This is a genomic window from Stenotrophomonas sp. TD3 (assembly GCF_001939825.1).
GTDB lineage: Bacteria > Pseudomonadota > Gammaproteobacteria > Xanthomonadales > Xanthomonadaceae > Stenotrophomonas.
The window spans coordinates 2,117,614-2,229,894 of the sequence record NZ_MOYM01000001.1; the positions used below are offsets into that span (position 1 = coordinate 2,117,614).

General features: G+C 67.3%; 101 protein-coding genes and 2 riboswitches (1 of these 103 only partly in view). Of the genes, 50 read left to right on the forward strand and 51 right to left on the reverse strand.

Annotation, left to right across the window (positions count from 1 at the left end; all coding sequences use genetic code 11):
• The 4 genes from BKE09_RS09950 to pncA form a co-directional block, all read left to right on the forward strand.
• Window positions 1-253, forward strand: the end of a protein-coding gene (locus tag BKE09_RS09950; RefSeq protein WP_086016255.1) for a bifunctional nicotinamide-nucleotide adenylyltransferase/Nudix hydroxylase. 803 nt of this gene lie to the left of the window's left edge; the window shows 253 of its 1,056 coding nt (coding positions 804-1,056); the start codon falls outside the window, past its left edge; the stop codon is at window positions 251-253.
• 63 nt (window positions 254-316) lie between these two features.
• Window positions 317-1,726 (forward strand): nicotinate phosphoribosyltransferase, encoded by a 1,410-nt coding sequence (locus tag BKE09_RS09955; protein WP_075675630.1) that lies wholly within the window; start codon window positions 317-319, stop codon window positions 1,724-1,726.
• Between the two features lie 92 nt (window positions 1,727-1,818).
• Window positions 1,819-2,033: riboswitch (cobalamin riboswitch) on the forward strand.
• Window positions 2,034-2,208: 175 nt separating this feature from the next.
• Window positions 2,209-2,880: an epoxyqueuosine reductase QueH gene (locus tag BKE09_RS09960; RefSeq protein WP_008264648.1), complete on the forward strand. Its 672-nt coding sequence runs from the start codon at window positions 2,209-2,211 to the stop codon at window positions 2,878-2,880.
• Window positions 2,881-2,935: 55 nt separating this feature from the next.
• Entirely contained in the window at window positions 2,936-3,562 is a 627-nt protein-coding gene (gene pncA, locus BKE09_RS09965) for a bifunctional nicotinamidase/pyrazinamidase (protein WP_075675631.1), read from the forward strand.
• 287 nt (window positions 3,563-3,849) lie between these two features.
• On the opposite strand, the gene purU is transcribed toward pncA, so the two are convergent.
• A complete protein-coding gene (purU, locus tag BKE09_RS09970; protein WP_032128205.1) occupies window positions 3,850-4,701 on the reverse strand; it encodes a formyltetrahydrofolate deformylase in 852 nt (283 codons plus the stop codon).
• 114 nt (window positions 4,702-4,815) lie between these two features.
• On the opposite strand from purU, the gene BKE09_RS09975 reads away from it, so the two are divergent.
• Window positions 4,816-5,727: a LysR family transcriptional regulator gene (locus BKE09_RS09975; RefSeq protein WP_075675632.1), complete on the forward strand. Its 912-nt coding sequence runs from the start codon at window positions 4,816-4,818 to the stop codon at window positions 5,725-5,727.
• 3 nt (window positions 5,728-5,730) lie between these two features.
• Here the strand turns inward: BKE09_RS09975 and BKE09_RS09980 are convergent, their stop codons facing one another.
• The 3 genes from BKE09_RS09980 to BKE09_RS09990 form a co-directional block, all read right to left on the reverse strand.
• Complete coding sequence (locus BKE09_RS09980) at window positions 5,731-6,831, reverse strand: NADH:flavin oxidoreductase/NADH oxidase (protein WP_075675633.1); 1,101 nt, start codon at window positions 6,829-6,831, stop codon at window positions 5,731-5,733.
• Window positions 6,832-6,940: 109 nt separating this feature from the next.
• A complete protein-coding gene (locus BKE09_RS09985; protein WP_075675634.1) occupies window positions 6,941-7,747 on the reverse strand; it encodes an NAD-dependent protein deacetylase in 807 nt (268 codons plus the stop codon).
• 56 nt (window positions 7,748-7,803) lie between these two features.
• Window positions 7,804-8,205: an acyl-CoA thioesterase gene (locus BKE09_RS09990; protein ID WP_004153688.1), complete on the reverse strand. Its 402-nt coding sequence runs from the start codon at window positions 8,203-8,205 to the stop codon at window positions 7,804-7,806.
• Window positions 8,206-8,295: 90 nt separating this feature from the next.
• Between BKE09_RS09990 and BKE09_RS09995 the strand changes: the two genes are divergently transcribed.
• On the forward strand, window positions 8,296-8,931 hold the full coding sequence (locus BKE09_RS09995; protein WP_075675635.1) for a LysE family translocator: 636 nt from the start codon (window positions 8,296-8,298) through the stop codon (window positions 8,929-8,931).
• 159 nt (window positions 8,932-9,090) lie between these two features.
• On the opposite strand, the gene BKE09_RS10000 is transcribed toward BKE09_RS09995, so the two are convergent.
• Both BKE09_RS10000 and BKE09_RS10005 read right to left on the reverse strand, forming a co-directional pair.
• Window positions 9,091-10,110, reverse strand: a complete 1,020-nt coding sequence (locus tag BKE09_RS10000; protein ID WP_008264781.1) for a ribonucleotide-diphosphate reductase subunit beta — start codon at window positions 10,108-10,110, stop codon at window positions 9,091-9,093.
• A gap of 141 nt (window positions 10,111-10,251) precedes the next feature.
• Window positions 10,252-12,654: a ribonucleoside-diphosphate reductase subunit alpha gene (locus tag BKE09_RS10005; protein WP_075675636.1), complete on the reverse strand. Its 2,403-nt coding sequence runs from the start codon at window positions 12,652-12,654 to the stop codon at window positions 10,252-10,254.
• Window positions 12,655-13,182: 528 nt separating this feature from the next.
• Between BKE09_RS10005 and BKE09_RS10010 the strand changes: the two genes are divergently transcribed.
• Window positions 13,183-14,019, forward strand: a complete 837-nt coding sequence (locus tag BKE09_RS10010) for a DUF2884 family protein (protein ID WP_075675637.1) — start codon at window positions 13,183-13,185, stop codon at window positions 14,017-14,019.
• A gap of 76 nt (window positions 14,020-14,095) precedes the next feature.
• On the opposite strand, the gene zapE is transcribed toward BKE09_RS10010, so the two are convergent.
• Both zapE and BKE09_RS10020 read right to left on the reverse strand, forming a co-directional pair.
• Complete coding sequence (zapE, locus tag BKE09_RS10015) at window positions 14,096-15,196, reverse strand: cell division protein ZapE (protein ID WP_059034176.1); 1,101 nt, start codon at window positions 15,194-15,196, stop codon at window positions 14,096-14,098.
• A complete protein-coding gene (locus BKE09_RS10020) occupies window positions 15,193-15,864 on the reverse strand; it encodes a CocE/NonD family hydrolase (RefSeq protein WP_075675638.1) in 672 nt (223 codons plus the stop codon). Before BKE09_RS10020 ends, zapE begins: the two co-directional genes overlap by 4 nt.
• A gap of 43 nt (window positions 15,865-15,907) precedes the next feature.
• On the opposite strand from BKE09_RS10020, the gene BKE09_RS10025 reads away from it, so the two are divergent.
• Window positions 15,908-16,765: an EamA family transporter gene (locus BKE09_RS10025; protein ID WP_075675639.1), complete on the forward strand. Its 858-nt coding sequence runs from the start codon at window positions 15,908-15,910 to the stop codon at window positions 16,763-16,765.
• Between the two features lie 315 nt (window positions 16,766-17,080).
• Here BKE09_RS10025 and BKE09_RS10030 read toward each other — a convergent pair whose 3' ends face one another.
• From BKE09_RS10030 to BKE09_RS10040, 3 genes are all read right to left on the reverse strand, one after another.
• Window positions 17,081-18,526 (reverse strand): ExeM/NucH family extracellular endonuclease, encoded by a 1,446-nt coding sequence (locus BKE09_RS10030; RefSeq protein ID WP_075675640.1) that lies wholly within the window; start codon window positions 18,524-18,526, stop codon window positions 17,081-17,083.
• Window positions 18,527-18,735: 209 nt separating this feature from the next.
• Window positions 18,736-19,254: a c-type cytochrome gene (locus BKE09_RS10035; RefSeq protein ID WP_014035592.1), complete on the reverse strand. Its 519-nt coding sequence runs from the start codon at window positions 19,252-19,254 to the stop codon at window positions 18,736-18,738.
• Window positions 19,255-19,474: 220 nt separating this feature from the next.
• On the reverse strand, window positions 19,475-20,089 hold the full coding sequence (locus BKE09_RS10040) for a TetR/AcrR family transcriptional regulator (protein ID WP_075675641.1): 615 nt from the start codon (window positions 20,087-20,089) through the stop codon (window positions 19,475-19,477).
• A 159-nt stretch (window positions 20,090-20,248) separates the two neighbouring features.
• Here BKE09_RS10040 and BKE09_RS10045 point away from each other — a divergent pair, with 159 nt between their 5' ends.
• The 3 genes from BKE09_RS10045 to BKE09_RS10055 are packed head-to-tail and all read left to right on the forward strand — an operon-like array spanning window position 20,249 to window position 25,042.
• On the forward strand, window positions 20,249-21,412 hold the full coding sequence (locus BKE09_RS10045; RefSeq protein WP_014645571.1) for an isovaleryl-CoA dehydrogenase: 1,164 nt from the start codon (window positions 20,249-20,251) through the stop codon (window positions 21,410-21,412).
• 10 nt (window positions 21,413-21,422) lie between these two features.
• The gene (locus BKE09_RS10050) at window positions 21,423-23,033 is read left to right on the forward strand and encodes a carboxyl transferase domain-containing protein (protein WP_075675642.1); all 1,611 of its coding nucleotides are present in this window, start codon (window positions 21,423-21,425) and stop codon (window positions 23,031-23,033) included.
• Window positions 23,034-23,059: 26 nt separating this feature from the next.
• Entirely contained in the window at window positions 23,060-25,042 is a 1,983-nt protein-coding gene (locus tag BKE09_RS10055) for an acetyl/propionyl/methylcrotonyl-CoA carboxylase subunit alpha (RefSeq protein WP_075675643.1), read from the forward strand.
• Window positions 25,043-25,061: 19 nt separating this feature from the next.
• On the opposite strand, the gene BKE09_RS10060 is transcribed toward BKE09_RS10055, so the two are convergent.
• A complete protein-coding gene (locus BKE09_RS10060) occupies window positions 25,062-26,228 on the reverse strand; it encodes a putative peptide maturation dehydrogenase (RefSeq protein ID WP_075675644.1) in 1,167 nt (388 codons plus the stop codon).
• A 138-nt stretch (window positions 26,229-26,366) separates the two neighbouring features.
• Between BKE09_RS10060 and BKE09_RS10065 the strand changes: the two genes are divergently transcribed.
• A complete protein-coding gene (locus BKE09_RS10065; protein WP_075675645.1) occupies window positions 26,367-26,663 on the forward strand; it encodes an NHLP-related RiPP peptide in 297 nt (98 codons plus the stop codon).
• A gap of 7 nt (window positions 26,664-26,670) precedes the next feature.
• On the opposite strand, the gene BKE09_RS10070 is transcribed toward BKE09_RS10065, so the two are convergent.
• The 4 genes from BKE09_RS10070 to aceB all read right to left on the reverse strand — a co-directional run bounded on the left by BKE09_RS10070 (window position 26,671) and on the right by aceB (window position 33,625).
• The gene (locus tag BKE09_RS10070; RefSeq protein ID WP_240502894.1) at window positions 26,671-29,163 is read right to left on the reverse strand and encodes a putative peptide modification system cyclase; all 2,493 of its coding nucleotides are present in this window, start codon (window positions 29,161-29,163) and stop codon (window positions 26,671-26,673) included.
• Between the two features lie 13 nt (window positions 29,164-29,176).
• Window positions 29,177-30,217, reverse strand: coding sequence for a GGDEF domain-containing protein (locus tag BKE09_RS10075; RefSeq protein WP_014035584.1), 1,041 nt, complete (start codon window positions 30,215-30,217; stop codon window positions 29,177-29,179).
• A gap of 419 nt (window positions 30,218-30,636) precedes the next feature.
• Window positions 30,637-31,938 (reverse strand): isocitrate lyase, encoded by a 1,302-nt coding sequence (gene aceA / locus BKE09_RS10080; RefSeq protein ID WP_004153647.1) that lies wholly within the window; start codon window positions 31,936-31,938, stop codon window positions 30,637-30,639.
• Window positions 31,939-32,002: 64 nt separating this feature from the next.
• Window positions 32,003-33,625 (reverse strand): malate synthase A, encoded by a 1,623-nt coding sequence (aceB, locus tag BKE09_RS10085; protein WP_075675647.1) that lies wholly within the window; start codon window positions 33,623-33,625, stop codon window positions 32,003-32,005.
• 110 nt (window positions 33,626-33,735) lie between these two features.
• Between aceB and BKE09_RS10090 the strand changes: the two genes are divergently transcribed.
• Both BKE09_RS10090 and BKE09_RS10095 read left to right on the forward strand, forming a co-directional pair.
• On the forward strand, window positions 33,736-34,704 hold the full coding sequence (locus BKE09_RS10090) for a LysR family transcriptional regulator (protein WP_075675648.1): 969 nt from the start codon (window positions 33,736-33,738) through the stop codon (window positions 34,702-34,704).
• Between the two features lie 420 nt (window positions 34,705-35,124).
• Window positions 35,125-36,033 carry a LysR family transcriptional regulator gene (locus BKE09_RS10095; protein WP_075675649.1) on the forward strand — a complete coding sequence of 303 codons (909 nt, stop codon included), beginning with the start codon at window positions 35,125-35,127 and terminating at the stop codon, window positions 36,031-36,033.
• A gap of 92 nt (window positions 36,034-36,125) precedes the next feature.
• Here the strand turns inward: BKE09_RS10095 and BKE09_RS10100 are convergent, their stop codons facing one another.
• Window positions 36,126-37,382: an MFS transporter gene (locus tag BKE09_RS10100; protein ID WP_075675650.1), complete on the reverse strand. Its 1,257-nt coding sequence runs from the start codon at window positions 37,380-37,382 to the stop codon at window positions 36,126-36,128.
• A gap of 124 nt (window positions 37,383-37,506) precedes the next feature.
• Window positions 37,507-38,133, reverse strand: a complete 627-nt coding sequence (lepB, locus tag BKE09_RS10105) for a signal peptidase I (RefSeq protein WP_075675651.1) — start codon at window positions 38,131-38,133, stop codon at window positions 37,507-37,509.
• A 213-nt stretch (window positions 38,134-38,346) separates the two neighbouring features.
• On the opposite strand from lepB, the gene BKE09_RS10110 reads away from it, so the two are divergent.
• Both BKE09_RS10110 and BKE09_RS10115 read left to right on the forward strand, forming a co-directional pair.
• On the forward strand, window positions 38,347-38,748 hold the full coding sequence (locus BKE09_RS10110) for a hypothetical protein (RefSeq protein WP_049461672.1): 402 nt from the start codon (window positions 38,347-38,349) through the stop codon (window positions 38,746-38,748).
• A 3-nt stretch (window positions 38,749-38,751) separates the two neighbouring features.
• A complete protein-coding gene (locus tag BKE09_RS10115) occupies window positions 38,752-39,198 on the forward strand; it encodes a 3-dehydroquinate dehydratase (RefSeq protein ID WP_004153636.1) in 447 nt (148 codons plus the stop codon).
• A gap of 184 nt (window positions 39,199-39,382) precedes the next feature.
• On the opposite strand, the gene dcp is transcribed toward BKE09_RS10115, so the two are convergent.
• From dcp to arfB, 3 genes are all read right to left on the reverse strand, one after another.
• On the reverse strand, window positions 39,383-41,539 hold the full coding sequence (gene dcp, locus BKE09_RS10120) for a peptidyl-dipeptidase Dcp (protein ID WP_014035576.1): 2,157 nt from the start codon (window positions 41,537-41,539) through the stop codon (window positions 39,383-39,385).
• 111 nt (window positions 41,540-41,650) lie between these two features.
• The gene (locus BKE09_RS10125) at window positions 41,651-42,253 is read right to left on the reverse strand and encodes a lysophospholipid acyltransferase family protein (protein ID WP_014035575.1); all 603 of its coding nucleotides are present in this window, start codon (window positions 42,251-42,253) and stop codon (window positions 41,651-41,653) included.
• 4 nt (window positions 42,254-42,257) lie between these two features.
• Entirely contained in the window at window positions 42,258-42,689 is a 432-nt protein-coding gene (gene arfB / locus BKE09_RS10130) for an alternative ribosome rescue aminoacyl-tRNA hydrolase ArfB (RefSeq protein WP_032962216.1), read from the reverse strand.
• A 113-nt stretch (window positions 42,690-42,802) separates the two neighbouring features.
• Between arfB and BKE09_RS10135 the strand changes: the two genes are divergently transcribed.
• A complete protein-coding gene (locus tag BKE09_RS10135; protein WP_170871738.1) occupies window positions 42,803-43,351 on the forward strand; it encodes a DUF2059 domain-containing protein in 549 nt (182 codons plus the stop codon).
• Between the two features lie 76 nt (window positions 43,352-43,427).
• Here the strand turns inward: BKE09_RS10135 and BKE09_RS10140 are convergent, their stop codons facing one another.
• Both BKE09_RS10140 and BKE09_RS10145 read right to left on the reverse strand, forming a co-directional pair.
• The gene (locus BKE09_RS10140; RefSeq protein WP_075675652.1) at window positions 43,428-44,171 is read right to left on the reverse strand and encodes a pseudouridine synthase; all 744 of its coding nucleotides are present in this window, start codon (window positions 44,169-44,171) and stop codon (window positions 43,428-43,430) included.
• A 131-nt stretch (window positions 44,172-44,302) separates the two neighbouring features.
• Entirely contained in the window at window positions 44,303-44,890 is a 588-nt protein-coding gene (locus BKE09_RS10145) for an O-methyltransferase (RefSeq protein ID WP_075675653.1), read from the reverse strand.
• Window positions 44,891-45,055: 165 nt separating this feature from the next.
• On the opposite strand from BKE09_RS10145, the gene BKE09_RS10150 reads away from it, so the two are divergent.
• From BKE09_RS10150 to BKE09_RS10165, 4 genes are read left to right on the forward strand one after another with little or no spacing between them, the layout of a single operon-like run.
• On the forward strand, window positions 45,056-45,667 hold the full coding sequence (locus BKE09_RS10150; protein ID WP_075675654.1) for a PIG-L deacetylase family protein: 612 nt from the start codon (window positions 45,056-45,058) through the stop codon (window positions 45,665-45,667).
• Window positions 45,667-46,806 carry a glycosyltransferase family 2 protein gene (locus BKE09_RS10155; protein WP_075675655.1) on the forward strand — a complete coding sequence of 380 codons (1,140 nt, stop codon included), beginning with the start codon at window positions 45,667-45,669 and terminating at the stop codon, window positions 46,804-46,806. Before BKE09_RS10150 ends, BKE09_RS10155 begins: the two co-directional genes overlap by 1 nt.
• Window positions 46,793-47,398 carry an acetyltransferase gene (locus tag BKE09_RS10160; RefSeq protein WP_075675656.1) on the forward strand — a complete coding sequence of 202 codons (606 nt, stop codon included), beginning with the start codon at window positions 46,793-46,795 and terminating at the stop codon, window positions 47,396-47,398. Before BKE09_RS10155 ends, BKE09_RS10160 begins: the two co-directional genes overlap by 14 nt.
• A 4-nt stretch (window positions 47,399-47,402) precedes the next feature.
• The gene (locus BKE09_RS10165) at window positions 47,403-48,188 is read left to right on the forward strand and encodes a YaiO family outer membrane beta-barrel protein (RefSeq protein WP_075675657.1); all 786 of its coding nucleotides are present in this window, start codon (window positions 47,403-47,405) and stop codon (window positions 48,186-48,188) included.
• 53 nt (window positions 48,189-48,241) lie between these two features.
• Here the strand turns inward: BKE09_RS10165 and ubiB are convergent, their stop codons facing one another.
• Together ubiB and BKE09_RS10175 are read right to left on the reverse strand one after the other, a co-directional pair.
• The gene (ubiB, locus tag BKE09_RS10170; RefSeq protein ID WP_075675658.1) at window positions 48,242-49,897 is read right to left on the reverse strand and encodes a ubiquinone biosynthesis regulatory protein kinase UbiB; all 1,656 of its coding nucleotides are present in this window, start codon (window positions 49,895-49,897) and stop codon (window positions 48,242-48,244) included.
• Window positions 49,894-50,529, reverse strand: a complete 636-nt coding sequence (locus BKE09_RS10175; protein WP_075675659.1) for an SCP2 sterol-binding domain-containing protein — start codon at window positions 50,527-50,529, stop codon at window positions 49,894-49,896. The genes ubiB and BKE09_RS10175 overlap by 4 nt, the downstream gene beginning before the upstream one ends.
• 417 nt (window positions 50,530-50,946) lie before the next feature.
• Between BKE09_RS10175 and ddlA the strand changes: the two genes are divergently transcribed.
• Window positions 50,947-52,041, forward strand: a complete 1,095-nt coding sequence (gene ddlA, locus BKE09_RS10180; protein WP_075675660.1) for a D-alanine--D-alanine ligase — start codon at window positions 50,947-50,949, stop codon at window positions 52,039-52,041.
• Between the two features lie 152 nt (window positions 52,042-52,193).
• On the opposite strand, the gene BKE09_RS10185 is transcribed toward ddlA, so the two are convergent.
• From BKE09_RS10185 to oleC, 3 genes are all read right to left on the reverse strand, one after another.
• Window positions 52,194-52,349, reverse strand: a complete 156-nt coding sequence (locus BKE09_RS10185; protein ID WP_049429804.1) for a DUF1328 domain-containing protein — start codon at window positions 52,347-52,349, stop codon at window positions 52,194-52,196.
• Window positions 52,350-52,431: 82 nt separating this feature from the next.
• Window positions 52,432-53,424 (reverse strand): 2-alkyl-3-oxoalkanoate reductase, encoded by a 993-nt coding sequence (gene oleD, locus BKE09_RS10190; protein ID WP_075675661.1) that lies wholly within the window; start codon window positions 53,422-53,424, stop codon window positions 52,432-52,434.
• Window positions 53,421-55,079, reverse strand: coding sequence for an olefin beta-lactone synthetase (gene oleC, locus BKE09_RS10195; protein WP_075675662.1), 1,659 nt, complete (start codon window positions 55,077-55,079; stop codon window positions 53,421-53,423). Before oleC ends, oleD begins: the two co-directional genes overlap by 4 nt.
• A 104-nt stretch (window positions 55,080-55,183) precedes the next feature.
• Here oleC and BKE09_RS10200 point away from each other — a divergent pair, with 104 nt between their 5' ends.
• Complete coding sequence (locus BKE09_RS10200; RefSeq protein WP_014035561.1) at window positions 55,184-55,609, forward strand: YkgJ family cysteine cluster protein; 426 nt, start codon at window positions 55,184-55,186, stop codon at window positions 55,607-55,609.
• Window positions 55,610-55,724: 115 nt separating this feature from the next.
• Here BKE09_RS10200 and BKE09_RS10205 read toward each other — a convergent pair whose 3' ends face one another.
• The 4 genes from BKE09_RS10205 to BKE09_RS10220 all read right to left on the reverse strand — a co-directional run bounded on the left by BKE09_RS10205 (window position 55,725) and on the right by BKE09_RS10220 (window position 61,207).
• Window positions 55,725-56,615 (reverse strand): alpha/beta fold hydrolase, encoded by an 891-nt coding sequence (locus tag BKE09_RS10205; RefSeq protein ID WP_075675663.1) that lies wholly within the window; start codon window positions 56,613-56,615, stop codon window positions 55,725-55,727.
• Window positions 56,616-56,743: 128 nt separating this feature from the next.
• Window positions 56,744-57,760, reverse strand: a complete 1,017-nt coding sequence (locus tag BKE09_RS10210) for a 3-oxoacyl-ACP synthase III (RefSeq protein ID WP_014035559.1) — start codon at window positions 57,758-57,760, stop codon at window positions 56,744-56,746.
• A gap of 103 nt (window positions 57,761-57,863) precedes the next feature.
• Window positions 57,864-58,181, reverse strand: coding sequence for a DUF4156 domain-containing protein (locus BKE09_RS10215; RefSeq protein ID WP_005407628.1), 318 nt, complete (start codon window positions 58,179-58,181; stop codon window positions 57,864-57,866).
• A gap of 176 nt (window positions 58,182-58,357) precedes the next feature.
• Complete coding sequence (locus BKE09_RS10220) at window positions 58,358-61,207, reverse strand: pitrilysin family protein (RefSeq protein ID WP_075675664.1); 2,850 nt, start codon at window positions 61,205-61,207, stop codon at window positions 58,358-58,360.
• 415 nt (window positions 61,208-61,622) lie between these two features.
• Here BKE09_RS10220 and BKE09_RS10225 point away from each other — a divergent pair, with 415 nt between their 5' ends.
• Window positions 61,623-62,099 (forward strand): hypothetical protein, encoded by a 477-nt coding sequence (locus BKE09_RS10225; RefSeq protein WP_075675665.1) that lies wholly within the window; start codon window positions 61,623-61,625, stop codon window positions 62,097-62,099.
• Between the two features lie 69 nt (window positions 62,100-62,168).
• The gene (locus BKE09_RS10230) at window positions 62,169-62,648 is read left to right on the forward strand and encodes a tRNA (cytidine(34)-2'-O)-methyltransferase (protein WP_005407625.1); all 480 of its coding nucleotides are present in this window, start codon (window positions 62,169-62,171) and stop codon (window positions 62,646-62,648) included.
• Between the two features lie 287 nt (window positions 62,649-62,935).
• Here the strand turns inward: BKE09_RS10230 and BKE09_RS10235 are convergent, their stop codons facing one another.
• A complete protein-coding gene (locus BKE09_RS10235) occupies window positions 62,936-64,099 on the reverse strand; it encodes an acyl-CoA dehydrogenase family protein (protein WP_075675666.1) in 1,164 nt (387 codons plus the stop codon).
• Between the two features lie 257 nt (window positions 64,100-64,356).
• On the opposite strand from BKE09_RS10235, the gene BKE09_RS10240 reads away from it, so the two are divergent.
• On the forward strand, window positions 64,357-66,033 hold the full coding sequence (locus BKE09_RS10240; protein WP_075675667.1) for an electron transfer flavoprotein-ubiquinone oxidoreductase: 1,677 nt from the start codon (window positions 64,357-64,359) through the stop codon (window positions 66,031-66,033).
• Between the two features lie 65 nt (window positions 66,034-66,098).
• Window positions 66,099-66,500 carry a c-type cytochrome gene (locus BKE09_RS10245; protein ID WP_075675668.1) on the forward strand — a complete coding sequence of 134 codons (402 nt, stop codon included), beginning with the start codon at window positions 66,099-66,101 and terminating at the stop codon, window positions 66,498-66,500.
• On the opposite strand, the gene BKE09_RS10250 is transcribed toward BKE09_RS10245, so the two are convergent.
• Window positions 66,494-70,099: a transporter substrate-binding domain-containing protein gene (locus BKE09_RS10250; RefSeq protein ID WP_075676679.1), complete on the reverse strand. Its 3,606-nt coding sequence runs from the start codon at window positions 70,097-70,099 to the stop codon at window positions 66,494-66,496. The genes BKE09_RS10245 and BKE09_RS10250 overlap by 7 nt on opposite strands.
• A 75-nt stretch (window positions 70,100-70,174) precedes the next feature.
• Between BKE09_RS10250 and BKE09_RS10255 the strand changes: the two genes are divergently transcribed.
• The 7 genes from BKE09_RS10255 (at window position 70,175) to pnuC (ending at window position 79,020) form a co-directional block, all read left to right on the forward strand.
• Complete coding sequence (locus BKE09_RS10255; RefSeq protein ID WP_075675669.1) at window positions 70,175-70,813, forward strand: response regulator transcription factor; 639 nt, start codon at window positions 70,175-70,177, stop codon at window positions 70,811-70,813.
• Window positions 70,814-71,188: 375 nt separating this feature from the next.
• A complete protein-coding gene (locus BKE09_RS10260) occupies window positions 71,189-71,959 on the forward strand; it encodes a hypothetical protein (protein ID WP_075675670.1) in 771 nt (256 codons plus the stop codon).
• A gap of 112 nt (window positions 71,960-72,071) precedes the next feature.
• Complete coding sequence (locus BKE09_RS10265) at window positions 72,072-74,066, forward strand: peptidoglycan-binding protein (protein ID WP_075676681.1); 1,995 nt, start codon at window positions 72,072-72,074, stop codon at window positions 74,064-74,066.
• Between the two features lie 247 nt (window positions 74,067-74,313).
• Window positions 74,314-74,721: a glycine zipper 2TM domain-containing protein gene (locus BKE09_RS10270; RefSeq protein WP_014035547.1), complete on the forward strand. Its 408-nt coding sequence runs from the start codon at window positions 74,314-74,316 to the stop codon at window positions 74,719-74,721.
• Window positions 74,722-74,849: 128 nt separating this feature from the next.
• Window positions 74,850-75,974 carry a phosphotransferase gene (locus BKE09_RS10275; protein ID WP_075675671.1) on the forward strand — a complete coding sequence of 375 codons (1,125 nt, stop codon included), beginning with the start codon at window positions 74,850-74,852 and terminating at the stop codon, window positions 75,972-75,974.
• Window positions 75,975-76,083: 109 nt separating this feature from the next.
• Window positions 76,084-76,179, forward strand: a riboswitch (TPP riboswitch).
• 70 nt (window positions 76,180-76,249) lie between these two features.
• Window positions 76,250-78,439: a TonB-dependent siderophore receptor gene (locus BKE09_RS10280; protein ID WP_075675672.1), complete on the forward strand. Its 2,190-nt coding sequence runs from the start codon at window positions 76,250-76,252 to the stop codon at window positions 78,437-78,439.
• An 8-nt stretch (window positions 78,440-78,447) separates the two neighbouring features.
• Window positions 78,448-79,020, forward strand: a complete 573-nt coding sequence (gene pnuC, locus BKE09_RS10285; RefSeq protein WP_075676683.1) for a nicotinamide riboside transporter PnuC — start codon at window positions 78,448-78,450, stop codon at window positions 79,018-79,020.
• 96 nt (window positions 79,021-79,116) lie between these two features.
• On the opposite strand, the gene BKE09_RS10290 is transcribed toward pnuC, so the two are convergent.
• From BKE09_RS10290 to BKE09_RS10305, 4 genes are all read right to left on the reverse strand, one after another.
• On the reverse strand, window positions 79,117-79,536 hold the full coding sequence (locus BKE09_RS10290; protein WP_075675673.1) for a hypothetical protein: 420 nt from the start codon (window positions 79,534-79,536) through the stop codon (window positions 79,117-79,119).
• Window positions 79,537-79,622: 86 nt separating this feature from the next.
• A complete protein-coding gene (locus BKE09_RS10295) occupies window positions 79,623-80,597 on the reverse strand; it encodes a Dyp-type peroxidase (protein ID WP_075675674.1) in 975 nt (324 codons plus the stop codon).
• 116 nt (window positions 80,598-80,713) lie between these two features.
• Window positions 80,714-81,037, reverse strand: coding sequence for a hypothetical protein (locus tag BKE09_RS10300; protein ID WP_075675675.1), 324 nt, complete (start codon window positions 81,035-81,037; stop codon window positions 80,714-80,716).
• 188 nt (window positions 81,038-81,225) lie between these two features.
• Window positions 81,226-81,801: an Ax21 family protein gene (locus tag BKE09_RS10305; protein WP_004134798.1), complete on the reverse strand. Its 576-nt coding sequence runs from the start codon at window positions 81,799-81,801 to the stop codon at window positions 81,226-81,228.
• A gap of 161 nt (window positions 81,802-81,962) precedes the next feature.
• On the opposite strand from BKE09_RS10305, the gene BKE09_RS10310 reads away from it, so the two are divergent.
• The 6 genes from BKE09_RS10310 to BKE09_RS10335 all read left to right on the forward strand — a co-directional run bounded on the left by BKE09_RS10310 (window position 81,963) and on the right by BKE09_RS10335 (window position 87,250).
• Window positions 81,963-82,967 carry a DUF2268 domain-containing putative Zn-dependent protease gene (locus BKE09_RS10310; RefSeq protein ID WP_075675676.1) on the forward strand — a complete coding sequence of 335 codons (1,005 nt, stop codon included), beginning with the start codon at window positions 81,963-81,965 and terminating at the stop codon, window positions 82,965-82,967.
• A gap of 211 nt (window positions 82,968-83,178) precedes the next feature.
• On the forward strand, window positions 83,179-83,451 hold the full coding sequence (locus BKE09_RS10315) for a hypothetical protein (RefSeq protein WP_010487149.1): 273 nt from the start codon (window positions 83,179-83,181) through the stop codon (window positions 83,449-83,451).
• A gap of 165 nt (window positions 83,452-83,616) precedes the next feature.
• Entirely contained in the window at window positions 83,617-84,303 is a 687-nt protein-coding gene (locus BKE09_RS10320) for a L,D-transpeptidase (RefSeq protein ID WP_075675677.1), read from the forward strand.
• A gap of 415 nt (window positions 84,304-84,718) precedes the next feature.
• Window positions 84,719-84,982 (forward strand): helix-turn-helix domain-containing protein, encoded by a 264-nt coding sequence (locus tag BKE09_RS10325; protein WP_075675678.1) that lies wholly within the window; start codon window positions 84,719-84,721, stop codon window positions 84,980-84,982.
• A complete protein-coding gene (locus BKE09_RS10330; protein ID WP_083663080.1) occupies window positions 84,979-86,361 on the forward strand; it encodes a HipA domain-containing protein in 1,383 nt (460 codons plus the stop codon). The genes BKE09_RS10325 and BKE09_RS10330 overlap by 4 nt, the downstream gene beginning before the upstream one ends.
• A 514-nt stretch (window positions 86,362-86,875) precedes the next feature.
• On the forward strand, window positions 86,876-87,250 hold the full coding sequence (locus BKE09_RS10335; protein ID WP_075675679.1) for a hypothetical protein: 375 nt from the start codon (window positions 86,876-86,878) through the stop codon (window positions 87,248-87,250).
• A 60-nt stretch (window positions 87,251-87,310) separates the two neighbouring features.
• On the opposite strand, the gene BKE09_RS10340 is transcribed toward BKE09_RS10335, so the two are convergent.
• Window positions 87,311-87,976 (reverse strand): hypothetical protein, encoded by a 666-nt coding sequence (locus tag BKE09_RS10340; RefSeq protein ID WP_075675680.1) that lies wholly within the window; start codon window positions 87,974-87,976, stop codon window positions 87,311-87,313.
• A gap of 133 nt (window positions 87,977-88,109) precedes the next feature.
• Window positions 88,110-93,707 carry a putative Ig domain-containing protein gene (locus tag BKE09_RS10345; protein WP_075675681.1) on the reverse strand — a complete coding sequence of 1,866 codons (5,598 nt, stop codon included), beginning with the start codon at window positions 93,705-93,707 and terminating at the stop codon, window positions 88,110-88,112.
• A 289-nt stretch (window positions 93,708-93,996) separates the two neighbouring features.
• Here BKE09_RS10345 and BKE09_RS10350 point away from each other — a divergent pair, with 289 nt between their 5' ends.
• From BKE09_RS10350 to BKE09_RS10365, 4 genes are all read left to right on the forward strand, one after another.
• Window positions 93,997-94,500, forward strand: a complete 504-nt coding sequence (locus BKE09_RS10350) for a tail fiber protein (protein WP_075675682.1) — start codon at window positions 93,997-93,999, stop codon at window positions 94,498-94,500.
• A gap of 14 nt (window positions 94,501-94,514) precedes the next feature.
• A complete protein-coding gene (locus tag BKE09_RS10355) occupies window positions 94,515-95,045 on the forward strand; it encodes a tail fiber protein (RefSeq protein WP_075675683.1) in 531 nt (176 codons plus the stop codon).
• Between the two features lie 31 nt (window positions 95,046-95,076).
• Window positions 95,077-95,610, forward strand: coding sequence for a tail fiber protein (locus BKE09_RS10360; protein WP_075675684.1), 534 nt, complete (start codon window positions 95,077-95,079; stop codon window positions 95,608-95,610).
• 83 nt (window positions 95,611-95,693) lie between these two features.
• Complete coding sequence (locus BKE09_RS10365; RefSeq protein WP_223224518.1) at window positions 95,694-96,164, forward strand: GNAT family N-acetyltransferase; 471 nt, start codon at window positions 95,694-95,696, stop codon at window positions 96,162-96,164.
• Here the strand turns inward: BKE09_RS10365 and BKE09_RS10370 are convergent.
• A complete protein-coding gene (locus BKE09_RS10370) occupies window positions 96,157-96,450 on the reverse strand; it encodes a hypothetical protein (RefSeq protein WP_049470820.1) in 294 nt (97 codons plus the stop codon). The genes BKE09_RS10365 and BKE09_RS10370 overlap by 8 nt on opposite strands.
• A 135-nt stretch (window positions 96,451-96,585) precedes the next feature.
• Between BKE09_RS10370 and BKE09_RS10375 the strand changes: the two genes are divergently transcribed.
• Window positions 96,586-97,047, forward strand: a complete 462-nt coding sequence (locus BKE09_RS10375; RefSeq protein ID WP_075675685.1) for a nuclear transport factor 2 family protein — start codon at window positions 96,586-96,588, stop codon at window positions 97,045-97,047.
• Window positions 97,048-97,191: 144 nt separating this feature from the next.
• Here BKE09_RS10375 and BKE09_RS10380 read toward each other — a convergent pair whose 3' ends face one another.
• The 5 genes from BKE09_RS10380 to BKE09_RS10400 form a co-directional block, all read right to left on the reverse strand.
• Window positions 97,192-98,217, reverse strand: a complete 1,026-nt coding sequence (locus BKE09_RS10380) for an NAD(P)H-dependent glycerol-3-phosphate dehydrogenase (protein ID WP_075675686.1) — start codon at window positions 98,215-98,217, stop codon at window positions 97,192-97,194.
• A gap of 20 nt (window positions 98,218-98,237) precedes the next feature.
• Window positions 98,238-98,756 (reverse strand): protein-export chaperone SecB, encoded by a 519-nt coding sequence (gene secB, locus BKE09_RS10385; RefSeq protein ID WP_005407596.1) that lies wholly within the window; start codon window positions 98,754-98,756, stop codon window positions 98,238-98,240.
• Between the two features lie 100 nt (window positions 98,757-98,856).
• Window positions 98,857-99,294, reverse strand: coding sequence for a rhodanese-like domain-containing protein (locus BKE09_RS10390; RefSeq protein WP_014035527.1), 438 nt, complete (start codon window positions 99,292-99,294; stop codon window positions 98,857-98,859).
• A gap of 57 nt (window positions 99,295-99,351) precedes the next feature.
• Window positions 99,352-99,777 carry a hypothetical protein gene (locus BKE09_RS10395; protein ID WP_014035526.1) on the reverse strand — a complete coding sequence of 142 codons (426 nt, stop codon included), beginning with the start codon at window positions 99,775-99,777 and terminating at the stop codon, window positions 99,352-99,354.
• A 32-nt stretch (window positions 99,778-99,809) separates the two neighbouring features.
• The gene (locus tag BKE09_RS10400; protein WP_005407593.1) at window positions 99,810-100,277 is read right to left on the reverse strand and encodes a YiiD C-terminal domain-containing protein; all 468 of its coding nucleotides are present in this window, start codon (window positions 100,275-100,277) and stop codon (window positions 99,810-99,812) included.
• A gap of 35 nt (window positions 100,278-100,312) precedes the next feature.
• Here BKE09_RS10400 and BKE09_RS10405 point away from each other — a divergent pair, with 35 nt between their 5' ends.
• From BKE09_RS10405 to BKE09_RS10415, 3 genes are all read left to right on the forward strand, one after another.
• Window positions 100,313-101,122 carry a uroporphyrinogen-III synthase gene (locus BKE09_RS10405; RefSeq protein ID WP_075675687.1) on the forward strand — a complete coding sequence of 270 codons (810 nt, stop codon included), beginning with the start codon at window positions 100,313-100,315 and terminating at the stop codon, window positions 101,120-101,122.
• A gap of 104 nt (window positions 101,123-101,226) precedes the next feature.
• Entirely contained in the window at window positions 101,227-102,204 is a 978-nt protein-coding gene (locus BKE09_RS10410; protein WP_075675688.1) for a uroporphyrinogen-III C-methyltransferase, read from the forward strand.
• Window positions 102,205-102,210: 6 nt separating this feature from the next.
• Window positions 102,211-103,506: a heme biosynthesis HemY N-terminal domain-containing protein gene (locus BKE09_RS10415; protein WP_075675689.1), complete on the forward strand. Its 1,296-nt coding sequence runs from the start codon at window positions 102,211-102,213 to the stop codon at window positions 103,504-103,506.
• 151 nt (window positions 103,507-103,657) lie between these two features.
• Here BKE09_RS10415 and BKE09_RS10420 read toward each other — a convergent pair whose 3' ends face one another.
• Window positions 103,658-104,953, reverse strand: coding sequence for an acetyl-CoA C-acetyltransferase (locus BKE09_RS10420; protein WP_029550824.1), 1,296 nt, complete (start codon window positions 104,951-104,953; stop codon window positions 103,658-103,660).
• A gap of 93 nt (window positions 104,954-105,046) precedes the next feature.
• Here BKE09_RS10420 and BKE09_RS10425 point away from each other — a divergent pair, with 93 nt between their 5' ends.
• Window positions 105,047-105,934 (forward strand): hypothetical protein, encoded by an 888-nt coding sequence (locus BKE09_RS10425; RefSeq protein ID WP_075675690.1) that lies wholly within the window; start codon window positions 105,047-105,049, stop codon window positions 105,932-105,934.
• 135 nt (window positions 105,935-106,069) lie between these two features.
• Here the strand turns inward: BKE09_RS10425 and BKE09_RS10430 are convergent, their stop codons facing one another.
• The 4 genes from BKE09_RS10430 to BKE09_RS10445 form a co-directional block, all read right to left on the reverse strand.
• Complete coding sequence (locus BKE09_RS10430; RefSeq protein ID WP_075675691.1) at window positions 106,070-106,696, reverse strand: superoxide dismutase family protein; 627 nt, start codon at window positions 106,694-106,696, stop codon at window positions 106,070-106,072.
• Between the two features lie 32 nt (window positions 106,697-106,728).
• On the reverse strand, window positions 106,729-107,298 hold the full coding sequence (locus BKE09_RS10435; protein ID WP_014035519.1) for a superoxide dismutase family protein: 570 nt from the start codon (window positions 107,296-107,298) through the stop codon (window positions 106,729-106,731).
• A gap of 93 nt (window positions 107,299-107,391) precedes the next feature.
• Window positions 107,392-108,840, reverse strand: a complete 1,449-nt coding sequence (ntrC, locus tag BKE09_RS10440) for a nitrogen regulation protein NR(I) (RefSeq protein ID WP_075675692.1) — start codon at window positions 108,838-108,840, stop codon at window positions 107,392-107,394.
• Complete coding sequence (locus BKE09_RS10445) at window positions 108,833-109,894, reverse strand: ATP-binding protein (RefSeq protein ID WP_075676689.1); 1,062 nt, start codon at window positions 109,892-109,894, stop codon at window positions 108,833-108,835. Before BKE09_RS10445 ends, ntrC begins: the two co-directional genes overlap by 8 nt.
• A 385-nt stretch (window positions 109,895-110,279) precedes the next feature.
• Between BKE09_RS10445 and BKE09_RS10450 the strand changes: the two genes are divergently transcribed.
• Complete coding sequence (locus BKE09_RS10450) at window positions 110,280-112,106, forward strand: ATP-binding protein (RefSeq protein ID WP_065195982.1); 1,827 nt, start codon at window positions 110,280-110,282, stop codon at window positions 112,104-112,106.
• The last annotated feature ends 175 nt before the right edge of the window (window positions 112,107-112,281 follow it).

Sequence of the window (112,281 nt, forward strand, 5' to 3'; positions counted from 1 at the left end):
GATTCCGCTGCCGGTGTTGAAGGGGTCGCTGAAGGGCCAGCAGGTGTTCGACCACCCCGACCGCAGCCAGCGTGGCCGCACCATCACCCACGGCTTCCACTTCGAATTCCCGGCCGGTGACCTGCCGCCGGTGCGCGGCGGCGACGATGCCGACAAGGCGCGCTGGATACCAGTGAGTGAAGCACTGGACATGGGCCCGCAGCTGTTCGAAGACCACCTGCACATCCTGGAGTATTTCCTCGGCCGCGGCTGACCGGCCCGGCTTCCCACTGGCGGATAGACCGCCGGTGCCACTCGACGCGAAGGAGCTTCCGTCATGCACTACCTCGATAATCTTCTCCTCAACACCGACAGCTACAAGGCCAGCCATTGGCTGCAGTACCCGCCGGGTACCGATGCCACGTTCTTCTACGTGGAATCGCGCGGCGGCCTGCACGATCGCACGGTGTTCTTCGGCCTGCAGGCGATCCTCAAGGACGCCCTGGCACGGCCGGTCACCCATGCCGACATCGACGACGCCGCTGCGGTATTCGCCGCGCATGGCGAACCGTTCAACGAAGCCGGCTGGCGCGATATCGTCGACCGGCTTGGCGGCCACCTGCCGGTGCGCATCCGCGCCGTGCCCGAGGGCAGCGTGGTGCCCACCCACCAGGCGCTGATGACCATTGAATCGACCGATCCGGCCGCGTTCTGGGTGCCCTCGTACCTGGAAACGCTGCTGCTGCGCGTGTGGTACCCGGTCACCGTGGCCACCATCAGCTGGCATGCACGGCAGACCATTGCCGCGTTCCTGCAGCAGACCAGCGACGACCCGCAGGGGCAGCTGCCGTTCAAGCTGCACGACTTCGGTGCGCGCGGTGTCTCGAGCCTGGAATCGGCCGCGCTGGGCGGTGCCGCGCACCTGGTCAACTTCCTCGGCACCGATACCGTCTCGGCGCTGTGCCTGGCGCGCGCGCACTATCACGCGCCGATGGCGGGCTATTCGATTCCCGCCGCCGAGCACAGCACCATCACCAGCTGGGGCCGCGAGCGCGAGGTGGACGCCTACCGCAACATGCTGCGCCGGTTCGGCAAGCCCGGTGCGATCGTGGCGGTGGTGTCGGACAGCTACGACATCTACCGCGCGATCAGCGAGCACTGGGGTACCACCCTGCGCGATGAAGTGATCGCCTCGGGCGCCACCCTGGTCATCCGTCCCGACTCGGGCGACCCGGTGGAGGTGGTGGCCGAAAGCCTGCGCCGGCTGGATGAAGCCTTCGGCCACACCCTCAACGGCAAGGGCTACCGCGTGCTCAACCATGTGCGGGTGATCCAGGGCGATGGCATCAACCCGGACACCATCCGCGCCATCCTGCAGCGCATCACCGACGACGGCTACGCCGCCGACAACGTGGCCTTCGGCATGGGCGGCGCGCTGCTGCAGCGGCTGGACCGCGATACGCAGAAGTTCGCGCTGAAGTGTTCGGCCGCACGGGTGGACGGCGAGTGGATCGATGTCTACAAGGAACCGGTCACCGACGCCGGCAAGACCAGCAAGCGCGGCCGCATGCGCCTGCTGCGGCGTCTGGATGACGGCAGCCTGCACACGGTGGCATTGCCTTCCAGCGGTGACGAAGCGCTGCCGACCGGCTTCGAGGACGCGATGGTGACCGTGTGGGAGAACGGCCGCCTGCTGCACGACCAGCGGCTGGATGACATCCGCGCGCGGGCTGCGGCGGGACGTTGAGGACGTTCCCGGGGTCAGAGCCCGTTGCTTCGCAACGGGATCCGACCCCTGGGCCTTGACCGGTGCCGGCAACGCGTCCACCGTGGGCACGCCGAAGGTATCCCTGCCGTGGCTGGATGGTGGCAGGGATTTAAACGGGAATCCGGTGAAGGCGCCTCGCGCGCTCATTCCGGAGCTGCCCCGCAGCGGTGAATGGAAACGAATCCTGCCAACAGCACTGGGCTCACGCCTGGGAAGCGGCGGGTAGTAGGTGGGCTGCGGCCCGTGTCCATCAGCCCGAATACCGGCCCCGGCCGGGGGACACGACCGTCCCCTGACTCGACCTGGAATCTCCGCGGGGAGGTTGCCGGGGCCGTCGTCGTCCTGCGCGTGCAGGCGGTGTGGCCGCGCGCGTCCTGTTCACGGTATCCAGCCAGACCCGTTCACCCACGCGCCGATGCATGGGCCACCGCCGTTGCCGGCGGTCCATGCGGTACCTGACGATGACCGAGCTCCAACGCCCCACCCTGACCCTGCCCGCCGACGGCAAGCGCCTGCTGCTGCATTCGTGCTGCGCGCCCTGTTCCGGCGAAGTGATGGAGGCGATCACCGCCTCCGGGATCGACTACGCGATCTTCTTCTACAACCCCAACATCCATCCGGTGAAGGAATACGAGCTGCGCAAGCAGGAGAACATCCGCTTCGCCGAACAGCACGACATCCCGTTCATCGACTGCGACTACGACACCGACAACTGGTTCAGCCGTGCGCGCGGCATGGAAAACGAGCCCGAACGCGGCATCCGCTGCACGATGTGTTTCGACATGCGCTTCGAGCGCACCGCGCTGTATGCGCACGAGCATGGCTACGACACCATCAGTTCGTCGCTGGGCATCTCGCGCTGGAAGAACATGGCGCAGATCAACGACTGCGGCATCCGCGCCGCCTCGCGCTATGAAGGCCTGCAGTACTGGGACTACAACTGGCGCAAGGGCGGCGGTGCCAGCCGCATGATCGAGATCAGCAAGCGCGAGCAGTTCTACCAGCAGGAATACTGCGGCTGCGTGTACTCGCTGCGCGATGCCAACCGCCACCGCCGCGAGAACGGGCGCGAACGGATCAAGATCGGCCTGCTGTACTACGGGCAGGACGCTGAGACGCCGCAGGGCGATTGACGTGCAGGCATGGGGCGGCCACGCTGGTCGCCCCTTCTGTTGTACCGGACCTGCCATGACCGCCCTGCCCGCCGACGTCGCCCTGCTGGTGATCGACCTGCAGCCGGACTTCATGCCCGGCGGTGCGCTGGCCTGCGACCAGGGCGATGCGCTGGTGGCACCGATTGCCGATCTGCTGGCACAGCGTCGCTACCGCACCGTGGTGGCGACCCAGGACTGGCACCCGTCCGACCATGCCTCGTTTGCCAGCCAGCACGCCGGCCAGCGCCCGTTCGAGACCATCCTGCTGCACGCGCAGCCGCAGACGCTGTGGCCGGACCATTGCGTGCAGGGCAGCGCCGGTGCCGCCCTGCACCCGGGCGTGGACTGGACGGTGGCCGACCTGATCCTGCGCAAGGGCACGCGCCAACAGGTGGATTCGTACAGCGCCTTCCGCGAGAACCACGGGCCCGACGGCGAGCGCCCGGCCACCGGCCTCGCCGGCTGGCTGCACGAACGCCGCATCCGCGAAGTGCACGTATGCGGCCTGGCCCGCGACTACTGTGTGCTGTGGAGCGCGCAGGACGCGGTGAAGTCCGGCTTCCGGGTGAAGTTCCTGTGGGAGCTGACCCGGCCGGTGACCGAAGCCAACGACGCGATGGTGCGCGAAGCACTGGGCAAGGCGGGGATCGCGATCGCCTGAGGCGTGACCGCCGGGCATGGCCCGGCGCTACCGCGCACGTCGCTTATGCCGCTTGCGCGCTCCTGCCCACGACAACACAATCGATTCATCCAGCCCCCTAACTACGCCCCCCTACAGATCGCGGGACGGCCGAACCGGGGGCTTTTCATTGGATGAAATCAGGATTCGGTAGTGCCGGCCGCTGGCCGGCAACCTCGGGATCTCTGCAGTTGCCGGCCAGCGGCCGGCACTACCGGATAGCACCCGTGGTAGCGCCGGGCCATGCCCGGCGGACGCGGGATGGGCGATTACCGGAACACCACCGTTCGGTGCCCGTTGAGCAGGATGCGGTGCTCCACATGGCGGCGAACGGCGCGCGCCAGCACCAGCGATTCGGTATCGCTGCCCAGCCGTACCAGTTCGCGCGGTGCCATCGCGTGGTCCACGCGGGCCACGTCCTGTTCGATGATCGGACCTTCGTCCAGATCCTCGGTGACGTAGTGCGCGGTGGCGCCGATGATCTTGACCCCGCGTGCGTGCGCCTGGTGGTACGGCTGCGCGCCCTTGAAGCTGGGCAGGAAGCTGTGGTGGATGTTGATCGCTCGGCCGGCCAGCGCGCGGCACAGCGTGGGTGACAGGATCTGCATGTAGCGCGCCAGCACAACCAGATCAATGCGCTCGCGCTCGACCAGGTCGATGATCTGTTGTTCCTGCACCGCACGCGTATCGGCGGTCACCGGCAGGTGGTGGAACGGCACCTGGTAGGACGCGGCCAATGGCGCGAAGTCGGCGTGATTGGACGCCACCGCCGCGATGTCGACCTTCAGCTGGCCGCTGTGGGCACGGAACAGCAGGTCGTTGAGGCAGTGCCCCTGCTTGCTGACCAGCACCAGCAGGCGCGCGCGGCGCCGGCCATCATGCAACTGCCAGTCCATGCCGAAGCCGGCGGCCAGCGTGGCCATGGCGGCATGCACGGTCTCCAGCGGCAGGCCGGCGTCACGGTCGAAATGCACGCGCAGGAAGAAGCGGCCACTCTCCTCGTCGCCGAACTGCTGGGCGTCGAGGATGTTGCAGCCGTGGTCGAACAGCAGGCCGGATACGCGGTAGACGATGCCGGTACGGTCGGGGCAGGACAGGGTGAGGATGGAATCGGGGCGCATCGCCCGAGTGTAGGGCAGCGACCTGCCCAATGGCTCGATGGTCACCGATGCAACCGACCTGCTTGGTTCAGTCCCAAGCGATACTTGGGCGTCCCCGTGGCAAGCTGGTCGGTCATGAACCTGTTGCAACTGATCCGCAGCTTCACCCGCACCGCAGAGACCGGCAGCATTGCCGCCGCGGCCCGCATCCTTGGCATCAGCGCTACCGCAGTCGGCCAGAACATCAACCGGCTGGAAGCACATCTGGGCGTACGGCTGCTGAACCGGAGTACGCGCCAACTGGCGCTCAGCGAGGCCGGCGCGCTGTACCTGGCGCAGGTCCGCCACATCGAAGCCGACCTGGCGCGTGCACAGGCGATGGTCACCTCCGGCAACATCGAACCGGCCGGGCCGCTGCGCATCGCCAGCAGCAGCGCGTTCGGCCGCCACGTGCTGGCACCGTTGCTGCCTTCACTGCAGCAGCGCTACCCGCAGCTGCAGCTGGAGCTGCGCCTGACCGACCGCGCCGTGCAGCATGGCCCGGAAGCGGTGGATGCCAGCATCCGCATCGGAGCACAGTTGGAGGATGGCGTGGTCGCGCGGCAGCTGGCGCGTGTTCCGTTCGTGTTCTGCGCCTCACCGGCCTACCTGAAGGCCCATGGCACGCCACAGGAACCCTCGGAACTGGGCAGCCATCGCGGGCTGCTGCACCGCTTCCCCACCGATGGCCGGCCGCTGCGCTGGGGCCTGCTGAAGGACGGCCAGCGCGTGGACGCCGCGCTGCCGCCGAGCATGGTCTGCGATGACATCGATGCGTTGGCGACGCTGGCGGCGGCCGGTGCCGGCATCACCCGGCTGGCCGCGTTCGTGGCCGAGCCGTACCTGCGCGATGGCCGCCTGCAGGCGGTGTTCGGCGCCGACACGGCGTGGCGCCCGGAGCCGATGGAGGTCTATTTCTGCGTCAGCGACCGCCGCGACTTCACCGCCAAGATCCGCGCGCTGTTCGAGCATCTGCAGGCCGGCATGGCGCCGGCCTGGCGGGTGTGAGCCTCAGCGCACCTTGAACACGCCGCGCGCATCGCGCGGTTCGCAGCGCAGGTACTGCGGCGCCGGTTCCACGCTGTCACGCAGTGCCGCGGCGGCATGCCACGGCCAGCGCGGGTCGTAGAGGATGCCGCGCGCCAGCGCCACAGCATCGGCGTGGCGGTGGCGCAGGATCGACTCGGCCTGTTCCGGTTCGGTGATCATGCCCACCGCGATGACCGGCATGCGCACCTTGGCCTTGATCGCCGCTGCGAACGGCACCTGGTAACCCGGGCCGACGGTGATCTTCTGGCGCTCGTCCAGGCCGCCGCTGGAGACATGCAGGAAATTGCAGCCGCGCGCGTCCAGCACCTGGGCCAGCGCCTCGCTCTGCACCAGGTCCCAGCCGCCGTCGACCCAGTCGCTGGCGGAAATGCGCACGCCCACGGCGACCTTGTCGGACACCGCCGCACGCACCGCATCGAACACCTCCACCAGCAGGCGCAGGCGGTTCGGCAGCGAGCCACCGTAGCCATCGGTACGGCGGTTGCTCAGCGGCGACAGGAACTGGTGCAGCAGGTAGCCGTGCGCGGCATGCAGCTCGATCAGCTCGAAGCCCAGGCGCTCGGCGCGCACCGCACTGGCGGCGAAGGCGGCGATGAGCTCGGCGATGCCGGCCTCATCCAGCGCCTGCGGTGCCGGATCGCCGGCATGGAACGGCAGCGGCGACGGTGCCACGGTGGCCCAGCCACGCGCATCGTCGGCCGGCAGCTGACCACCGCCATCCCATGGGCGGTTCACCGAGGCCTTGCGGCCGGCATGGCCCAGCTGGATGCCCAGCGGCATCGGCGACCAGCGGCGGACGCTGGCGAGCACCTGCGCCAGCGCCGCCTCAGTACCGTCATCCCACAGGCCCAGGTCGGCCCAGCTGATGCGGCCCCGCGGCTCGACCGCGGTGGCTTCCAGGATCAACAGGCCGGCGCCGGACTGCGCCAGGTTGCCCAGGTGCATGGCGTGCCAGTCGCTGGCGCGACCGTCTTCGGCGGAGTACTGGCACATCGGCGCGATGACGATGCGGTTGGACAGGGTCAGGGGGCCGAACGAGATCGGCGAAAACAGCTGGCTCAAGACGGTGATGAACGACGTAGGGGATGCGTATTGCACCGCTGCGCGGCTCCCGGATCAACCGTCTGGATGGATCGCTGTTTCGCGCGGCCTGCTGCAGCCGGGCATGGGCTCAGCGCGAAGCCCACGTGGCCAGCGCTTCAGCGCAGTCCCGCTCGTCCTTGAACTGCAGCAGGTCGTCGGCGCGGGTGCGGCCACGGTTCAGTGCCGCCACCGGCAACCCTGCCTTGGCCGCGGCCTGGACGAAGCGGAAGCCGGAATAGACCATCAGCGACGACCCCACCACCAGCACCGCATCGGCCTGCTGCAGGTGATCGTGCACCGCTGCCACCCGTTCACGCGGCACGTTTTCGCCGAAGAACACCACGTCCGGCTTCAACAAGCCGCCGCAGCAGGCGCAATCGGGCACCACGAAGCTCGAGAAATCGGTCTCCAGGTCGGCATCACCATCGGGGGCGATGCCGGCCTCCAGCGCATCCCAGCCGGGGTTGGCGTCCAGCAGGCGCTGCTGGAACTCCTCGCGGCCACTGCGGCGCTCGCAGCCCATGCAGCGCACCCGATCCAGGCGGCCATGCAGGTCGATCACATTGTGGCTGCCGGCACGCTGGTGCAGGCCGTCCACATTCTGGGTCAGCAGGACCTGCAGCGTGCCGCGGCGTTCCAGCGCGGCCAGCGCCTGGTGGGTGCCGTTGGGCCGGGCCAGGCCGAAGCGTGGCCAGCCGAGCAGGCTGCGCGCCCAGTAGCGCTGGCGGGTGGCCGCCTCGCCCATGAAGGCCTGGTAGGTCACCGGCGGCGTCCGTTTCCACTGGCCGTCGGTATCCCGGTAATCGGGAATGCCCGAGGCAGTGCTGCAACCGGCGCCGCTCAGCACGAACAGGCGCTGGGCGCGGTCGATGAAGTCGGTCAGCAGCGGGGTCATGGCTGCCACATGGGGGCGCGCAAGCGCCCCTGCAAGCGCCGGTTCAGCCGACGGGCTCAGGCCGCCGGCAGCGGTGGCACCGCGATCGGGTGGCCTTCCTCGTCCAGCGCGATCATCACGAAGTGGCCGCGGGTGCACAGCTTGCGCTCGCCGCTGTGCAGGTCTTCGGCGACCAGTTCGACCTCGACCTTCATCGAGCTGCGGCCGACTTCGACGATGCGGCCGATGGTTTCCACCATCTGGCCGATGCGGATCGGCAGCTTGAAGTCGACCTGGTCGCTGCGCGCGGTCACCACGGTGCGGCGCGAATAGCGGGCGGCGGCCAGGAAGGCGGCCTTGTCCATCCATGCCAATGCCTGGCCACCGAACAGGGTGCCCAGGTGGTTGGTGTGGTTGGGGAAGACGATTTCGGCCATGCGCACTTCGGTGGGCGGCACGGTCTCGGGGATCGGGGTCATGGGGGTGCTTCGGTGTGGGGTCCGGCAATTTTAAGCCAGGCCCCGTGCAGGCGGCGCTACACTGCGCCACGCCCACTGCCTGGACCGCCCATGCCCGCTCCTTCCGACCTCCTGGCCTTTGCGCTGGTTTCGCTGGCGATGGTGCTCACGCCCGGGCCGAACATGATCTACGTCATTTCGCGCTCGATCTGCCAGGGGCCGGTCGCAGGGCTGATCTCGCTGGGCGGGGTGGCGCTGGGCTTCGTGTTCTACATGCTGTGTGCGGCGTTGGGCATCACCGCCCTGCTGATGACCGTACCGTTCGCCTACGACGCGCTGCGCATCGGTGGCGCGCTGTACCTGCTGTACCTGGCCTGGCAGGCACTGAAGCCGGGCGGCCGTTCGCCGTTCGCGGTGCGTGACCTGCCGCAGGACAGCCCGCGCAAACTGTTCACGATGGGCTTCCTGACCAATCTGCTGAACCCGAAAGTGGCGGTGATGTATCTGTCACTGCTGCCGCAGTTCCTGCATCCGGACGGCGAAGGCAGCGTGCTGATGCAGTCGATCGTGCTGGGTTCCACCCAGATCGCGGTGAGTGTGACCGTGAACGGCATCATCGCGCTGACCGCTGGCAGCATCGCCGGCTTCCTGGCCGCGCGCCCGACCTGGCAGATGGTGCAGCGCTGGCTGATGGGCACGGTACTGGCCGGGCTGGCGGTGCGCATGGCGGTGGAAGGGCGGCGCTGACTGTAGGGTCGAGCCATGCTCGACTTGTCTTCGCGAACGGCAGTCGAGCATGGCTCGACTCTACAAAAACCGAGCCGGCGAGCACGGCTCGACGCTACAGATACGAAGAACCCCGGCGTTGGCCGGGGTTCTTCGTTGCGACAGAGCTGACCGGTTCGATCAGAAGTTCATGTCGAAGGCGACTTCGCCCTGCACGCCGACCTGGTAGGCCGAGACGCGGCGTTCGAAGAAGTTGGTCAGCTCCTGCACGTCCTGCAGTTCCATGAACGGCAGCGGGTTGCGCACGTTGTACTTCTTTTCCATGCCCAGCTTGGCGAAATGCTGGTCGGCGCAGTGCTGCAGGTACTGGCGCATGTCGCGGGTCGAGATGCCGGCCACGCCGCCGGACAGCACGTCCTCGGCGAACTGCACTTCGCATTCAATGGCTTCGGCCAGCATGTCGTAGACCTGCTGCTTCATCTCGTCGTCGAACAGGTCCGGCTCTTCCTCACGCACCACGCGCACCGACTCGAACGCGAACTCCATGTGCGCGCTCTCGTCGCGGAACACCCAGTTGGTGCCCGAGGCCAGGCCCGGCAGCAGGCCACGCGAACGGAAGTAGTACACGTAGGCGAAGGCGGCGAAGAAGAACAGGCCTTCGATGCACGCAGCGAAGCAGATCTGGTTGAGCAGGAACTGGCGGCGCTCGGCACGGGTCTCGATGCGCTTCAGGTCCTGGATCGAGTCGATCCACTTGAAGCAGAAATCGGCCTTCTTCTTGATCGAGTCGATGTTCTCCACCGCGGCGAAGGCTTTGACGCGCTCTTCCGGATCCGGCAGGTAGTTGTCGAGCAGGGTCAGGTAGAACTGCACGTGCAGCGCTTCTTCATACAGCTGGCGCGACAGGTACATGCGCGCTTCCGGCGCGTTCAAGTGCTGGTACAGGTTCAGCACCAGATTGTTGGACACGATCGAGTCGCCGGTGGCGAAAAACGCGACCAGGCGGTGGATCAGGTGACGCTCACCCGGCGACATCTTGCTATGCAGGTCGGTGATGTCGATCTGGAAGTTGATCTCTTCCACCGTCCAGGTGTTCTTGATCGCATTCCGGTACATGTCATAGAACTGCGGGTAGCGCATCGGGCGCAGGGTCAGTTCAAAACCGGGATCGAGCAGCATCTGCTTGGGCTTGTCGGCCATGGGTGTTTCCTTGAATTCCTGGGTGAGACGCCGGGCATGGCCCGGCGCTACCGTGGGTGTTTTTCCGCAGCCGAGCATGGCTCGGCTCTACAGGTGCGAGGTGTCGAGTGCCGACCAACGGTCGGCACCCACCGCGCGGTTTTACTGGCAGGCCTCGCAGGCTTCCGGGTTTTCCAGCGAGCAGGCGATGGCTTCGTCCGGACTGAACACCTTGGCCGGGGCCGCAGCGCTGACCGTGGTCTTGGCGATCTTGGTGGCCGGGCGCGAACGCAGGTAGTAGGTGGTCTTGATGCCCTGCTTCCAGGCGTACATGTACATGGAGGACATCGCGCCGATGTTCGGGCTTTCCATGAACAGGTTGAGCGAGGCCGACTGGTCGATGAAGGCGCCACGCTCGGCGGCCATGTCGATCAGCGAACGCATCGGCAGTTCCCACGCGGTGCGGTAGACCTCGCGCAGCGTTTCCGGAATCTGTGCCACGCCCGCGATGGAGCCTTCGGCCAGCTTGATGGCATCGCGCATTTCCGGCGTCCACAGGCCCAGCTTCTTCAGCTCGTTGACCAGGTAGCGGTTGACCTGCAGGAAGTCACCGGACAGGGTCTCGCGCTTGAACAGGTTGGACACCTGCGGCTCGACGCACTCGTAGCAGCCGGCGATCGAAGCGATGGTCGCGGTCGGGGCAATCGCGATCATCAGCGAGTTGCGCAGGCCGTGTTCCTTGATGCGGGCACGCAGGGCATCCCAGCGCTCGGCGTCTTCCGGCACCACGTTCCAGGCGTCGAACTGCAGTTCGCCACCGGCGGCGCGGGTGTCGTTGAACGACGGGTGCTTGCCACGTTCCTGGGCCAGCTCGCAGGAGGTTTCCAGCGCGTGGAAGTAGATCGCTTCGGCGATCTTCTTCGACAGGGCGCGGGCTTCGGCGCTGTCGAACGGCAGGCGCTTGCGGAAGAACACGTCCTGCAGGCCCATGCAGCCCAGGCCGACCGGACGCCAGCGCAGGTTGGCACGGCGGGCGGTTTCGATCGGGTAGAAGTTCAGGTCGATGACGCGGTCGAGCTGGCGCACGGCCAGGCGCACGGTCTCGGCCAGCTTCTCGAAGTCGAACTCGTTGTGCTCGTCGAAGTGGTTGCCCAGGTTGATCGAACCCAGGTTGCACACCGCGGTTTCATCGTTGGACGTGACTTCCAGGATTTCCGTGCACAGGTTCGACAGGTGGATCACGTTGCCGGCGCGCAGGGTCTGGTTGCTGGCGCGGTTGCACTTGTCCTTGAAGGTCATCCAGCCGTTGCCGGTCTCGGCCAGCGTACGCATCATGCGGGCATACAGCTTGCGCGCGGAGATGGTGCGGTTGGCCTTGCCCTGGGCTTCGGCCTGCAGGTAGGCCTGCTCGAAGGCTTCGCCGAACAGGTCGGTGAACTCCGGCACGACGCGCGGATCGAACAGCGACCATTCCTGGTCGGCTTCGACGCGCTTCATGAACAGGTCCGGCACCCAGTTGGCCAGGTTCAGGTTGTGCGCACGGCGGGCTTCGTCACCGGTGTTGTCGCGCAGTTCGAGGAAGTCCTCGATGTCGGCGTGCCAGGTTTCCAGGTACACACAGGCCGCGCCCTTGCGCTTGCCGCCCTGGTTCACCGCGGCCACCGACGAATCCATGGTCTTCAGCCACGGCACGATGCCGTTGGAGTGGCCGTTGGTCGACTTGATCAGCGAACCACGCGAACGCACGCGGGTGTAGCTGACGCCGATGCCGCCGGAGAACTTCGACAGCTGGGCGATGTCGCCGTACTTGGAATAGATCGACTCCAGCGAGTCCTGCGGCGAGTCCAGCAGGAAGCACGAGGACAGCTGCTCGTGGGTGGTGCCGGAGTTGAACAGGGTCGGGCTGGACGGCAGGTAGTCCAGGTTGCCCATGCGCTTGTAGAGCGCCAGGGTCTCGGACACGTCCTCGCTCAGCGCGCTGGCGATGCGCAGGAAGAACTGCTGCGGGGTCTCGATCACCTTGCGGGTGTGCGGGTGGCGCAGCAGGTAACGGTCGTACAGGGTGCGCAGGCCGAAGTAATCGAAGTTCAGGTCCAGCGCGCCGTCGATGGCGTCGTTGAGCTTGCGTGCATTGGTCTGCACGAAGTTCAGCAGGCGGTCGTTGATCAGGCCGACTTCATGGCCACGGCTGACCGACTGCGAGAAGGCGTAGATTTCCTGGCCCGAGACTTCCTTGGCGATGTAGTTGGCCAGCAGGCGCGCAGCCAGGCGGCCGTACTCGGGCTCTTCACCGATCAGCAGGGCGGCGGTGCGGATGGACAGTTCGTCCAGCTCGCGGGTGGTGGCGCCGTTGTACAGGCCGGAAATGGTGCGGGTGGCCACGCGCATCGGGTCGACGGCGTGCAGGCCTTCGGAAGAACGCTGCACCGCGCGCACGATCTTGTTCAGGTCCACCAGTTCGGTGGTCCCATTGCGCTTGGTCACACTCATCGCGTTGGCGGTCGGCGGCGACGTCAACAGGAATTCGCTTTCCTTCTCGATGGTGGCGCTGGATTCGGTGCTCACGGCGTGTGTCCTCTTGGCGTGATTGGGGGTGCTCAATGCATCGGGTGACGCAGCCCGGGACATGACAGCCCAGGATGGCAGGACGGCGTCGCAGGGGATGAGACCCTGCGCCTGCCACTGCCGTTGACGATCGCGGATGGGTACCCCGGGCACCCCCTGGAATTGGGGTTACTGCGACCGACGGCCACAAGATAGTGGGGGTAATGGGGTCCGTCAACGCCAAATGTAGTGAAATTCGGCAATCCCTTGCGCCGCAAGGATCGTGCCATCGGCGCCCGGATCAGACGCTTCAGACCTGCCGGAACGGGCTGCGCAGTCAAGCCCGAAAGCGTCATTGCGGTGGTACAACGCACCGCGGAAACGGAACAATGACAGCTTCACATGACAGTGATGAAACTGGCTAGGGACAACCCTGTGGATAGGTGGTGGGCAGCCGGTGGGAATCCGGTGGACGGGTGACTTCCGGCCGGTGACGCCCGCGCGCTGGCGGCGGATGCTGGCCGCTCGCTCCCGGAAAAGGATGCTCCGATGCACCTGCGGTTGCCCGCGCTGGCCCTGCTGCCTGCCCTGTTCATTGCCCCGGCGCTGGCCGCCGAGGGGCCGGACCTGCGTTCGGACCAGTGCGGCATCCATACCGACTACGACGTGCTGGTGGACAGCGGCGGCATCTGGCTGCGGCATGGCCCGCAGGCGCCGCATGAAGTGGTGTTCCACGACGGCGAGCTGAGCCTGGACGGCGCGATGGTGACGGTCAGCGCCGCCGACGCCGCCCGCCTGCGGCAGATGGAGGCCGGTGCGCGCCAGCTGATGCCGGCGGCCACCGCGCTGGCCCACGAAGTCTCCGGGGTCACCTTCGATGCGCTGGACGCTGCCTTCGAAGCCATCACCGGCAAGGCCCGCAACCGCCAGATGCGTGCGATGCGCGGCGAGATGCAGGACTGGATCGACGCCAGCCTGGGCCGCGGCTATTGGGAACAGGAGACCTTCGGCGATGGCTTCGACGCGCATATCGACCAGATGGCCGAGACCATGGCCGGGTCGATGACCCGCAGCGTGCTGTGGCAGGTGTTCACCGGCCGCGCCGGCGCCATGGAGCGCCGCGCCGACCGCCTCGATGCCGAAGTCGACCGCCGCATGGAAGCGCGCAGCCAACAGCTGGAAGCCAAGGCGCTGGCGCTGTGCCCGCTGGTGCAGTCATTGGCAGCGGCCCACGACGCGCTGGAAGTGCGCTACCAGGGACAGCCGCTGCGGCTGCTGGAGCGCGGCGAGAGCGTACGGGTGGAGCACGGCGATGGCTCGGGCCTGCATGTGTCGGCCGGGCCGGATGAGCGGCCGCGTGGGAATGCGGTGGCGCCGACCCGGTAACCGCGCGGCGGATGCCGGGACCGTGGCGTGGTAGTGCCGGCCGCTGGCCGGCAACGCATTTACCTGGGCGGCACCCTCACGCCCGGTGCGGGGTACCCAGGTACTCGGCGCTCTGCATCTCGATCAGGCGCGAGGCGGTGCGCTCGAACGCGCCCTGCAGGCGCTGGCCGGTGTACAGCTCGATCGGCGAGGTGCTGGCGGTGCAGACCAGGTTGACGTGGCGGTCGTACAGTTCGTCGATCAGGTTGACGAAGCGGCGCGCGGCATCTTCGTTCAAACGGTCGAAGGCGGGGATGCCGCCCAGCAGCACGGTGTTGAACTCGTGTGCGATCTCGATGTAATCCGACGGGCCACGCGGGCCTTCGCACAACGCGGCGAAATCGAACCAGGCGATGCTCTTGCCACGGCCGCGCACCGGGATCTTGCGGCCTTCGATCTCGATGTTGCCGGGCTTGGCCGGCTGGCCGCCGCTCAGTTCGTTCCAGCGCGTGGCCAGCCACTCATCGCTGTCGGCCGCCAGCGGTGCGCGGTACACCGGCGAGCGGGTCAGCGCGCGCATCCGGTAGTCCTCGGTGCCCTCGGCGTACAGCTCGACGCAGAAGCGCTGCAGCAGGCCGATGGCCGGCAGGAAGCTCTCGCGCTGCAGACCGTTGAGGTACAGGTTCTCCACCGCGGTGTTGGAGGTGGTGACCAGGGTCACGCCTTCGGCAAACAAGCGCTCCAGCAGCCGTGCCAGCAGCATCGCGTCGCCGATGTCGGTGACGAAGAACTCGTCCAGCACCAGCACGCGCAGGTTGCTGCGCCATTCCTGGGCGATCTTCGCCAGCGGATCGCTCTGCCCCTGGTGCTCGCGCAGGCGCTCGTGGACGCTGCGCATGAAGCGGTGGAAATGGGTGCGGTACTTCTGCTTGATCGGCAGGCCGTCGTAGAACAGGTCGACCAGGAAGGTCTTGCCACGGCCGACGCCGCCCCAGAAGTACAGGCCCTTCACCGGCTCGGGCTTCTTCCAGAACGAGGACAGGCGGTCCAGCCAGCCGTCCTCGGCACTGTCCAGCAGGCCCAGGTGGATGCGGTCCAGTTCGGCCAGCGCCGCGTGCTGGGCCGGGTCGTTCTGCCAGTCGCCACGGGCAACCCCTTCCGCGTACCGCTGCGACGGGGTCAACTCGGTTGCACTCATGCCGCCGCGCCCAGCCAGTGCTTGACGCCGTGGGTCAGCGCGCCGCGCAGGTCGATCAGCTTGCGGTGGAAGAAGTGGCTGGTCTCGGGCATGCGCACCAGCTCATGCGGGACGTCCAGCGTGTCCAGCCACTGGTAGACGGCCTGCGGATCGACGATCTCGTCCTGCTCGCCCTGGATCACCAGCCAGCGGGCCGGCGGCGCGATGCCATCGAAATCCCAGCGACCGGCCGGCGGCGCGATCGAGATCAGCGCTTCCGGCTGCAGCGCGGCAGCCGCCTTCAGCGACACGAACGCGCCGAAGCTGAAACCGGCCAGCCACAGGCGGTCGTCCGGGCGCTGGCTCTGCACCCAGGCGGCGACCGCCTTCAGGTCGTCCTGCTCGCCCACGCCGCCATCGAAGGTGCCGGCCGAACCACCCACGCTGCGGAAATTGAAGCGCACCGTGGCGATGCCCAGCTCGCGCAGGGTGGTGGCGGTCATGGTGACCACCTTGTTGTGCAGGGTGCCGCCCTCGGTGGACAGCGGATGACAGACGATGGCCACGATCGGCTGCACCGGCACATCGGCCTTGGGCAGGTCGACGACCACGTCCAGCGGGCCGGCCGGGCCGTCCAGTTCGAGGCAGGCGGTTTCGCCGGGGGCGACGGGGAACGAGGGCTTGTGCATGGCACCATGATACCGTCCCCCGCCCCTGCCCTGTGCCCGCCCCATGCTCTACCTGTCCCTGGCCGTGATCTGCAGCGTGCTGGTTTCGGTGTTGTTGAAGGTGGCCGGACGCCGCCAGCTGGATGTTGCGCAGATGGTCACCTGGAACTATCTGGTGGCGGCAACACTCACCGCCGTGGTGCTGCAGCCGCCGCTGGATGCGCTGCGCGCGCCGCACGCGCCGTGGCTGTCGCTGCTGGCACTGGCGGTGGTGCTGCCATCGATCTTCCTGGTGCTGGGCCGCGCGGTGGCGGTGGCCGGCATCGTCCGCAGCGACGTGGCACAGCGCTTGTCGCTGCTGTTGTCATTGGCCGCCGCGTTCCTGTTCTTCGGCCAGACCGCCACGCCATGGAAGCTGGCCGGGCTCGGCCTGGGCCTGCTGGCGATGGTGGCCATCAGCCTGCGCCCACGCGGCCCGGTCGTGGCGTCCTCACCCGGTGGCTGGGGCTGGCTGCTGGGCGTATGGGCCGGGTTCGCGGTGGTCGACGTGCTGCTCAAGCAGGTGGCGCTGTCCGGCACGCCCTCGATGGCGGCGGTGCTGGCCAGTTTCAGCGTCGCCTTCGTGCTGATGCTGGCATTGCAGCTGTGGCGGCATTTCAGTGGCCGCAGCCGGTTGGCCTGGCGCAACCTTGGCGCGGGCGCGCTGCTGGGCCTGCTCAACGGCTGCAACATCCTGTTCTATGTGCATGCGCACCAGGCGATGCCGGAGAGCCCGGCCACCGTGTTCGCCGGCATGAACATCGGCGTGGTGGTGCTGGGCGCGCTGGTGGGCGTGTTCGCCTTCGGCGAGGCCACCACCCGGTGGAACCGCGCCGGGCTGGCGCTGGCGGTGCTGGCGATCGGGTTGATCGCCTGGGGGTGAGCATTTGGTTGCGACGGACCATTTCCGGCAAGTCGTTTCCGCAACTCCGGAGAGGTGTCACTTTCTTTGCGCGCAAAGAAAGTAACCAAAGAAACGCTCCGCCAGCCGCGAGCCGGTGCTGTGCACCGGTACCCTGCGCTTCTCGGTGAACCAGGGGACGGCGCCGAACTCGCTACGCTCAGACATCGGCGCCTCTTCGCCCCTGATTCACCTGCGATGCTCGGCTCGCTTGAAGGCGGACTGAAAGGTCAAAAGCAACAGCAGGGTGCCGCCCCATGTACGCGCCCACACCCAAGCGGATGCCCAACTGCTGGGTTATTTATCGAAACCCAGCAGCAGCGGGTCGTGGTCGGAGCTGCGCCACGGGCCCTGCACGTTGCGGCCCTGGTAGCCGCTGGCGTCCTGCTCGTCGGCGTTGCTGTGCCATTCGGCGGCACCGCGCAGGCGCTTGGCCATGCCCGGGTTCAGCAGCGCGTGGTCGAGGCGGCCGGTGTAGCCGTTGTAGACGTAGCTGTAGGGGTGCTCGACCTTGGCGACCTTGAACGCGTCCTGCCAGCCCAGGTCATGCAGGGCGCGGATCGGGTCTTCCATCGCGTAGGCGTTGAAGTCACCCAGCAGAACCGCGTCCTTGGCGCCGGTACCGGTCGGATCGGTCTGCAGCCAGGCATGCAGCTGCTGCGCCGAAGTCACCCGGGTGGCGTTCCAGCAGCCCTGGTTGTCGTTGCGGTCGGCGTCGGCACCGGCCGCGTCACGGCAGCCCTTCGACTTGAAGTGGTTGGCAACCACCACGAACGGCGCGCCGTGCTTGCCCTGGAAGGCCTGCGCCAACGGTACGCGGCTGTGCTCGACGAACGGGCCGCCGGTCAACGTGGCCGGCCTGCCCACCGGCTGCAGGCGCGTGCTGCGGTAGATGATGCCGACCCGGATCGGGTTATCGCCGGGGCCGGTGCCCGCGTCGACGAAGCGCCAGTCAGCCTGCGCGCCGCGGTCACGGTTGAGCGCATCGACCAGTTCAGCGATGGCCGACTGCGGTCCGTAGCCATCGTTCTCCAGCTCCATCAGTGCTGCGACATCGGCGCCCAGCGCATTGACCGTGGTGACCAGCTTGACCACCTGCGCCTTGTGCTCGTCCGGGGTGCGCGCACCACGCAGGGTCGGGAAGCCACCGCCCTGGCCATCACCGTTGAAGAAGTTCTCCAGGTTGAAAGCGGCCACATGCAGGCTGCCCGGTACCGTCGGCACCGCCGGGCGCTTGAGTTCCGGCAGTTTCAGCGCCCCCTCGACCTGCAGGCGCGGGTGGCCCTGCGCGTCCACGCGCACGATGCCCTCCACGTTGCGCAGCTGCATGCCGGTGCGCAGCACCGGGTTGCCCGGCAGGTAGGCCACGCTGGCCGGGTCGCGGGCATCGCTGCCATCGTCCAGCACCAGGCGGCGACGCTGGTTGTCGGCCATCACCTGCTCGTAGCCGGCAGTACCCGGCGCGGCCACTTCGGTCGGCTGCCAGAGGCGGCCGTCGAAGGCCACGGTGAGCTGGCCGAAGCGTTCCAGGCCATCGGTACCGGCCAGGGTCAGCGGTGCGGCGATGCGCACGCGCTGGCCATCCAGCGCGCGCCAGTCGGCCGGCGCAGCGGTCAGCACCACGGTGGCGCTGCTGCGCGCGGCGGGGGTGGTCGCGACCGGTGCGGCCTGCGGCTGGGCCTGGGCGAAAGCGCCGGCCGGCAGCAGCAGGGACAGGGCAAGGGCGAGGGAGCGGCGGCGCATCGACGGACGATTCCTTGGAAGAGGGCGCACAGACTAACCCTGAAATGCGAAACCCCGCCTGCGCAGCGGGGGCATATGAGCAATCAGGCCTCGGTGGGCAAAGCCGGGGGATCGTAGAGCCGAGCCCATGCTCGGCTGCACCTGGCCACACCGCGCGGAGAGCAGCCGAGCGTGGGCTCGGCTCTACAGCAAGCGGCGCGTTGCGGCGGTTATTTCAGGTTGCCCAGCATCCAGTCCACGGTGGCGTGGATCTGTTCCTCGGTCAGGGCCGGGTTGCCACCCTTGGGCGGCATGATGCCGCCATCCGGGCCGGTATAGCCCTCGATGGCATGCTTGTAGAGGGTGTCCTTGCCCTGCGCGATGCGCTTGTCCCAGTGCGAATGGTCCAGCGTCGGCGCCATGCCCACGCCATTGGTGTGGCAGGCGGTGCACAGGTTGTCGAAGATCACCTTGCCATCCTTGGTGCCACCGTAGGCCACCTGCGACGCGGCCTTGGCCAGCGCGGCAGCCTTGGCAGCAGCCTGCGCGGCGGCGCCGGTGCTGCCGGCATAGACCGCGCCGGTGGGCGAGATGCGCTGTTCGGTGCGCTTGGCCGCGGTCGGCGACACCTCGGGCGGAATCCGGGTGTGGATGTAGGCGGCAAGGAGGATGAGGCCGAGGGTGATGGTCGCCAGCAGCGCGATCACCATGGAGAAGCGTTTCAGGAACTCCAGATCGTAATTCCGCACTCTTCGTTACCCCTGGCTGATAGTCGTTGGACCACGGCTGAGCGACTGCGTGATGGACCGAGTATAGAACGCGCCTTGCGTGCGACAACAGGCGTCACTGCTGGTGCGGCGCAGCATGCCGGGGGCCGGGGTCGGATCCCTTTTGCGACGCAAAAGGGATCCGACCCCGGCAACAGAAGCCGGCCAGCGGCCGGCAAAAGCAGTCGAGCATGGCTCGACTCTACAAAACCCGAGCGCCGATCGCGCGCAGGCAGAAGCTGCAGATCGCATCCACCAGCGCATCTTCGTCGCGGTGCGCTTCGCGGCTGGGCGCGGTCGGGCCAACCATCGCCTCGGTGAAGGCACCGACCAGGCAAGCGGCGGCCACATGCGCGTCCTGCACCGGCAGCTCGCCGGCCGCTACACCCTCCTCCACCAGCCGCAGGAACACGTCGCCGAACGCGCGACGACCGCGCATGCGCTCGGCTTCCACATCCGGATCGACCGGCTCGACGATGAAGGCGTGCGCCAGCCCCGGCCCGGCCAGGGCGCGGCGGACGAAGGCGGTGATCGCCAGCCGCAGGCGCTCGCTGGCCACCTCCGGGCCGCTGGCGATGCGCTCCATGATCGCGACCTCGTGGGCCACCGCGGCGTTGAGCACCTCCACGAACAACTCGGCCTTGGACGGGAAATGGCGATAGATCAGGCCGGTGGACACCCCCGCCTGGGTCGCCACGGCGGTCACCGGGGCGTTGCGCCAGCCGCCGGTGGCGACCAGCTCGCGGGTGGCCAGCAGGATCCGTTCACGGGCGCCCGCCAGGCGTTCTTCCATCAATGCAGAGCGTTTATAGGCCATGTTCTGATTCTAGTTTCAATTTTTGAATTCGTATTCACTTCTTACCCGAACCCCGCTACGCTGGGCCCATCGCCCGTGCGGGTGGCGGTCCTGTACACCGCCGCCCGCTCCCCCGCCGGGTGCGTCCATTTCCTGCCATCCCGCCGTGGAGCCACCACAATGCACGTGCCATCCCTGAACTTCGATCTTGGCGAAGACATCGACCTGCTGCGCCAGAGCGTGGCCCATTTTGCCGCCGCCGAGGTCGCACCGCTGGCCGCCGAGGCCGATGCCAGCAACCAGTTCCCGCTGGCCCTGTGGCCGAAGCTGGGCGAGCAGGGCCTGCTCGGCCTCACCGTGGAAGAAGAATACGGCGGCACCGGCATGGGCTACCTGGCCCACGTGGTGGCGATGGAAGAAATCTCGCGTGCCTCTGGCGGCATCGGCCTGTCCTACGGCGCGCACTCCAACCTGTGCGTGAACCAGCTGCGCAAGAACGGCAACGAAGAACAGAAGCAGCGCTTCCTGCCCGGCCTGTGCAATGGCAGCCTGGTCGGCGCGCTGGCGATGAGCGAACCGGGTGCCGGTTCGGACGTGGTGTCGATGAAGCTGCGCGCCGACAAGCGCGGCGACCGCTACGTGCTCAACGGCAACAAGATGTGGATCACCAACGGCCCGGACGCCGACGTGCTGGTGGTCTACGCCAAGACCGACATGGAAGCGGGTGCCAAGGGCATCACCGCGTTCCTGGTCGAGAAGGGCATGAAGGGCTTCTCCACCGCGCAGAAGCTGGACAAGCTGGGCATGCGCTCTTCGCCCACCTGCGAGCTGGTGTTCCAGGACTGCGAGATTCCCGAAGAGAACGTGCTGGGCCAGGTCGGCGGTGGCGTGCGCGTGCTGATGTCCGGCCTGGACTACGAGCGCGTGGTGCTGTCCGGTGGCCCGCTGGGCCTGATGGCCGCGGCCATGGACGTGGTCATGCCCTATGTGCACGAGCGCCACCAGTTCGGCGAGCCGATCGGCAGCTTCCAGCTGATCCAGGCCAAGATCGCCGACATGTACGTGGGCCTGGGCGCATGCCGCGCCTATGTCTATGCCGTGGCGCGCGCCTGCGACCAGGGCCGCACCACCCGCCAGGACGCCGCCGGTGCGATCCTGTACGCCGCCGAGAAGGCCACCTGGCTGACCGGCCAGGCGATCCAGATCCTCGGTGGCAACGGCTACATCAACGAGTACCCGACCGGCCGTTTGTGGCGCGACGCCAAGCTGTATGAAATCGGCGCCGGCACTTCGGAGATCCGCCGCATGCTGATCGGCCGCGAACTGTTCCAGCGCACCCTGTAAGGCCACCGCGATGACCGTCCTGAACAGCCAGCTGCAACCGGGCAGCGAAACGTTTGAAAGCAACCGCGCGGCCATGCAGGCCGTGGTCGATGACCTGCATGCCACCCTCGCCCGCACCGCGCTGGGCGGCAGCGAGACCGCACGTGCCAAGCACACCGCACGCGGCAAGCTGCTGGTGCGCGACCGCATCGACGCCCTGCTCGACCCCGGCAGCGCCTTCCTGGAAATCGCGCCGCTGGCCGCGCATGGCATGTACGAAGACGCCGTGCCCGCCGCCGGCGTGGTGGCCGGCATCGGCCGGGTGAGCGGGGTGGAATGCGTAATCGTGGCCAACGACGCCACGGTCAAGGGCGGCACCTACTACCCGATGACGGTGAAGAAGCACCTGCGCGCCCAGGAAATCGCCGAGCAGAACCACCTGCCATGCATCTACCTGGTCGATTCCGGTGGCGCGTTCCTGCCGCTGCAGGACGAAGTCTTCCCCGACCGCGACCATTTCGGCCGCATCTTCTACAACCAGGCCAACCTGTCGGCGCAGGGCATTCCGCAGATCGCCTGCGTGATGGGCAGCTGCACCGCCGGTGGCGCCTACGTGCCGGCGATGAGCGACGAGACCGTGATCGTGCGCGAGCAGGGCACCATCTTCCTCGGCGGCCCACCGCTGGTGAAGGCCGCCACCGGTGAAGTGGTCACGGCGGAGGAACTGGGCGGTGCCGATGTGCACACGCGCATTTCCGGCGTGGCCGACCACATGGCCGACAACGATCTGCAGGCACTGGCGCGGGTGCGCGCGATCATCGCCCAGTTGAACTGGCGCAAGCCGGAACCGGCGATGGCGGTGCAGGCCAGCGAGGAACCACTGCTGCCGGCGCACGACCTGTATGGCGTGATCCCGGCCGACACGCGCAAGCCCTACGACGTGCGCGAGGTCATCGCGCGCCTGGTCGATGGCTCGCGCTTCGATGAGTTCAAGCCGCGCTACGGCGCAACGCTGGTGACCGGCTTCGCGCATCTGAACGGCTACCCGATCGGCATCATCGCCAACAACGGCATCCTGTTCTCCGAGTCGGCACTGAAGGGGGCGCACTTCATCGAGCTGTGCACCCAGCGCAACATCCCGCTGGTGTTCCTGCAGAACATCACCGGCTTCATGGTCGGCCGCAAGTACGAGCAGGGCGGCATCGCCAAGGACGGGGCCAAGCTGGTGATGGCGGTGGCCTGCGCCAAGGTGCCGAAGTTCACCGTGGTGATCGGTGGCTCGTTCGGTGCCGGCAACTACGGCATGTGCGGCCGCGCGTACTCGCCGAACTTCCTGTGGATGTGGCCGAACGCACGCATCGGCGTGATGGGCGGCGAACAGGCCGCCAGCGTGCTGGCCACGGTCAAGCGCGATGGCATCGAAGCCAAGGGCGGCCAGTGGCCGGCGGCGGAAGAGGATGCGTTCAAGGCACCGATCCGCGAGCAGTTCGAACAGCAGGGCCATCCGTACTACGCCAGCGCGCGCCTGTGGGATGACGGCGTGATCGATCCGGCCGACACCCGCCGGGTGCTGGCCCTGGCGCTGTCGGCCAGCCTCAACGCCGCCCCGCAGCAGACGCGCTTCGGCGTGTTCCGCATGTAACCCGTGCCATGACCGAGCCTGTTGCCATGTTCACCAAAGTCCTGATCGCCAACCGCGGCGAGATCGCCTGCCGCGTCATCGCCACCTGCCGCCGCCTCGGCATCGCCACCGTGGCGGTGTATTCCGATGCCGACCGCAACGCACGCCACGTGCGCCTGGCCGACGAAGCCATCCACATCGGTCCGGCGGCCGCGCGTGAGAGCTACCTGCGCAGCGGTGCCCTGCTCGACGCCGCACGCCTGACCGGCGCGCAGGCGATCCACCCCGGCTACGGCTTCCTGTCCGAGAATGCCGACTTCGCCGATGCCTGCACCGCCGCCGGCATCACCTTCATCGGGCCGCCGGCCGGCGCCATCCGCGCGATGGGCGACAAGAGCGCGGCCAAGGCGCTGATGGCCAAGGCCGGTGTACCGCTGACGCCGGGCTACCACGGCGACCAGCAGGCGCCGGACTTCCTGCGCGCGCAGGCCGATGGCATCGGCTACCCGGTGCTGATCAAGGCCAGCGCCGGTGGCGGTGGCAAGGGCATGCGCAAGGTCGAACGCAGCGAGGACTTCGTCGATGCGCTGGCCAGCTGCCAGCGCGAGGCGGCCTCGGCGTTCGGCAACGACCACGTGCTGGTCGAGAAGTACGTCGAGCGCCCGCGCCATATCGAGATCCAGGTGTTCGGCGACAGCCACGGTGAGGCGGTCTACCTGTTCGAGCGCGACTGCTCGGTGCAGCGCCGCCACCAGAAGGTACTGGAAGAAGCACCCGCGCCGGGCATGAGTCCCGAACGTCGTGCTGCGATGGGCAAGGCCGCGGTCGATGCCGCGCGTGCGGTGAGCTACGTCGGTGCCGGCACGGTGGAGTTCATCGCTGGCCCGGACGGCGATTTCTACTTCATGGAAATGAACACCCGCCTGCAGGTCGAGCATCCGGTCACCGAGTACATCACCGGCACCGATCTGGTGGAGTGGCAGCTGCGCGTGGCCGCTGGCCAGCCGATGCCGCTACGCCAGGACCAGCTGGCCATCCACGGCCATGCCATCGAAGCGCGCCTGTACGCCGAGGATGCCGACCGTGGCTTCCTGCCCTCCACCGGCACCCTGCGCCGCCTGCGCCTGCCGGCGCCGTCGGCCCATGTGCGCGTGGATACCGGCGTCGAGGAAGGTGACAGCATCACGCCGTACTACGATCCCATGATCGCCAAGCTGATCGTCTGGGACGTGGACCGCGACGCCGCGCTGCGCCGCATGAGCCAGGCCCTGGCCGACTGCCAGGTGGTGGGCGTGACCACCAATGCCGGCTTCCTGCGCCGCCTGGTGAACACCGATTCGTTCGCGAATGCCAAGCTGGATACCGCGCTGATCGAACGCGAGCAGGCCGCATTGAGTGCGGTAGGCAACAGCGACGACGCGCTGTGGCTGCTGGCCGCGGTGGCCGCCGTTGCAAGCACCGCGCACGCCGGCAGCGATGCGCGCGACCCGCATTCGCCGTGGCGAGCACAGGATGGCTGGCGCCTCGGCGCGTCCGCGCCGCGCGTGTTGCCGCTGCAGCAGGGCGAACGCAGGCACACGCTGAAGGCGTGGGCGCAGGCCGATGGCTGGCGCGTGCAGTGCGATGACGCTGCACCGGTGCAGGTGATCGGCACGGCCGATGTGCACGGCCTGACGGTGCAGCTGGGCGAGCGCCGCTGGTCACTGCAGCTGCTGCGCGACGGTGACCAGCTGTACCTGTTCGGCGCCGACGGCCAGCACCGCTTCACCCTGCACGATCCGGTGGGTGAATCGGACCACGCCGTGGCCGACGCCGGCAGCCTGCTGGCGCCGATGCCGGGCAGGATCGTGGCCACGCTGGTCGCGGCTGGCACCGAGGTCAAGCGCGGTACGCCGCTGGTGGTGCTGGAAGCGATGAAGATGGAGCACACCCTGCAGGCACCGGCCGATGGCACGGTGAAGGGCTACCGCGCCAAGGCCGGCGACCAGGTCGGCGACGGTGCGGTGCTGGTGGACTTCGAAGCGGCGTGAACGCCGGGGCGACGGCCGCTCAGCGGTCGTCGCCCGCCGTCACCCGACCAGCGGGATCGAATTCGGCCGTGTCCAGCGTGGCACTGCGCCAACCCAGGCCGCAGATGGCCATCGCGCTCTGGCCGATGCCATCGAACCCGAAGGCACGATCGACATCGGCATCGTTGATGGCTGCGGTGACGAACGCCGCCAGCCCACGCTCGGTCGCGCACAGGTACAGCAGCTGCGAGATGTGGCCGACATCCAGCGTCACCGCACGGTGCGCCTTGGCGTGGTTGCGGTACTTCCAGAAGCAGCGGTCATAGCGCGGCGCCAGCACCAGCAGCGCCGGTGCATCGGCGAACCACTCCTGCCCGGACAGCATCCGCCGCGCCAGCGCAGCCAGTGCCTGCGGCGGTGGCGAGGGCAGCGGCAGCACGGCGTGCTGCACCGGGTGGTAGTGGTACAGGCCCGGTACCAGTCCTTCCACGTTCTGCACCAGCAGGAAGCCCTCGGTGGGATGCAGGCCGCCACCGGAAGGCACGTTCTTCTTCAGGAACTCGGTATCGCGCTCGACCTTCTGCACCGCGTGGGCCATCAGCGTGCGCTGCAGCACCTGGGCCAGCAGCGGCAGCGGCAGCGCGCGCTCCGGGTCGAAATTGCGGCAGGTGGTGCGACGCGCCAGCAGTGCATCGAACGCGGCCTCCTCGCTGCGCGGCAGCGGCTGGTAGTCGCCCTGCATGGGCTGTACCACCGGCGGTGGCGGCCCCAGCCGCTGGCGCAGGCCGGCAGCGGTGTCCAGCCCCTGCCGACGCATGTCCTCCACGCTGTCCACGGCCTGCCAGCGCGCATGGCGGTGGGCCAGCGCGGCCAGCGGCCACCACTGGCTGCGGCGTAGCGCCTCGTCGCGCATCTGGTGCCCCACCTCGCTGGGCGGGTCGGTCAGCAGCAGGCCCTGCTCGACCAGGCGGGCCAGCATGGCCGGGGAGGCATCGGCGGGCGGTTCGCTCCAGCGGTGCGCGCTGAGCTCGCCCAGCAGCTGGCGCTCCTCGGCGTCCACCGGCAGCGGCTGGTCCAGATGGGCGGCCAGCGCCACCCAGCTGATCTGACTGTCCATCTCGGCATGGCCGGCCAGCATCGCGCGCAGGTCCAGGGTGACCGCCTCGCGGGGTTCGAACATCAGGCTGGCGCAGCGGCGCAGGCGCATGGGTTTCCTTCCTTCTGCCGCACAACCGGCATAGCAGCAACGACCGCAGCGCGGCCAACTTTAGCGACGTGCAACGCGCGGCCCTCAATGGCAGGCTGTCGCGGCCGATACGAGAAACTCCACCTACGGACGATCCCCATGAGCACCCATCCCCGCCTTTCCGCCGCAGACGCCAGCACCCTGCTGGACCACCTGATCGGCAGCGACGACTTCCGCAGCCACTTCACCGCTTCGCCGGCCAAGGCCCTGGCCTCGATCGGCCTGGACGGTGCCGTTGGCGAAAACGACTGCATGAAGATCGGCACCCTGGCTTCGGTCGAGGAGCTGAGCCAGGTGCGTGACGGGCTGCAGGCCCACCTGTCCGGGTCGGTGGCGGCCATGACCGTGGTGTTCTGCTTCGAAGCCGGCAAGGTCGGCGAGCGCATCGACGGCTGACCCGCCATCAGGGCGCGCCGGCCGTGGCCGGCGTTGCCCACGTGGAGACGTCATACACGTTCAGCGGTTGCCACACCTGCAGGGCAGTGACCTCGGCAATGGCCTGGCCGCGATGTTGGGCCAGCCACGCCTGCTGGCGACGCACGGCGGCTTCATCGCCCTGTGCGCGCAGTGCGAGCAGCAGTACCACATGCGCCTGCACCGGCTCGTTGCCATCCAGCATCGGTTCGATCAGGGCGCGGGCGGCCTCGGGGCGCTGCATCTGCAGCTCATCCATGGCACTGACGATGCGTAGCCAGCGGTCCGCGACCGGGCTGCGCAGACTGCGCAGCAGGGGCCGCTGATCGTCCAGCCAGCGCCTGGCCAGCTCGAACTGGCCCTGGCGCTGCGCCAGATGGACCAGCGCCAGCCATTGCAGGCCACGGGCATGCAACATGGGATCATCGCGCTCCTGCAGCATCGGCTGCAGCAGCGCTGCGATGGCCTGCAGCTCGGCGCGGGCGGCGCCCGAACACAACGCCGCCACGCTGGCGTGCTGCAGGCGCTGCTGTACCTGAAGATCGACCAGCGTCGGCGCCGGTGCATCTTCGCGTATCGCCTGCTGCATCGCCGGGCAGTCGCGCTGCGCGGCCGCCAGCAGCAGCTGCGCACGCAGCTTCATCCGCTGCTGCAGGGCATCGCTGGCATGGATCTGCGGCAACAGCTTCGCTGCCTTGGCGTACTGCCCCTGCGCCACCAGCACATCCACGCCGGTCTCATCGGCGTCATCACGGCCGCGCAGGATCTGCGCCTGGGCCAGAGTTTCGGCGGCACGCTGCGGTTGGTTGGCAGCAATCTGTATCCGCACCAGATGGACCAGCGGATACAGTCGCAAGGGGTCCTGCGGCACCGCGGCCGCTCGCGCATAGGGCTCGGCCTCGCTGAACTGGTTGGCCTGCAGCAGGTACCAGGACGTGTTGGACAGCCCCGCGAACGAATCCGGGTAGACCTTGGCCAGCGTGCGCCATTGCTCCAGCGCCCAGCCGCCTGGCTCCAGCTCGGCCATCCAGGCCTTCAGGTACAGCCGCTCGCGTGGTGGCAGGCGATCCTGCAGGTCCAGCGCATGCTGCATGGCTTCGCGCGCACGTCGCCCTTCCTCGACGCGAGCATGCAGCTTGGCCACGCCCATGTAGGCCAGGGCAAAGCCAGGATCGATATCGATCGCAGCCTGGTAGAGGTTGCGTGCTTCCTCGAAGCGACGCTGGCCCAGCGCACTCTCGGCCAGGGCGAATGCACGCAGTGCGCGCAGGTCCTGGGTCGATGCCCGCGGCAACGGCAACGACTGTTCCAGGCTTGCCACCGACTCGCCCAGTCCACGCCGCAGGCGCCCCACCACATCGTCAACTGCGAACACCATCTGATCGGATCGATCCGCAGTGGCGGTGAACGTCTGGATCACCTGCCCGCTGCCCGGCGCAGCAACATCGATGGCCAGCTCATAGCCACCGATCTTCTGCCGCACGGTCGGCAACAGCACCGCGCGCGCGCCTTCCCGCACCGCCACGTCGACGGCGGTATCGCGGTTCAACCGGGTATCGCCCGAAAGCCGCGCCATTTCCAGGCTTTCGCGGATCTTGCCCTCCGACAGCACGTTCACGTAGCGCGACTGCTCCAGCGCAATCCGGATCGCGTGCCGCATCGAGTCATCGAAGATCGGATCGCCGGTGAGGTTGTCGACATCGCCGAGCACCACCCAGTCGCGCTCAGCGAACGCAATCGCCGGTTCCGGCCGCAGCAGCAGCCAGCCGCCGAGCACCGCCACCGCCAGCACCAGGCCTTCGGCGGCCAGCACCAGCGGCTGCCGCCACAGCGGCAGGTCGCGGCGCGCCTTGGCATTGGCGCGTGGCATGCGCAGCGGCGCCGAACCGATCTCGCCCACTTCGATCACTTCCTGCACTACCGGCACGCCCTTGAAGCGCCAGCGCCCGTGCGATTTCCACAGCAGGCGCGTACCACGCTCGCCCAGTGCATCGGTGGCACGGCGGGTCAGCGATTCGGCCACCGCCGACAGCAGGATCTGGCCGGGGCGGGCCAGCATCATCAGGCGCGCCGCCATCGGCTTGGCCAGGCCTTCCACCTCCATCGACTTGGCACCGGCACGGACCGCCTCGGCACTGTTCTCCCAGGTCAGCACGTCACCCACGTGCAGGCCGGCACGCGCGCGCAGTTCAATCGCGCGCTGCTGGCCCAGCGCGTGCAGCTCACGCTGGTAGTCCAGGGCGAAGCCCAGTGCATCGATGGCGCGCTCGAACAGCATGAACAGGCCGTCGGAGCGATCGATCAGCTGGCCATTCCAGCGGTGCTGCAGCACCAGCACCAGGCGGTCGTGTTCCTGGAACAGGCTCGCCGCCGCCACATCGCCGATCCGCTCGACCAGCTGCAGCGAATCACACAGATCGGTGAACAGCAGGGCGCGTAGCTGTGGGCTATGCGGGGCTGACGTTCCGTTGTCGCCATTCATCGCCTGCATCTCCCTATTGGTCGTCCGGATCATCCACCCAGCGCAGGCAGTTGCCGCCGTCACGCTTGGCCCGGTACAGCGCCCGGTCGGCGCTGGCATACCACTCGCTCCAGTCCGCGTCGGCGGCCAGCAGGCTGGCTCCGATGCTGACCAGGCTTACATGCGGCGTGCCATGGCTGCGCTCGAGCAGGCCATGCACCGCGCTGAGGATGAACTCGGCAGCGTGCTGCACGATCTCGTGGTTGCCACGGCGCAGGATCAGGCAGAACTCATCGCCGCCGAGCCGGCAGGCCAGGTCCTGTTCGCCGGCCATCGAGCGCAGGATGTTGCCCATGCTCTGCAGCACGCGGTCGCCGGCCTGGTGGCCGTGGCGGTCGTTGATCTGCTTGAAGCGGTCGCAGTCGATCAGCAGCAGCGCCTGCGGCGGCCCCTCGGCATGCTCGCGGCACTCCTGCAGGTACAGGGTGAGGCCGCGACGGTTGTGCAGCCCGGTCAGTTCATCGGTACGCACCAGCTCACGGGTGTGGGTCAACTGGTGGGTGGTGATGTACAGGTTGTCCAGCGCGGTTTCCAGATCGTGGTTGCGCCGGCGCAGCTGGCTGATCAGTGCCTGTTCGTTGGTCAGCACGCGCATGATCGTGCGGCGCAGGAAGTAGGCCACCAGGCCGGGATCGGATTCGACCAGCCGGTGGAAGTCGGCCGGGCCCAGCTCCAGCACATCGCAGTCGACCAGCGCGCGCGCGCTGGCGCTGCGCAGGTGGTCGCCGACCAGCAGGCCCAGTTCTCCGAAGAACTCGTGCTGCCCGAGCGTCTTGATCACCAGGTCCTCGCCGAAGTCCAGTTCGATCTGGCCTTCGAGGATCACATACATGCGCTCGCCGCGGTGGCCGCGCTGGAACAGCCACTGTCCGGCACGGAGCTTGCATGCGCGGGCGAATCTGGCGAACAATGCCACCTCGGCATCTGACAACAGAGCGTGCACGATCTCGGCCATCGCCACCCGGGCGATACCTGTCGTCACATCACTGTTCTCGGCCGCACCCCTGCCGGTCATTCCCTGCACCCGCCGCCAGCGTCCCCTGGTGAGCCGCGGAGCATAGCACCGCTTTAAAGTGTGCGCCCTATCTCATTTTGACCCTTCTGCCGATCTTGATTGATGTGAAGATCGGTGGTGGCCCGTTCTGGTCACGGGTGTCCGGGCAAAACTCCTGCTGGATCAATCCGATGCCGGGTTTCACAGGGTTTCGGCCAAGTTGCCGGACCCTGGGGTGCGCCTGATTGACGCTGCCCGCGCGCTGCACCCTTGCATCGATACAACAACGCCGGCAGGTCCCCCGACCGGCCGGCGTTGTCTGGCCCTTCCCTGGCCACCCTGATCGGATTTCGAGGCTCCGGTAGTGCCGGCCGCTGGCCGGCTTCCCTGCGGTGCCCGAAGGATCACGTGGTTGCCGGCCAGCGGCCGGCACTACCGCATCATGCGGCGCGTTCGCTGCGCCCGCCGTGGAACTGCTCTTCCTCGGTCGAGCCGGTCAGCGCGGTGGTCGACGACTGGCCCTGCTGGATCGCCTGGGTCACCGCATCGAAGTAGCCGGTACCGACCTCGCGCTGGTGCTTGACCGCAGTGAAGCCGCGCTCGGCCGCTTCGAACTCGGCTTCCTGCAGTTCCACGAACGCGCTCATCTGCCGGCGTGCGTAGCCGTGGGCCAGGTTGAACATGCCGTAGTTCAGCGCGTGGAAGCCGGCCAGGGTGATGAACTGGAACTTGTAGCCGTAGCTGCCCAGTTCGCGCTGGAACTTGGCAATGGTGGCGTCGTCCAGGTTCTTCTTCCAGTTGAAGCTGGGCGAGCAGTTGTAGGCCAGCAGCTTGCCCGGGAACTTCGCATGGATCGCCTCGGCGAATTTCCGTGCGAACTCCAGGTCCGGCTTGCCGGTCTCGCACCACACCAGGTCGGCGTAGGGCGCGTAGGCCAGGCCACGGCTGATCGCCTGGTCCAGGCCGTTGCGGGTCTTGTAGAAGCCTTCCACCGTGCGCTCGCCGGTGGCGAACGGCTTGTCGTTGCCGTCGATGTCGCTGGTCAGCAGATCGGCCGCTTCGGCGTCGGTACGCGCCACCAGCAGGGTCGGCACGCCCAGCACGTCGGCAGCCAGGCGCGCGGCGTTGAGCTTCTCGATCGCCTCGCGGGTCGGCACCAGCACCTTGCCACCCATATGGCCGCACTTCTTCACCGAGGCCAGCTGGTCCTCGAAGTGCACGCCGGCGGCACCGGCCTCGATCATCGCCTTCATCAGTTCGAAGGCGTTGAGCACGCCGCCGAATCCGGCCTCGGCATCGGCCACGATCGGCTGCAGGAAGTCGATGTCATCCTTGCCTTCGGCGTGGTGCAGCTGGTCGGCGCGCAGCAGCGTGTTGTTGATGCGCTTGACCACTGCCGGCACCGAGTCAGCCGGATACAGCGACTGGTCCGGATACATCTGGCCGGCCAGGTTGGCGTCGGCCGCCACCTGCCAACCGGACAGGTAGATCGCCTTCAGGCCGGCCTTGACCTGCTGCATGGCCTGGTTGCCGGTCAGTGCACCCAGCGCGTTGACGAACTCGCGCTCATGCAGCGACGCCCACAGCTTCTCCGCACCCAGGCGGGCCAGCGAATGCTCGATGTGGACGGTGCCGCGCAGGCGCACCACGTCGGCGGCGCTGTAGTTGCGCTGGATGCCTTCCCAACGCGGGTTGGTATCCCAGTCGTGCTGGATCTGTTCGGCAGTGGGCAGCTTGCTCATGTCTTTCTCCAGTTCGGTTCGTGCGTGCAGCGGGGAGGGAAACGGCGGGAAACGCGGGCGGCAGTCAGTCGATGCGCGCGTAGGCCGGCAGGGTCAGGAAATCGGTCAGTTCGTCGCTGCGGCTCAGTTCGCCGAGCAGGGCGATGGCTTCGCTGATGCGTGCGCCACCGGGCAGCGCGGCGGTATCGCCCAGCCGTGCCGGCAGCTGCGCCAGCGTGGCATCCAGCAGTGCCAGGTCGATGGCGGTGCCATCGTCCAGCTGCTGGCCCGGCGTATGCAGCCACTGCCACAGCTGGCTGCGGCTGATCTCGGCGGTGGCCGCGTCCTCCATCAGGTGGTGGATCGGCACGCAGCCGTTGCCATCCAGCCATGCCGCCAGGTAGCGCACGCAGACTTCCACGTTGCCTTCGAAGCCGGCGCGGGTGATGGTGCCGGGCGGCCGTGCGATCAGGTCGTCGCGGCCGACGCGCACATCCTGGCGCAGCACGCTGTGCTGGTTCGCACCGGGCATGTGTTCGTCGAAGATCGCCATCGCCACCGGAATCAGTGCCGGATGCGCGACCCAGGTGCCGTCGTGGCCGGCGGTCACTTCGCGCAGCTTGTCGGCGCGCACGCGGGCCATCGCCTGTTCGTTGGCAGCGGCATCGTTGTTGATCGGAATCTGCGCGGCCATGCCGCCCATCGCATGCGCACCACGGCGATGGCAGGTCTGGATCAGCAGCTCCGAATACGCCTTCAGGAACGGCTGGGTCATGGTCACCTGGCCGCGCTCGGGCAGCACGCGGTCGGCGTGGCGGCGGAAGGTCTTCAGGTACGAGAAGATGTAGTCCCAGCGCCCGCAGTTCAGGCCGACGATGCGGTCGCGCAGCGCGTGCAGGATCTCGTCCATCTCGAACACCGCCGGCAGCGTTTCGATCAGCACGGTCACCTTGATCTGGCCGTGCGGCAGGCCGAGCATGCCTTCGATGTGCGACAGCGCGGTTTCCCACAGCGTCGCTTCTTCCATGCTCTGCAGCTTGGGCAGGTAGAAGTACGGGCCACGGTCCTTCGCCTGCAGGGTGCGGGCGTTGTGGAAGGCGAACACCGCCGCGTCGAACAGGCCACCAGCGATGAACTGGCCATCGATGCGCACGTGCTTCTCGTCCAGGTGCCAGCCACGCGGGCGCACGATCAGCACCGCCTGCTCGTCGTACGGGCGCAGGCGGTAGTGCTTTCCATTGGGTGCGGTGTATTCGAGATCACCACGCACCGCGGCGGCCAGCGACTGCTGCCCGGCCAGCAGGTTGCGCCAGGTCGGCGAGGTCGAATCCTCGAAGTCGGCCATGAACACCTTGGCGCCGGAGTTCAGCGCGTTGATGACCATCTTCGGGTCGGTCGGGCCGGTGATCTCGACGCGGCGGTCCTGCAACGCGGCCGGCAGCGGGGCAACGCGCCAGTCACCGCTGCGGATCGCGGCGGTGTCCGCGCGGAAGTCCGGCAGGCCGCCCTGGTCGAAGAACGCCTGGCGCTCCCGGCGTGCCTGCAGCCGTGCCTGCCGGCCCGGTTCCACCGCACGGTGCAGCGACACCAGCAGGGCCAGCAGCGGCGCCGGCAGCAGGGTGTCCTGGCCGGCCACGCGGGTCGCCAGGGCGATGCCGGGGGTGGCCTTGCTGGCGGGGGTGGGAACAGCGGAAGCGACGGCGGACATGGGGTGACTCCAGCGGTGGGGGAACGTCTCCACGGTGCCGCTGAGGCCGAGTATTTGGCAAAACAGTTTTTGCAATGTTCTACATAAATTGTGCTAATACTTGTGACACGATGACCACACGCGCCCCGCCAAGTCCACGTTTTTCCTACAAATCCGACCGGCTGAAGCCGTTGCGCGCGTTCTGCCAGACGGTGCGCCTGGGCTCGGTCTCACGGGCGGCTGAGGCACTTTTCGTCAGCCAGCCGGCGATCAGCCTGCAGTTGCAGGCGCTGGAACGGGAGCTGGGGGTGCCGTTGTTCGAGCGCAGCGGGCGCCGCCTGGTGCCCAGCCGCGAGGGCCAGCTGCTGTACGAAATGGCACAGCCGCTGGTGGAGAACCTGGACGGGCTGGAGGCGCGTTTCCGCGACAAGGTGCGTGGCCTGGATGCCGGCGAGCTGAACATCGCCGCCAACAGCTCGACCATCCTGTACCTGCTGCCGAAGATCGTCGAACGCTTCCGCCTGCATCATCCGGACGTGCGCCTGACCCTGCACAACGCGATCAGCGCCGATGGCACCGACCTGCTGCGCGAGGACGCCGCCGACCTGGCGATCGGTTCGATGACCGATGTGCCGGCCGACCTCAGCTACGCCCCTGCCTACCGCTTCGAGCAGGTGCTGATCGCGCCGCACGACCATCCGCTGGCGAGCGGCGGCGAACTGGAACTGGCCGACATCGCGCGCTATCCACTGGTGCTGCCGCCGAAGCGGCAGATCACCTACCGCCTGGTGGACCAGGTGTTCCAGCGCCACCGCATCGCCTACACCGTGGCGCTGGAGGTGGGCGGCTGGGAGGTGATCAAGCAGTACGTGGCGATGGGCATGGGTATTTCCATCGTGCCGGCGCTGTGCCTGAACGAGGCCGACCGCGAGCGGCTGGCGGCGCGGTCGATGAAGCGCTGGTTCCCGGAGCGGAGTTACGGGGTGATCGTGCGCCGGGGCAAGGCGTTGTCGGCGCAGGCGCGGGCGTTCATCGAGCTGATCCAGCCGGAGTTGTTCAGTCCGCGCGATTACGACCAGAGCGGGCATTCCGAGCGGTGAGGGGTGTTCGGCAGGGCTGCGCCCTGCACCTGCCGAATCAACGTCAACGTCAACGTCAAAAGCGGGCATTCCGTGGGATGGCGGGGTAGTGTGGGTGGGCAGGACACGCCGTAAACCCCGCTCCGCGGTCCGGCCCAGCCGCTGGCGGCTGTGCGTTCGGGCGCTTGCGAAGCAGTGCTTCACAAGCAAAGCGCCCTCACCCCTGGGGGCTCGATGGCGCCATCCATGGCGCCAACGGTCCTGCCCACCCACACCGCCCCGCCTCTGACAGTTGGTCGCTGCTGTTGGTGGGTGCCGACCGTTGGTCGGCACGTAAACAATGATCGAAACCAGCCTTTGTAGAGTCGAGCCATGCTCGACTGGCGGAAATACGATCGAAGAAGACGACAAGCCCGATGCCGGTCTGGCTAGACTGGCCCCATGTCCATCGAACTCCGCCATCTGCGTTACTTCCTTGCCGTCGCTGACACGCTGCACTTCGGCCAGGCGGCGGAGCGGCTGGGCATGTCGCAGCCGCCGCTCAGCCAGCAGATCCGTCAGCTGGAAGACCTGATCGGTGCGCGCCTGTTCGTGCGCAGCCACCGTCGTGTGCAGCTGACGCCTGCGGGCGAGCTCCTGCAGGAACGTGCGCGGGCCATCGTGCAGCAGGTGGAAACGGCGGTGGACGAAGTCCAGCGCGCGCAGCGCGGCGAGCAGGGTGAGCTGCGCATCGGGCTGACCCGCGCGACGCCACTGTCGCCGCAGATTCCGCGCTCGATCCTGCAGTACCGCCAACGCTATCCGCAGGTGCGGCTGCAGCTGAGCGAGATGAACACCCTGCAGCAGATCGATGCGCTGCTCGACGGTTCACTGGACGTGGGCATCATCCGCAAGCGCGCATTGCCGCCGGAGCTGGTGGCGCACAGCCTGTTCGTCGATCCACTGGCGTTGATCGTGCATGCCGACCACCCTGCCCTGCGCAGGCTCTCGGCGCAGGGCACGCTGTCGCTGCGCGACTTCGCGCAGGAACCGTTCGTGGCGTTCCGCCGCAGCGCCGGTGCGGGTATCCATGACCACATGATCGCGTTGTGCGCGGCCGCCGGGTTCACCCCGCGCATCGTGCAGGAGGCCGGTGAGGCCTCGACCCTGATCAGTCTGGCCGCCGCCGGCCTGGGTGCGGCGATCCTGCCGTCGTCCTGCGATCACATCCGCGTGGAGGGCGCGCGCTTCGTCGCGCTGGCCGATGCCGGTGCGCATTCGGAAGTGCAGCTGGCGTGGCACCGCGAGGGGGTGACGCCATTGATCCGCAATTTCGCCGGGCTGCTGCGTGAGGCGTTCGCCGAAGGGTGAGGTGCAACCCACCCGGTAGTGCCGGCCGCTGGCCGGCATGCGGACCCAGGTGGGGTAGCCGGCCAGCGGCCGGCACTACCGTACGCGGTGATTCACGCCGTCACCGGCTGCGGGGCGCGCTGCTGCAGCGCCCAGACGATGCCACCGCCGATCAGGGTCAGCACGGCGGCGAACAGGCACACACCCAACCAGTCCCACGCCGCATAAGCTAGGCCGCCCACACCACCGAGCACGCTCGAACCCAGGTAATAGGCGAACAGGTACAGCGCCGAGGCTTCGGCGCGCATTGCACCGGCGCGGCTGCCGACCCAGCTGCTGGCCACCGAGTGGCCACCGAAGAAGCCAAAGGTCACCAGTGCGATACCCAGCGCCATCGTGCTCAGCCACGGCATCGCCAGCAGCACGATACCGGCACCAATCAGTGCGAACGAGATCGACAGGATGCGGCCGCGGCCGTAACGCGTCGCCTGCTGTCCCATCCACGCCGAGCTGAAGGTGCCCACCAGATAGACGCTGAAGATCAGGCCGACCACGGTCTGGCTTAGATGGTACGGCGGCGCCAGCAGGTGGTAGCCCAGGTAGTTGTAGAGGGTGACGAACACGCCCATCAGCACGAACGAGGTAGCGAACAGCCACGGCAGGCCCGGGTCGGCGAACAGCGTGCGCCAGCGCGACGGCAATTGGCGCAGGCCGCCGCGACGTGCATGGAAGTGCCGCGACGGTGGCAGCTGCAGCCACAACAGCACGGTACTGGCGATGGCAATGATCGAGACCACGCCGATGCCCCAGCGCCAGCCCCAGTGGTCGGCGATGATGCCGGCCAGCAGGCGCCCGCTCATGCCACCGATGGCGTTGCCGCCGATGTACAGGCCCATCGCAAGGCCCAGCGCGCGGCTGTCCATTTCCTCGACCAGGTAGGTCATCGCCACTGCCGGCACGCCGCTCAGCGCCAGGCCGAGCAGGGTGCGCAACACCAGCAGCGTGGTCCAGTCATCCACCAGCGCGGTGCTCAGCGACAGCATGGCCGAGGCCAGCAGCGCAGCGATCATCAACGGGCGACGGCCGACCGCATCGGACAGCAGGCCGGCCAGCAGCATCGCCACCGCCAGCGTGCCGGTGGTCAGCGACAACGACATCGCGCTGCCGGCGGCGGACACGCCGAAGTGACGGCTGAACTCGGGCAGCAGCGGCTGCACGGTGTACAGCAGGCCGAAGGTGGAGAAGCCGGCCAGGAACAGTGCCAGTGCGGTGCGGCGGAAGGCCGGCGTACCCTGCTGGATGCGGGTCTCGGCGATGGGATCGACAGTGGGGGGGCGGCGTTCGAGGGCCGCCGCGGTTTCGCCAGTCATGGGATCGATGGGCCGGTGGGGGCGGCCAAGCGTGGGAGGGAACGGGCCTCAGACTAGGCCCGTCGATCCAGTCGATCCATAACCTGATAGGTCATGATTGATACATAAGAAGTATCAATTCAGCTTACAGGCGCTGCCACTCGAAGCCGTCGCCACTGCGGTAATACACCGCCACGGCGCGGCCGTAGAGCTTGTCGGCGTCGACGAAACCGAAAAAGCGGCCATCGAAGCTGTTGCCGCGGTGGTCACCCAGCACCAGCACCTTGCCGGCCGGCACCACCAGGTCGGCAATGTCCGGACCGCCCCCCATGTCCAGGTCGAGGCGGGCACGGCGCTCGCCAAAGGCTTCCACGTCCTCCAGGTCGGCAATCTGCAGCGGCTGGCCGTTGATGCTCAGGTGGCCCTCGCGCATCTGCACATGGTCACCGGCCACCGCCGCGACGCGCTTGATCAGGCGGGTGCCGTCGGCCGGTGAATCGAACACCGCCACTTCACCGCGCTGCGGAACGCCGGTCGACATCAGTTCCTTGCCGGTGAACGGCAGGCGCAGGCCATAGGCGCGCATGTCCACCACTACCCGGTCGCCGGGCTGCAGGGTCGGCTGCATCGAGCCGCTGGGCACCACATAGTGGTTGGCCAGGGTATCGCGGGCGGCGGCGAGCAGGCCGAGCATCACCAGCAGCGGCAATGCTTCCTTCTTCACCCAGACCAGCGCGCGTTCGGAAAAGGGAGGGCGGGCAACAGCATCCATGACAGGCTCCGGGTGAGTGGTAGCTGCATCAGACCACATCCGGGCCGAAGAGGTTCCCGCGCCGGCGTCCTGTAGAGCCGAGCCCACGCTCGGCTCTACAAGAAGGATTACGCAGGTTTTACGCCCCGGCCCGGCCGCGGGCATCGCACCTTTACGGGCAGCACGCGCATCATGTGCCCACCGCGCCACAGGGCGCATTCCGCAAGGTGTTGTATGACCCTCCTGGTGATCCGCCACGCGTCTTCGTCGGCGCCGCGCCCGCAGCTGCCGGCGCAGCTGAGCGGCCATCGCGTGCTGTGCAGCGACTGCGCCAGCCTGTCCGAAGTACGCCAGTGCCTGTGCCAGCCGCAGGCGCGCTCGGCCGACTGGGTACTGCTGGATGTCGGCGCCGCCGACGAGGCGCAATGGCAGGCCGAAGGTGGCGCGCTGCAGGCGGCGCTGGAACGGCTGCCGGCGCAGTACATCGAGCTGCAGGCCCCCAGCGAACCCGGCCTGGATGCACGCCTGCGCCTGCAGCACGGCCCCGCCGCCGTGGTGGTCGACCAGCGCAGCCAGCAGGCCGGTTACCCGCTGTCGCTGGCCATTGTCGGCCGCCGCCTGGCGCAGGAGGGCTGAGCCATGTCGATCTTCATCATCCGCGGCCCGGAAGCGGCCGGCGCCCTGATCCGCACCGCGATGCCGCTGCCAGCACCGGTCCTGAAATCACTGGTGCATCGTGCGATCGACGCCGGCACCAGCGTGGCGATCCGTGCCTGTGGTTCGGAACAGGAACTGCTGGACGCCCTGCGCGTGGCCGACCACAGCCGCGGCGAGGTGACCCTGCTTGACCCGGGTGCGTGTGCCAACAGCCTGCGCCTGCAGCGCCTGCTGCCGTACCTGCACAACGCCTATGTGGAAGTGCATGACGACGGCGCAGTAGCCGAGCCGTGCCTGCCGGCCGGCGTCGGCCAGCGCCTGGGCATCGCCGCTGGGTATGGCGCGCAGAGTTATGTACTGGCGCTGGATATCGCGCTGGATCACCTGGGCCTGGCCGAGCAGGCAAACCGCGTGCACGTGGGGACGTAAACCGCTTGTGTAGAGTCGAGCCATGCTCGACTGGCTTTTCATCGAAAGGCAGCCGAGCATGGCTCGGCTCTACAAGGACGGGAATCGCAGCCGAGCGTGGGCTCGGCTCTACAGAAGAACGTCGAGCATGGCTCGACGCCATAGAAAGAAAAACGGCGGGGTTGCCCCCGCCGTTTTCGCTTTCTTACTTCAAACCGCGGAACTTCAGCAGCGGTTCCACCGACGGGTCCTTGCCGCGGAAATCGCGGTACAGGGTCGACAGCTCCACGCTGTTGCCGCGCGAGAGGATCTTGTCGCGGAATTCCTGGCCGTTGGCCGCGGTCAGGCCACCGTGTTCGGTGAACCACTGGTAGGCGTCATGGTCCAGCACTTCGGCCCAGAAGTAGGCGTAGTAACCGGCCGAGTAACCGCCACCCCAGATGTGGTCGAAGTAGGTGGTGCGGTAGCGCGGCGGCACCTGCGGCAGGTCGACCTTGAACTTCTTCAGCGCGCTGGCTTCAAAGGCGCCGACATCCTGCAGCGGCGCATCGGCCTTCTGCGTGTGCCAGGCCAGGTCCAGCAGTGCGGCCGACAGGTACTCGGTGGTCGCGTAGCCCTGATTGAAGCTGCGCGCCTTGAGGATCTTGTCGACCAGCTCCTGCGGCATCGCCTCGCCGGTCTTGTAGTGCTTGGCGTAGTGCGCGAACACCTTCGGGTCCAGCGCCCAGTGCTCGTTGAACTGCGAGGGGAACTCGACGAAGTCGCGCGAGGTGGCGGTGCCGGCGATCGACGGGTACTTCACGTTCGAGAACATGCCGTGCAGCGCATGGCCGAACTCATGGAACATGGTGGTGACGTCGTCGAAGCTGATCAGCGCAGGCTGACCGGCGGCCGGCTTGGTGAAGTTGCAGACGTTGTAGACCACCGGCTTGGCACCGGTCAGGCCATCCTGTTCGACGAACACGTCCATCCAGGCGCCACCGGACTTGCTGTCGCGCTTGAAGTAGTCGGTGTAGAACAGGGCCAGCGAGGTGCCGTCCTTGTCGAACACTTCGTACACCTTCATGTCCGGGTTGTAGGTCGGAATGTCGGTACGCGGCTTGAAGGTGATGCCGTACAGCTGGGTGGCGGCGTAGAAGACGCCGTTCTGCAGCACGTTGTCCAGTTCGAAGTACGGCTTGATCTGCGACTCGTCCAGATCGTACTTGGCCTTGCGCACCTGCTCGGCGTAGAAGTCCCAGTCCGAAGCGGCGACCTGGAATCCACCCTTCTGCGCGTCGATCACCTTCTGGATCTCGCCGGCTTCGGCACGGGCCTTGGCGGTGGCGGCCGGCACGGTATCGGTCAGCAGCTTGAGCGCGGCGGCCGGGGTCTTGGCCATCTGGTCGCCCAGCTGGTAATCAGCAAAGGTGTCGAAGCCGAGCAGCTTGGCCTTCTGCGCACGCAGCTGAGCCAGGCGCTGCACGGTCTGCCGGGTGTCATTGGCATCGCCGCGCTCGGCGCGGGTTTCCGAGGCCTTCAGCACGGCGGCGCGCTGGTCGCGGTCGCTCAGCGAGCCGAGTACCGGCTGCTGGGTGGTGTTCTGCAGCGGCAGCAGGAACTTGCCATCCAGCTTGCGCTCCTTGGCAGCCGCCGCAGCGTTGTTGATCGCATCCTCGTCCAGGCCGGCCAGCTTGGCCTTGTCGTCGACGACGACGGCAGCAGCAGCAGTGGCGGCCACCAGGCGGGTGTGGAACTGGGTGGAGAGGGTGGTCTCTTCCACGTTGAGCTTGCGCAGGGTCGCCTTGTCGGCGTCGGACAGCTGCGCACCGGCGCGCACCAGGCCGTCGTAGTAGTGCTCGACCAGGCGCTTCTGCACCGGGTCCAGCTCCAGCGTGTCACGCTGGTCGTACAGCGACTTCACGCGCGCGAACAGCTTCGGATCGAGGTTGATCTCGTCCTGGTGCGCGGCCAGCTTCGGCGCCACTTCTTCCTGGATCTTCTGGCGCGCATCGTTGGTATCGGCCTGGACCAGGCCGAAGAAGATGCGCGACACGCGGTTCAGCGTCTCGCCGCTGCGCTCCATCGCCACGATGGTGTTGTCGAAGGTGGCCGGCTCGCTGCTGTCGGCGATCTTGCGCACGTCGGCCAGGTGCTGGCGCATGCCTTCTTCGAACGCCGGCAGGTAGTCGCTGTCCTTGATCTTGTCGAACTGCGGTGCCTGGAACGGCAGCGTGCTCGCACTCAGCAGCGGATTGGTGGAGGCTTCGGCCGGCTGCTGGGCCGGGGTCTTCTGGGCTTCGGACACGGGGGTGGACTCCTTGCCGGAACAGGCCGCCAGCGCCAGGCTGATGGCGGCGGCCAGGACTACGGTACGCGACATGTGAAACGCTCCTTGGGCAGACGGTACGGGATACCAGCCCTCCACCCTACTCCTGTCGCGCTCGCCCGGCATGTGCCGGACGTGGCGTCTATGCGGCGGCCTGCGGCCGGCTCAGACCGTGCCGCGGGTCTTGCCGATCCATGGCCGGTAGAACTCGCGGATGGCGGCCATGTCGGCCACATCGTCGCCGGTCGGCGTGAACAGCGGGCCGATGCCGATGGTCTTTTCCGGGTAGTGGAAATACGCGGCCAGGATCGGCACGTCGGCCATCCGGGCGATCTTCAGGAAGCCGGCCTTCCAGTCCTTCACGGCCTTGCGGGTGCCCTCGGGCGTGATGGCGAACCACATCTTCTCGTTGTTGCGCAGCAGGTCCACGGCCTGGCCGACGGTGCCCTGCGGCGAGCTGCGATCCAGCGGGATCACGCCCAGCTTGTGCAGCAGCGGGCCCAGCGGCCACCAGAACAGCGAGGCCTTGCCCAGCACCTTCACCTTCATGCCCAGCGCGATCTTGGCCGCCATGCCCCACAGGCCGTCCCAGTTGGACGAGTGCGGAGCGATGATGAAGACCAGCCGGGGGATGTCAGGCAGGGTGCCGGTCACCTTCCAGCCACCCATGCGCAGGGTGCAGCGCGCCAGCCAGCGCAGGAAGGCGTTGGGTTTGACCTGCGGCATCTGCGGCGGCACGGCCGGCAGCAACGAAGTCGGGTTGTTCAAGCAATCACTCCCAGTCACGTGATGAGCGCCCGCGCTTGATCTGCGCGCGCCCGCGTTTGGCGTCCAGACGACGCAGTTTCGACCCGAGGGTCGGCTTGGTGGCCTTGCGCGGTTTGGGCACGCTCAGCCCGGCCTGGATGAAGGCCGCCAGCCGCTCGCGCGCATCCTCGCGATTGCGATCCTGGGTGCGGAAACGTTGCGCGTCGATGACCAGCACGCCTTCGCCGGTCATGCGCCGGTCACGCCGCGCCAGCAGGCGCGTGCGCAAGGGTTCGGGCAACGAGGGCGAGTTGGCCACGTCGAAACGCAGTTCCACCGCGGTGGAGACCTTGTTGACGTTCTGGCCACCGGCGCCACTGGCACGCACGAACCGCTCGACGATCTCGCCGTCGGGGATTTCAAGCTGCGCGCTGATGGTGACCGGTCCACTGCCCATCCGCGCATTGTAGCGGCAGGCACGCGGCGGAGTGCGGCATCGCGCCCCGTATGCCGCCGATCAGGCACCGAACACGCCGCCTTCGCCTTGACTGCGGGTATGCTGGCCGTCCCATGTACCGCAGGAAGCCCCGCATGACCCGCTTCGCACCCGCCCTGCCGTCCCTGCTGCGCCGCGCCGCCCTGCTGCTGGCGCTGGCTGTGGCCAGCGTTCCGGCCCTGGCCGCCCCGCCGACCGACGGCGACATCAACCGCCTGCTGTCGGCCTCGCGAGCGCAGAGCATGATCGACACCATGGTGCCGCAGATCGAAGCCATGCAGCAGCAGCAGTTCCAGCAGGTGGCCGCGCAGCGCCAGCTCAATGCCCAGCAGCAGGAACAGCTGAAGCGGATCCAGGCCCGGACCAGCCAGACCCTGCGCCAGGCGATGTCCTGGCAGCAGCTGCGGCCGATGTACGTGGACCTGTACAAGAAGACCTTCAGCAAGGAAGACGTGCTGGCGATGGCCGAGTTCTACGAGAGTCCGGCCGGCCAGAGCCTGCTGGACAAGACCCCGGCACTGATGCAGAACGTGGTGGTGGCGATCCAGGCCCGCATGCAGCCGCTGTTCGCAGACCTGCAGAAGGACCTGGAGGCAATCGTCAACGAGCCTGAAAAGAAGTGAGGTCGTGCCGGCCGACGGCCGGCAATCCCGGGACAACCGGAATCAGGCAGATGCCGGCCAGCGGCCGGCACTACCGTCAGGCTTCGTCCACCTGCCAGCCGAACAGGTCCAGCGCCTTCTGGAATTCGCGATCCAGCGGCGCACTGACATCCACGCTGCCCCCGTCCGGATGCGGAAAGCGCAGGCGCTCGGCGTGCAGCAGCATGCGGTGCACGCCCTGCATGCGGAAGATGCGGTTGTGGCGGCCATCACCGTGGCTGGTGTCGCCGATCATGTGGTGCGAGAGATGCTTCAGGTGCCGGCGGATCTGCCGGAAACGCCCGGTCTGCGGCTGGCAGCGCAGCAATGCGTAGCGTGAGCTGGTGAATTCACCGACCGGCACCGACAGCTCGCCGGTGGCGAGGCGCTGGAAATCGGTGATTGCCGGCTTCTTCACCGGCTTGCCCGGCCCACCGTCCAGATCATGGTCCACCCGCCAGGACAGCTCGGCCGGCCAGCCACGGCAGACCGTCAGGTAGTCCTTGGCCACTTCACCGCCCATCAGCGCCTTGCCCAGCGCACTGGCGGTCTCGCGGTCGAAGGCCAGCAGCAGGCAGCCACTGGTGGCACGGTCCAGGCGATGAACGAGGAAGATCGGCCGACCCAGCTGCTCGCGCAGGCGGTCGGCCAGGAAATCATCTTCGCCACGGGCCAGCTTGCTGTCGTGGACCATCAGCCCGGCCGGCTTGTTGACCACGGCCAGGCGCTCATCCAGGTGCAGCAGCTGCAGGGGTGCGGTTTCGGTCTCGACCGCGGCGAGGGTGTCAGGTTCGGTACTCACCGCGGGATTATCGGGGCTGGGCACTGAATGGGGTAGAGCCGGCCGCTGGCCGGCTGCCTCCAGGCAGTTGGATTGCTGCGGTTGCCGGCCAGCGGCCGGCACTACCGGATCAGGCGCGGGCAACGCGGCGGTCAGGCGTTGCGCACGGCCAGCAGCTCGCCATTGCCCACCGGCACCAAGCTGGTGCTGAAGTCCGGATCAGCGTCCAGCAGCGCCCGCAACGGCTCCATCTGCTCGGCATGCGAAAGGGCGTTGTCCACCACCAGCAGGCCACCGGGTCGCAGCACGCGGCGCAGCTGCGGCCACCAGCCAGCGTATTGTTCGCGGTCCGAATCGAGGAACAGCAGATCGATGCTGGCATCGGCAGCCTGCGCCAACCACTGCCCGGCATCGCCGTGCACCAGCGTGATGTGCGCGGCCAGCCCGCTGCGCGCGAACGTGGCACGCGCCATCGCCACCTTGTCTTCAGCGTATTCCAGCGTGGTCACGTGGCCGTCGATGGCGGCGGCCGCTTCGGCCAGCCACAGCGTGGAGTAGCCATTGGAGGTGCCGATCTCCAGCACGCGGCGCGCCCGCCCGAAACGCACCAGCACCGACAGGAATTCACCGGTGTCCGGCGTGATGTTGAGCATGCGGCGGCCGCGCTCGGATTCACGCGCGTCGTTTTCGGCGCCGAACCGTGCCAGCTCGTCCTTCAGTTCCGAAAGTTGCATCGTCATCGCTGCTTTCATTTGCCCCGGCATGGGCAAGCATTGTGGCCTGTACGGCCATATTTCGTACTTGTCCTAGCCCTGCGCTGCGTTCACATTGCGATAGTGCCCGCCTTCTTCACGCGGGACGGTCCACCTGCCCGCTGCCCTCTTGGTTTCCGCAAGGACACGGCCATGGTTCTCGACATTCTAGCAATCGGTGCCCACCCCGACGACATCGAGCTCGGTTGCGGTGGCAGCCTGGCCAAGCTCGCCCGCGCCGGCTCACGCATCCACGCACTGGTGCTCAGCCGCGGCGGCCGTGGCTGCCATGCTGGCATCGACCGCAGTGACGAATCGCACCGCGCGTTGCGCCGCCTGGGTGTGACCGAGGTGATCCAGCAGGATTTCCCGGACACGCGCTTTCCCGCCTGCCGCAACGACATCGTCGCGGCGATCGAGCAGGCCTGCGCGCAGATCGCACCGCATCGCGTCTACACGATGTGTGGCGAGGATCATCACCAGGACCACCGCACCGTCCACGAAGCATCGATCATCGCCTGCCGCCATATCCCGCAGATCCTCTGCTACGAGAGCCCCAGCACCCTGCCGCAGTTCGCGCCGCAGGTGTTCGAGGACATCAGCGCACAGCTGGAGCTGAAGATCCGTGCACTGCGCGAGCACGCCAGCCAGGGTGATCGCCACTACATGCAGGAAAGCCACCTGCGCTGCCATGCGCAGTTCCGCGGCCAGCAGATCGGCATCGGCCCCAGCGAGGGCTTCCAGCCCTACCGGTTGGTGCTGTGATGAAGACGCTGCTGTTCCTGGCCATGTGTGCCTTCATCCTGGTGCGCGTGTGCATGCAGGCCTCGCGTCGCCCCAGCACGCGCCTGTACAGCATCGATGCGATCGTGCCCGCCTACAACGAAGCCCCCTGCCTGGAGCGTTCGTTGACCAGCCTGCTGCAGAACCCCTACGTGGCGCGGGTGATCTGCGTGAACGATGGTTCCACCGACAACACGGCCCAGGTGCTCGATGCGCTGCAGGCGCGCTGGCCCGAGCGCCTGGTGGCGGTACACCAGGCCAACACCGGCAAGGGCGGCGCGCTGATGCATGGCCTGCAGCACGCCACCGCCGAGCAGGTGTTCCTGACCGACGCCGACACCCATATCGATCCGCGCGGCCATGGCCTGGGCCATCTGCTGGACGAGATCGAACGCGGTGCCGATGCGGTCGGTGGCGTGCCCTCGTCCAGCCTGCAGGGCGCCGGCTTCCTGCCGCATGTGCGCGCCAGCCTGAAGCTGCCGATGATCGTCATCAAGCGCAGCTTCCAGCAGTGGCTGGGCGGCGCACCGTTCATCGTCTCCGGCTCGTGTGGCCTGTTCCGCACCTCGGTACTGCGCAAGGTCGGTTTCTCCGACCGCACCCGCGTGGAAGACCTCGACATGTCCTGGTCGCTGGTCGCGCAGGGCTACCGTGTCCGCCAGAGCGTGCGCTGCGTGGTCTACCCGCAGGAATGCAACACGCTGGTGGAGGAGTGGCGGCGCTGGCGACGCTGGATCGTCGGCTATGCGGTGTGCATGCGCCTGCACCGCGGCCTGCTGCTGACCCGCTTCGGCCTGTTCAGCATCCTGCCGATGATGCTGCTCGCGCTGGCCGGCATCGTGCTGACCCTGCAGGTCTGGTTCGGTGCGGCCCTGCTGCATGGGCCTGGTGGCCTCGCCCTGTCGGTGATGCCATTGTTCTGGATCGGCATCGTCATGCTGCTGGCGGCAATCAGTGCGATCCACCACCGCCGCGCGTGGCTGGTACCCGCCGCCGCGTTCTCGATGCTGTACGTGCTGCTCGCCTATGCGATCTGGGTGATGCATGGCCTGGCCGGGCTGTTCACCGGCCGCGAGCCGGCGCGCGACAAACCGACGAGGTATCCGCATGTGGTGGAATGACCTCGCCGCCATGGCCGATGCGCTTTCGGTCACAGCACCCCACATCGATTCCAGTGCACAGGTTTCGCCGCGCGCGACAGTGCATGGCCACGTGCAGATCGGCGCCCGCAGCCGCATCTGCGACGGCGCCCAGCTGCAGGGACCGGTATCGATCGGCCGCGACTGCCTGATCGGCAACAACGCGCTGCTGCGCGGCCCGCTGCACATTGGCGATGGCGTCCGCATCGGCTTTGCCAGTGAGCTGAAGAACGCGCTGATCGGCGACGGCGTCTGCATCGGTCCGCAGTGCTTCATTGCCGACAGCCGTATCGACGCCCGTGCCTACCTGGGCGCACTGGTGCGTACCAGCAACCATCGCCTGGATGGCGCGACGGTCGCCGTCCACATCGGCGACACCGTCATCGACAGCCAGCGCGACAAGCTCGGCGCCTGGATCGGTGAAGGCGCCGCGCTGGGTGTCGGCGTGATCATCCTGCCCGGTCGCATCGTCGCGCCGGGCAGCCAGTTCGGACCGCGCATCACCGTGGAACGAAACCTGCCGCCCGGTCGCTACCGGCTGCTGCAGTCGCTGCATTCCCAACCCCTGGAGTAACCCCATGCGATTGATCATCCGTGGCGCATTGCCATGCGCCCTGCTGCTGGCCGTGTCCAGCGCCCATGCCGGCATCGACCGGGTCTCGGTGCAGCTGGACCATGCCGACTACACCGACGGCTTCGGCAAGCGCGACGTACAGACCGTGGATGTGGCCGGTCGCAGCGGTGACAGCCGCTGGCATCTGGGCCTGGCCCATGGCGAACGCGACTACGGCAGCAAACGCTTCGGCGGCAACCGGGTGCAGGGCTCCCTGCACCAGCGCTGGAGTCCACGCTTTTCGACCCGCACCGCCTTCACTGCCTCCAACGATGACCCGGTATTCGTCAACCGCCAGGTCAACCAGGACATCCAGTGGAAGGTGGCACCGCAGACCGTGCTGAGCGTGGGCGGCAAGTACGCCCAGTACCATGCCGGTGCATACGTGAGCGGCTGGTCTGTGGGTGCCTCGCACTACTTCCCGCGCGTGACCGCCTCACTGCGCCACGAGCGGCATCGCCAATCCAATGGCCCCGACGGCCATGGCACCACGCTGTCACTGCGCCTGAAGGATGCGCAGGGCCGTGGGTCGACCCAGCTGTGGCTGGGCAGCGGTACCTCCGGCTACACCGCCGATTCCGATCCGTTGCTGCTGCGCGAACACGATGCACGTCGTGCCTTCCTGCGCCGCAGCCAGCCGCTGGGTGAGCATCTGGTGCTGGACATGGGCATCGGCAAGACCTGGCACAAGACGCGCCTGGACAGCTTCCAGAGCGTGCAGTCGCACCTGGGCCTGGGCTATCACTGGTAGAGCCGCAGTGGGTCGGCGGCGTGCCTCGCCGCCGAACCTCGATCAACAGGGAATCAGCGCCACCACGCGCGCGCCAGCGCCAGCGCGCCGACCGCACCGGACACCCAGCTCCACATCGGCAGGTCGCCCCAGTACCAGCCTGGCGGCTGCAGCACGTACATCAGCGCGGCGATGGCCAGCAGGCCGACGCCGGTGATCGCCCCAACCGCGCGCTTCTGCAGGCGCTGCACGCTGGCATCCAGCGCGACCAGATCGCGCGAGCGCATCGCCAGCTCATGGCGGCCCTCCACCTGCTGGGTCAGCCAGGCATGTACCAGGCGCGGCATGTCCGGCGCGTGGGTCATGATTTCCGGCAGGCGCTTGCCGATCTCGCGCACGACCCGGCGCGGGCTGTAGCGCTCGCGCAGGATCTTCGCCAGCACCGGCTTGGCCACCGCCCAGATGTCGATCTGCGGATCCAGCTGGCGGCCGACACCTTCGATGTTCAGCAGGGTCTTCTGCAGCAGGATCAGCTGCGGCTGCAGGGTCAGCTGGTAGCGCTGCGCCACGCGGAACAGCTTCATCAGCACTTCGGCCAGTGATATCTGCGACAGCGGGCGGGTGAAGTACGGCTCGCACACCGAACGCACGGCCGCTTCCAGATCATCGATGCGCACGTTGTCCGGCATCCAGCGCGCCTGCACGTGCAGTTCGGCGATGCGGCGATAATCGCGGTTGAAGATGGCCATGAAATTCTCGGCCAGGTAGTACTGATCTTCCTGCGAGAGCTGGCCCATGATGCCGAAATCCAGGGCGATGAAGCGCGGATTGGCATGGCGCGACGGATCGGTGTCGACCCAGATGTTGCCGGCGTGCGCATCGGCATGGAAGAAGTTGTCGCGGAACACCTGGGTGTAGAACACCCGTACACCCTTGGCGGCCAGTGCCTTGCGGTCGATACCGGCCTTGTCCAGCGCGGCGATGTCGTCGGACGGAATGCCCCACACGCGCTCCAGGGTCAGCGCGCGCTCGGCGGTATGGCTCCAGATCACTTCCGGCACGTACAGGTCGTCGCTGTTTTCCCAGAAGCGGCGCAGCACGCTGGCATTGGCGCCTTCGCGCTGCAGGTCCAGCTCAGCGGCCAGGGTGTTCTCGACTTCGGCCACCACTTCGCGCGGACGGATCTTGTCGGCGCGCGGATGGGTACGCTCGACCAGGGCGGCCAGCGAGTTGAGCAGGGCGATGTCGGCGTCGATCTGCTTCTCGATGCCCGGGCGCAGCACCTTGACCACCACCTGGCGGCCATCGGCCAGCGTGGCCGCATGCACCTGTGCGATCGAGGCCGAGGCCAGCGGTTCGGTATCGAAGCTGGCGAATGCCTCGCTGACCGGCAGGCCGAGTGCTTCCTCGACGATGCGGCGCGCGCTATCGCCGTCGAACGGCTTGACCCGGTCCTGCAACAGGGTCAGTTCGTTGGCCACGTCCGGCGGCACCAGGTCGCGGCGGGTGGACAGGATCTGGCCGAACTTGACGAAGATCGGGCCGAGATCCTGCAGCGCCAGGCGCAGGCGCGCACCGCGCGACTGTGCGGCGATGTCGGCCGAGGCACGCGGCACGAACGGCTTGGCCAGGCGCAGCCAGCGCTCGGCCGGCGTGCCCTGCAGCAGGTCGTCAAGGCGGTAACGCAGGATCACCCGGCCGATGCGGCTTGCCCGCAGCACGGCCTTCATGCGGCACCCCGCAGGCGCTGCACGCGCGCGCCGAGACGTTCGACGTCGTCACGCAGCACGTCCACGTCATCGTGGAAGGCATCCAGTTCGGCGCGCGGCACCACGTCGCGCGATTCCTCGGTGATGAATTCGGCGGCGCTGTGGGCGAGGTCGATCGCGCCCTGGCGCGCGTGCTGCAGGGCGCTGCGCAGGGTGTTGGCCACCTGCACGCCCAGCACGTCGCCGAACACGCTGACGAACGGCTGCTGCCAGTCCGGGTCGAAGCCCTTGGCCAGCTGCTGCAGGCGACGCGCCAGTTCGGCGTCGCCGGCCACGCGTACGCGGCCCTTGCCGTTGTTGTCGCCGCGCCGAGCGTTGGCCAGCAGTGGCAGTTGCGCCAGCACCCCGGCCAGGCTGCTGCGCACGGCCAGGTCGGCTTCCTGCGCATCCACCGGGCCGACCCGCAGCTGGTCACCGTCGACACTGATGCGCATCGCCAGCGACGGCGCTTCCAGGGTCAGGTCGATGTGCCGGCCATCGAGGCCGGCCAGTGCATGGCGGGTATCCGGATCCAGCGCCAGCGCGCGGTTCAGGGCGATCTGCAGGGCGCGGCCAGCGACCGGCTTGAGGGACTTGAGCAGGGAGAGAGCCATGTGCGCATTCTACCTGCGTGGGTGGGGGGCTTGGGCCGGGCGGCCGCCCGGCACCCGCAGAGGCAACGGCAACAGCCGAAGCAACAGCAACAGCGGTCATTCCGTGGGTAGGCGGGGTGGGCCCGGTTGCGGGGGCCGCTGCAAGTACGTCCCTGTAAGCTCGGTCGCCGCATCCATGCGGCTCACGCCCCCGCAACCGGACCCACCCCGCCTTCGGCAGGTTCCTGCGATCTGTCAGGCTATCTGGGGTCGGATCCCGTTGCTGCGCAACGGGCTCTGACCCCCTATTGATGGGCCATGGAGGACGCTAGATCCACGCCATGCGTGGATGGATTTCTGGTTCATCTGTGCCTCACGCGGAGGGCCGATGAAGGTTCATGCTATGAGGCCACGCACCGCACAGGACATCGCAACACCATGGCACGGACCCGGGTCGGCATCATCTTCGGTGGCAAGTCTTCCGAGCACGAAGTTTCACTGCAGTCGGCGAAGAACATCCTCGATGCGCTCGATCGCGAGCGCTTCGAACCGGTGCTGGTCGGCATCGACAAGCAGGGCCAGTGGCATCTGAGCGAGCCTGCGACCTTCCTGCTCAATGCCGATGATCCGGCACGCATCGCGCTGCATCGTTCCGGCCAGTCGCTGGCGGTCCTTCCCGGTGCCGAGCAGGCGCAGCTGCAGCCCTCCGATGCGGCCAGCGTGCTGGGCCAGATCGATGTGGTGCTGCCGATCGTGCATGGACCGCTGGGCGAGGACGGTGCCCTGCAGGGCCTGCTGCGCATGGCCAACCTGCCCTTCGTCGGTTCGCCGGTGCTGGGCTCGGCGGTGGCGATGGACAAGGACGTGACCAAGCGCCTGCTGCGCGACGCCGGACTGAAGGTTGCACCATGGCTGTGCATCCGTCGCCACCAGGCGGCGGCGGTCGATGTCGAGGCGGTGATCGCGCAGCTCGGCCTGCCGCTGTTCGTGAAGCCGGCCAACCAGGGCTCGTCGGTGGGCGTGAGCAAGGTCAAGGATGCGGCGGGTTTCGCCGAGGCACTGGAACTGGCACTGCGCTATGACCACAAGGTGCTGGTGGAATCGGCGGTGGTCGGCCGTGAGATCGAGTGCGCGGTGCTGGGCAACGAACAGCCGCAGGCCAGCCTGTGCGGCGAAGTGGTGGTGCACGACGAGTTCTACGCCTACGACACCAAGTACATCAACGAGGATGGCGCCGAGGTGGTGGTACCCGCGGATATCGATGCTGCAACCCAGGCGCGCATCCAGCAGGTCGCGCTGCAGGCCTACCAGGCGCTGGAGTGTGCAGGCATGGCGCGCGTGGACGTGTTCCTCACCGCGGGCGGCGACATCATCATCAACGAAGTCAACACGCTGCCCGGCTTCACCCGCATCAGCATGTACCCGAAGCTGTGGGGTGCCAGCGGCGTGGACTACACCACGCTGATCACGCGCCTGATCGAGCTGGCGCAGGAACGCCATGCAGCCGATCGTGGATTGCACAGCGCCGTGTAGCGGCGCTCGCTGTCTCTGTAGAGTCGAGCCATGCTCGACTCTACAGAGACAGTCGAGCATGGCTCGACTCTACAAAGGGGCGTGCCGACCAACGGTCGGCACCCACCGGAAAGAACAGTGCCGGCCGGCGGCCGGCACTACCCTGCGGTCGTCTAGCCGCGCTTGCGGAACATCGAGATCACCGCCAGAACCAGGAAGATCACGAACAGGATCCAGGCGATGTTGCTGGCGGCACCGGCGATGCCGGAGAAGCCGAGCACGGCGGCGATGATGGCGATGACGAAAAAGATGACGGCGTAATGCAGCATGGTGCTCCTCGCAGATGTCCGGGCCAATGGATGGCGTGGGTCCATCCTCCTGATCCTGCGGTGTGCAACCAGTGACGGCGAGCTATGCAGCAGATGAAGCCTTCAGCCTGCGCAGCCCTTCTTCGATGCTGACCTGTGGCACATAGCCGAAATCGCGGCGGGCCGGCTCCATGCTGTACCAGTGCGGCGTGCACAGCTGCTCGGCCAGGAAGCGGGTCAGCGGCGGCTCGCCGCGCAGGCGCAGCAGCGGCCACAGCCGTTCGCAGACCGCGCCGATGCGATAGGCGGTCTTGAAGCTGATCGCCTTGTCCACCGTCGGCGCGCCAACCGCGGCCAGCAGCTTGTTGACCAGCTCGCGCATCGGCAGCGGCTCACCGTTGGAGATGAAATAGGCCTTGCCCGCACACGCAGCCCCCGGTGCCAACGCTTCAAAGGCGAGGAAATGGGCGAGCGCGGCGTTGTCGATGTAGGTGGTATCGACCTTGTTGTTGCCGTCGCCGACCAGGCGCAGGCGGCCCTGTTGCGCTCGTTCTGCCAGGCGCGGCACCAGCTGCTGGTCACCCGGGCCCCAGATCAGGCGCGGGCGCAGTGCCACCGTCGCCAGCGACGCATCGTTGGCGGCCAGCACGCGCTGTTCGGCAATCGCCTTGGTCGCCGCATACGGTGCCTGGAAGTCCTCGCCGTACGGCACCTCGTCAGCACCCAGGCCTTCCACCGGGTGCGTGGCACGATGGGTCACGCTGGGCGTTGAGGTGTAGACCAGCCGGTTGATGCCGTGCGCGCGGCAGGCGGCGATGACGTTGTCGGTGCCGACCACATTGGCCTGGTGGTAGCTGTCATAGCTGCCCCAGGCGCCGGCCTTGGCGCCGTTGTGGAACACCGCATCGACGCCGGCCACCGCATGCAGCACCGCCTGCGCATCGGCCAGATCGCCGCGGATCTGGCCCACGCCCATGGCCTGCAGTTCCGGGTAGTGGCTGCGGTTGAACGCCAGCACCTGGTGACCACGTTCGATCAGCCCGCGGCACAGCGCCTGGCCAAGGAAACCACCACCACCGGTGACCAGGATCTTCATGCGCGCTTCTCCAGTTCGGCGCTGGCCCAGACGGCGAGCTTCTCGCGGCCGATCTTGGCGTTGTGACGGATATCGACGGGGAACGCGGGATGCATCAGTACGTGCTGCAGGTTCGCCTCGGGCAATCGCAGGGTGGCCTGGGCGCGCAGCGCCTCGCGCAACGCCGGGCTGTCGCTCTGGCCACGCTGCAGTTCCACGCACAGCACCGGCACCTGCGCACCCGCCGGGCCAACGCCAACCAGTGCCGTGCGCGCTACGCCGGGCACGGTGTTGAACACCGGCTCGACCTGTTCGGTGTACAGAGGCCCCTGTGCGGTTTCCACGCGATGGGTCTTGCGGCCGCAGAACCACAGGCGACCCTGCGCATCGAAGTAACCCACGTCACCCATGCGGTGGACGATGCGGGTGCTGCCATCGGCCAGCGTCTCGCGGATCTTCGCGGCGGCGGTGGCCTGCGGGCGGTTGAAGTAACTGTCGGTGGCGGTCGGCCCGGCCACGGTGATCTCGCCCACCTCGCCGGTGGCCAGCACACGTGCCTGCGACCAGTCGGCCAACGGTGCGTCATCGATGGCGATGATGCGTACCTCGTTCGGTTCCACCACGTTGCCCACGCAGGTGCCGGCGCCGGCCTCGGTGGCCGCGCGGGTACGCTCCAGCTCGCGCCCCTCCACCACCGCCACCGGCAGGCACTCGGTGGCGCCATACGGGGTCCAGAACTGCGCATCGGCGGGCAGCAGGCTGCGGATGGTGGCGACCACGTCCGGCGGCACCGGCGCACCGGCCGAGGTCACCCGCGTCACCGTCGGCAGCGGCCGGCCGTGCCGGGCCAGCACCCGCATCAATGCTGGCGAGCCGAACAGCTGGGTCACGCCGAAGCGCTGGATGGCATCGTGCAGGCGTGCCGGGTCGGCCTGCGCCGGCCGCGTCGGGTCCATGTCCGGGATCACCGAGGTCAGGCCCAGCGCCGGGTCGAACAAGGCAAACGGCGGGAAGGTCGGCAGGTCCACGCCGCCCGCTTCCATGCCGAACGCGCTGCCCAGCAGCTGGATCTGGCCGACGAAGTGGCGATGGCGGTAGACCACGCCCTTGGGCACGCCGGTGGAGCCGCTGGTGAACAGGATCGCGGCCATGTCCTCGCCATCGGTGTCGGCCAGCATCGGCCCCCCCTTGGCGCCGGCGCGCTCCAGCGCGGCCAGGCTGGTACCGCCCCAGCCGAGTCGGCGGCCAACGGTGACCAGGCGGGTCGCCGACGGCGCCCAGCGCAGCACCAGCCGTGCCACGTGCGCCAGCGGAATGCCGATGAAGGCCTGCGGCTGCGCCTCGTCCAGGCACTGTTTCAGCGCGCGCTTGTCGATGCCCGGATCGACCAGCACCGGCACCGCGCCCAGCTTGAACAGGGCGAACATCAGCAGGAAGAACTCCGGCGACGGCCGCACCATCACCACCGTGCGCACCCCGCGACCGATCCCATAGCCGGCCAGGCCGGCGGCCATGGCATCACTGCGGGCGTCCAGCTGGCGGTAGTCCAGGGTGACGTCGTAGGCGGCCATGCCGTTGCCAGCGCCCCGGCGGCCCGGGCAGCGGATGGCGATCTGGTCAGGGCGTTCACGCGCCAGTTCAGGCAGGCGCGCGGCAATGTTGCAGGGTCGGTTCATCCGTTCATTGTCGCCGCTTACGGAATTTCTTGCGCGGCGGCCCACTTCGTGGAAAATCCGCACCCTCGTTCCTGATTCCGACTGCCGCCCGAGGCGGCTTGCCCATGCAACATCCCTGCATGACCTGCGGCGCCTGCTGCACCCAATACCGCGTGGCCTTCCATTGGATGGAATCAGACGAGGTCACCCCCGGCGGCGTGCCGCACCAGCTGACCGAGGTGCTGGACCCGCACCGCCTGTGCATGCGCGGCACCCATTCCAAGCCGGTGCGCTGCGTGGCGCTGGACGCGCAGATCGGCGTGTACTCACGCTGCACCATCCACCCCAACCGGCCCAGCGTGTGCCGTGAGGTGGATGCGTCGTGGGAGTACGGCAAGGCCAGCCCGCAGTGCGACAAGGCGCGCATCGCCTATGGCCTGGACCCGCTGACGCTGGCCGACTGGCGCTGGCGCGATGACGCCGACAATGACGACGATCATCCGGACGACAACGGCAACAGCCCATCGCCGCAGGCGCCGGTCGCTGCGTAGGGGTAGTGCCGGCCGCTGGCCGGCAGCCTCATGAACCTGTCCGGTGTGCCGACCAACGGTCGGCACCCACCCATTCCTTCACCTGGTAGGTGCCGACCGTTGGTCGGCACGCCCTTCAGATCGGGTTGGCGTCCAGGAACGCGCGGATCTCCGGCACCAGCACGTCCTGCTTGTCTTCCAGCACGTAGTGCCCGGCGTCCTCGAAGGCATGCACCTGGGCCTGCGGCAGCGCAGCCTGGAAGTCCTTCAGGAAGTGATGGTCGAACACGAAGTCGCGCAGACCCCAGCCGAGGAAGGCGGGACGGTCGGCGAACGACGGCAGCGCCTTGCCGGCACGCTCCAGCAGCGACCAGGCCTTGTCGGCCGGCGACAGCGGGATGTCCTGCATGAAACGGATGGTGCTGATGCGGTTGGCGTAGCTGTTGTACGGCGACACGTAGGCACGGCGCACGTCGGCCGGCATCTTCCGCTCCACGCCCAGCCACGAGGCGCCGGACGAGAACGCGTTGAAGGTGCGGATGATCCACTCGCCGATCTTCCAGTGGCGGCCCAGCGCGATCTGCCACGGCATCGTCTTCGCCGCCGGCATCGGGAACGCGGCGGTGTTGAGCACCACCAGGCGCTTCACCTGGTCGTGGTGCGACAGCGCCCAGCCGAAGCCGATCATGCCGCCCCAGTCGTGCACGGCCAGGGTCACCGGACCGGTGATGCCCAGGTGCTTCAGCAGCGCGTCGAGATCGTCCACGCGCGACTGCAGGGTGTACTCGTAGCGGCTATCGTCCGGCTTGTCCGACAGGCCCATACCGATGTGGTCCGGCACGATGCAGCGGTACTTGTCCGACAGGCCGGCCACCAGCGTGCGCCAGTAATAGCTCCACGACGGATTGCCGTGCACCATCACCACCACTTCGCCATCGCGCGGGCCTTCGTCGAGATAGTTCATCGACAGGCCGGGGCGCACTTCGAAGCGCTGCGGGTGGGCGGGGTAACCGGGAAGATCGCGCATGCGGAGTACCTGGGGAGAAGCGCGGCGCGGTGTAGAGCCGAGCCGATGCTCGGCTGCTCTTCGGTCAGGCCGCGGTGGAACCGCGCTGGGCGCGTGAGCCGAGCATGGGCTCGGCTCTACAGGAGGTCTTACCAGACCACTTCAGCCATCGAGCAGTTCAGGCCCGAGCCGATGCCGAGCAGCGCGATGCGATCGCCCTTCTTCAGCTTGCCCAGCTGCTTGAGCTTGCTCAGCACGATCGGCACCGAGGCCGGGCCGATGTTGCCGTGCTCGCCGAAGATGGTCATGACCTTCTTCGGGTCGATGCCGAAGTTCTTGATGAACGCAGCGGTGTGCGGCTGGCTGACCTGGTGGATCACGAACTGGTCCAGCTCTTCCACGGCCCAGCCCAAGGCGATCTTGGCGGCGGTGAAGGTCTTCTGGGCCAGCTTGATGCCTTCGATCAGCAGCAGGCGGGTATCGGTGACCATGCGGTCCAGGTTGCCCAGGCACAGCTGGTTCCACTCGGTGGCCGAGCGGGTCACGCCACCCTTGTAGCGCGGCGCATCCGGCACCAGTTCCGAGCGCGCCATCACCATCGCGGCGGCGCCCGAACCCGTGGTCAGGGCGGCCAGCTCGTTGCGGAAGTCGTCGGCGGTGACGTCCGGGGCGGTCATGCGCTCCAGGGTCTTCTCGTACACCAGGTTGGCGGTCTCGCCATCCACCACCAGCGCGTAGTCGATGTCGCCGCGCTCGATCATGCGCGCCGCGATATCCATGCCGTTGATGAAGGCCAGGCAGGCATTGGCGACATCGAAGGTCATGCACTCGTCGCTGACGCCGAGGTTGCCCGACACGATCGAGGCCGTGGACGGCTCCAGGTAGTCGCGGCTGACCGAGGTGTTGACCAGCAGGCCGACCTGCGTCGCATCGATGCCTGCGTCTTCCAGCGCCTTGCGGCCGGCCATGGTGGCGGCATCGGACGCCAGCACGCCGTTGTCCCACAGGCGGCGGGCATGGATGCCGGCGATATCGCCGAGCACGTCGGTGCGGATACCGAGGCGATCCAACGTCGGCTGCAGCCGCTCGTTGATTTCCTTGGTCGTCAGCGTATGCGGCGCATCAACGTGTGCCAGGCCGGCGATCGAGACATTCTTGAAGAGCATCGAGGTTAGCGCCAAGGCTCAGGCAAAAGGGGGCGCTATTCTATAACCCCCGGGGCCTTCACCGCATCTTTACGAATTCAGCCTTGGCCGTATGGTGAAGCGTTCAGCGCGGCGGGCACTGGAAGGCGGCGAAGCGCTGGCTGCCATCGGCCGGGGCCGCGGCGGCCTGCACGGCATTGGCGCCGGCACTCGGGGCCTCGTTGCGGGCCAGGGTTTCCAGCTCTTCCTGCACGCGCAGCGGGTTGCGGTTGTAGAAGCCGACCTTGCTCTTCACGGTGACCACCACCTCGCCCTTGGCGATGCAGCCGGCCGGAACCGGTCCTGCCGGCAGCACGCGGGTCGCCTTGCCGGCCGGTTCGATCGGCACCCAGGTACAGGCGGTGACGGTGAGCAGCAGGGAAGAAAGCAGCAGAACGCGCATGGGCAGATCCTGGAAGGGTATGGGGGGATTCTGCCTGAACAGCCTGAATCGGGGGTAGCCGGTGGGGGTCGGATCCCTCGCAGAGGGGCTCTGACCCCAGATGCATGACGGAGTTGCCGGCCAGCGGCCGGCACTATCTGGGGAGGCCTGCCCGCCGGGGCGGGCAGGCACATCCCTTATTTCTTGACCGGGTTGCCTTCGGCGTCGATCACCGTCACCTCGCCCAGGTTCAGCGCGCGCACGGCCGCTTCGGTCTGCTTGAGGTCACCCACCACCACCCAGGTCAGGGCCTGCGGCTTGATCTCGGCGGCGGCCTGCTGCACCTGCGCCGGGGTCATCGCCTCGATCTCCGCCTTGCGACGCAGCACGTAGTCGTCCGGGCGCTTGAACTGCACGATCGAACCGATGGTGGACGCCACCGCGCTGGCGGTCTCGTAGGCACCGGGCAGGCTCAGGGTCTGGATATTGCGGATGCGGTTGACCTCGGCGGCGGTGGCCGGCTTGCTGCCATCGGCGAACGCGGCGATTTCCTTGCGCATTTCCGCCATCGCCGGGCCGGTCTTGTCGATCTGCACCGGCGCGCTGGCCATCCACGGACGCTGGCCCACCGAGTTGATCGCGCTGCTGCGCGCACCGTACGACCAGTGCTTGTCCTCACGCAGGTTCATGTTCAGGCGCGAGGTGAAGTCACCGCCGATCACACCGTTGGCGATATCGAAGCGGGTCGAGCTGGTGGCGCTGGACGGCGCTACCACCTGGCCGGCGAACAGGTTGGCCTGCACCGCCCCCGGCTGGTCGATCAGGAACACGCGCGGGCCCTTCGGCAACGCCACGTCGGTGGCCGCCTTCACCTGCGGCGCCTCGCCGGTCGCCTTCCAGTCGCCCAGCTGCTTGTCCAGCAGCGGCACGATCTCGGCCAGGGTGGTGTCACCGACCACGATCAGGGTGCCGTTCTGCGGGCGCAGCCAGTCGTGGTGGAAGTCGACCAGGTCCTCGCGGGTCAGGCCATTGATCGCCGCCTCGTCGCCGCTGCCGGTGAACGGAATGGCGTACGGGTGGCCCTTGCCGTACAGCAGCGGCGGCAGCACGCGCATCGCCACCGCACCCGGGTTCACCTTCTCCTGCTGGATGCCTGCGATCCAGGTCGCCTTGACCCGGTCGATCTCGCCCTGCTCGAAACGCGGTTCGCGCAGCAGGTCGCGGTACAGCGCCAGCGACGGCGCCAGGTTCTCCTTCAGTGCCGACAGGTCCACGCTCATCGAATCCAGGCCGGCCGAGGCATCCAGGCTGGCGCCCAGTGCGTCGGCGGCATCGGCGAAGGCCAGCGAACCGAGCTTGCCGGCGCCTTCGGTCATCAGGCTCATGGTGAAGTTGGCGGTGCCCGGCTTGCGGCCCTGGTCGGCGCTGAAGCCACCCGGGAACTGGTAGCTGAACTGCACCACCGGAATCTCATGGCGTTCGGCCAGGATCACCTGGGTGCCGTTCTTCAGCGTGGCGCGCTGCAGCGCCGGGAACTTCAGCTGCGGGAACTCGCGGGTCTGCGGCACGCCGGCCTTGCGGTCCACCTGCTCCGGCAGGGTGCTGTACTTCGGGTCCACCGCCGGCACAGTGAACGGCTTCGGCGTCTGGCTCGGGTCTTCCTTCAGCGCCACGCGCTCACCCGGTGCGATCACCAGGGTGTGGCTGCCCTTGTCCAGCCACTGTGCGCCCAGGCGGCTCAGATCGGCGGCACTGGCCTTCTCGATGTTGGCCAGCGAGGTGCGGAAGCAGCCCGGGTCGCCGGTGAACACCGCGCACTCGGCCAGCGCATCGGCCTTGCCGCCAAAGCCACCGATGCGCTCGATGCCACGGATGAAGCCAGCGCGGGCACCGGTCTTGGCGCGCTCCAGTTCGGCCGCGGTCGGGCCCTGCTTGATCAGGCGATCCAGTTCCTCGTCGATGATCTTCTCGACCTTGGCCGGGTCCTGGCCCTGCTTGACCGTCGCCATGATCACGAAGTTGGATCCCAGCTGCGACGTCGACAGGCCCGAGCCGATGCTGTCCACCAGCTTGTCCTGGTGCTGCAGGCGCTGGCTCAGGCGCGAGGACTTGGCACCGCCCAGCACCTGCGCGAACAGCTGCAGCTGATCGACCTCGGTGGTGCCGACCTGCGGCACGTTCCAGGCGCGGTAGATGCGCGCCTGCGGCACCTTGTCGGTCATCGTCTCGCGGGTGTCGGCGCTGCGCTTGGCCACGTTCACGGCCGGCTGCGCCATGGTCGGGCCGGCCGGGATGCTGCCGAAGTAACGGGCCACCTTTTCCTTGGCGGTGGCCAGATCAATGTCACCGGCCAGCACCAGCACCGCATTGTTCGGGCCGTACCAGGTGCGGAACCACGTCTTCACGTCATCCAGCGAAGCGGCGTTGAGATCGTTCATCGAACCGATCACGCCGTGGTGGTACGGGTGGCCAGCCGGATACATCGCCTTGTTGAGCTGGTCCCAGGCCTGGCCATAGGGCTGGTTCTCACCCTGGCGCTTCTCGTTCTGCACCACGCCGCGCTGCTCGTCCAGCGCGGCCTGGTCGATCGCACCGACCAGATGGCCCATGCGGTCCGATTCCATCCACAGCGCCATGTCCAGCGCGGTGGTCGGCACGTTCTCGAAATAGTTGGTGCGATCGGTGTTGGTGGTGCCGTTCTGGTTGGTGGCACCGACCTGCTTGAACGGCTCGAAGAATTCGCCGTCGTGGTTTTCGCTGCCCTGGAACATCAGATGTTCAAACAGGTGCGCAAAGCCGGTACGGCCGGTCGGCTCGTCCTTGCTGCCCACGTGGTACCAGACATTGACCGCGACGATCGGCGCCTTGCGATCGGTATGCACGATCACGCGCAGGCCGTTGGGCAGGGTGAACTGCTCGTACGGAATATCGACCTTGGCCGGTGCCGCCGGCTTGGCGGCAAGCGCGGAGGTGGGCGCAAGCGTGCCCAGGGCGGTACTGAGGGCGACGGCCAGCAGTGCAGCGCGCGGGCGAAGGGCGAGAGACATATCCGGATCCTTGGTCACATAGGTGAACTCCGATCCTAGCCTGCGCGGGCAACGGCAGGAATCGGTCGCCAGTCACTGGGGGTGTTTGCCCTGATGGCCATCCGACCCGGCCCCATCGGGGGGCCTGAACCGTCACATGCGCCGGCTGAAGGCGTCCGGACAGTGTCCGCGGCGCATCGAATGGACAGGTGTCCGCCCACCGGACACTTCCGGAGCAAGAGAAAAGCCTTGCAAATCAACAACTAAAAGTTGGCACGGGGATTGCTTGGTACTTCCTGCGCCAGGAAGGGCTTCAGACGAAAGATGACTGAAGACTGAATAAATGCAGGAAATTGAAAATTCTCCTTGCATCCCCAGAATAGGTGTACTACCTTACTACCACACCACTGATCACCAACACTAAACAGGCCCCGTCATGAACGCCAAGACCATTGCCATCGCCATCGCCCTGATCGCCGGCACCGCGGTTGTTTCGTCGGTGCAGGCCTCCGAATCCATCAAGACCCTGTCCACCGTGCAGGTCCGCCCGGCCGCCGACCAGCTGGCCCAGCAGGCCTGGGAACAGGCCAGCGGCATCCCGACCCTGGCCACCGTGGAAGTGCGCCCGAGCGCCGACCAGCTCGCCGAGCGCAGCGGCTACGTCGCCGCCCCGGTCGCCGCTGCACTGCCGATCACCACCCTGGCCTCGGTGGAAGTGCGCCCGAGCCTGGAACAGCGCGTCGCCCTGGCCGCCGAACTGGAAGCGCAGCGCTACGCCGCCACCCTGGCCGTCGCCGCCACCAACGTCGCCCACTCGGTCATCGTCAACCTGCCGGCCCTGCAGGTGCGTCCGAGCGCCGCCGACCTGCAGGCCCTGGCCACCGAAACCGCCCAGGTCCTGCTGCGCCCGTAAGCGGTGCCGCCCTGCCCCGTGCAGGGCGTGCGCCGTAAAGGCGGCCGCCGTCGCAGGTACACTGCGCCGATGAATGCCGCGCCCCAGTTCCACGTGATCCTGTTCCAACCGGAAATCCCGCCCAATACGGGCAATGTGATCCGGCTCTGCGCCAACACCGGCGCGCAGCTGCACCTGGTCGAGCCGCTCGGCTTCGCACTGGAAGACAAGCAGCTCAAGCGCGCCGGCCTGGATTACCACGAGTACTCGCGCCTGCAGGTGCACCCCGACCTGGACACCGCGCTGGCGCGGATCGCACCGAAGCGGTTGTTCGCTCTGAGTACGCGTGCCAGCGTCCGCTATGACAGCGTGGCCTTTGAAGACGGTGATGCGTTCCTGTTCGGCCCGGAAAGCCGCGGCCTGCCACAGGACGTGCTCGATGCATTGCCCGATGGCCGCCGCCTGCGCCTGCCGATGCGGCCGGACAACCGCAGCCTCAACCTTTCCAACACCGTTGCCGTGGTGATGTACGAAGCGTGGCGGCAGCATGGGTTTGCCGGCGGCGCGTAGCTCACGTGTGTCACTTTCTTTGCTCGCGCAAAGAAAGTAACCAAAGAAACGCGCCGCCATCCGCGAGCCGGTGCTGCGCACCGGTACCCTGCGCTCCTCGGCCCGCCGGGGGATGGCGCGGAACTCGCTGCGCTCAGACACCCGCGCCTCTTCGCCCCCGCCGGACCTGCGGTGCTCGGCTCGCTTCAAGGCGGACCCAACAGCCGCCTGAAAGCATCCACGTCATGCGTGGATGCTTTCAGCGTGCCAACCGCAACGCCGGCCAGCGGCCGGCACTACCGGTGCACTCAGAACGCGTTGATGCCGGTCAGTTCGCGGCCGATCACCAGCTGGTGCACGGTCTCGGTGCCTTCATAGGTGATCACCGATTCCAGGTTCAGCGCATGCCGGATCGCCACGTGCTCGGTGGTGATACCAGCGCCGCCCAGCAGATCGCGACACTCGCGGGCGATGTCGATGGCCATGCGGCAGTTGTTCCACTTGGCCAGGCTGACCTGCTGAGGCTGCAGCTGTCCTGCTTCCTTCAGGCGGCCCAGCTGCAGCGCCAGCAGCTGCGCGGTGGTGATGCGGCGGGCCATTTCGGCCAGCTTGATCTGCGCGCTCTGCGTGGCGGCCAGCGGGCGGCCGAACAGCACGCGCTCCTTGGCATAGCCCAGTGCTTCATCCAGGCAGGCAATCGCGGCACCGATCGGGCCCCAGCTGATGCCGTAGCGGGCCTGGGTCAGGCAACCCAGCGGCCCCTTCAGGCCCTTCACGTTCGGCAGGCGATGGCTGTCGGGCACGCGCACGTCGTCAAAGAACAGCGCGCCGGTCAGCGACGCGCGCAGGCTCATCTTGTGCTTGATCTCCTGCGTGGTGAAACCGGCCATGCCCTTTTCCAGCACGAAGCCCTGGATGCCGTCCTCGGTCTGTGCCCAGACGATGGCCAGGTCGGCCACCGGGCCGCTGGTGATCCACATCTTGCTGCCGCTGATGCGCCAGTCGCTGCCGTCGCGCACCGCGCGGGTCTTCATGCTGGCCGGATCGGAACCGCCGTGCGCCTCGGTCAGGCCGAAGCAGCCGATCAGCTCACCGCGCGCCATCGCCGGCAACCACTGCTGGCGCTGTTCCTCGCTGCCGTAGGCATAGATCGGGTACATGCACAGCGAGCTCTGCACCGAGACGAAGCTGCGCAGGCCCGAATCACCGCGCTCCAGCTCCTGGCAGATCAGGCCATAGCTGACCGCACTCAGGTCGCCGCCGCCGTACTCGGCCGGCAGGGTCGCGCCCAGCAGGCCCAGCGAGGCGATCTCCGGCACCAGTTCAGAGGGGAAGCGGGCCTGGTCAAAGGCATCGCCGATGATCGGCAGCACGCGCTCGTTGGTGAAGCGGGCGACGCTCTCCTGCACCGCGCGCTCTTCCTCGTTGAGCAGGGAACGGACATCGAACAGATCGTACGGATGCAAAGCCATGGCACTCACACGCAGTCAGGACCCGGCCATTGTCGGTCATCCGGGCAGAGCGTGCCGACCAAGGTCGGCACCCACCAGAGCAACGGCCCTACGCTGCAATGCAGCAATCCGGGTGTGAACATCGGCGATCTAGCTCGATCACGCGCGGCCCGGTACCCTGACACATTCAAACAACCGTTTCGCTCGTGGCTGCACGCGCGATTCCCAGGCACCGCCGGTGGCCCCGATGCCGGCCCTACCCACGAGTCATGCAATCGATGAGCGCTGAAGCCAACGCCCTGCCCCCGCGTGAAGTAATGGAGTTCGACGTGGTGATCGTCGGCGCCGGCCCCGCCGGCCTGGCCACCGCGATCCGCCTGCGCCAGCGCGCGATCGAAGCCGGCCGCGAACTGTCGGTGTGCGTGCTGGAGAAAGGCTCCGAGCCCGGCGCGCACGTGCTGTCCGGTGCGGTGATGGATCCGCGCGCGCTGACCGAGCTGTTCCCGGACTGGGCCGAGCGCGGCGCACCGCTGAAGCAGAAGGTCACCCGCGACGAATTCCTGTTCCTCAGCGAAACCGGTGCTCGCAGCACGCCCAATGCGCTGCTGCCGGAATGCTTCCACAACGAAGGCAACTACATCATCAGCCTCGGTGAAGTGACCCGCTGGCTGGCGCAGCAGGCCGAAGCGCTGGAAGTGGCGATCTTCCCCGGCTTCGCCGCAGCCGAGGTGCTGTACGGCGACAACGGTGAAGTGATCGGCGTGGCCACCGGCGACATGGGCATCGAGAAGGACGGCAGCATCGGCCCGGCGTTCGAGCGCGGCATGGCGCTGCAGGCCAGGTACACGATCTTCGCCGAAGGCGCACGCGGACACCTCGGCCGCCAGCTGATCGCGCGCTACAAACTGGACGAAGGCAAGGACCCGCAGGCCTACGGCATCGGCATCAAGGAACTGTGGCAGATCGACCCGGCCAAGCATGAGCCGGGCCTGGTGGTGCACGCCGCCGGTTGGCCGCTGGACAGCGACACCTACGGCGGCGCGTTCCTGTACCACGCCGACGGCGGCAAGGTCGCCATCGGCTACGTGGTCGGCCTGGACTACAGGAACCCGTGGCTGAGCCCGTTCGAAGAGTTCCAGCGCTTCAAGACCCACCCGTCGATCCGCAAGCACCTGGAAGGCGGCACCCGCATCGGCTACGGCGCGCGTGCGATCACCGCCGGCGGCCTGCTGTCGCTGCCGAAGACGGTGTTCCCCGGTGGCGCGCTGGTCGGCTGCGAAGCCGGCTACCTCAACGCCAGCCGCATCAAGGGCAGCCATGCCGCGATCAAGACCGGCATGCTGTGCGCCGACGCCGCGTTCGATGCACTGGCTGCCGACCGCCAGCACGATGAACTGAGCGCCTACCCGAAGGCGTTCGAAGCCAGCTGGCTGTTCACTGAGCTGCAGCAGGCCAAGAACTTCAAGCAGTGGTTCAAGAAGGGCCAGACCGTGGCCACGCTGATGACCGGTGTGGAGCAGTGGTTGCTGCCGAAGCTGGGCGTGCGCAACCCGCCGTGGACCCTGCACCGCACGACGCCGGACCATGCCTGCCTGGAACCGGCGGCCAAGCACACCCGCATCGCCTACCCGAAGCCGGATGGCGTGCTGACCTTCGACCGCCTCAGCTCGGTGTTCCTGAGCAGCACCAACCACGACGAGAACCAGCCCAGCCACCTGACGCTGAAGGACCCCAGCATTCCGGTGAAGGTGAACCTGGCCGAGTACGCAGGCCCGGAAGCCCGCTATTGCCCGGCCGGTGTGTACGAGTTCGTCGGCGAAGCCGACAACGCGCGCCTGCAGATCAACGCGCAGAACTGCGTGCACTGCAAGACCTGCGACATCAAGGATCCGACCCAGAACATCGTCTGGGTGACGCCGCAGGGCGGCGGCGGCCCGAACTACTCGGGCATGTGATCGCCCCGGGCTGCGACCGCGTGTCGCAGCCCGGCCGCCCTACCGCACCGCTATCCTGCCCGCCCATGCGTGCCTCCCGCCTGCTCATCGCCTTTGCCGTGGCCCTGCTTGCCACGGCCTGCCAGCGCCCACCTGCGGAGCCGGCCACGCCCGAACAGGTGCAGCAGCAGGCCATGCAGCGCGCGTTCGAACTGTGTGCCGGCTGCCACACCGTGCAGCCCGGTGGCATCCACCGCTTCGGGCCGAACCTGCACGGCGTGATCGGCCGCCGCGCCGGCAGCCTGCCCGACTATGGTTATTCCGACGGCATGCGCCGCGCCAACATCACCTGGACCGCACAGACGCTGGATACCTTCCTGCAGTCACCCACGCACCTGGTGCCGGGTACGCGCATGTACAACGCCTTCCCCAGTGCAGAACGCCGCGCCCTGGTGATCGCCTACCTGCAGCAGCAGTCGGCTCAGTGAGCCAGGCGCTGCAGCTGTTGCTGCAGCCGCGCCACGAACGCCGTTACGGCGGCGAACAACGGTGCCGGCTCGGCCTCCGCCGCATCCTGCAGGCGCTCGACCAGCGCATTGGCCTGCCCGGCCAGCGCCGTCGCCCCGATCGCCCCCAGGCCGCCCGCCTGCCGGTGCAGGTGCAGCGCCGCGGCCTCGCGGTCGCCGGCCTGCACGGCGCGCTGCACCGCCGCCAGGTCGCCCTCGCTGGCCTGCAACAGGCTGTCGCGCAGCTGCTCGGCCACCGCGCGCGAGCCGAAGCGCTGCTGCAGGGTGGCCAGATCAGGCAATGCTTCACCGCCATCGGCGGCAACCTCCGGCACCGGCATCTCGAACGACTGGCCCTGGGCCTGCGGCAGCCAGCGCAGCAGCGCGGTACGCAGCGTGGCCAGCGACAGTGGCTTGGCCAGTACCTCGTCCATGCCGGCCTCGCGGCAGCGGCGCGCATCGTCGTCCAGCACGCTGGCGGTCAGCGCCAGCACCGTCAGCCGCGGCTGGCCGGTGCGGCCCTCGCGTTCGCGCAGCAGGCGGGTGAAGCCAAATCCATCGAGTACCGGCATGCGGCAGTCGGTAATGACCAGATCGAAGGACTCCGACGACAAGCGATCCAGCGCCTGCTGGCCATCGCCCAGCAGCACATGGGGCACGCCCAGTTGCTGCAGCCGCCACGCCATCATCGCCTGGTTGGTCGGGTGATCCTCGATCACCAGCACCCGTGCCTGGCGCAGCGCGGCGGGCAGCAGCGCGGTCTGGTCCTGCTCGGCCAGCAGCGCCGCCGCGTCCTCGCTGCCGGCCTCCACCAGCGATATCCGCACTTCGGCGCGGGTTCCTTCGCCCAGCGTGCTGTGCAGGATCAGTTCGCCCTGCATCATCTGCACCAGTCGCTGGCAGATGCTCAGGCCCAGGCCAGTGCCGCCGTGGTCACGCTGGATGTAGGCACCGGCCTGCGTAAAGGGCGCGAACAGGTGCTGCAGTTGTTCCGGCGCGATGCCGATGCCGATGCCGGTGTCGGTGACGCTCAGGCACAGCGGTTGCACGCCGTCTTCACTGGTCGGCCCCAGCACCTCCAGCTGCAGGCGCACCTCACCCTGTGCGGTGAACTTGATGGCATTGCTGAGCAGGTTGAACACGATCTGGCGCAGCCGCACGCCATCCACTTCGTGGGCAGGCGCCAGCAGTGGGTCGATCTGCACATGCAGCGCCAGGCCACGCGCGCTAGCCTGGGCCGACAGCAGGCGGCATACGCTCTCCAGCAGGGGCCGCAGCGGTTGCGGCACCGGTTCCAGGCGCAACGCCCCTGCTTCCAGCCGCGAGTAGTCGAGGATGTCATCGAGGATCTGCCGCAACATCTGGGCTGAATCCTCGATCACGCCGAGGATGCGCTGCTGTTCGCTGTCCAGCGGGGAATGCGCCAGCACCTCCAGCATGCCCAGCACACCACTCATCGGCGTGCGGATCTCATGGCTCATCGTGGCCAGGAAGCGCGATTTGGCCTCGGCGGCCTGCTCCGCCTCTGCCTTCGCCGCCGTCAGGGCGTCGGCCTGCATCCGCGCTTCGCTCACGTCCACCCAGTAACCGCTCCAGATCACCGCGCCCTCTTCGGCGGCATAGGGGTGGGCCTGGCTGCGCACCCAGCGCGCGCCCTCCCCATCGCTGCGCAGGCGGAACTCCAGGATCAACGGTGCGAACTGGCGCGCGGCCTGCTCGATGGAGTGCAGGATGTGCGCGCGGTCCTCTTCCTCGATGCGTTCCAGCAACACCCTTGCATCCTGTTCGGCCTGCTGCCGTGTAATCCCGAACAACGCAGGCAGGTCGCCGGCGATGAACGGGAAGCTGAGCGTGCCATCGGCGTCGCGACGCGCCTGATAGACCACTGCGGGCAGGTTGTCGGTCACCTCGGCCAGGCGCTGCTCCAGCTGGCGACGTCCTGCCACCTCGCGGCGCAGTCGCCAATGGCCGACGCCATGCACCAGCAATGCGGTCAGCAGCACCAGCAGTACCGGTATGCCCCACCGCAGCACCTTGTTCCAGTCGGCGCCGTTGCGGTACTCCACCGCCAGCCAGGCGCTGCGCAGCGCTTCGCGCTTGCGCGGGGTCATCTGCAGCAGCAGGCGGTCGAAGGTGGTGGCCAGAGCCGCATGCCGGCGCTCCACCGCCAGCACCAGTTGGTCGTTGAAACCCGCCGGGGCTGCCACCTGCAGCTGCCCCGGGAAACGGCTGCGCAGCAGATGATCGACCACGGCAAGGTTGCCGACATAGGCATCGGCCTCACCATCGAGCAGGCGCTGCAGGGCCTGCTCGGCGCTGCGCGCAGCGATGATCCGGGCCTGCGGTGCCTGCTGCAGCACATAGGTGCGCACGCGCTCCGGGTCGGACAGCAGCACCCGCCTGTCCTGCAGATCCGCCAGGCCCAGCAGCGACTCGCCATCGCTCCTGACCACAATCACGTTCGGCACGCTGATGAAGGGCTGGCTGAACACCCAGTCCGGGCCCAGGTAGCGCGAATCGACGGGCATGCCCATGACCGCCTGCAGTTCACCGCGGCGGGCCTTCTCACGCACCTCGTACCAGTCGTGGCTGTTCTCGACCTGCAGGTTGGCGCCGGCCTGCATCAGGCGCTGCAGGTACTCGCTGGCCAGGCCACTGGGCCGGCCATCCTCGCCGGTGAACGACAGGGGCGCGGCATTCGGGGCGAAACCGATCTTCAACGGCTGCTCCAGCACCCGCTTCTCGGCCTGGCTCAACGCCAGCTGTGCCGATGCCGACCAAAGCGGGGGTGGCAACCAGCGTTGTGCCAGCGCATCGCGCTGGGCCTGGCTGGTCGCGGCCAGCGCCAGGTCCAGGGCTTCGGCCAGGGGTTGCTTGCCGTTGGGGATGCCGAAATGCAGCCGTTCGGGTGGCAGGTCGCTCGGGCGCAGCAGCGCCACGCCCTGCAGGCGCCGGCTGGCGATCAGCTCGGTGGCGACGAAGGCATTGCCGATGTAGACGTCAGCCTTGTCGTCTCTGACCATCTGCAACGCCGTCAACGTGTCGTTTGCGACAAGCTGGCGGGCACGCGGGAAACGGGCACGCACCTGCGGACCGGTCAGGAAATCCTGCTCGATCACCACCCGCAGACCCTCCAGGTCGGGCATGTCGGAGGCACGCAGGTCATCGGGCCGGCCAACCAGGGCCAGCGGCGCCTCGCTGTAGGCGGCGGTATAGACCATACAGCGGGTGCGGTCGGCACTGAGACCGACATTCATCACCACGTCGATCTCACCACGGCATGCCGCATCCAGCACGGAAGTCCAATCCGGATAGCGGCGCGCCTCAACCTTCACGCCGAGCTGGCGAGCAAGATGCGACAGGTAGTCCGGTCCCAGCCCGAGCTGCTGGCCGTCACGGAGGGACTCGAAGGGGGGCCAGCCGCTGTCATACTGCCCGACAACGATGGCCGGATGCGCCACCAGGTATTCGCGCTGCAACGGGCTGAGCGGCAGCAGGCCAGGGGCCGGCTGTGCCTGGACCACGGGCAGGGCCAGTACCGCCAGCAGCAGGAGCAGCCCGCGAACAGCCCACCTACGCATCTGCGTCAATCTCCTAGAATCCTGCCAGGGACCGCGATGGTCGCGGTCCGGCGTGCCCGATGGCCATACTAGAGCATGAGCTTGCGCATCATCATCGCAGACGATCACCCCGTGGTCCGTATCGGTACCCGCGCCGTCATCGAGTCGAGCGGCGTGGGCCGCGTGGTCGGCGAGGCCGACAGCGCGCAGGCGCTGATGACCCTGCTCGCCAACCAGCCCTGTGACCTGCTGGTCACCGATTACTCCATGCCGGGCAGCCCACAGGCCGATGGCTTCGCCATGATCGGCATGATCCGCCGCCGCCATCCGGACCTGCCGGTGCTGATGCTCAGCGTCTCCAGCAACCTGGCGATCCTGCGCATGGTGCTCGACAGTGGCGTGCTCGGCCTGGTGGACAAGAGTTCGTCGATGGACGAGCTGCCGCAGGCCATCCAGTCGGTCTACCGCGGCCAGCCCTACATCAGCCGCAGCCTGCGCGAGCGGGTGGAAGCGGCCGGCAGCTGGCGCATGCGCGAGGGCGATGGCAAGCCGCTGTCGCCGCGCGAAGTGGAAGTGCTGCGACTGCTCGGCACCGGCATGACGGTGAAGGAGATTTCGCTGCAGCTGCACAAGAGCGTCAGCACCATCAGCCGGCAGAAGGGCGACGCCATGCTCAAGCTGGGCCTGAAGGGTGACGCCGAATTGTTCGACTATCTGCGTGACGGCAAGATCTGAGACGCACTTCACATAACAGCCCTGTCTGCCGCACCCCTCTTTGACGGCCTGCGGATCTGTGCCAAGATGGGCGGGCATGAGTTCTCAATGCGAGGTCGAAGGAATCGACCGGCTCATGTCCTCGCTCCCGTCCCTGGTGGATGGGGTGCGGCTTTCTGCCGGCCGTCTGGCCCGGCAACGCTGACCATGGAGAGGCGCATGCAGTCCCCCCCCGAGCTACGTTGGACCCTGCCGTTGCGGCCCCTGCGCGCATTCGCGGCATGCCTGCTCGTCTCTCTTTCCGCTGCCGCCTGCAGCGCCGCCGATCCGGCCCCCTCGTCCTCCCGGCCTGCGCCTGCGCAGGCTGCCAACGCGCCCCGACAGGATGTTGCCCCGATGCAGAACCCCTCTCCCGCTGCCGCCGTCACCCCGCCCGACGCGCCGACCGTGATGTATTTCATCTACCAGGTCGATGGCGACGGTGCGACGTCCTATGAGGTCCAGAACGGCAGCGTGGCGACCTTCTGGTTCGGCCACACCTTCACCCTCGACGGCACCACCTACTACACCGGTTTTTCCTGGGATACCCGCGAGCACTACGGCAAGCCGGGCGAACAGCAGCCGGCCGGCCCCGACGACCGCGCCAATCTCGCCGAAGCTACCTTCGTACTGGCCGGCGGTGACGCGAAGAAGCCGTGGAAGTTCCGTGGCCAGGAATGGACCATCGGTGCGCTCGGCGCCTACGACAAGGCCGACGACGTCGATACCCGGCGCAAGCCGATCGAACACCGCACCGCCGACGGCCGCCTGCTGCTGGCGGTGCCGACCAGCAGCTTCGACCGCGGCATCAGCAGCAGCGGTTATGCGCTGCTGCTGTTCAACCCCAAGCGCAGCGAGGACGACCTGGACAGCAAGGTCTGGCGTTACCTCGGCTCGGTGCGCACCGGCGAAGACAACAGCGCGGCCTGCGACGACGGCAACGTGATGCCGTGCACCGACAGCGATGGCGAACTGGCCTTCGTGGCCGACGGCAATGGGCTGCCGCAGCTGACCGTGTCCTTCAAGGGCACCACCATCGAAGGTCCGGGCAAGACCCGTGCGCTCGGCGCCGGCGACGCGGTCCGCTACCGCTTCGACAGCAAGGCCCAGCAGTACATCGCGCCCTGATTTCCATCCGCCGCAGGCGGGTTACCAGTTGACCGACATGTTCTTGACTCACGGATGAGTCCGGTTGGCGATTCGCGGCATCGGCCGCTCCATCAACCCCGAGGAAAACGTCATGGCACAGCATGACTACAGCAAAAAGGAAGTCCTGGACATCGTCGAGCAGGTCGCCAGGAAGAAGGACATTCCGGTCGATGACTTCATGCGCTTCGCGCACATCGAGACCGGCGGCACCTTCAACGAGCGCGCCCACAACACCTCGACCGGCGCCAAAGGCCTGTTCCAGTTCGTGCCCGGCTCGGCCCGCCAGTACCACCTGACCGGCCACGAATTCGACCCGACCCGCAACACCGAAGCCGCCGCGCAGATGTACCAGGACAACCTGGGCTCGATGGCGCGCCGCAATGAGCGCACCGGGCACCCGTACCTGTCCGGCGGCGACACGCCGACCGGCCTGGACCTGTACCTGGCCCACCAGCAGGGCAGCGCCGGCTACGGCTCGGTGCAGACCGCGATCGCCACCGGCACCTTCGGCGTGGTCCGCAACGGCCATGGCGAAGAGATCAACATGCGCCGCAACGTGCTCAACCAGATCGGCTCCGATGCCAAGGCCCTGACCGGCCACACCCTGGCCGAAATGCGTGGCATGAACGACGGCGACCTGGCGCGGACCTTCTCCAGCTACTACATCCACAAGTACGCGGCGATCAGCATCCCGGAAAAGCACATCGAACCGCAGGCGGTGGCACCGGGCCAGACCCAGACCCAGGCTCCGGCCACCCCAGCGCAGACCGCTGCAGTCGGCGCCGCCGCAGCCACGCTGGCGGCGACCGCAACGGCTGCCGCCACGCCGAAGCCGGGCATCGAACTGCACGCCGCCTACGACGCCGGCGTGAAGTACGACGATGTGAAGTACGCCATCAACATCCCGGGCCACGCGCTGTACGTGCCGGGCAAGACCGGCAAGAACGTGGACCAGGGCTACATCGATTGCTCCGGCTGGGTCGGCACCCTGCAGAACCGGACCATGGACGAGATCAACCAGAAGGCCGGGCACGCTGTCTTCAGCAAGGCCGACCGCATCGACCTGGGCAACCTCGGTTCCGGCGGCATCGTGCACAAGGCCGTCGAACAGTCCGGCGTACTGCTCGAGCGCGACGCCATCCTCAAGCCCGGTGCGCTGAAGGAAGGCATGGTCATCGGCCTGGATACGGCCAGGACCCGCCACGAGCACTGGAATGGCATCGACCACATCGTGATGGTGGTGCGCGACCCGAACACCGACAAACTGCTGATCAGCCAGTCCACCGGCAGCAAGGGCGTGCACACCATGCCGGTGGAGGACTACCTCAAGCAGGTAAAGGACCACCCGAACTGGAAGCTGTTCGCGTCGGACCCGTTGTCCAAGGCGCGCGACCTGCTGGAGAACCGCACCCAATCGCACGAGCAGACCCAGGGCAAGGCGGCCGCCGAGCACAAGGCCGCCGCCACCCCGCACGCCGAGCTGTACAAGCCGGGCGCGCACAGCGAGGGCGTGCGCAAGGTGCAGGAGCAGCTGGGCCACCTCGGCTATGCCGGGGCCGACGGCAAGCCGCTGGTCGAGGACGGCCGCTTCGGCCGCAATACCGAAGCGGCGGTGCGCCGGCTGCAGAAGGACAACGGGCTGGTCGCCGACGGCATCGTCGGTGCGAAGACGCTGGATGCGATCAAGGAGGCCCGCGAGCGCCCGCTGCTGAACGACGAGCGGCACCCGCGCAATCCGATGTACCTGCAGGCCACCGAAGGCCTGGAGCGGATGCCGGCGGGCACCTTCAAGGACCGCCACGCGCTGGAAAGCGCCGCAGCGGCGTTGACCAGGGAGGCGCATGCCGCCGGCCTGCAGCGCATCGACGCGGTGGTGCCCAGCCCGAACGGTGAGCGCCTGTTCGCCGTGCAGGGCACGATCGGTGACCCGGCGGCCAGTCGCGTTGCGGTGGAAACCCGCACCGCCAGCGAACAGAGCATGGCGCTCAGCAGTGGCGCGGTGCACGGCGCGCCGAACGTGCTGCACCAGCAGCAGGACGCGCAGCAGGAACAGACCCGCCAGGCACAGAAGGCCATGGGCATCTGAGCCCGCAGCGCCTTGCAGACCGGGAGGGGCCGCGCCATGCGCGGCCCTTTCCCTTTCTGCCAGCTGAGCGGCCGAGGCCGCTTTCAGGCTTGCTTCATGCCGCCTGCCGCTAGATGAATGCGCAAGCCGCCCGGTAGGCCAGGCAATGTTCCGGCAATGTTGGAACGCCAGCGTGGTCTCCACGGCAGCCGGGGCGCCCCGCGCCCTCCCTGCCCAACGTGGCATGCACCTCACAGGAGAACCGAACATGCTCAGTACTTCCACACTCAGCTTCCGTGGTCTGGCGATGGCTCTGGCACTGGTTGCCGGTGTCGCCGTGGTCAGCGATGCCAGCGCGATGTCGAGGAAGGACAAGCGCACCCTGGTCGGCGCCGTGGTCGGTGGCGTGGCCGGCAACCTGCTCTCCAACGGTGATCCTGCGGCCACCGTCGGCGGTGCCGTGGCCGGCGGCGCGATCGGCAACCTGACCACGTCCGACCGCCGCGACCGTCGCTATTACGACAACCGCTACTACGACAACCGCTACGATCGCCGTTACGACCGTGGCTACTACCGCAGCGGCTATTACGACCGTGGCGATGACCGCCGCTGGCAGCGTGAGCGCTACTACGACAACCGCTACTACAACGACCGCGGCCGCCATCGCGGCTGGTAAGCGGCACGGCGGCATGACCCATGCCGATACGGAGACGGGCGGGTCGATGACCCGCCCGTTTGCGTTGGCCGCGCGCATGGCGTTGAATGCGCAGCCTTGAATGTGACTTTCCCCTCTCGGGCTGCGGCATGACGTCTTCCTCCCACCGCGTGCAGGGCCTCAACAACGACGAGGTCGCTGCCGACTGGCCACCGATCAGCGCGGCGGACATCGCGTGGCTGCGCCAGCGCTACCCGCAGCTGGACAGCGGCAGCCAACCGCGCTGGCACAGCCCGCGGCCGCTTTCGGCCGCCGCCATTGTCGACGGCACGCGCGGCGCGGTGTTCATCAAGCGCCATCACCACAGCGTGCGCAGCGCGGCCTGCCTGGAAGAAGAGCATCGCTTCATCGCCCATCTCGCCGCCGCCGGCGTGCCGGTGGTGCAGGTGCTGCCGGCGACCGATGGCCGCACTGCGGTCGAACACGGCGAATGGACGTTTGAACTACACGCCGTCGGCGTGGGCGAGGACCTGTACCGCGACGCGGTGTCGTGGTCGCTGCTGACCGATGTCGCGCAGGCCCGCGAAGCCGGGTGCGCACTCGCACAGCTGCACCGTGCCGCCGCCAGCTACCACGCGCCCCAGCGCAGCACCCATCTGCTGGTCGCGCGCGACGACCTGATTCGCGCCGACGATCCGATCGCAGCGATCAAGGCGGAACTGCACGAGCGCCCCGGCCTGGCCCGCTATCTCGCGCGCATCCCATGGGAAGCACAGCTGCAGCGCGACGTGCTGCCGTGGCACACGGGCCTGGCCGAGCGCCTGCGCGACGAGCCACGGCTGTGGGCGCACAACGATTGGCATGTCTCCAACCTGCTGTGGCGCGACGGGCAGGTCAGCACCGTGCTGGATTTCGGCCTGGCCTCGCCCACCAGCGCCCTGTTCGACCTTGCCACCGCGATCGAGCGCAACGCCGTAGCGTGGCTGGAACTGGAGCGCGGCATGGAGTCAGTGCGCTTCGACATCGCACTGGCGTTGCTCGACGGCTACCGCGAGGTGCTGCCGCTGTCGGCGGCACGCGTGCACCTGCTGGCCGACCTGCTCCCGATGGTGCATTTCGACTTCGCACTGTCCGAAGTGGAGTACTTCAAAGGTGTCACCGGCTCGACCGCGAACGCGGATGTGGCCTGGCAGCCATTCATGCTGGGCCATCCAATGTGGTTCCACAGCACGCCCGGAAAGGCACTGCTGCAGGCCCTGCACGCCGCCGCGTGACCCGGTTGGCGCACCGTCGGGGTCAGATCCCTTTCCTACGGGAAGGGATCTGACCCCGCAGCCTGAAGGGCACCGGCTCGCAAATCCGTACCATTTGTAGTGAAATGGTCACCTGAAGCGGGGGTGCCTGGATCTGCCAGGCTGAGAGAGTCCCTTGGAACCTGATCCGGTTTGCACCGGCGTAGGGAGCTTTGAGCCGCAGCCGCACCCCCGTCATGGGCCGGTGCACCTGCGCGCCGTCGCTTCGTCTCCCTTGTTGTCCGAAGACGAACCGAATGAACCGCTGCCTGCGCCCCACCCTGCTCTCCCTCGCCCTCTGCGCCGCGTTGCCGCTGCAAGCCAGCGAGGCCGATGCTGCCCCCGATGCGGCTGCCACCGGCGCCGAACGCTCGCCGACCGAACTGGCGGCAGTGCGCGTGGAGGCTGGCAAACCGAAGGCCGATACCACGCGCGTGAACGCCTTCGGTGGCGGCAGCTGGAAGGACACGCCGGCGTCAGTGAACGTGCTCGAGCGCGATTACCTTGATCGCCGCCAGGTGCGTTCGCTATCCGAGCTGGCCAGCAACGACGCCTCGCTGGGGGATGCCTATGCACCGGTGGGCTACTACCAGAACATCGCCATCCGTGGCTTCGCACTGGACGCCGCCACCGGCTACCGCTTCAACGGCCTGTCCATCGCCGGCGAACAGCGCCTGGCGCTGGAAAACGTGCAGTCGGTGGAGATCCTCAAGGGTGAAGCCGGCCAGGCCGCAGGCGTGATGGCACCGGGCGGGATCATCAATTACATCGGCAAGCGCCCGGCCGAAGTACGCACCGCCACGCTCGGCACCGATTCGGAAGGCTCGCGCTACGTCGCCGTCGATGTCGGCCACTGGATCACCCCGCGCTTCGGCCTGCGCCTGAATGCCGCATGGGATTCCAGCAATTCCTATGTCGAGCACGCCGATGGCCGCCGCAATTTCTATTCGCTGGCCGCCGACTGGCTGATCGGCGAGCGCGGCAAGCTGGAGGTGGATGCCAACTACCAGACCAGCTCGCAGCGATCGGTGTCCGGCTACCAGCTGCTGGGCGCGCGTGACCTGCCGCGCGGCGTCGACCGCGAGCACCTGCTCGGCTACCAGCCGTGGCAGCGCCCGGTGGATATCGCCAGCACCAACATCACCGCGCTGCACACCTACGACTTCAACGATGCCTGGCAGTCGCGCGTCTCGGTCGGCCACAGCCGCTCGGTGATCGATGACAACGTCGCCTTCGCCTACGGTTGCTACTACGCCGCGCAGTGCGCCGATGGCAGCGTGCCGGGCAACTACTTCGCACCCAATGGCGACTACGACGTCTACGACTACCGCAGCCCGGACGACACACGCCGCAACCAGCAGGCCCGTGCCGAGCTGCGCGGCCGCTTCGAGACCGGCAACGTCGGCCACCAGCTGACCCTCGGCGCCGACTACTTCCGCCGTACCGTGGACAAGCGCCCGAGCGTCAACGAGTACGTCGGCACCAGCAACATCCACGACGCGCAGGTGCCGGTGTTCGAGCCGTCGCCGAAGATGCCCGGCCCCTCCGCACGCCGCCTGGACAGCCGCCAGACCGCGTTCTTCGCGCTGGACCGGATGAGCTTCGGCGATGACTGGCAGTGGCTGGCCGGTGGCCGCTTCGTACGTCTGGACGAGCGTGCCTACGACAAGCGTGGCGTCCCGCAGCGGCACAGCCGCCTGTCGCGGTTCCTGCCGCAGACCGCGGTGGTGTGGAAGGCCACCGACCAGCTCAACGCCTATGCCAGCTATATGCGCGGCATTTCGCTGGGCCAGGAAGCGCCGTTCTGGACCAGCAATGCCGACACCTTCCTGCCGTCGGTGCAGTCGCGGCAGCTGGAAGTAGGCGTGAAGTTCGTGCCGGTCGAGGCGCTGACGCTGGGCGCAGCCGTGTTCCGCATCTCGCAGCCATACCAGTACGCCAAGCCCGACAGCAGCGACGTCGGTTACACCTTCGTCGAGGAAGGCACCCAAACCCACACCGGCTTGGAGCTGACCGCCAACGGCCAGCTGACCGACGCGCTGCAGATCGTGGCCAGCGCCAGCGTGCTGCAGGCGCGCGCGCGCGACACCGGCACGCCGGCCTATGAAGGCCATCAGCTGGTGAACTTGCCGAAGGTGCGCGCCAGCGTGCATGTGGCCTATGCACTGCCGTTCGTGCAGGGCCTGGACGTGACCGGCGGCTGGCGCTATGCCGGTGCCAACGTGGCACGCGCCGATGGTGGCGTACGCGCACCAGACTACTCGGTGTTCGATGCTGGCCTGCGCTTCCAGCATCGCCTGCACGAGCGTGCGGTGACCTGGAACCTGTCGGTGGACAACGTGTTCAACCGCTTCTACTGGCGCGATACCGGCAGCAGCGGTGGTGACTACTACCTGTTCCCCGGCGCACCGCGACAGGCCCGCCTGTCGGTGACGTTCGCGCTGTGAGCGGCGTGATGCTGGAGTGGACCGCCGCGCTGTGCAGCATCCTCGGCGTCTGGCTGATGGCCCGGCGTCGGTTGTCTGCGTGGCCGGTGGGCCTGCTGTCGGTGACGCTGTACGGGCTGGTGTTCGCCGAGGCCAAGCTGTACTCGGACACGCTGTTGCAGGTGATCTTCGGCGGCTTCCTGGTCTATGGCTGGATCAACTGGCGGCAGCATGCCGCCGATGAGGGCAGCATCCGCATCGTGCCATTGGCGCGCGGCAAGCTGCTGCGCGATCTGGCCATCGGCGTGTGCGGTGGCGTGGCGCTGGGCGCGGCCATGCACAGCTTCACCGACGCTGCCCTGCCGTGGTTGGATGCGCTGCTGGCCGGTCTGAGCTTGGTCGGGCAATGGTGGCAGGCACGCCGCCACGTGGCCTGCTGGTGGGTGTGGATCGCGGTGGACGTGGTCTACGTGGGTGCGTACCTGTTCAAGTCGCTGCACGTGACCGCCGCGCTGTACGTGTTCTTCCTCGGCCTGGCCGTGTTCGGCCTGCGCGCATGGAGCGCAGCCGCGCGCGAGCCGCAGGGTGCACCTGTGCGTTGATGCGGAGGGCCAGGCTGTGCGCTGGCCATCCACAGTAGAGCCACGCCATGCGTGGCTGGGGGGTCACCGGTAGGCGCATCCACGCATGGCTTGGCTCTACTTCGGCTCCAGCACCAGGCCCAGCCGCAGCGGCTGGCGCATGTCGGCCGGCGGAGCCGCCTGCAACGGTGCGGCCTGCAGCGTCGCGCGCAGGTCGGCATCGACCTGGGCGTCACCCAGGCTGTCGAATTCCAGTTTCGAAATGCGGCCATCCGCCGCGATCCACACGCTCACCGGCAGCGGCGTCGGCGTATCCGGGTGTGCCTGCAGCCATTCCAGCACGCGCTGCGCCTGCGGATCCTGCTCCTGCTGCAGGCGCTGCTGCAGCTGGCCACCGACGGCGGCGGCATAGGCCATCCAGTGCGCAGGGGCTTCCTGTGCGGACACTGCGGCACTGCCCAACGCCAATGCGCCGAACACTGCGGCCAGAGGCCGCCACCAGCGGCGCATGCCGGTCCTGTTCCCTGCCATGGCCATCACCTGCCTCCTGCGCTCCCATCCAGCACGTCATGGTCGGCGCCATAGATGACAGGCGGATGGCGGCCGGTGAAGGCCCGGCGCGATCAATCGCCCAGGTCGGCCAGCACCTTGCGCGAGGGCGCGAAGAAGGTCACGCCGGTGGTGGCGGTTGAGAAGTCGAGGATGCGGTCGTGCAGCGGTGCGGGATTGCCGATGAACATGCGCTCGAGCATCTTCTCGATCACCCACAGGCGGCGCGTGTAGCCGATGAAGTAGGTGCCGTACTCGCCGCGGCCCGGGTTGGCGAACGGCATGTTGTCGCGCAGGATCTCGTGTTCGCCGTCGGCGTCCTCGATGGTGCACAGGGTCTTGTGCGATTTCTGTGCATCGGCCGGCGCATCGTCCAGCTCGATGTTGTCGTGCTTGGTGCGGCCGATGATCGCTTCCTGCGCCTCGGTCTTCTGTGCGCGCCAGGCATCGAGGTTGTGCAGGTACTTCTGCACCACCACGTAGCTGCCACCTGCGTGGTCAGGATCCTCGTCACCAACAATCGTGGCTTCGGGCAGCGACAGTCCTTCCGGGTTGGCGGTGCCATCGACGAAGTCGAGCAGGTCGCGGCCATCGAAGTAGCGGAAACCGGCCACGTCATCGACCGCTTCCACCGCATCGCCGAAGGCCATCAGCAGGTTGCGCTCGAACGCCACGATCAGGTCCATGGTGCGTGCACGGATGTGGTACAGCAGGTCGCCCGGCGTGGACACGGCCGTGTGGGTCGCGCCCTTGATCTCCCGGAACGGTGCAAGCTCACGCGGCGGCGTGGTGCCCACCAGCGGCTGCCACACGCGATGGCCGATGGCCACGTTGCAGGTGAAGGTGCGCTCGATCTCGCGGATGGCGGTGTTCTTGATCAGGTCATCGGTGCTGGCCAGTACCTCGCGTGCCTTGGCGATCGACGTCTCGTCATCCTTCACCTTCAGCACCAGGAACGCCGCCGAATGGGTCAGTGGCGCGGTGATCTGCTGCGGCTCGTTGTCGAGCGTGTGGTTGACGGCGGTGATCGGTGCGGGCTGGGAGTTCACGGCGGTTCCTGCTGGCTTGAGGCGGACGCATCGCGTGGGGCGATGTGCGGGCGATCATAGCGGAACCGCCTGACCGGGGACGGAGCGGTTCTCGTTCCGCAGCCAGCACCGGAGCACTACTCCTGCGTCAACTGGAACTGCTGCGGGCCGCTCCAAGCGATGCGCAGGTACCCGCCTTCCAGCAGGCCACGCGTGCGCAGCCAGGCGAACACGTCGGCCGGACACCACTCACGCCCCGCCGAGAAGGCCACGCCCAGATCACGCAACGCACTGAACATGCGGGCCTTGGCGGCATCGTCGGCGACGCAGGCATGCAGGATTGGCAGCGTGCCCTCGAAACCAAGCGCGTACAGCGCCGGCTGTGCGGTGGCATCCACAAGCATCACCTGCACGGCGTTGCCGTCAGCCTGTTGCACGTAAGCGCGAAGAGAGGTCTTCATTCAAGATCGGCTACCCGGTGAGCTGACAGTATGCGCGCAGCAACGATTGCGGGCCCGACCCAGGCCTCAGCGTGGCGTCAGCGAGGCCACATAAAAGTGAAGCCCGGCGCGAGGCCGGGCTTCGGTTGGCGTGTGGGAGAGAGAGAGAGTCACACGCCAGCACAACACGCACTAACGACAGGCGTTTGTTACCAGGTGAAGCGCGGGCCCACGAACCACTCGCGGTCGCCGGCCTTGGCCAGCTTCACTTCGCCGCTCAGGCCCCAGTTCTGGTTGAACTTGGCAGTAGCGCCGACACGGCCGTAGAACTCGCCGTCCGGGTTGTAACCGTGCTTCTTGCTGAAATCTTCGTAGCCGGCCATCACGTAGCCTTCCACGTACGGGTTGAACGCGGTGCGCACGCCCACTTCGGTGGAGTAGCCGTTGAAGTCCAGGCCGCGCTTCTCGTCGTACTTCTGGTACGCAACACGGGCCACCAGGTCGGTGTTCGGTGCGATGCCGTAGTTGTAGCCGACACCCAGGCGCCACTGGTCGACGTCATTCTTGAACTTGTCGGTTTCCTGGGCGCTGTAGTCGCCAAAGACGTGGAAGTTCGGGTGCACCGCCACGGAACCCTTCACCTTCCAGCCATCGGCGTCGCCGCCCTTGGCATCGGTGTTCACGTAGCCGCCTTCAACGTAGTTGTACGACAGGCCATCGGTTGCCGATGCAGCGAACGGCAGGGCAGCCAGAAGACCCAGGGCGAGCAGCGAATTCTTGTTCATCGGGACACACCTTTAATTATTTTGGTTTCGTCGACCGCCTCCCGGGAGGGGGAGAGAGAGGAGGCGGTCGACAGGTGTGAATTATCCGTTAGGGGGTCTAATCAACCCTGAATATTGAACTGACTGGTGTATAAATAAGGCTGGCGTTCAGGGAACTCCACATGCCGCACGCATTCGCCGCGTCACTGCTGTTTCCGCCCCATGCGCGCCGCGCAGTGCGGGGGCTGCTGCTCGTCGTCCTGCCGATGATGCAGCTGCCAGCCAACGCGGCCGAGCGCACCCAACCTTCTGCGCGCATCGTCGTACAGACAGACGACGTCACGCGTTTCTTCAGCGTGCTGGATGCCAGTGGAGGAAAACCGAGTGCCGAAGATCTGCAGCGCGGCTATCTGGACACCGGCACGGATGCATTGCGCAGCTTCACCGATAGCCGCATCAGTTCGATGGAGCGTTTGGCCAGAACCATCCAGGACAAGCCGGCGTTGTTCGCTAGGGCGCGTACCTGTGCAGCGGCATTGCCGGCGGTCCGCGCGCGGGTTGCCGACGCACTCGATCGGCTGGGCACTCTGCTACCGGACGCGCGGTTCCCACCGGTCACCGTACTGGTCGGGCGGGGCAACAGCGGCGGCGTCACCACCGAGGATGGTGTGGTGATCGGATTGGAAACACTGTGCAACGCCGACTGGATGCAGCCCGACGTCGGCGATCGTTTCGTGCACCTGATCGCCCATGAGTACGTGCACGTGCAACAGCCCGGTGCGAGCGTCGATGTCGCGCAGCCCACCCTGCTCTATCAGACGTTGCTTGAAGGCGGCGCCGAGTACGTGGGCGAGCTGATCTCAGGGGAACCGGCCAACGCGCATCTGCATCGTTGGGCACAGGGCCGCGAATGCACGCTCGAACGTGCGTTCATGCAGGACAGCGCAGGCACCGATCTTTCGCAGTGGTTGTACAACGGCCCTGGCGATGAAGCACGACGCGGAGATCTCGGATACTGGATCGGCTACCGCATCGCCCGCGACTATGTTTCCCGTGCGCCAGACAGGTCCAGGGCCATCGCCACGCTGCTCGATGTGCGCCCCGACACCGTCGCGACCGTGTTTGAGGCGAGTGGGTGGAAGCCTGCCTGCACCGCTGTAAATGGCGTCGAAAAGCAGTTGCTGTGACAGCGGCTTCATACTGATGAATTGGCAATCTTGAACAGGCGCAAGGCGCTCCGCCGACGCAGATCAGCTCGCCTGATCCCGCTTGTTAATGCAGGGTCAGAAGTGGGCTTCACAGTGCTTCCACGTATTCAAATTCCAGCTGAAAGCGCTTGGTAGCGGCGGGAACAAACGCCGCTATATTCCAGCTTCCCCAGACGAAGGAGGGAGTGCAATGAACCTGAACCCGCAACACATGAAGACGGCCCGCGCACTTGCTGTAGCGCTCATCGCCACCGTGAGCCTTGGCGCCTGCGCCTCATACAAGAACGAGTTTGCAACCATCAACTCGCGTCTCGATCAGCTCGACGTCAAGGTGCAGGGTGCTGCGCAGAGCGCGGAGTCCGCCAACCAGTCCGCACAGCAGGCCAATCAGCGCCTGGACCAGATCGAAGGCCGCGTCCAGCAGCTTGAAAGGGCACCTGCCGGCCGCAAGCCGCGCGGGTAATCGCTCCCTCACTGTTTGAATTGATACACCTCTGTATCGGGTGTATCGGGACCCAGTGGCCTTCGCCGGCCACTGGCATCCTTCCACAAAGATTGCATTGCAAGGAGCCGTCCCATTCGCACTTCCTCCTCCCCTGCACGCCGCGCCCTCCATGCCGCACTGGCCATGGCACTGGCTGTTGCGTGCAGCGGCGTGGCCAACGCCAGGGACAAGGACGCACCTGCACCACCGGTGGCCGCCGTTGATGAACTTCCGCCCGATCAGAGCGTGTCCGAGACAGTGATCGAGCTGGCCGGCTGGGTCGTCGCCAGCAAGGACAACCAGGGCTATCCGTTTGCGGTCATGGACAAGGCAGCGGCGCAGGTTCTGGTCTTCGGCGGCGACGGCAAGCTGCGCGGCGCAGCACCGGCGCTGTTCGGGTCGGCCATCGGCGATCACTCCGCACCAGGCGTCGCCAAGCTCGCACTGAGCGCGATTCCCGGCCACGACCGCACCACGCCTGCGGGCCGCTTCATTGGTGGCTACGGCCCCTCCGACGATGCCGGGCGCGTGCTGTGGGTGGACTACGATTCCGCAGTCTCGATGCACCCGCTGCCGCCGGGCAGCCCGAAAGAGAAGCGCGCCGCGCGGTTGGCATCGCCCACGCCGGACGACAACCGCGTCACCCACGGCTGCATCAATGTCTCACCTGCGTTCTACGAGCAGATCGTGCAGTCCACGTTCGAGAAGGGCGGTGTGTTCTACATCCTGCCGGACAAGGATTCGATTGCGAAAACGTTCCCGGAGTTCGCGCAGAGCCGGGGCGATGCAAAGGACGACGACGAGAAGGGCGCGCGGCGCGCGAGCAAGTAGCGGTCGCTTCGCGTGCGGCCCTGGTGGGTAGTGGCCGGCGTGCGACCAAGCCTGTGCCTGCGCTCCAGGCAGAGGTTCCCGGGCACGTTCCTGGCGGGCTCCACCTGGCCCCCATGCATCGCGGACGTCCCGCCGTCGTGGCGCTGCCGATGGACGGAGAAGGTATGGCACTCCGTACCACGCCAGAAAATCCTTTCAATCATGAGGATTTCTGGCGAACGGGACATCCTTGCAAAGAAATCCTACTGTTGATGAGGATTTCATGGCATCCAGATCTTTTCCATAGAAATCCTCAAGAGCGCAAGGATTCCCGGGCATCTCCAGTCCTGCGTGAAAAATCCTTACTGTAGTGAGGATTATATGATATAGACGATGGGTCGAATCCGGAGCATCAGGCTCTGCTGGGGAGTTCCCATTGAAGATCAGGCTCGAGAAGGCTGAGGCCTTGGGACCATTGGTGAGAGCCGCCCGCAAGCATCAGGGGCTGCGCCAGGATGCAACCGCCGAAGGCATCGGGGTCAGCGAGAATTTCCTGGCCAAGGTCGAACGCGGCGGTACCACGGTGCAATGGGGCAAGTTGTTCACCGTGCTTGACGAGCTGGGGCTGCATGTCGAAATCGACGTGCCGGACGAAGCCATGGCCCTTCTGACAAGGCGTGCCAGCGGGAAGGTGCCATGAGCGCCCCCCGTATCGATCTCAAGGACGTCATTGCAACGACCGTCCTGTCTGGACTGCACTATCCGCGTCCACCGCGCGAACTGCAGGTCAGCATCGATGAAGCGCCGGTGGGCCGCCTGACCGAGGCAGCAAACCTGTGGCGCTTCACGTATGCGCCGGAGTGGCTCGGCAACGCATATCGGTTTCCGCTGGCACCCGCATTGCCACTGCAGGAAGCCGCCATCGCCGATGGCTCCAGCCAGCGCCCGGTGCAGTGGTATTTCGACAACCTGCTGCCGGAAGAGCAACAACGCACGCTGATGGCAACCGATGCCAAGGTGGATGGCGCCGATGCGTTCGCCCTGCTGGCCGCCTACGGCGCGGAATCGGCTGGCTCGTTGACGCTGCTCCCGCCCGGGACGCACCTGCCCCCCGGTGGCAGGGAACCGCTGCCCGATATGGAACTCTCCACACGTATCCAGGGGCTGCCACGTACATCGCTCGCCGCCGGCGCCGCCAAGCGCATGTCACTGGCAGGTGCCCAGCACAAGCTGGCCATCATCGAGGTGGGGGAGGAACTCTACCAGCCTCTGGGCGCCGAGCCCTCGACCCACATCCTCAAGCCTGACAGCGCCAGCAGCAGTTACCCGCACAGCGTGGTCAACGAATGGTTCGTGATGCGCCTTGCACAGCGCATGGGGCTGCAGGTGCCGAAGATCGAGCGCCGCTACGTACCGGAGCCGGTCTTCATCATCGAGCGCTTTGATCGCGAAATCACCGCCGACGCCATCCACCGCCGGCACGCGATCGACGCCTGCCAGCTGCTCAACCTCGACCGGCAGTTCAAGTACGCGCTCGGCAGCATCGACACCCTGAAGGTCATCGTCGAGCAATGCCGAAGCAAGCTCAAGACGCGCGTCCGCCTGTTCGACTGGTTGATCTTCAATGTACTCACCGGCAACAACGATGCGCACCTGAAGAACCTGAGCTTCCTGGTCGACAGCAGGGGCATCGAACTGGCCCCCCACTACGACCTGCTGTCCACCGCATGTTACGAGACCCGCGCGTATGCCGACGAGGGCGCACGTTGGCCAGAACGCTCGGAACTGTCGTGGCCCATTCTCGGTGTCGCGCGCTTCCACGACCTTCGTTTCGAGCATCTGGTTTCTGCCGGTGAAGCCCTGGGTTTGGGAAGGCCAGCCGCCACCCGGCAGCTGCGCCATCAGATCGACCGCATCGCGAGCGAAGCCCAGTCGCTTTACGCAGAGGTGCTGCAGGAAAACCAGCAATGGCTGACCCGTTTCGACATCGGCCCAACCCTGGAAGGCGAGGTGCATTTCCTGAGAACACTGGTCCACGTGATCATCGCCGACATGGTGAGGCAGCTTTCACCCGCATGATGCGGGCCTGCGGCCATTCCTTCTGCTGATCCTGGCCATCCGGCGCCGCTGCCTACCGGCCGGCGCGATCGTGTCGCTTTTGCCCATTGCCGGTGCGGCGTCCGAGGGCGCCAACCACGACCGCTGTCGCATATTCCCCATGCCGATACGACCGTTGCGGCGCCTGCGTCTGCGACGGCTTAACAGCATGCAAAAATGCCAAAAGCGTCTTTGTTTCAGCGTGGAATGCAACTGATCTGATTGGCACTGGGCAGCGACCTGCGTACAGATGGCGGGCCACCGGAAAATGGGTGGCCGGGCCTCGAAAACCCGTTAGATCACGAACGTTGTTTGCGCTTGCCAGCCGGCGTCACCCCGCGTGGCGCCGGCTGGCATTCCGTCTGCCGGCTATGGCGGGCGGAGCGTGGAGGCCTTGCGCCTGCCGGTCTTGTTCGTGATCTCCCGGTTTTCGAGCCACGTCTCCGCCCGCCACCTTTGCGTGGCGGCTACCGTCTGTCCTGCACGGAGCACTGCCATGACCACACCGGACTTCCCTCGCCTGCATCCGCATCGCTCATCCGCCACTGGCGGTGGGCCGTCAGAGCACGCGGCTGCGATCGATCCGAACGCCTTCATCGCCACGCTTCACCGCATCGGCAAAGGCGCGGCCGCCGACGGCCAGCCCTGGCCAGAGCGTCACCAGATGCCGGGCCGCTGCATGGCGCTGGCCGATGCGGACTGCGCACTGGCAAGCCAGCGCGTGACGCTGGAGCTGCTGCTGGCGGCCGAACGCGTGCGCCAGAACGGCACGGAGGCCGAGTACGTGGGCGACCGGGTGATGGAAGGGCTGATCATGGCGTGCCTGGCCATGAACGCACAGGCCAGCGCACGCATGCGACCGGAAGGGTGACGCGGGCAACAACGCCCGTGGTTCCGCCGGGCAGGGCCCAGCGCCACCGCGGGCACTGCCTCACTCGCAGAGCGCGCTGTCTTCCTTCAACGCGGCATCCTGCAGTGGCTGGCGCTGTTCGATCTGCGCGCGTTGTTCCGCCGTCGGCTCACCCAGCCACCACACCCGGCAGCGTGCGGTAAGACGGCCGACCATCTTCGCCTCCGTCGGCGAATACAGCATCGCCAACGCGGTGCCGGGGCAGTCGTGGGCCTGGCAGGCGGTGTAGAACCACCACGGCTCGCCCTGCAGCACCTGCAGCTCGCCGGGCCCACTGGGCCCGCTCAACAGGCGTTGGCGCAGCGAGGGAATCTCCTTGTCGCTGGATTCGGCCGCCGCTGTGTTCTTCATCAGGGTGTTGAAGGCCGCCAGCACCTTCGGGTCCTTGCGACCGCAGTCGTCCACGGTGTTGCCGCCGACCAGGGTGAAGAAGTGGGTCGCCAGCGGATTGTCCGCGCAGGTGAGTTCGCCGCCGGCGCTCGGGTCTTCCGGTTCGCCTTCGTTGTCCCACACTGCGGGGTCCACGCCGTCTTCGACGGACGGTTCCTTCTCGACCACCGTGGCCGTGGCCGCAGGTGCTTCGGTAGTCGGCGCCGGTGCCGCCGGTGCTGCGGCCGGTGCCGGTGCCTGCCCGCAGGCGGCCAGCAATGCGACCGTCAGAGCCATCCCTGTGATTCGAATCTTCATTCCCTGTCCTGTTCCATCCAATCGAGGTCCACGGCAGGTGCGGTCAGCGCGCCTGCCGGGACTGCGATTGTACGGGTACCGGGTTGCACCGCAGCGCGCGGTGGCGGCACAACGGCCGCCACCGCGGGCACCGTCACGGCGGCAGGGTCTTCTGCACGCTGATCTGGATGCCCTGGTTGTCGCGGCTGCTGCTGTCGAACTGGCTCTGGTACTCGGCGCGCAGCGACCAGCCCTTCAGCGTCTGCAGGCCGATACCCGCACCCAGCAGCGTGTGGTTGCGCGACTGCCGGCCCAGGGTGGCGCGATAGACCGGGCCGGACATCAGGTCGGCGTAGCGCATGAAGGCCTCGCTGGAACCCTGCATGTCATGGCCGAACTCGGCGCGCAGCTGCGGCGTCCACATGCCGTAATCGCGCTTCACCAGCCACTGTGCCAGCACACCTGCGGTGGCGGTACTGGTGTTCACCGTCTGCTTCTCGTAGTCGAGCGTGTACACCGCATCGCCGCGTTCGCGGTAGCCGTCCAGCGTTGCCCGGGCCAGGTCCAGGCGCCCGTACGGGGTCAGCAGCAGGTTGTCGAGGCGATGCTGGAAACCGGTGGAGAACGAGGCGAACCACTGCGTGCCGTCGCGGCTGCCGTAGGCGGTATTGCCGTTGTCGGTGATGAAGCGGCGTGCATCGAAGGTCAGCCACTGATAGCCGAGCAGGCCATCCACATAGAACCCGCCTTCCGGATGGAAGCTGGCATAGCCGGCGATGCTGTAACCATCCACCGTGCTGCGGCTGCCATTGCGGCCGATATCCGACGCGTCGTGGCCATAGCCGATGCCCGCGCCCAGGCTCAACGACGGACCCAGCTGGCGGTCCGCACCCAGGCTGACGCCAGAGGTGGTGAAGTCGATGCCGTTGCTGCCTGCACCCGGCTTCAGCGTGCCGAAGTTCACCGCACCGCCGGTCCAGAACGCGAAGCCGTCGGCCGACGTGGTCGCAGGCGCGGTATCGCCCTGCAGCGCCGGTTCCTCGACCATCGACAGTGCCTCGCCGCTGGCGCCGATGCCCTTCTGCAGCAGCTCCGTCTGCTGCGCACGGCGCTGACTGCTGGCCGAACTGAAGGTGATGCCGTTACTGAAGCCGCCGCGACTGCCACCAGCTCGCAGGCTTTCCAGGCGCCGCTGGAAGTTGCCGATCTGGCCGATCGCCATGCGCCTCGCACCTTCGACCTGTGCGTCGAGCACGCCCAGCACTTCGGCATCACGTGAGGGATCGCTGCGCGGCTTGACCATCACATCCACCGTGCCGGGTGCCGACGTGGCGAAGGCGTTGCTCAGCGTGTAGGTGATGCGCACCGCTCCCCCGAACGTCGCCGCCGCGGTGAAGGCCAGCGTGTAGCCGGTGCCGCTGGCGGAGACGCTGGCCGTGCCCGCTTCAGCCGGCGAGACCGACACCACGCTGGCGGCGGTGAATGGTCCGCCGCGTGCGGTCGTGGTGAGATCCACGTTGACCACGGTGCCGGCAATCGCCGAAGCGGTCAGTGCCGGTGCCACCGGTCGCGGATTGACGTTGACGCTGATCCGCGCCGGTGCCGATGCACCGAACGGGTTGCTGAGCGTGTAGTCGAAATCAACCGCGCCGGAGGCATCGGCGTCGGCGCTGTAGACGATGCTGGTGCCTTGCACCACGGCGGTGCCCGACGACGGCGCACGGGTGATGGTGACCGCGGTGAACGGGCCATTGGTTGCCCCGGCGTCGGCCTGCACGGTGACCGATTGCCCGGCCAGCACGGTGGCGCTGTGCGCCGCCGCCACCGGCACCGCCAGCGGCGTGACGGTGATGCTCACCGCGGCCGCCGTGGAAGTGCCACCGGGACCGGTGGCGGTGTAGGTCAGGCTGTCGCTGCCGAAGAAGCTGGTGGCCGGGGTGTACACCACGTCCAGCCCGCTGACCACCACTGTGCCATGCGTGGGTGCCTGTGCGATCGCGATGCTGGTGATCGGCCCGGTGTCGTTGGCGGTGACGTTGACGGTCACCGCCGCGTTGGCCGGCGTACTGGCCGCATCATTGACCACCACCGGCACCGGCTGGTTGATGCCCACTGTGAATGCCTGGCTTCCGGTGAAGCCGAAGGTATCGGTCGCGGTGACGGTGAAGCTGTAGTTGCCGGCCGCCGTGGGCGTGCCACTGAGCGCACCGGCGCTGCTCAGCGCGATCCCGGGAGGCAGTGCGCCCGTGGTCAGGCTGTAGGTGAAACTGCCACTTCCGCCACCGGCGCTCACTGTCTGGCTGTAGGCCGTTGCCACCTGGCCACCGGGCAGCGTGGTCTGGATGAAGACAATGGCCGGTGCATTCACCGCCACCGTGTAGGCCTGGCTGCCGCTGAAGCCGAAACCATCGGTCGCGCGCACGGTGAAGTTGTAGCTGCCGAGGGTGGTCGGTGTGCCACTGATCACGCCCGCGCTGCTCAGCGCGATGCCCGGTGGCAGCGCACCTGCGGTCAGGCTGAAGGTGTAACCGCCGTTGCCACCGCTGGCCGTCAGTGTCTGGCTGTAGGGAGTGCTGCCCGCTGCCGCAGGCAGCGTGGCCGGCGTGATCGCGATGGTCGGCGCATTGACGGTGAAGGTGTAGGCCTGGCTGCCAGTGAAGCCGAGGCCGTCGGTGGCCGTGAGGGTAAAGGCATAGCTGCCTGTGGCGGTCGGTGTACCCGACAGGACGCCGGCACTGCTCAGGCCGATACCCGGCGGCAGCATGCCAGCGGACAGGCTGAAGGTGTAGCTGCCGTTGCCTCCACTGGCACTGACCGACTGCAGGTAGCTCACCCCACCGGTCGCGGACGGCAGCGTCGTTGGCGCCAGCGAGATCGCCGGCGCGGTAACGGTCAGCGTGTAGTTCTGGCTGCCGGTGAACGGTGCACCGGTGCCGGTACTGCTGTCGGTGGCCCTCACGATGAAGTTGAAGCTGCCTGCCACGGTCGGCGTACCCGACAACACGCCGGTGCTGGACAGCGACAGGCCTGCTGGCACTGCACCGCCCTGCACCACGTAGGTATAGCCCGGTGTGCCGCCACTGGCGGAGAAGCCGTGGCTGTAGGCGGTGCCGGCAATGGCATTGGCCAGGCTCTCCGCCGGCAGCACGACGACACCGCCAGCGACGGTGCCCGAATAGGACTGGCTGCCGGTGAATCCACCGCCGTCGGTGGCGGTGATGGTGAAGCTGAAGGCGCCCGCCTGGGTCGGCGTACCACTGAGCACGCCGGTGCTGACGTTCAACGACAGGCCTACCGGCACCACACCCGCGCTGACGGCATAGGTGAACGTGGCCGGATGACCTTCCGAAGCCACGAAAGTCTGGCTGTACGCGATGCCCACCGTCGGCGCGGGCAACGTCGCCGGCGACAGCGTGATGGTGGGTGCGGCCACCGACAGCGTGTAGCTGCCCGACACATTGAAGGGGGCGCCCGGACCACTGGAGTCATCGGTGGCGGTCACGGTGAAACTGAAGGTGCCCGTCGCGCTGGGCGTGCCCGACAAACTGCCGGTGGAGGCCAGGGTGACGCCAGGCGGCAAGGCGCCCGCGGTGATCGCGTAGCTGTACGGTGCGGTGCCATTGGCGGCAGTGAAGCTCAATCCGGTCACCGCTGCGCCGGCGGTAGCGTTGAGCACGCTGCCCGGAGTCGGCGTCAATGTCAGCGTGGGTGCGCTCACGGTGATCGCATACGCACTACTGCCGGTGTACGGGCCAGTCCCCGTGCTGCTGTCGGTGGTGGTAAGCGTGAAGTTGTAGGTACCGCCTGTAGTGGGCGTACCGCTGATCACGCCGCCGCTCGACAGGCTCAGGCCCGGCGGCAGGGACCCGGCGGTGACCGCGTAGCTGTAGCCAACGGTGCCGCCGGAAGCGGTCACGGTCTGCGAGTAGGCCGCGGCCACGGTGGCATTGGGCAGCGAGCTTGGCGCGATCGCGATCGTCGGCGCGTTCACGGTCAGCGCCAGCGACGCGCTGGTCGCGCTGAAGGGGCCGGTGCCACCGCTGCTGTCGGTGGCGGTCACCGTGAAATTGAAAGTACCGCCGGCCGTCGGCGTGCCCGCCAGGCTGCCGTTGCTGGCCAGCGTGATGCCGGCCGGCAGGCTGCCCGAGGTGATCGCATAGCTGTAGGGCGCGGTGCCGCCTGCTGCACTGGCCAGCGAGCCACTGTATGCCGTGCCGACCGTTGCGGCAGCCGGGCTGCCCGGTGCATAGGTGAGGGTCGCGGCGGCGATGTTCAGTGTCAGCGTGCCGCTGGTGGCGCTGAACGGGCCGGTTCCGGTGCTGCTGTCAGTGGCGCGTACGGTGAAACTGAAGCTGCCGTTGGCGGTCGGCGTGCCGGACAGGATGCCGTTGCCCGCCAGGGTCAATCCAGGCGGCAGGCTGCCCGAGTTGAGCGTGTAGTTGTACGGTATGGCGCCGCCGCTGGCCCCGGCCAGTGACTGGCCGTACGCCACGCCGACGGTTCCTGCGGAGGGCGTGACGGGTGCGTAGATGACGGTCGTTGGCGAGACGGTGATCGTTGCGGTCGCCGGCGCCGATGTGCCGCCGGCATTGGTGGCGGTATAGGTGAAGCTGTCCGGCCCGGCATAGCCCGGCGTGGGGGTGTAGGTGATCGAGGTTCCCGAGGCGGTTGCAGTGCCATGCGCGGCCTGCGTACCGACCGCTACCGACGCCGGGACGCCAGCGGTGATGTTCAAGGTGATGGGATTGCTGGTACTGCCATAGGCAACCGTCGCACTGACCGGATTGGCGACCGGCGGCACCACGTTCTGGACGTTGATCGACAGGCTGGTCGCCGAGAAGAAAGGCGTGGGCGTGCTGCTGTCGGTGACGCGCACGCTGAAGTTCGTCACCCCCAGTGCGGTGGGCGTACCCGTGATGGCCCCGTTGCTGGCCAGCACCAGCCCGGTCGGCAAAGTGGTACCGGCGTCGAGCGCAAAGCTGTAGGGGCCATTGCCACCACTTGCGGTCAGCGTGAAGGAATACGGCGTATTGATGGCTGCTGCGGAAGGCACATTGGTGACCGTGATGGTCGGCGCGGCAACGCTGATCGAGTAGCTCGCCGTGCCCGTCAACGGTGTGCCGGCACCGTCGGTGGCGGTAACCGAGAACGCGAACGTCCCCTGCGTGGTCGGCGTGCCGGACAGGAGGCCTGTGCCACTCAACGTCATTCCGGCCGGCAGTGCACCGGAAGTGACGGCATAACTGTAGGGTGCGGTACCACCGCTGGCGCTGAGCGTGACACCTGCATAGGACACTCCCACCGTTGCGCTGGGCACGGTGGCCGGCGAAATCGTGATCGGCGAGGCCGCTGCCTGGATGTACACGGTGACCTGCACATTGTGCGAGCCGGTGCCATCATCAAAGGCGAAGGTGTCGGTCGTCGATCCGTTGCCACTGTGGGCATAGGAGATTTTCGAGGCCGCATGGCTGGCGATGGTGGCGGTACCGTTGCTGGCCGGCGTGGTCACATTGCCGATGCCGAAACCGGCTACGCCCTGGCAGCTCGAGGCGTCGATGGTAATGGTGCTGCCGGCGGCCATCGGTGAGCCTGCGCTGGCATTGGCCGGCGTGAAAACCGAGCATGCTGCATGTGAAATTCCGGGCAGCGCGAGTGTGGCGCCCAGCAGCAGGATTGCCCCAAGGCGGCCCCAAAAACGACGGCCGAGCCCATAGCGCATCGCGTCGCGATGCATCGACTCTGCGTGCCACATGTTTTGCCCCCTGCTTGCCCGGCTTCCCGACGGGCGCTGCGCCTTGTAGCGCGAGTGAGAAAACCGCCGTGGCACCCGGTCGGGCAGCCGCGGTTCCTGACCTCCCCACCGGGCAGACTCCCTGGCCCTGCCCGGCGGTCCTGCCCCTCGAATCCCTGAATCACATGGGCAGACAGCGCGATATTCTTGCCCACAGCCACTGGCACTTGTCAAGGATCCCGATAATGCGCCAGAGTTATATCGCCGGCCGGGGGCCAAGTGCCGGCGCCTATCCCAGGGGGAAAATCGTATGTCGGAACCCTTTCTCGGGCAGATAATGCCCGTGGCGTTCAACTTCGCGCCGAAGAACTTCGCTTTCTGCAACGGTCAGTCGATGTCCATCCAGCAGAACACCGCGCTTTTTTCGCTGTTGGGCACGTTCTACGGTGGCAACGGCACGACCATTTTCCAGCTTCCGGACCTGCGTAGCCGCACGCCCCGGGGATCCACCAATGGCAGCAACATGGGTGATCACCAGGGGCTGGAGAGCGTGACCCTGCTGACGTCGCAGATTCCCCAGCACGCGCACGTTTTCGGCGGCACCACCGCCGACGGCTCAACGCGTATCCCACAGGGCAACGTGCTGCTCGGCAAAACCGGCACGCAGAATGTCTACGGTGCTTCAAGCGGAGCACAGGTGCCCTTGAACGTGCTTGATGCCAGCGGCCAGACGCAGCCACACGCGAACCTGCAACCGTATCTGGTCATCAACTTCTGTATCGCACTTTATGGAATCTACCCTTCGCGCAACTGACCGGAGTTTCTGCCATGTCTCAACCTTTTGTTGGCGAAGTCCGTCTGTTTCCCTACAACTTCGCGCCGGCGGGCTGGTTCGATTGTGATGGCCGACTGCTGCCCATTTCCGAATACGACGTGCTGTACACCTTGCTGGGCACCACCTACGGCGGCGATGGTGTGACCACCTTCGGCCTGCCCAACCTCTGCGGGCGCGTACCGGTTCACCAGGGCACCGGCAATGGCCTCGGCACCTATGTGCTTGGCCAGGTAGGCGGCAGCGAATCGGTCACCCTGACCACCGCGCAGCTGCCCGCGCATACCCATGCTTTCAATGCGGTGAACTCGGCAGCCACGTCGCCGGCACCCGGGCCGGCGTTGCAGCTCGGCGCGGTCAGTGGCGACACGCTGTACACCGACAGCACCACCGATCTTGGCAGTGGCACCCTGGTGGCAGCATCGGTGAGCGCGATCGGCGGCAGCCAGCCACACGACAACACCATGCCCTCGCTGGTCGCCCGCTACTGCATCGCATGGGCCGGCGTCTTCCCATCGCAGGGCTGACGATCATCGACCGCCTACCAGGACCCCTATCATGAGCGATCCCTTTACCGGCGAGATCCAGATCTTCGGCTTCAACTTCGCCCCTTACAACTGGGCGATGTGCCAAGGACAGCTGATGCCGATCCAGCAGAACACCGCGCTGTTCTCACTGCTGGGAACGACCTTCGGCGGCAACGGCACCAGCAACTACCAGCTGCCGAACTTCACCAACAACATCGCATGCGGCCAGGGCAGCGGCCCGGGCCTGTCGCAGCGCGACATGGGCGAGACCTTTGGCAGCGACAATGTCACCCTGTTGATCAGCGAGATGCCCAACCACACCCATGGCGCGCGCATCTACAACCAACCCGACACTGCGCATCGCAGTGGCATACCCGCCAATGGCAATGCACTGATCACGCCGGAGTCGAGCCCGATCCTGGCCGTGACACCGACGGTCAACAGTACCTTCCCGCTGACGACGGTGGGCGTTGCGGGTGGGAGTCTGCCGCATGAGAACCGGCAGCCCTATCTCGCCCTGAACTTCTGCATCTGCCTGTCCGGCGTCTTCCCGACGCGGCCGTGACGGCGAACGTGGCACTGGCCTTTCCCTCGTTGCGGGCAGCGTGGCTGCCTGCGACGGGGGACGGTCTTCCCGCAGGTGTGAGCGTGCGCGAAGCACAGGATGGCGACCTGCCGTTCCTGCAGCGGCTCTACGCCGAGTCGCGTGCGGCCGAGCTGGCCCATGTCGGGTGGCCCGACTCGCTGCGCCAGGCGTTCCTCGACAACCAGTTCGCACTGCAGCACCTGCACTACACCCGGCATTACCAGCCTGCGCACTATCTGCTGGTCGAGCAGGCCGGGCGGCCGATCGGGCGCCTGTACCTGCATTGCGACGAGCACGAAGCCACCCTCATCGATATCGCCCTGCTGGACGCCGTGCGTGGCTGCGGCATCGGCTCGGCCCTGGTGCGCTGGGTACAACGCGCGGCGCATGCCGTGCCGCTGCACAGCGTCGTCCTGCATGTCGCATGGGAAAACCTGGCTGCGCGCCGGCTCTACGAACGGCTCGCGTTCCACACCGAAGGCGATACCGGCAGCCACCTGCGCATGCGCTGGGTGGCGACGGCGGTCAGTTGAACAGTGCCTGATAGATGAAGCCGGTCCGATCGCGCGCGATCGGTACCAGGAAAATGCCGAACTCGCCGAGCCCGTGGTGGCGCATGGTGTAGGTGCGCTGCGGGAACAGCACCGCCGATTCATTGCGGAACAGCAGCGAGAACGGTGCACGCATCTGGCCTGCAATCTGCCGATCGGGCATCGGCGCGGCTTCCACCAGCACGAACGGAACACCGGTGTTCTCGATGTCGGCACTGAAGGTTTCGTTGAGATGACCTGCGAACTGGTCCAGTTGGAAAAAATGCATGCGTCCCCTCCCCCGGTTGACGTCGAGCATGCCGAAGCGGCAACGCGCTTTCAATGGGGCCTGCGCCAGCGCCGGTCGGGCGCCGATGGGGGATACTCGCCCTGGCGCTCACCGGCGCACCCAAGGACTGAGCCGATGCGTATCTGCCTGCTGCTTCTCGCCCTGTCCGGCCCGCTGCTGGCCGCCGATGGCCCGCCATCGGCACCGGCTGCCACTGCGCTGCCGGATGTAACGCTGCCCCCTTCGCTGGATCGCGTGCTGCGCGACTACGAGCAGGCGTGGCGTGCGGGTGACGCCAAGGCGCTGGCCGGGTTGTTCGCCGAGGATGGGTTCATCCTGCAGAGCAACCAGCCCCCCGAGCGCGGGCGCGACGCGATTGCAGGCGCCTACGCCGGCCAGGGCGGCAGTCCGTTGCGGCTGCGTGCCCTGGCGTACTCGGTGGAGGGGAACGTCGGCTACATCATCGGTGCCTACACCTACGGCAACAACGTAGGAGACACCGGCAAGTTCACGTTGACGCTGAAGCGCGCGGACGATGGGCCGTGGTTGATCTTCTCGGACATGGACAACAGCAACGCGCCGCCGCGATCGCGGTGATGAATGCCGCCGGGCATGGCCCGGCGCTACCGAGCGCCAACCAAGGTTGGCAGCTACCAGAAGCGGGTTCCGTCGTAGAGCCACGCCATGCGTGGATGGGGCGCGCACAGAAAAAACCCCGGCACGTGGCCGGGGTTTTTCGATTCACTTGAACAGCGTGTCCGGATATTCCGGCTTCTGTTCCCGCGCCAGCAATGCGCGCAGTCCTTCTTCCGGCGTCTGCTCGCCGTGCAGCACGGCACGCACGCGGTCGGAGATCGGCAGGTCGATGCCATGGCGACGCGCCTGTCGCATCACTTCGTCGGCGGTCTGCACCGACTCGACCACCTGGCCGATTTCACGCACGGCGTCCTGCAGCGTCTGGCCGCGGCCCAGGGCCAGGCCCAGGCGGCGGTTGCGCGACAGGTCGCCGGTGCAGGTCAGCACCAGATCGCCGAGGCCGGCCAGGCCCATCAGCGTTTCCGGCTTGGCGCCGATCGCCGCGGCCAGGCGCAGCATCTCGTTGAGGCCACGGGTGATCAGGCCGGCACGGGCGTTGAGGCCCAGCTGCATGCCATCGGCCACGCCGGTGGCCACGGCCAGCACGTTCTTCATTGCGCCGCCCAGTTCGGCACCGACCATGTCGTCGCCGGTGTAGGCGCGGAACGCCGGGCCATGCATCGCCTCGGCTACCGTCTGCGCGAACTCGGGCACGTCGCCGTGCACGGTGATCGCGGTCGGCAGGCCCTGGGTCACTTCCTTGGCGAACGACGGCCCGGTGACGACGGCCAGCGGCACGTCCTCACCCAGCACTTCGCGCGCCACTTCATGCAGGAAGCGGCCCGAACCGGGTTCGAAGCCCTTGGTGGCCCAGGCCACGCCGGCACCGGCCGGACGCAGCGGCGCCAGCGCGCGCACGGTCTCGCCGAACGCATGCGACGGGGTCACCACCAGGATCCAGGCCACGCCCTCCACCGCCGACGCCAGGTCGGTGGTGGCACGCAGGCTGTCCGGCAGCGGGATGCCCGGCAGATAGCGCGGGTTCTCGTGGCGCTGGTCGATGGCCTCGACCACGGCAGCGTCGCGCCCCCACAGCACGGTCGGGTGACCGTGCCGTGCGAGCAGGCTGGCCAGCGCGGTTCCCCAGGAACCGGCACCGAGCACGGCGATCTTGTCAGCGGGAGTGCTCATCCGTGACGTCGCAGCAGGGATCAGGCGTTGCCGGCCGGCTCGGAGTCAGCCAGCGACGGTGCGTCGCCCTGCTCCTGGCGCTGGCGCAGGGTTTCTGCGTACAGGCCTTCGAAGTTGATCGGCTGCAGGAAGAACGGCGGGAAGCCGCCGGCCTGGATCAGGTCGCTGATCAGCTGGCGCACGTACGGGAACAGGATGTTCGGGCACTGGGTGCCGAGCAGCACGTCGATCGACTGCGGGTCCAGGCCGACCAGGCCGAACACGCCGGCCTGCTTCACTTCGGCCACGTAGGCGGTGCGCTCACCGGCCTGGCAGGTCAGGGTCACGGCCAGCACGACTTCGAAGGCGTTCTCACCCAGGCGCTGCACCTGCTGGTTCAGGTTCAGCTGCAGCTCCGGCTGCACCTGGTCGTTGAAGATGGTCGGGGCGTTCGGCGACTCGAAGGAGACGTCCTTGACGTAGATCTTCTCGACGGTGAAAGCGGGACCGGTGGCGGCATCGACCGGCGCAGCGGCGCCGTTGGTGATCTCTTCGGACATTTCCAGTAACTCCAGGTGAATGCAATGAAAACGATGGTCGAACTACTGCGATGGGGGCGGGATCAGGCCCATACAAGGCCGGATCCGCCACCTGCGACAATCAGTTGCGGCCCTTGACCAGCGGCAGTTCGGCCTGCTGCCAGGCGGGAATGCCGCCATCGAGCACGTAGACCTTCTCGAAGCCGGCCTTCTTCAGCGCCTTGGCGGCGGTTTCCGAGGCGTTGCCGCTGCGGCAGACCAGCACCACCGGCGACTGCCTGGCATTGGCCACCAGCTTGTTTTCCGGGCCGAAGGCACTGGCCTGGGCATTGCGGCTGCCGGCAATGTGGCCCTTCTCGAAGTCACCGCTGGCCGACAGGTCGACCACCACCGTGCCGCCCGCGTTCATCAGCTGGGTCAGTTCGGCGGGCTTGATGCCCTTGAAGCCCCGGAACAGGCGGCGGATCTCGGTGACGATGATGGCCACGGTCAGGCCGACCAGGGCCGCGGACAGCATCGGGTTTCGGCCTGCAAAGGCCAGCAACTCTTCGTAATTCACTCAGGTCACGGGTCGATTAAGCGGGCGCCGATTGTCGCACAAGCCGGACGCGGCCCGTCACTGCCCCTTCCACAGGTCCGGCAGGCCGGCGGTCTGCCACCAGCGCTTGGCTTCCGGGTCCCAGCGCCAGCGCTCGACCACGACCACGGTGCGCTCGGCCTGGGTGTTCTGGTTGATCACCCCGATTTCGACCCGGCGCTCGACCAGTCCCCCGTCCAGCGAGGCGCTGCTGCGCTCGCGGTAGGACGACACGCGCAGCTGCGCGTAACGGTTGAGCTCGAACTCGGTCGGCGGCTTTTCCTTGCGCAGCTTGGGGTCGAGGTAGCCGATGGCATCGTCCATGCTGCCCCAGCGGATGGTCGCCCCGTAGGCGATCTGGGTCTCTTCCAGCAGCTTGCGCTGCTTGCGGCTGAGGTCGTCGGCCGAGGCCACGGCGCTGGCCAGCAGCAGGGAACAGATCAGGAACTGGATCAGGCGGCGCATCAGTGGTTTCCCCGGAACGTCAGCCTGCCATCCTACCCTTTGGCGAAGGCAACGAAGCGACCGCTGAATTCGGCGGCGGGCTTGCCATCGGCACCGGGCTGGGTGGCGATGATGCTGATGCGGGCCTTGCGGCGCTGGCGGAAGGTGTTCAGGAAGGCGTCCCAGCCGGTGGCTTCGGCCGCTTCGGCGTGGGCGTGCAGGTCTTCATAGACCGGCGCCAGGTAGCGCAGGTTGCTGTCGGCCACATAGACCTCGGCATCATGGCCGGCCAGGCGCAGGCGCAGGCTGACCAGCGCCCAGCCGGACAGGGTCAGCACCGAGGCCAGGCTGCCGCCGAAGGCGTTGCCCTTGTCGTTGACGTTGGCAGCCAGCGGCGCGGTGATGCGCAGCACGCCGTCGGCATAACCATCGAGCTGGATCTGCATGGCGCGCACCGCCGGCATGCAGTCCAGCACGTCCTGCAGGGCGGCCAACGAGGAAGTCAGGGCATCAACGGACATCGGAGCAGCGACCACGACAACGAAGGGCCCGCATAATGCAGGCAATGGTCGACCATACGATACCCACTGGCGCCACCCGTTCCGGCGCGCGCTGGACCCTGATCTCGCTGCGCCCGCAGGGCCAGCATGCGGCGCTGCGCCGCGCCGTTGCTGGGCTGGGCGGGCATGTGCTGGCCCTTTCGCCGTGGCGGTTGCAGCGCCTGCACGGCACGCCCGTGCTGCGCCAGCTGCAACGCGCGCTGAACTGCGATCGGGTGGTGTTCACCAGCCCGGCCGCCGTTGCCGCAGCCGCGTCCGTGCTGCCGCTGGCCGAAGTGCAGCGCAGCCCGTGGCTGACCGTGGGCGAAGGCACTGCTCGCGCATTGCAGGCACACGGCATCACCGAGGTGCACGCGCCGCAGCGGATGGACAGCGAAGGCCTGCTGGCGCTGCCGGTGCTGGCCGACGTACAGGGCCTGCGCATCGGCCTGGTGACCGCGCCCGGCGGGCGTGGACTGATTGCCGCCCAGCTGCAGGCGGCGGGCGCCACGATCGAACGTGCCGACGTCTACCAGCGTCGCCTGTTGCGCCTGCCGCCCCGTGCGCTGGCTCGATTGGCGCATTCAGCGTATCCGTGGATGCTGGCGGTGAGCAGTGGCGAAGCGCTGCAGCATTTCTGGCAGCAGCTTTCGCCGGCATTGCAGCAACGCCTGCAGGCGCATGCGACCGCCGTGGTGGCCAGTGATCGCCTCAGCGAACAGGCCCGGGCACTGGGCCTGCAGCACGTCGTGCGCGCGGCCGGCCCCACCACCGCGCAGCTGGTGGCGGCCGCACACGCCACGCTCACCGTCCCGGCAGCGACCTGAACAGGGACGTGGGTCACGCTTGCCGCTGTCGTCGGCAACAGTGATGCTGTGCACAACGCGGCCTGCCGGCCCCCGACCGGCGACGTTGCCGACAAGGAAGCCCGATGAACGATACTCCGCCCGTTTCCCCGCCCCGTCGACCCGTGCGCTGGCTGCTGCCGCTGGCCGGTGTGGTCGTGCTTGGCGTGGGCGGCTATGCCGGCTGGTACGTCTGGCAACAGCAACAGAACGAACAGGCAGCGCAGGCACAGACCACCGCCGTGCAGCTGCAGGGCCTGGAGGCCACGCTGGATGCACTTCGCCGTGACCAGCGTGCGAGCAGCCAGCGCCTGCAGGACGCGGCCGCCACCAACCGCGTGTTGCGCGACGAGATGCTGGGCCTTTCCCAGCGCAGCGCATTGCTGGAAGAGAACCTGGCCAAGCTGGCCGACAGCGCCAACCAAGGCCGCCAGGCGGTACAGCGCGATGAGGCCGAACTGCTGCTGACCCAGGCCGCGCAGCGCCTGAACTACGCCGACGATGTGGAAGGCGCACGCCGGTTGTACGCCCAGGCCGCGACGGCACTGGCCGAACTGCCCGACAGTGATGGCCTGAACCTGCGCCAGGCGCTGGTGCAGGAGCGCGAGGCATTGGATGCGCTCGGCAGCGGCCCGCGCGTGCAGTCGCTGCAGCGCCTGGATGCTGTGGGCCGGGCGCTGCAGGGCCTGCCCTCGCAGATCACCGGCACGACCGGCAGCAGCACCGCCAAACCCTGGTGGCAGGCAACACTGGCGCCATTCGTGGACATCACCCCGAGCCGCCAGAACGGCCCGCTGACCGCCGCCGAACAGCGCAACGCCGACGATGCCCTGCAGCTGGAACTGACATTGGCACGTGCCGCAATCGAGCGCGGCGATCGCACGGGCCGTAATACCGCATTGGACCGTGTTGAGCACTGGGCACAGCGGCGCTGGCCGGATTCACCAGCCCTGCGCGCACAACGTGCTGAACTGAAGGCCTTGCGCGAACTTCCGCTGCAGGCCAGCGATGCTGTTCTTGGCAGCACCCTGCAGCAACTGCGCACCCAGACCGACCGGAGGTAAGCCCGCATGAAACCCCTGCAATCCCTGGTCGTGCTGTTGCTGGCCGTGGCCATCGGTGTGGTCGCCGCGCAATGGCTCGGCGCCGATGACCTGAACCGCTTCGGCGAAGTGACCCTGCGCTACGGTGGCTACGACTACCACAGCAACCTGCCGAAGGTGGCGCTGCTGACAGTGATCGCGGTGCTGGTGCTGTGGCTGCTGTGGAGCCTGATTGCCGCACCGTTCCGCGCCTGGGGCCGCTACCGCCGCAAGCAGGGTCGCGTGCGCCTGATCGATGGCCTGCAGGCCTATGAGCACGGCCAGTGGCAGCGTGCCGAGAAGCTGCTGGACGGTGCCGCCAAGGACCCGGAAGTGAGCGCGGTGGCACTGGCCAACGCCGTGCGCAGCGCGCAGGCACGTGCCGATGGTCCGGCTGGCGAGGCGCTGCTGCAGCGCCTGGGCGAGAGCGATGCCACCCTGCAGGCGCTGCTGCGCGCCGAGCAGCTGCTGGCACGCGATCTGCCGGTGGATGCGATCAATGCCCTGGACGTAGCGGCGATCCAGCCGCTTCCGCCGCGTGGCCTGTGGCTGCGTACCGAAGCGCTGGCACAGGCCGGCCGCGCCCATGAGGCGTATGGCCAGCTGGGTGCGTTGCGCCAGAGCAAGGTGCTTCCGGCCGACGCGAACAGCGAGCTGGAAGCGCGCCTGGCCGCACAGGCGCTGCTGGAAGCGGTCGACGTCAATGCGCTGGCCGCGCAATGGGAAGCCACGCCGAAGGCACTGCGACCGACCCCGGACGTGGTGGGTGCCTATGCCAGCCGTGCGGTGGCACTGAACTGGGATGAGCCGGCATTGCTGGCGCTGGAACAGGCGCTGGACCATCGCTGGGACGACGAACTGGTGACGCTGTATGGTCGCCTTCCGGCCGAGCGCCTGGCCACGCGCCAGAGCAATCTGGCGCGCTGGCGCAACGTGCATGACGACTCGGCCGCGCTGCGCCTGGCACAGGGCCGCGTGGCCCTGGCCCAGCAGCAGTGGGATGCCGCCGATGCGTTCCTGCACGAAGCCATCGCCGCGGGCGCGGGTGCACCGGCGTGGGAAGCGCTGGGTGAACTGTTTGCGCAGCGTGGGGATCATGCGCTGGCCGCGCAGTGCCTGGCCAATGCGCTGCGCCTGCAGCGCGGCGAGGACAGCGTGGAACTGGTGCGCGGCAGCGAAGCGCCGCTGCGTGCCACTGTGGAAGAGCAGCCGGTTACGGTGCAGCCGCCGGTGTATGACGCCAACGAAGAGCGCGACGAATTCGGTAATCCGCGGTTGCCGTGAAGCATGCCGACCAACGGTCGGCACCCACCCAGTAGATCCACGCCATGCGTGGATGCTTTCCGCACAATGCCGACCAACGGTCGGCACCCACCGGAGCAACAAAAAAACGCCGCTCATTGGGCGGCGTTTTCCTGTGTGGAGCGTCGCGCGATCAGCGTTCGACGATCGCCACCACGCCCATGCCGCCGGCGGTGCAGATCGACACCAGCGCACGGCCACCGCCGCGCTCGGCCAGCTGCTTGGCGGCGGTGGCGATCACGCGTGCGCCGGTGGCGGCGAACGGGTGGCCGGTGGCCAGCGACGAGCCCAGCAGGTTGATCTTGTCCGGGTCGATGCGGCCCATCGGCGCGTCCAGGCCCAGGCGGTTGCGGCAGTAATCCTCGCTCTCCCACGCACGCAGGGTGCACAGCACCTGTGCGGCGAAGGCTTCGTGGATCTCGTAGATGTCGAAGTCCTGCAGGGTCAGGCCGTTGCGCTTGAGCATCTCCGGCACGGCCACGGTCGGCGCCATCAGCAGGCCTTCGCCATGTACGAAGTCCACCGCAGAGACGTGCGCATCGCGCAGGTAGGCCTGCGGCTCATGGCCGTGGGCGCGCGCCCACTCTTCGCTGGCCAGCAGCACGGCGGCGGCGCCGTCGGTCAGCGGGGTGGAGTTGGCGGCGGTCAGCGTGCCACGGCCGGAGACCTTGTCGAACGCCGGCTTCAGCGTCGCCAGCTTTTCCAGCGAGGTATCCGGGCGCAGGATGTTGTCACGCTCGACGCCACGGAACGGTGCGATCAGATCGTTGAAGAAGCCACGCTCATAGGCAGCAGCCAGCTTCTTGTGCGACGACACCGCCCACTCGTCCTGCGAGTCGCGCGAGATGTTCCACTCCTTGGCCATGTCCTCGCAGTGGTCGCCCATGCTCTTGCCGGTGCGCGGCTCGGCCACGCCCGGGAACTCGGGCTTGAGCTCGGAGAACTTGAAGCCGGCGGTAAGCGCGCGGATCTTGTCGCCGGTGCTCTTGGCACGGTTGGCGGCCAGCAGGCGCGCGCGCAGCTTCTTGCCGTAGACGATCGGCACGTCGGAGGTGGTGTCCGAACCACCGCCGATGCCCGATTCGATCTGGCCCAGCGCGATCTTGTTGGCGACGGTGATGATGCTGTCCAGCGAGGTGCCACAGGCGCGCTGCAGGGTGATGCCCGGGGTCAACGGCGACAGGCCGGAAGACAGCGTGGCTTCGCGACCCAGGTTCCAGTCGCTGGAGTGCTTGATCACCGCACCCATCGCCACTTCACCCAGCTGCTGGCCGTGCAGGCCGAAACGTTCGACCAGCGCGCCCAGCGTACGGACCGACATGCCGAGGTTGCCGACATCCGAATACGCGGTGTTCTGGCGGCAGAACGGAATGCGGACGCCACCGAGGATGGCGACGGGACGAGCGTTGGGCATGGAGATACCTGGCATGGATGAGGGTGTCTGCAACATGGCCTGCACGACGGAGCAGGCATAATGGAGCCAAGTGTAGCTGCCGCCCTGTGATGGGCCAACCGTGGAACCATGAGCAAACCCGACCCCGCGATGAATGCCCTTGGCGTGCTGGCCCTGGAACTGGCCGGCGGCGAAATCCCCCGCCAGGCGGTGCTCAGCGCTGAACAGGCCGGTGAACTGGCCGAACGCGTCGGCCGTGACCTTTCCAAGCTGGTGCCGCAGGTGGCCGAGCTGGACCTGGTGTTCGCCGCCGCCCATTTCGACCCGGCCGAAGTACTGCGCCCGGGCTGGCCGATCCATCGCCGCCTGGAAGAACTGCAGATGCGTGCCCCGGGCCGCAACCAGGGCCCGCGCCTGCTGGCGTTCGGCACCGATGCCGCAGGCGATGTGCCGCTGCCTTTCCAGGCCGATGCGACCCTGGTGGGCGGTGGCCTGCGCGTGGTGCCGTTCCTGCTGACCGGTAGTGATGTGGCCACCACCCATGCCGTGTCCGAGGCGCTGGAAGACACCCTGCTGGCCAACGGCATGGCGCATGCCGATACCGCACTGATGGCGCAGAACAGCTTCGGTGCCCGCGTCGAGCACGCGCGCTACTTCACCGTGAACGACCTGGCCGCGATGATGTCGATGCAGTACGACAACCAGGGCCTGGCCGCGCTGTGGCCGCTGATCGAGACTGCGATCATGGCGCCGGGCGAGGACGAGTGGCTCAATGCCGCGCCCGAGCCGCTGCTGCGCTATACCCATGGCGAAGCACGCATGGCGCTGTTCGACCCGGCCGGCTGGTGCGCGCACTACAACCATGGCAAGAACGACTGCGACCGCCTGAAGGGCATCTACGAACAGTTCCTGATGCGCCAGCGGCAGATGGCCGCGGTGCTGGAAGCGCACGGCGTGCCGGTGCTGTTCGTGCACTGCGAGGCCGGCCAGGACGCGCGCGAACTGCTGGCGCGCTGATCTGGGTGATCTGTTGGTGGTGCCGGCCGCTGGCCGGCAACCTCCGGATCTGTGATTGCCGGCCAGCGGCCGGCACCACCGATAAAGAAAAACGCCGGCTTGTGCCGGCGTTTTCCGTTTCCAGCAAGAGCGACCTTACGGAGCCTTCTGGATCACCGCACACGCCAGGCGCGCGCCGGCGTTGCCGGTCGGCTGGGTCTTGTAGTCGTCCGCATCGGCGTGGACGATCAGGCCGCGGCCGATGATGTCGAAGTCATCACCCTTACCGATGTTGACGTTGCTCGACACCGGGCCATCGATGGTGGCCACGCCCTTGTCGTCGGCCTTGATGTTGGGCATGTCGCCGCCGTGGTGCGGATCGGTGGCCACATTGCCATGATCCTGGTGACCCGGGTTGAAGTGGCCGCCGGCGCTCATGCCATCCGGCGCGCTGCAGTCGCCCTTCTCGTGGATGTGGAAGCCGTGCTCGCTGCCCGGCTTCAGGCCGGTGATCTGACCGGTCACGTGGACCTTGCCGTCGACCACCTTGAAGGTGACGCTGCCCTTGGCCTCGTTGCCCTGGGTCGGTGCCAGTTCGGCGGTGGCCGAAGCGTCGCCAGCCGGTGCAGCCGCCGGTGCCGGCGCTGCGGCCGGTTCGGTGGTGGCGCCGTCAGCCGGTGCGGCCGGCGGCGTTTCAGTCTGCGGAGCGGCCGGCTGCTGGCCGCAGGCCGCCAGGCCCAGCGCGGCGATGGCCGCAAACAGCGAAGTGTGGATCAGACGCATTGGATTCTCTCCCTGGATGATGCCTGCAGTGATCAGCGGACAACCCGGATCACGCCACAGGCGATGCGGACGCCGGCATTGCCGGCGGGCTGGCTGCGATAGTCGTCGGCGTTGGCATGCACGACCAGTGCACGTCCGGCGATATCGGTGGCGGCGCCTCCGCCAAGGGTAACGCCCTTGAGGTGGATATCGACGTTGGCGCGGCCCTGGGCATCGGCACGCAGGTTGTCCATGTCGCCCAGGTGGTGCTTGCCGGTGCCGGCGCGACCATGCGCGGCGCCACCGGGGTTGAAGTGGTTGCCGGCGCTGCTGGCATCCACCGCGCTGCAGTCGCCACGCTCGTGGATGTGGAAACCGGCCTGCTGCATCGGCTGCAGGCCGCCGATCAGCCCGGTGATGTGGATGCCGCCGGGCTCCACCATCAGCGCGATGCGGCCACTGACGATGCTGGCCGAGGCCGGCGACAGGTTGGCCTCGGCCTGCTTGGCGGCACTGACCACGGTCGGCGGCGGCGGGGTGGGCTCGGCCTTCTTCGGTGCGCTGCCACAGGCAGACAGCAGCACGGCGGCGGACAACGGCAGGATGGCAAAGGACAGACGCATCGAAGACTCCTTGCAGGTGACACTACGGACGGCATCGTCCATGAACGATCAACGGTTCGGCAAGCGGGCGCGAGGATCGCGTGCAGGGACCGTTCAATGGCCCCCGCGACGGCGCCCGGCGCCCAGCTTGCGGGTAAGGGTATTGCGGCCCAGGCCCAGGCGGGCAGCGGCTTCGGCGCGGCGGCCATGGGTGATCTGCAGCGCGGCCTCCAGCAGGGCATGGTCGACCCGCTCGCGCACCTGCGCGTGCAGCCCTTCCACGCCTTCGGCCAGCTGACGGCGCGCCCATTCGGCCAGCAGCGCTTCCCACTGGCCCGGATCGGCGGCGCTGGTACTGCTGCGGCGGCCGCGCGCGCGGTTCAGCGCGGTATCGACATCGGCCACGCCGATGGTGTCGGCGGCGGCCAGCGCGGCCATCCGCCAGCACACGTTCTCCAGCTCGCGCACGTTGCCCGGCCAGTCGTGCTCGCGCAGCGCCTGCAGGGCCGCGGCGGTGAGGCGCTTCGGCGGCGTATCCAGCTTGCGTGCGGCGGCGGCCAGGAAGGTGCTGGCCAGTTGCGCGATGTCCTCGCGGCGCTCGCGCAGCGGCGGCAGCTGCAGGCGCACCACGTCCAGGCGGTGCAGCAGATCGGCGCGGAACTTCCCCTGCGCGACCAGTCCCTCCAGATCCTGGTGGGTGGCGGCCACCACGCGCACATCGACGCGGATCAGTTCGCGGCCACCGACGCGGAAGAACTCGCCCTGCGCCAGCACGCGTAGCAACCGGGTCTGCAACGGCAGCGGCATGTCGCCGATCTCATCCAGGAACAGCGTGCCCCCGTTGGCCTGCTCGAAGCGGCCGATATGGCGGCGCTGCGCACCGGTGAAGGCACCGGCCTCGTGGCCGAACAACTCGCTTTCGAGCAGCTCGGCGGGAATCGCGGCGGTATTGAGCGCGACGAACGGACCCAGCGCGCGCGGCGATTCGCGATGCAGCGCATTGGCCACCAGCTCCTTGCCGGTGCCGGTCTCGCCGGTGATCAGCACCGCCAGCGGTGCCTGCGCCAGGCGACCGATGGCGCGGAACAGCGCGCGCATCGGCGGCGTATCACCCACCAGTTGCGGCGGCTGGTCGCTGGGCGTTTCGGCGGCGGGGCTGGGAGCGGCCAGCGCGGGCGCCACCGCCGGCAGCACGCGCTGTGCCAGCGCCACGGCATCGTCCAGGTCGAACGGCTTGGACAGGAATTCATGCGCGCCACCGCGGAACGCACCGGCCGTGCTGGCGACATCGGTGTAGGCCGACATCACCACCACCGGCAGCTGCGGCAGCGCGGCCTTGAGCTTGTCGAGCAGCACCAGGCCATCGTCGCCAGGCATGCGTACATCGGTGAACAGCAGCGCCGGCGGCGGGCCCTCGCTCAGGGCCTGCAGGGCGGAGGCGGCACTGTCGAAATCGACGACCTGATAGCCCGCCTCGCGCAGCGCCGTGCACAGCACGAAGCGCACCGCACGGTCATCGTCGACTACCCAGATGCGCTGCGCGGTGGTGGAGGACTCAGACATCGCGCGGGGCCTCCTCGGCCGGGGCGGCGCCGTTGCCGATCGGCAACAGCAGGGTGAACACGGTATGGCCCGGACGCGAACGGTAGGTCAGCGTGCCGCGATGCTCGCGCGCGACCTGCTGGGCCAGTGCCAGGCCCAGCCCGGTGCCTTCGGCACGGCCACTGACCAGCGGCAGGAACAGGTGTTCGGCCAACTCCTCGGGCACCCCACGACCGTCGTCGGCGATCTCCAGGCGCAGCGCCAGCGTGTGCAGCTGCTCGGCGATGCGCACGCCATGCTCCACGCGGGTGCGCAGGGTGATGCTGCCGGCGCCGGCCTGGATCGCGTTGCGCACCAGGTTCCACACCGCCTGGGTGAGGCGGTCGGCGTCGCCATGGAATTCGGGAATGCTGGGGTCGTAGTCGCGCTGCAGCCGTACCGCCCAGCCGGCCTCGTTCTCGGCCAAGCGCAGCACACGTTCCAGCGCCGCATGGATGTTCAGTTCGGCATGCGGCGCGGCCGGGGCCGGCGACAGCAGCTGGTCAAGCAGGCCGTTGAGGCGCTCGATCTCCGAGCCGATCAGCTCGATCAGCTCGCGTTCGCTGGCGTCGCGCTGGGCCGCGCGGCGGGCCAGCAGCTGGGCCGCGCCCTTCAGCCCGGCCAGCGGGTTGCGCAGCTCGTGGGCCAGCCCCTTCAGCGCCGCACTGAGCGCGCTGGGCAGGGCCTGGGTCGGGTCCAGCCCGGGGAATTCATCGACCGGATGCGCCTCCAGCAGCCAGCCACCATCGTCGCGGCGGCTCATCCAGCCCTCGGCGAAGCGCGGCGCCTCGCCGGGCACCGCCAGCGCCAGCCGGTTCAGGCGCAGGCTGTCGCGCTCATCGCGGGCCAGGAAATGGGCCAGCGCCTCGCCCTGCACTTCCAGTGCGGCCAGCGGTCGACCCAGCAGGCGCCGAGCACTGACGCCCAGCCAGCGGGCGAAGGCCGGATTGCAGCCGGCAATGCAGCCATCGGCCCCGGCCCAGGCCAGCGGCGTGCCCAGGGCATCGAGGGACGGCGGGGGTGCGGGGTCGAACATTGCACCAATGTAGTGCAAAACGCGGGTTCGGGGTCGGATCCCTTTCCGTCAGGAAAGTGGACGCTTTGGCAAAGTCAGTGCTGTAGGCACCAACTATGGCGAATCGCATGAGTACGAACTATGCCGAACTGTAGTTTCAGGGTGGGTTCCCAGATTCGACAGTTCAGGGAACTGCGGAACCAGCTGAGAGCGTACGCCTGTTTGGCCAGCCAAGAACGCATTCGTGAGAATGAAGCGTTAAGACTAGCGGGCCATCTTAGGTGCCGAAGGCTAGCGCCCTTGCTCAGGCCCTCAGATTGCCTCGGTTGCCGCTTCCGCAGCCTCGAGGCACTATCTAGTGGCGGCTGGCTTGGCTGCATGGAAGGCGCTCAGGGGGAGCGAAGATATGCGCTTGGAAGCAATCAGCATTACCAACTTTCGTTGCTATGGGGATGAGATCCGGGTCGAACTGGACGACTTGACTACTTTTGTCGGCCGGAATGACATCGGCAAGTCAGCGATTCTGGAAGCGCTAGAAATATTCTTCAACGCAGACGTGGTGGCCATGGAGCAGGGAGATGCTCATGTTCACAGCGTAGACAAGACCGTTTCGATCACGTGTGAGTTCTCGGAGCTTCCGCCAACACTGACGTTAGACGCGGGGGCAGATACCACGTTGGCCGATGAGTATCTTTTGACCTTGGACGGCCGGCTGAAAATTCGTAAAACCTACGACTGCACCAGCAAGAAGCCATCCGCAGAAGTGCTGGTGCTTGCGTTTCACCCCACTGCGGCCAATTACGACAACCTGCTGGAATTGAAGGAGAAGGAGCTCCAGAAGAGGGTGAAAGATCTTGGCTTGGCGGTTGCATTGAAGGGCAACCCTGGCATGCGCCGCGCACTTTGGGCGGCCGCTGGCGACCTCAAGCTTCAAGAGGTCGCAATCGCGGTCGGCAAGTCCAAGGAGGACGTCAAACGTATCTGGGACCAGATTGAGCCTCACTTGCCGATGTTCGCTCTCTTCCAAAGTGATCGGAGCAGTCGGGACTCGGACAGCGAGGTCCAAAGCCCGATGAAGGCAGCCGTCGCTGCTGCCATTGCAGAGGTCCAAGATGACATTGCTCGAATCCAAACAAAGGTTCGCGAGAAGGCCGAAGAGATTGCGAAGAACACGCACAGAGCTTTGACCACGATCGATCCCAACCTTGCCAGCGAACTTACACCAGAGTTCAGCCCTCCCACCGCCGCCAAGTGGCAGGGACTGTTTTCGCTCGGCTTGAGCACCGACGATGGCATACCGTTGAACAAGCGAGGCAGCGGCGTCAGGCGGCTTGTGCTGGTGAGCTTCTTCAAAGCCGAAGCGGAGCGACGGCTCAAAACCAGCACCAAGCGCAGCATCATCTACGCGATCGAGGAGCCAGAGACGGCTCAGCACCCCAGCAACCAACGGATTCTCATCGACTCCTTCAAGGTGTTGTCAGAAGACCCCGGCTGTCAGGTCATATTGACCACTCACAGTCCCGGATTTGCCTCGGCGCTACCCCAGCAGAGCATTCGTTACATCTCTCGCCACTCCGACACGAAGAAGCCGCAGGTTGAGTCGGGGGTCGACGTGTTCGGTAAGGTGGCTGAAGCATTGGGCGTAACGCCTGACAGCCGGGTCCAGGTACTAGTGTGCGTCGAAGGTCCAACCGATGTACTAGCCTTGAAAGCCCTTTCCAAAGCGCTCCACGAGGTCGACTCCAACCTGCCAAATCTTTCATCCGATGAACGACTTGCATTTGTTGTCCTAGGCGGTGGAACGCTGGAGCACTGGGTCAATCACCACTACCTGCGGGGCCTAGGCAAGCAGGAGGTGCACATCTACGACGGCGATGTCCCGGCATATGCCCTAAGCGCGCAGCAGGTCAATGACCGTGGGGACGGGTCATGGGCTGTCGTCACAACCAAGCATGAGATTGAGAGCTACTTGCACAAGGACGCAATTGCGCTCGCGTTCGGATTTGAGATTGAAGTCACTGATCACCCCATGGCGGGCAAAGCTGTTCCAAAGGTCTTCGGGGAGGCTTTTGTCGCCCACGCTGGCGTAGGCAGTCCGCTTAAAGACTCCAACGCCAAGAGAAAGTTGGCTCAGCATGCGTTCCCTTGCATGACAGCAGCCATGTTGGAAGAGCGTGATCCCGATGGCGAAGTTCGTGGTTGGATGCGTCGGCTAGGCGAGATGTTGGCTTAAATGCCCCTTTGGGTCGGAAACTGGCCTTCGTTACCCCCGATAAGAGTCCGTAGATCCAGAATTGGATATCTGCTCCCCAAGCCTAAGCTTTGGCAAATGCCCCCTTCCGGCCAGAAGCGGACACGCGGTGAGGGCGGGCCTGTCTACTGCATCCTGTCAAATTCAGTGTGGTGTG

What these genes read in the sequence shown, in the direction of transcription:
- BKE09_RS09955 (WP_075675630.1), top strand. Translation starts at nt 317, where the DNA reads ATGCACTACCTCGATAATCTTCTCCTCAACACCGACAGCTACAAGGCC.
- BKE09_RS09960 (WP_008264648.1), top strand. Translation starts at nt 2,209, where the DNA reads ATGACCGAGCTCCAACGCCCCACCCTGACCCTGCCCGCCGACGGCAAG.
- pncA (WP_075675631.1), top strand. Translation starts at nt 2,936, where the DNA reads ATGACCGCCCTGCCCGCCGACGTCGCCCTGCTGGTGATCGACCTGCAG.
- purU (WP_032128205.1), bottom strand. Translation starts at nt 4,701, where the DNA reads ATGCGCCCCGATTCCATCCTCACCCTGTCCTGCCCCGACCGTACCGGC.
- BKE09_RS09975 (WP_075675632.1), top strand. Translation starts at nt 4,816, where the DNA reads ATGAACCTGTTGCAACTGATCCGCAGCTTCACCCGCACCGCAGAGACC.
- BKE09_RS09985 (WP_075675634.1), bottom strand. Translation starts at nt 7,747, where the DNA reads ATGACCCCGCTGCTGACCGACTTCATCGACCGCGCCCAGCGCCTGTTC.
- BKE09_RS09990 (WP_004153688.1), bottom strand. Translation starts at nt 8,205, where the DNA reads ATGACCCCGATCCCCGAGACCGTGCCGCCCACCGAAGTGCGCATGGCC.
- BKE09_RS09995 (WP_075675635.1), top strand. Translation starts at nt 8,296, where the DNA reads ATGCCCGCTCCTTCCGACCTCCTGGCCTTTGCGCTGGTTTCGCTGGCG.
- BKE09_RS10000 (WP_008264781.1), bottom strand. Translation starts at nt 10,110, where the DNA reads ATGGCCGACAAGCCCAAGCAGATGCTGCTCGATCCCGGTTTTGAACTG.
- BKE09_RS10010 (WP_075675637.1), top strand. Translation starts at nt 13,183, where the DNA reads ATGCACCTGCGGTTGCCCGCGCTGGCCCTGCTGCCTGCCCTGTTCATT.
- zapE (WP_059034176.1), bottom strand. Translation starts at nt 15,196, where the DNA reads ATGAGTGCAACCGAGTTGACCCCGTCGCAGCGGTACGCGGAAGGGGTT.
- BKE09_RS10020 (WP_075675638.1), bottom strand. Translation starts at nt 15,864, where the DNA reads ATGCACAAGCCCTCGTTCCCCGTCGCCCCCGGCGAAACCGCCTGCCTC.
- BKE09_RS10025 (WP_075675639.1), top strand. Translation starts at nt 15,908, where the DNA reads ATGCTCTACCTGTCCCTGGCCGTGATCTGCAGCGTGCTGGTTTCGGTG.
- BKE09_RS10030 (WP_075675640.1), bottom strand. Translation starts at nt 18,526, where the DNA reads ATGCGCCGCCGCTCCCTCGCCCTTGCCCTGTCCCTGCTGCTGCCGGCC.
- BKE09_RS10040 (WP_075675641.1), bottom strand. Translation starts at nt 20,089, where the DNA reads ATGGCCTATAAACGCTCTGCATTGATGGAAGAACGCCTGGCGGGCGCC.
- BKE09_RS10045 (WP_014645571.1), top strand. Translation starts at nt 20,249, where the DNA reads ATGCACGTGCCATCCCTGAACTTCGATCTTGGCGAAGACATCGACCTG.
- BKE09_RS10050 (WP_075675642.1), top strand. Translation starts at nt 21,423, where the DNA reads ATGACCGTCCTGAACAGCCAGCTGCAACCGGGCAGCGAAACGTTTGAA.
- BKE09_RS10055 (WP_075675643.1), top strand. Translation starts at nt 23,060, where the DNA reads ATGTTCACCAAAGTCCTGATCGCCAACCGCGGCGAGATCGCCTGCCGC.
- BKE09_RS10060 (WP_075675644.1), bottom strand. Translation starts at nt 26,228, where the DNA reads ATGCGCCTGCGCCGCTGCGCCAGCCTGATGTTCGAACCCCGCGAGGCG.
- BKE09_RS10065 (WP_075675645.1), top strand. Translation starts at nt 26,367, where the DNA reads ATGAGCACCCATCCCCGCCTTTCCGCCGCAGACGCCAGCACCCTGCTG.
- BKE09_RS10070 (WP_240502894.1), bottom strand. Translation starts at nt 29,163, where the DNA reads ATGAATGGCGACAACGGAACGTCAGCCCCGCATAGCCCACAGCTACGC.
- BKE09_RS10075 (WP_014035584.1), bottom strand. Translation starts at nt 30,217, where the DNA reads ATGACCGGCAGGGGTGCGGCCGAGAACAGTGATGTGACGACAGGTATC.
- aceA (WP_004153647.1), bottom strand. Translation starts at nt 31,938, where the DNA reads ATGAGCAAGCTGCCCACTGCCGAACAGATCCAGCACGACTGGGATACC.
- aceB (WP_075675647.1), bottom strand. Translation starts at nt 33,625, where the DNA reads ATGTCCGCCGTCGCTTCCGCTGTTCCCACCCCCGCCAGCAAGGCCACC.
- BKE09_RS10090 (WP_075675648.1), top strand. Translation starts at nt 33,736, where the DNA reads ATGACCACACGCGCCCCGCCAAGTCCACGTTTTTCCTACAAATCCGAC.
- BKE09_RS10095 (WP_075675649.1), top strand. Translation starts at nt 35,125, where the DNA reads ATGTCCATCGAACTCCGCCATCTGCGTTACTTCCTTGCCGTCGCTGAC.
- BKE09_RS10100 (WP_075675650.1), bottom strand. Translation starts at nt 37,382, where the DNA reads ATGACTGGCGAAACCGCGGCGGCCCTCGAACGCCGCCCCCCCACTGTC.
- lepB (WP_075675651.1), bottom strand. Translation starts at nt 38,133, where the DNA reads ATGGATGCTGTTGCCCGCCCTCCCTTTTCCGAACGCGCGCTGGTCTGG.
- BKE09_RS10110 (WP_049461672.1), top strand. Translation starts at nt 38,347, where the DNA reads ATGACCCTCCTGGTGATCCGCCACGCGTCTTCGTCGGCGCCGCGCCCG.
- BKE09_RS10115 (WP_004153636.1), top strand. Translation starts at nt 38,752, where the DNA reads ATGTCGATCTTCATCATCCGCGGCCCGGAAGCGGCCGGCGCCCTGATC.
- dcp (WP_014035576.1), bottom strand. Translation starts at nt 41,539, where the DNA reads ATGTCGCGTACCGTAGTCCTGGCCGCCGCCATCAGCCTGGCGCTGGCG.
- arfB (WP_032962216.1), bottom strand. Translation starts at nt 42,689, where the DNA reads ATGGGCAGTGGACCGGTCACCATCAGCGCGCAGCTTGAAATCCCCGAC.
- BKE09_RS10135 (WP_170871738.1), top strand. Translation starts at nt 42,803, where the DNA reads ATGTACCGCAGGAAGCCCCGCATGACCCGCTTCGCACCCGCCCTGCCG.
- BKE09_RS10145 (WP_075675653.1), bottom strand. Translation starts at nt 44,890, where the DNA reads ATGACGATGCAACTTTCGGAACTGAAGGACGAGCTGGCACGGTTCGGC.
- BKE09_RS10150 (WP_075675654.1), top strand. Translation starts at nt 45,056, where the DNA reads ATGGTTCTCGACATTCTAGCAATCGGTGCCCACCCCGACGACATCGAG.
- BKE09_RS10155 (WP_075675655.1), top strand. Translation starts at nt 45,667, where the DNA reads ATGAAGACGCTGCTGTTCCTGGCCATGTGTGCCTTCATCCTGGTGCGC.
- BKE09_RS10160 (WP_075675656.1), top strand. Translation starts at nt 46,793, where the DNA reads ATGTGGTGGAATGACCTCGCCGCCATGGCCGATGCGCTTTCGGTCACA.
- BKE09_RS10165 (WP_075675657.1), top strand. Translation starts at nt 47,403, where the DNA reads ATGCGATTGATCATCCGTGGCGCATTGCCATGCGCCCTGCTGCTGGCC.
- ubiB (WP_075675658.1), bottom strand. Translation starts at nt 49,897, where the DNA reads ATGAAGGCCGTGCTGCGGGCAAGCCGCATCGGCCGGGTGATCCTGCGT.
- BKE09_RS10175 (WP_075675659.1), bottom strand. Translation starts at nt 50,529, where the DNA reads ATGGCTCTCTCCCTGCTCAAGTCCCTCAAGCCGGTCGCTGGCCGCGCC.
- ddlA (WP_075675660.1), top strand. Translation starts at nt 50,947, where the DNA reads ATGGCACGGACCCGGGTCGGCATCATCTTCGGTGGCAAGTCTTCCGAG.
- BKE09_RS10185 (WP_049429804.1), bottom strand. Translation starts at nt 52,349, where the DNA reads ATGCTGCATTACGCCGTCATCTTTTTCGTCATCGCCATCATCGCCGCC.
- oleD (WP_075675661.1), bottom strand. Translation starts at nt 53,424, where the DNA reads ATGAAGATCCTGGTCACCGGTGGTGGTGGTTTCCTTGGCCAGGCGCTG.
- oleC (WP_075675662.1), bottom strand. Translation starts at nt 55,079, where the DNA reads ATGAACCGACCCTGCAACATTGCCGCGCGCCTGCCTGAACTGGCGCGT.
- BKE09_RS10200 (WP_014035561.1), top strand. Translation starts at nt 55,184, where the DNA reads ATGCAACATCCCTGCATGACCTGCGGCGCCTGCTGCACCCAATACCGC.
- BKE09_RS10205 (WP_075675663.1), bottom strand. Translation starts at nt 56,615, where the DNA reads ATGCGCGATCTTCCCGGTTACCCCGCCCACCCGCAGCGCTTCGAAGTG.
- BKE09_RS10210 (WP_014035559.1), bottom strand. Translation starts at nt 57,760, where the DNA reads ATGCTCTTCAAGAATGTCTCGATCGCCGGCCTGGCACACGTTGATGCG.
- BKE09_RS10215 (WP_005407628.1), bottom strand. Translation starts at nt 58,181, where the DNA reads ATGCGCGTTCTGCTGCTTTCTTCCCTGCTGCTCACCGTCACCGCCTGT.
- BKE09_RS10220 (WP_075675664.1), bottom strand. Translation starts at nt 61,207, where the DNA reads ATGTCTCTCGCCCTTCGCCCGCGCGCTGCACTGCTGGCCGTCGCCCTC.
- BKE09_RS10225 (WP_075675665.1), top strand. Translation starts at nt 61,623, where the DNA reads ATGAACGCCAAGACCATTGCCATCGCCATCGCCCTGATCGCCGGCACC.
- BKE09_RS10230 (WP_005407625.1), top strand. Translation starts at nt 62,169, where the DNA reads ATGAATGCCGCGCCCCAGTTCCACGTGATCCTGTTCCAACCGGAAATC.
- BKE09_RS10235 (WP_075675666.1), bottom strand. Translation starts at nt 64,099, where the DNA reads ATGGCTTTGCATCCGTACGATCTGTTCGATGTCCGTTCCCTGCTCAAC.
- BKE09_RS10240 (WP_075675667.1), top strand. Translation starts at nt 64,357, where the DNA reads ATGAGCGCTGAAGCCAACGCCCTGCCCCCGCGTGAAGTAATGGAGTTC.
- BKE09_RS10245 (WP_075675668.1), top strand. Translation starts at nt 66,099, where the DNA reads ATGCGTGCCTCCCGCCTGCTCATCGCCTTTGCCGTGGCCCTGCTTGCC.
- BKE09_RS10250 (WP_075676679.1), bottom strand. Translation starts at nt 70,099, where the DNA reads ATGCGTAGGTGGGCTGTTCGCGGGCTGCTCCTGCTGCTGGCGGTACTG.
- BKE09_RS10255 (WP_075675669.1), top strand. Translation starts at nt 70,175, where the DNA reads ATGAGCTTGCGCATCATCATCGCAGACGATCACCCCGTGGTCCGTATC.
- BKE09_RS10260 (WP_075675670.1), top strand. Translation starts at nt 71,189, where the DNA reads ATGCAGAACCCCTCTCCCGCTGCCGCCGTCACCCCGCCCGACGCGCCG.
- BKE09_RS10265 (WP_075676681.1), top strand. Translation starts at nt 72,072, where the DNA reads ATGGCACAGCATGACTACAGCAAAAAGGAAGTCCTGGACATCGTCGAG.
- BKE09_RS10270 (WP_014035547.1), top strand. Translation starts at nt 74,314, where the DNA reads ATGCTCAGTACTTCCACACTCAGCTTCCGTGGTCTGGCGATGGCTCTG.
- BKE09_RS10275 (WP_075675671.1), top strand. Translation starts at nt 74,850, where the DNA reads ATGACGTCTTCCTCCCACCGCGTGCAGGGCCTCAACAACGACGAGGTC.
- BKE09_RS10280 (WP_075675672.1), top strand. Translation starts at nt 76,250, where the DNA reads ATGAACCGCTGCCTGCGCCCCACCCTGCTCTCCCTCGCCCTCTGCGCC.
- pnuC (WP_075676683.1), top strand. Translation starts at nt 78,448, where the DNA reads ATGCTGGAGTGGACCGCCGCGCTGTGCAGCATCCTCGGCGTCTGGCTG.
- BKE09_RS10290 (WP_075675673.1), bottom strand. Translation starts at nt 79,536, where the DNA reads ATGGCCATGGCAGGGAACAGGACCGGCATGCGCCGCTGGTGGCGGCCT.
- BKE09_RS10300 (WP_075675675.1), bottom strand. Translation starts at nt 81,037, where the DNA reads ATGAAGACCTCTCTTCGCGCTTACGTGCAACAGGCTGACGGCAACGCC.
- BKE09_RS10305 (WP_004134798.1), bottom strand. Translation starts at nt 81,801, where the DNA reads ATGAACAAGAATTCGCTGCTCGCCCTGGGTCTTCTGGCTGCCCTGCCG.
- BKE09_RS10310 (WP_075675676.1), top strand. Translation starts at nt 81,963, where the DNA reads ATGCCGCACGCATTCGCCGCGTCACTGCTGTTTCCGCCCCATGCGCGC.
- BKE09_RS10315 (WP_010487149.1), top strand. Translation starts at nt 83,179, where the DNA reads ATGAACCTGAACCCGCAACACATGAAGACGGCCCGCGCACTTGCTGTA.
- BKE09_RS10320 (WP_075675677.1), top strand. Translation starts at nt 83,617, where the DNA reads ATGGCACTGGCTGTTGCGTGCAGCGGCGTGGCCAACGCCAGGGACAAG.
- BKE09_RS10330 (WP_083663080.1), top strand. Translation starts at nt 84,979, where the DNA reads ATGAGCGCCCCCCGTATCGATCTCAAGGACGTCATTGCAACGACCGTC.
- BKE09_RS10335 (WP_075675679.1), top strand. Translation starts at nt 86,876, where the DNA reads ATGACCACACCGGACTTCCCTCGCCTGCATCCGCATCGCTCATCCGCC.
- BKE09_RS10340 (WP_075675680.1), bottom strand. Translation starts at nt 87,976, where the DNA reads ATGAAGATTCGAATCACAGGGATGGCTCTGACGGTCGCATTGCTGGCC.
- BKE09_RS10345 (WP_075675681.1), bottom strand. Translation starts at nt 93,707, where the DNA reads ATGTGGCACGCAGAGTCGATGCATCGCGACGCGATGCGCTATGGGCTC.
- BKE09_RS10350 (WP_075675682.1), top strand. Translation starts at nt 93,997, where the DNA reads ATGTCGGAACCCTTTCTCGGGCAGATAATGCCCGTGGCGTTCAACTTC.
- BKE09_RS10355 (WP_075675683.1), top strand. Translation starts at nt 94,515, where the DNA reads ATGTCTCAACCTTTTGTTGGCGAAGTCCGTCTGTTTCCCTACAACTTC.
- BKE09_RS10360 (WP_075675684.1), top strand. Translation starts at nt 95,077, where the DNA reads ATGAGCGATCCCTTTACCGGCGAGATCCAGATCTTCGGCTTCAACTTC.
- BKE09_RS10370 (WP_049470820.1), bottom strand. Translation starts at nt 96,450, where the DNA reads ATGCATTTTTTCCAACTGGACCAGTTCGCAGGTCATCTCAACGAAACC.
- BKE09_RS10375 (WP_075675685.1), top strand. Translation starts at nt 96,586, where the DNA reads ATGCGTATCTGCCTGCTGCTTCTCGCCCTGTCCGGCCCGCTGCTGGCC.
- BKE09_RS10380 (WP_075675686.1), bottom strand. Translation starts at nt 98,217, where the DNA reads ATGAGCACTCCCGCTGACAAGATCGCCGTGCTCGGTGCCGGTTCCTGG.
- secB (WP_005407596.1), bottom strand. Translation starts at nt 98,756, where the DNA reads ATGTCCGAAGAGATCACCAACGGCGCCGCTGCGCCGGTCGATGCCGCC.
- BKE09_RS10395 (WP_014035526.1), bottom strand. Translation starts at nt 99,777, where the DNA reads ATGCGCCGCCTGATCCAGTTCCTGATCTGTTCCCTGCTGCTGGCCAGC.
- BKE09_RS10400 (WP_005407593.1), bottom strand. Translation starts at nt 100,277, where the DNA reads ATGTCCGTTGATGCCCTGACTTCCTCGTTGGCCGCCCTGCAGGACGTG.
- BKE09_RS10405 (WP_075675687.1), top strand. Translation starts at nt 100,313, where the DNA reads ATGCAGGCAATGGTCGACCATACGATACCCACTGGCGCCACCCGTTCC.
- BKE09_RS10410 (WP_075675688.1), top strand. Translation starts at nt 101,227, where the DNA reads ATGAACGATACTCCGCCCGTTTCCCCGCCCCGTCGACCCGTGCGCTGG.
- BKE09_RS10415 (WP_075675689.1), top strand. Translation starts at nt 102,211, where the DNA reads ATGAAACCCCTGCAATCCCTGGTCGTGCTGTTGCTGGCCGTGGCCATC.
- BKE09_RS10420 (WP_029550824.1), bottom strand. Translation starts at nt 104,953, where the DNA reads ATGCCAGGTATCTCCATGCCCAACGCTCGTCCCGTCGCCATCCTCGGT.
- BKE09_RS10425 (WP_075675690.1), top strand. Translation starts at nt 105,047, where the DNA reads ATGAGCAAACCCGACCCCGCGATGAATGCCCTTGGCGTGCTGGCCCTG.
- BKE09_RS10430 (WP_075675691.1), bottom strand. Translation starts at nt 106,696, where the DNA reads ATGCGTCTGATCCACACTTCGCTGTTTGCGGCCATCGCCGCGCTGGGC.
- BKE09_RS10435 (WP_014035519.1), bottom strand. Translation starts at nt 107,298, where the DNA reads ATGCGTCTGTCCTTTGCCATCCTGCCGTTGTCCGCCGCCGTGCTGCTG.
- ntrC (WP_075675692.1), bottom strand. Translation starts at nt 108,840, where the DNA reads ATGTCTGAGTCCTCCACCACCGCGCAGCGCATCTGGGTAGTCGACGAT.
- BKE09_RS10445 (WP_075676689.1), bottom strand. Translation starts at nt 109,894, where the DNA reads ATGTTCGACCCCGCACCCCCGCCGTCCCTCGATGCCCTGGGCACGCCG.
- BKE09_RS10450 (WP_065195982.1), top strand. Translation starts at nt 110,280, where the DNA reads ATGCGCTTGGAAGCAATCAGCATTACCAACTTTCGTTGCTATGGGGAT.